The sequence below is a fragment of the Azoarcus indigens genome (assembly GCF_004361735.1).
GTDB classification, from domain to species: domain Bacteria; phylum Pseudomonadota; class Gammaproteobacteria; order Burkholderiales; family Rhodocyclaceae; genus Azoarcus; species Azoarcus indigens.
Genome location: NZ_SNVV01000014.1, coordinates 1 through 114144, shown reverse-complemented (window position 1 = coordinate 114144; position 114144 = coordinate 1). Strand labels below are relative to the sequence as shown.

Here is a 114144-nt window from a genome sequence, read left to right as displayed (position 1 = left end):
ACGCCGGCGCCGCTGCCTGATCGGCTTCGCTGCAGAAAGTCTCAATCGAGTGAATCCGGGCGGGGCCTGCCGCGCCCGGACTTGAATCCTGTCTTGAGTGCCGTGCACAGATTGGTGCCGGCATGAAAAGGAGAAGCAAGATGTCGAACCTGACCCGCGAAGAAACCGACGCCCTCATCCAGGAGGTGCTGGAGGTTTATCCCGAGAAGGCGAAGAAGGACCGCGCCAAGCACCTGGCGGTCAATGACCAGAGCGTCACCCAGTCCAAGAAGTGCATCACCTCCAACCGTAAGTCGCTGCCCGGCGTGATGACCATCCGCGGCTGCGCCTACGCGGGTTCCCGCGGCGTGGTGTGGGGTCCGGTCAAGGACATGATCCACATCTCCCACGGTCCGGTTGGCTGTGGCCAATACTCCCGTGGCGGCCGCCGCAACTACTACGTGGGCACCACCGGCGTTAACACCTTCGCCGAAATCAACTTCACGTCCGACTTCCAGGAGAAGGACATCGTCTTCGGCGGCGACAAGAAGCTGGCCAAGGCGATGGAAGAGATCGAAGGCCTGTTCCCGCTGAACAAGGGCATCTCGGTACAGTCCGAGTGCCCGATCGGCCTGATCGGCGACGACATCGAAGCCGTGTCCAAGAAGGCTGCCGCCCAGTACAACAAGGTTGTCGTGCCGGTCCGCTGCGAAGGCTTCCGTGGCGTGTCCCAGTCCCTGGGCCACCACATCGCCAACGACGCCATCCGTGACTACGTGCTGTCCAACCGCGACGGCAAGGAGTTCGAAGGCACCCCGTACGACGTCACCATCATCGGCGACTACAACATCGGCGGCGACGCCTGGGCTTCCCGTATCTTCCTGGAAGAGATGGGCCTGCGCGTGATCGCCCAGTGGTCCGGCGACGGCACCATCGCCGAAATGGAAAACACCCCGAAGGCCAAGCTGAACCTTCTCCACTGCTACCGCTCGATGAACTACATCAGCCGGCACATGGAAGAGAAGTACGGCATTCCCTGGATGGAATACAACTTCTTCGGCCCGACCAAGATCGAAGAATCCCTGCGCCGCATCGCCGCCTTCTTCGACGACAAGATCAAGGAAGGTGCCGAGCGCGTCATCGCCAAGTACAAGCCGATGATGCAAGCCGTCGTCGACAAGTACAAGCCGCGTCTCCAGGGCAAGCGCGTCATGCTGTACATCGGTGGCCTGCGTCCGCGTCACGTCATCGGCGCGTACGAAGACCTCGGCATGGAAGTCGTGGGCACGGGTTATGAGTTCGCCCACAACGACGACTACGACCGCACCATCCAGGAAATGGGCAATGCGACCCTGCTGTACGACGACGTCACCGGCTTCGAGCTGGAAGAGTTCGTCAAGCGCATCAAGCCCGACCTCGTCGGTTCCGGCATCAAGGAAAAGTACATCTACCAAAAGATGGGCATCCCTTTCCGCCAGATGCACAGCTGGGACTACTCCGGTCCGTATCACGGTTATGACGGTTTCGCGATCTTCGCCCGCGACATGGACATGACCCTGAACAACCCGTGCTGGGGCAAGCAGACCCCGCCGTGGAAGAAGACCGAAGCGACCGAGGAAGTGAAGGCTGCCGCCTGATCACCTCTTGGATGAACCCCATGCGCCGTCCTGGCGCGTGGGGTACCGAATGCACTCGCACCCGTGTCCACAGATTGGTGGCCGGGTCTAGGAGCCTTAAATGCAGACCGTAGACGATATCAAGCCGTGCTACCCCTTGTTCCGCGACGACGACTACAAGGCCAACCTGAAGAACAAACAGGACCTGTACGAAGAGCGCGTTCCGGCGGACAAGGTTGATGAAACCTTCCAGTGGACCACGTCCAAGGAATACCAGGAACTCAACTTCAAGCGTGAAGCGATCACCATCAACCCCGCCAAGGCCTGCCAGCCGCTGGGTGCGGTGCTGTGCTCGCTGGGTTTCAAGAACACCATGCCGTATGTGCACGGTTCGCAAGGGTGTGTCGCCTACTTCCGCACCTACTTCAACCGTCACTTCAAGGAGCCGGTTTCCTGCGTGTCCGACTCCATGACGGAAGATGCGGCGGTGTTCGGCGGTCAGAAGAACATGTTCGACGGCCTGGAGAACGCCAAGGCGATCTACAAGCCGGACATCATCGCCGTCTCCACCACCTGCATGGCCGAGGTGATCGGTGACGACCTGAACGCCTTCATCAACAACGCCAAGAAGGCCGAGCACATCCCGCAGGATTACCCGGTCCCCTTCGCGCACACCCCGTCCTTCGTCGGTAGCCACACCACCGGCTGGGACAACATGTTCGAAGGCTTCCAACGCTTCTTCACGCTGAACAAGATGGAAGGCAAGGTGGTTGGCAGCAACGGCAAGATCAACTTCGTGCCGGGCTTCGAGACCTACCTGGGCAACTATCGCGTCATCAAGCGCATGATGAAGCAGATGGATGTCAGCTTCACGCTGCTGTCCGACCCGAGCGAAGTGCTGGATACGCCGTCCGACGGCGAGTTCCGCATGTACTCCGGTGGTACCACCCAGGAAGAGATCTCCGATGCGCCCAATGCGCTGACCACGATCTTCACCCAGCCGTGGCAGTCGGACAAATCGAAGAAGTTCGCCGAAACCGTGTGGAACCACGACGTTCCCAAGCTCAACATTCCGATGGGCCTGGACTGGACCGACGAGTTCCTGATGAAGATCTCCGAGATCACCGGCAAGGCGATTCCGGAAGAGCTGGCGGTGGAGCGCGGTCGCCTGGTCGACATGATGCAGGACTCCCACACCTGGCTGCATGGCAAGAAGTTCGCGCTGTACGGCGACCCCGACTTCGTCATCGGCATGGTCAAGTTCCTGCTGGAACTGGGGGCGGAGCCGATCCACATCCTGTCCAACAACGCCAGCAAGCGTTGGAGCAAGGCTGTGCAGAAGATCCTCGACAGCTACCCGCAAGGCGCCGCCTGCAAGATTTACGCGGGCAACGACCTGTGGCACATGCGCTCGCTGTGCTTCACCGAGAAGCCGGATTTCCTCATCGGCAATTCCTACGGCAAGTACATCCAGCGCGACACGCTGTACAAGGGCAAGCAGTTCGAGGTTCCGCTGATCCGCCTCGGCTTCCCGATCTTCGACCGTCACCACCTGCACCGCATGACCACCCTGGGCTACGAAGGCGCGATGTATGTGCTGACCACCCTGGTGAATGCCGTCCTCGAGCGTCTGGACGACGAAACCCGCGGCATGGGCACCACCGACTACAACTACGACCTGGTTCGTTGAGTCGGCTTGGCCCGGCGCCCCGCCTCAGGGCGGCGGTGCCGGGCGCCACGGTTTCCTTCCCTCCGGGGAAGGAGGCCGCTTTTCGCTTTCCGCGTTGCAGATCGCCGTGTTCGGACCTCGCCGAGCGGCACATTCACCCAGGAGTTCCGTTGTGGCCAACATCATGATTCGGAAGAACGACCAAGGCGGGCTGGTGTTCTATCTGCCGAAGCGCGACCTCGAAGACAACATCTCTTCCATCGAATTCGACTCGCCCGAGAAGTGGGGCGGGGAAATCAAACTCGCCAACGGCGGCAGCTACTACATCGAACCACAGGTGCCACCGGAGCGGCTGCCGGTGACGATCCGCGCCAAGCGCCTGGATGCGCCGGACTGAGCGTCCGCGGTATCAGGGTTTGTGCAGGGTTTTCGCTATTTCATCCTGCCGCCTCGCTGAGGAAGGGCGCATGGCATGGAGGCCATGCGTTCATGCCTGACGGAAGGCGGCCTTTCGGCAGCGGATGGGCCAGGTGCCCGCCGCCGCCAACCCCGGCAGCGGCGGCCTGCCGCCGGGCCGGCAACGAGGGCAGGCTGACCCTCCAGCAATGAACGCATTCCGATGAGGCTCGTCATGAACGCCACTTCCAGTACGGCCGGCTCGCCGCTTGGCAGTCCGGTGTCCCGAGAGGCCGCCCTGCGCATCGCGCTGGCGGCGCGCGCCCTGCCCGGTGTGGACATCCCCGCTTTCGTCCGCGCGCTGGGCGACCGCCTCGGCCTGCCGGTTACCGACGACAAGCTGGCGCGGGTCACCGTCGCCGACATCAAGACCATGCTGCAGGGCGATGAAATCGTCGATCCCGGCGTGGACGGCGAAGCCCTGAAGACCGCGGTGCGCTACCTGTGGGGTGAAGGCGTGGAAGATGGCTTGCCCAAGCTGGATGCCGACGTCCCCGACGCCGCCGGCATGCTTCGGGTCGCGGTTGCCTCCAATTCCGGCGAACTGCTGGATGGCCACTTCGGCTCCTGTGCCCGCTTCCTGATCTATCTGATCTCCGAGAGGGGCCTGTGGCTGGCCGAGATCCGCTCCACCCTTTCCTGCGATGAGGCAGAGGATCGCAACGCCGCCCGGGCCGAACTGATCGCCGATTGTCACCTTGCCTACATGCAGTCCATCGGCGGCCCCGCGGCGGCCAAGGTGGTGCGCGCTGGCGTGCATCCGGTGAAATTCCCGGTAGGCGGAAATGCCCGCGAGGCCCTGACCCAGCTGCAGGGCACGCTGAAGCGTCCGCCGCCTTGGCTGGCGAAGGTGCTGGGCGTACAAACGCGCAGCCTGCAGTACGACGCCAGCGAGGAGGCCGAGGCATGATCAGCGACAACGTGATCAAGGATGCCGCCGAGGTCGTCGGCCGGCTGGGCTGCGGCGATGTGGCGGTGGAGACCATGCGTCGCCAGTGGCCAGCGCTGCGTTTTGCCGCCTGTTCCGACGACGACGTGCCGCCCCGCCTCAAGCCGGCCTTCGAAGGCAGCGGTTTCAACTTCTACTACATCGGCAGCGGCGACCACTGCCTGACGCTGACCAAGGATGCGGACAGCGCGATGGGCTTGGTTGTCGCCGAGGTGACCGAGGACGACTGAAGCGGGGCGCACGCCGGATACGGGCGGGCGCGGAGCAGGCTGCCCTGGTGGTTGCACCCCCGAGGCCTGCCGGCTCTCTTCACCGCCGCGCCTTCGCAGTGTTTCGCCGGCCTCAAATGAAAATCCCCCACGGTTCTCGCCGCGGGGGATTTTTCCTTTCAGGAACCAGATCCGCCCGCAACTCAGGTTTGCGGGCGGATCTGGTTCCTGCCGCCGGGTCAGGCCGCCGATTCAACCCAGAGGTGTTGCGCCACCGCGTGTTCGATGGCGATCTCGACGTGGTCGCACAGCACTACCGTGAGTGGATGCTGCTGCAGCACCTTGAGCTTATGCGGCACCGACAGGCCATAGGCGTGCAGTTGCTCGCGCTGCAGCGGGTCGATGTCGTCGCCAAACTCGGCGAGGCGGACTTCACGGCCTACCGGCGTACCGAGCAGGCGGATGCGTTCTTGCTGACTCATGGCGCTCACATGAAGAGGTGCAGGACGTGGTTGAGGACACCGCCGACGAAGAAGGCGGTGGGCATGATGATGGCGAGCATGATGGCCGCGGTGCGCATGCCCCGTTCCTTCACGATCATCATCACGCTGGCGATGCAGGGCACGAAAAGGGTGATGGTCACCATGCCGACCACGGCCTGGATCATGGTCAGTTCGCTGCTCAGGGCGAACAGGCCGGTGGCGCCGAAGTCGCGGCGCAGGAAGCCCATGACGAAGGCAGCGCTGGCTTCGGGCGGCAGGCCCAACCAGCCGGACACCAGCGGCTCGCCAGCCTTGATGATCCAGGGCAGCACGCCGGCGCGGTCAAGGATGAACATCAGCAATGTGCCGATCAGGAACAGCGGGATCACTTCCACCAGGTACCACTTCAGGCGGCCGCCGGTCTTCTTCAGCACATTGCCCAGTACCGGCATGCGCATCGGCGGCAGCTCGGTCACCAGGGGGATGCGGCGGCCCTTGACCAGCTTGCCGGCGAGGAAACCGGCGGTCAGCAGGACCAGCAGCATGCAGCCGGCCCAGATCAGCGTGGCGTTGAAGGAGATGCCGCCGAGCAGGCCGAACACCACGCCCAGCTGCGCGGAACACGGAATCGCCAGTGCCATCAGGAAGATGGTGATCAGGCGCTCGCGCGGCGTCTGCAGGATGCGGGTGGTCAGCGTCGCCATGGTGACGCAGCCCAGGCCCAGCACCATGGGTAGCACCGCGCGGCCGTTGAGGCCGATGGCGGCGAACATGCGGTTGGCGATGACCGAGAGGCGGGAGAAGTAGCCGGAATCCTCCAGCACGCCGAAGGCGAGGAAGAAGGTGGTGACGATGGGCAGGATCAGCGCCAGGGCGTAGGTCATGCCCATGGTCCACAAGCCGTATTCGCCCACCAGCAGGTCGGCGATCCAGGGGATGGTGACGTAGTGCTGGACGAAGTCGGTCATCGCCGGGTTGAGCACGCCGCCGAAGAAGTCCTCCTCCAGCAGGCCGACCAGCGTGCCGGCGCCGAAGTCGCCGACGAAGAGATAGACCACGTACAGCACCGCCAGCAGGAGGGGCCAGCCCCACACCGGGTGCACCGCCAGCTGGCCGACCCGCATTGCCATCGAGCGGTCCTTGCCGGCGGCCTGCTTGGACACGGTGCGGGCCAGCGCTTCGGCGGCGCGGCCGCGTTCGCGGGCGAGCAGGGCGGCGAGCGGCTCCTTGCGGCCGGCGGCGGTATCGGTAATCAGCTTGCGGATCTCGGCCGCGCCAGCGCCGGCCTTCTCGTCCAGCCAGGCACTGACTTCGGGGTCGTGGCCCAGCAGCAGGATGGCGAGGCCGCGCGCCGCCAGGCGCGGATGCGGCGCATGGCGGGCGATGAGTGCAGTCACCGCCTGGACGGCGCGCTCGGTCTCGTCGTCGTAGCGCAGCAAGGGGGCGGGCGGAGCGGCATGCTTGAGCGCATCGGTCAGCGGCACGACACCTTCGCCGCCGGTGGCGATGGTAGCGATCACCGGAATGCCCAGGCTTTCCGCCAGCGCAGCAGTGTCCACAGTCACGCCGCGGGCATTGGCCTCGTCGGCCATGTTCAGCGCCAGCACCATGGGTATGCCCAATTCGGCCAGCAGCGCGGTGAGATTCAGCGTGCGGCGAAGGTTCTTGGCGTCGCCCACCTGAATGAGGGTGCGCATGTCTTCGTGCAACAGAGCGCGCATGGTGGCGCGTTCGTCGTCGCTGCGGGCGGGGAGGGAGAGCACCCCGGGGGTATCCAGCAGCGATGCGTCGCGGTCGAAACGCGGCGCGGCCCGAGACACCTCCACCGTGGTGCCGGGGTAATTGGAGACGTTGACGTAAGTGCCTGTAAGGCGGTGGAACAGAACTGATTTACCGACGTTCGGATGGCCAACCAGAGCCAGCGTGCGGGCTGTGGCGTCCAGTGTTGCGCTAGGGGTCATGAGCGGGCAGGAAGGGGGGATGGAGGGGTGACTGAAACGTAATGTACCCGAAAGCAAGAATCAGTCTCAATAACAAGGCCTTGTCATCGGAGGGGTTTTGCCATCCGGCAGAGGGAGCTTGACCTGTTGCTGAGAGACGCTATTATTTGAAAATAGTTCTCATTGCTATCCGAACTGTCGTCCGGTCGCGATCGGCTCGACATCCGCGGCGTCTTGCGCCGGGGATGGCGGGCAATCGGTGCTGCGGCCAGGCAGCCTAATTTGAATAAGGAGAATGCAGTGTCCCGTTACACCGGACCGCGACTGAAGGTCATGCGTGCCCTCGGCACCGAACTCCCCGGCTTGTCCCGCAAGCCGCTGGGCGAGCGCAATTACCCGCCGGGCCAGCATGGCCAGAAGAATCGGCGCAAGTCGGACTACGGCGTCAAGCTGATGGAGAAGCAGAAGCTGCGTCTGAACTACGGCCTGACCGAGAAGCAGATTCAACGCCTGTTCCGCGAAGCCAAGCAGTCCAAGGCGCCCACCGGCGAAAAGCTGCTGGAGCTGCTGGAGTGCCGCCTGGACAACTTCGTGTTTCGCGCCGGCTTTGCGCCGACTGCGGTGGCCGCCCGCCAACTCGTGCGCCACAAGCATGTGCTGTACAACGGCCGCGCGGTGAACATCCCCTCCATCCGCATTGCCGCCGGCGACACCATCACCCTGACCGCCAAGGGCCGCAAGATTCCCTCCACGGTCGAGACCCTGGCCGAGCCGGCGCTGACCCGGCCGGAATGGCTGAGCTACGACGAAGCCCAGCTCACCGCCACCGTCACCCGCCTGCCGGGCGCCGACGAAGTGCCCTTCCCGGTGGAAGTGCAGCACGTCGTCGAGTACTACGCGGTGCGCATCTGATGGGCCGGGCGAACGATCTCTGCGGCACCCGGGCGCCGGAGCGGGTGGGCGAAGGCCCGAGCTACAGCGCCCAGCCGGAGATGGCGCTTGCCGCGCTGCTGCACCTGCTCACCCGTTTCCCGGCCAGGCAGACGCCGGCCATTGCCGCGGCGATCGTCGCCCATCTGCGCATCATCGAAGACGACCCACGCATCGCCGCCTGCGTGCGTGATTGCGCCGGGCGTCTGACCGACGACTGGCGTGCCTACACCATGCTGTGCGACGAACAGGCCGATGCACCGGCCCGTTCGTTCTCCTGAGGGACTCGACGGAAGGCATGGATTAACCCTCTCCGCATCACGGGTTATGGCGTATTGAAATGCCCAGGTCATCCTCAGGACGGCCTGGGCATTTTCTTGACATGCCCATTTCCGGTAGCTAAGTGGAAGTGATGAAACCCTGAAAGAATATTCGACACGAGAGGTGGGAGCATGGGAAAGCCCATCAATCCATGTCCTTGAGATGCCGATGCTCTTTGATCGGCCTTGCTGATCCCGGCCGGCGCGGTATTCGGGGCCACGGCCACTGCCCCCTTCTCGGTCACGGCAACCGTGCTTGCCAACTGCCTCGTCAGCGCCTCGTCGCTCGCCTTCGGCAACTACTCCTCGCTCCAGCTGGACGCCACCACCACGGTCACCTGCACCTTATAACGTTGACCTTGACGCCGGCATCGGCAGCGGCGCCACCGTGACCACCCGGCGGATGTCTGGCGTGGGCACCCTGAACTACACCCTCTACAGCGATTCGGCCCGGACCACGGTATTCGGCAACACCGTCGGTACCAATACCGTCGCGGCGAGGGGCACCGGCAGCGCCCAGCCACTGACGGCCTATGGGCGGATTCCGGACGGGCAGTACCCGGCCGCCGGCAGGTACACCGGACACCCTCACCGTTAACGTGGCCTACTGACGGCGGCCACCGCGACGGCGACCTCAAGACTTTCCGCGCCATCCTCCACCGTCCTGCCTTCGCGATCGGCGACTGGGGCTTGCGGCTGCAGGACGAAGGTGGCGACTACCCGCGCCAGCAAGCCGAAGCGGAATACCGCGCCCGCTGGCTGCGCTCGCGCCGGGGCATGGAGCGCTTCCACGGCGAGGCGGGACGTCGCCCGATCCGCTGAAGAGTCTGTTGCTTGCCGTGCTTGCCGTGCTTGCCGTGCTTGCCGGGCTGGCGAGGGCGGTGAGGTGTGGGGTGTCGGCCACAGCCACCGCTTTTGGCGGGTACTCGCCAAACTCCGGTACGCCGCTGGACACGACCGGGACGGTGACCTGCCAGCCCGAACTCGCGGCCTTGCTGTTTCCCTACATCGTTCACCTGCCCACCGGGGCAGCAATCCCTATTTACCCCGGTGGATGTTCAACGGCGCCGCCAACCTTCAATACCCGCTCTATTTCAACAACACGAGAACCCGGGTGTGGGGCGTAGCACCGACTTCCTAAGCGACTCCATCCTTAGCGGCGCGCTGGCACCGGTGGCGGGCAGACCAGCGCGGCGGCCGGCAGCTATCTGGACACCATCACCATCAGCTATTGAGTGCTGCCGCCGCTAGTCTGGCGGCGCGGATTCAGACCTCCGCCCACATGCGCAGCAGATTGTGATAGTGGCTGGTGAGCGCCACCACCTCCTCGTTGTCGCCCACGCGGGCGCGCAGTTTCTGGATGGTGCAGTCCAGGTCGAACATCATGTTCCGCTTCCAGTCGTCGCGGACCATGCTCTGCGTCCACAGGAAGGAACAGACGCGCGCCCCGGCGGTAACCGGTTCCACCCGATGCAAGCTGGTGGAGGGATAGACGATGGCGTCGCCGGCGGGGAGCTTGGCGGAATGGGTGCCATAGCTGTCCTCCACGATCAGGTCGCCGCCCTCGTATTCATCGGGGTCGGTGAAGAACAGCGTGGTCGATACATCCGAGCGGATGTTGATCTCCGAACCCCAGGGGCGCCGGATGGCGTTGTCTACATGGTTGCCGAACTCCTCGCCGCCCTCATAGCGGTTGAAGTATGGCGGCAGGATGCGGTTCGGAAGCGCGGCCGAGAAGAACAAGGGGTTGCGCATCAAGGCGGCGGTGACGATTTCCCGCAGGCGACGGAGAGTGGCGGTGTTCTCCGGGAGCTGGCGGTTGCGTTTCACCTGCGCCGCCTGTGCGCCCGCGGTAACCAGCCCGTTTTCCCAGTCGGCGGCGAACAAAAGCTGACGGCACTCGGCGAGTTCGTCGCGGGTGAGGACTTCGGGAACGTGCAGCATCATGGTCGTCAGGCTCCGGGAAGGCACTCCCGCCGTGGAAGGGGGAGGGTGAAGATCGGGGAGTCGCCGGCAGTGTCGGCGGGCATGGAGCCCGTAATACTGCGCTTGCTTTGGGGGCAGGCCGGCGATGGATTTCTCGTCTGTCAGGTGGTGCTTCCGGTGGGCTCCGGCGCGGCTGCGTCCGCCCCTCTGATTCTTCCGCACGCGCTCGCTGCGGGTTCGTCCGCTACGGCTCGTTCCTACAGTTCCGGCGAGCCCAGGGGCATCGCTGCCCCTGGGGCCAAGGCCGGCTTAGAACTTCAGGTTGGCCGTGAGGATGGCCTGGCGGCCGGGCGCCACGGAGACCATGTGGGTCGAATACGCCTTGTCATAGTAGGTCTTGTCGAACAGGTTCTGGACGTTCAGGCGCAGGCTGACGGTCTTGTTGATCTCGTAGCTGGCCATCGCGTCGAAGCGCCAGTAGGACGGCACCCACTTGGTGTTGGCGGTGTTGCCGTACACCTTGGACATGTAGAACGCGCCGCCGCCCAGCACCAGCTTGGGCATCAACTCATAGCTGGACCACAGGCTGAAGCTGTCCTTCGGGGTGTTGGGGAAGCGGTTGCCCTTGTCGGTCGCCGCGGCGGTGGGGCCGGGATCGCTCAGCTCGCTGTCCAGCCGGGTGTAGCCGGCGGAAACGTTCCACTGCTTGGTGATGGCGCCGGCGACGCCAAGCTCGAAGCCCTTGATGCGCTGGGTGCCGACGGTGTCCATGATGTCGGTGGCTACGGTGACCTTGGCGTTGGTCTTCTTCATGTCGAAGAGGGCGGCGCTGAGCGAGAGGCGGTTGTCCAGCAGGTTCCACTTGGTGCCCAGCTCGTAGCTGCGGGTTTCCTCCGGCTCCAGGTTCTGGTTGGCAGCGGAAATGTTGTCTGCGCCGTCGCCGGTGGTGATGCCGGACGGGTTGGCCGAGGTGGCGTAGTTCAGGTAGATGCTGCCGTTCTCCAGCGGCTTGAACACCAGGCCGGCCTGCCAGCTCCAGAAGTAGGTATCGCTCTTGCCGCGCTGCCTGAGCTGGTTGGCGGTGAGTGCTGCGCCATCGACGTTGTAGGGCGTCTGCTTGGTGTCGAAGTGATCCCAGCGTGCGCCGACGTTGAGCAGCCACTGTTTGTGCAGGGTCAGGGTGTCGAACAGGTAGGCGGCCTGGGTGTTGGTCTTGATCTTGTTGCCGGCGGTGGCGCGGGTCACTGTGCCGTTCCAGGCGTCGTCGGCGTCCGGGTTGGCAATGTTGGCGAAGCTCGCGCCCAGGTACTGGACGCCGTTGATGTTGGTGCCGGTGACGGTGTAACCCCGGCTGTCCACTTCGTTCTCGCTGAACTCGATGCCGGTGGCGAAGTTGTGCTTGATGAAGCCGGTCTGGAATTCGCCGGTCAGCTCGGTGGCGTTCACATACCCCTCGCTGACCGAATGGCGGTTCTTGGAGGAGCGGTTGAGGAAGCCGGCGGGGAGGGTTGTTGTGTTAGCACCCGTTCCGACCGTGATGTTGCCGTTGGTGATGTTCAGGCCGGAGGAATCGCCTGGGTTGGTCACCACGTAGTCGTTCAGCGAACGGGTGTAGCGGGTGCGGTTGCGGATGGTGAGCTTGTCGTTGATGTCATGCTCGATGCGCAGGGTGCCGGAATCCACTTCGGTTTCGCGGAAATCCCGGTCCTTGAGGCCGTAGAAGTTCTCGCGGTCCACATGCAGCGGGCCGCCGTCGCCGTTGTAGATGGCATTGGCGGAGGTGGCCGCGTAGGGGTTGTTGTAGGGGATGCCGTAGTCGGGCAGATCGTCGGTTTCGTAGTGGTAGTAGTCCACGCCGATACGCGTCGGCGTGCCGATGCCAACGTTGAAAGACAGGGCTGCGCCAAGGTGGTCGTTATAGACCTCGTCGCGGCCGGCGACATCGCTGTCTTCCTTCATCACGTTCAGGCGCAGGGCCACGGTGTCGGCCAGCTGGCGGTTCACATCGACGGTGGCGCGCCTGTAGTTGGCGGTGCCCAGGCCGAGGTCGATGTCGGCCGAGTTGCCAAGGTGTGCCTGCTTGCTGGTGAGGTTGATGGAGCCGCCGATGGCACCGCCGCCGCTGAAGGCGGAGTCCGGGCCCTTGACCACGTCCACCTGCTCGACGTTGAACATGTCGCGGGACTGGGAACTGGGGTCGCGCAAGCCATCGATGTAGGTGGCGGACTGGCTGTCGTAGCCGCGGATGAAGGGGCGGTCGCCCGAAGGATTGCCGCCTTCGCCCATGCCGAAGGTGATGCCGGGCACGGTGCGCAGGGCGTCCTGCAGCGTCAGGGCGTTGGTTTCGCGCAGAACTTGCTCGGTAACGACGGTGATCGACTTCGGCGTGTCAACCAAGGGCGCGGTGTACTTGCTGGAGGCGGCGGACTCGACCTTGTAACTACCTTCCGCCTCGGCGCTGACTTTGACCTCGGGCAGCGTCTGCACCGACTGGGCAAAGGCGCTGGCGGGAAGCGCCAGGGCGAGGGCGGTGAGGGCCGCGCTCTGGGAGAGCTGCGGCTGTCGACGCACGGCGTGCTTCTGATGCTTGATATGAGCCATCGGGAACTGCTCCTGGATTCAGTGTTTTGGAAAGACAGAACGACTGGCTGGCTTCCCGGCACTGGCTTGGAGCAGGGTGGCTGGCTGGTTTGTACAACTTGTTTTGGAATAGTAATGATTTCTATTTATATCTCTCAAGTTGCAACAAACCATTCAGCAAGCTTGTTGTGCAGATGCAACAAATTCTTATTTCATTCTTAATTGATCCTGAGTGCTGGTTGTATTCCCTGGGGCTGAAGGGCTGTCGCCGCCGGTGGAATGGCTACCGGATTCAGTACACATCGCGCCGATAACGCCCCTGGGCGATCAATTCGTCTCGCGCTTCCTCGCCGATCACGCGGCTGATCACCGCGTCTACCGCCGGCGCCATGCCTACCGCGTTACCGCAGACGTAGATCGCCGCACCTTCCTCCAGCCACTGCCGCAGTTCGGCGGCGGCATCGGCAAGGCGGTGCTGGACATAGACCGGCTCGGCGCTATCGCGGGAAAAGGCGAGGTCCAGCCGGGCCAGCAGGCCGCGCTGCTGCCAGTCCAGCACTTCTTTCCGGTAGTGGAAGTCGGCGGCGGCGTTGCGTTCGCCGAAGATCAGCCAGTTGCGGTGTTCGCCGCGTTGTTCGCGCTGGTGCAGGTGGGCGCGCAGGCCGGCGATGCCGGTGCCGTTGCCGACCAGGATCAGCGGGCGACCGGCGTTGGCGCCGAGGCGGAAGTTCTCGTGGGGGCGCAATCGCAGCGCGATGGCCGTGCCGATGCCGGCGCCCTCGGTGAGCCAGCCGGATGCCACGCCCAAGGCGCCATCTGCGCCGCGTTGCTGGCGTACCAGCAGCAGCAGGCGGCCTTCCTGGGGAAGTGAGGCGATGGAGTATTCGCGGGGCCGTTCCAGGTCGGCGGGGGCCAGTACCTGTACCAGGTCGCCGGCTTCCCACGACGGGAGCGGGGCGCCATCCGCCGGAACGAGTTCGACATGGAAGGCCGGCTCGCCAGCGCTGCCCGGGTTGGCCAGGCGGCGGGCGCTCAGGCGCCAGTTCTCGTAGGCCGGGCCGCGCCAGTCGGGCAGATCGCCGGTGCCGGCGATGTGGCCGAGTTCGTGCTGCCAGCGCTGCAGGGCGGCGGTATTGCCATTGTCTACCTCGATGGCAGGAAAGATGGCGTGGGCGCCGTTGTGGCGCAGCCAGTCATCCAGCGCGCGGCCGAAGCCGCAGAAGTGGGCATATTCGCTGTCGCCCAGGGCGAGCAGGCCGTAATGCAGATGAGCGAGCGGCAGCTTGCCGGCCATGATGCGGCGGGCGAACAGGGCGCCGTTGTCCGGCGGGTCGCCCTCGCCGCAGGTGCTGACGAGGAAGAGCGCTTCCTCGCTGTCGGCGAGCATCCCCGGGGTGAGCTGACCCAGCGGAATCAGCCGGGTCGGCGTGCCGGCCGCCTGCAAGGCCTCGGCGGCGGCGTGGGCGAGTTGCTCGGCGAAGCCGGTCTGGCTGGCATAGCTGACGAGCACCGGCTTGCCGCTGCCGGCGCCGGGCGCGAGTACCGCCGCGGCATGGGCTGCACGCAGCCGCCTTCTGCGCTCGCGCAGGCCGATAGCCAGGCAAAGCGTGGCGTAGACCAGCAGGACGAGACCGGCTGCGGCGAGGCGGTTGGGTTCCAGGAGAGGCATCGGCGGGCTGCGGATAGAGGTCGTTCGAGGCGGGTGTGGCGCCGGAGGTGGTCAGGTGCTCATTCCGCTCAGCGTTTGAGGTTTGTTCGAAGCGGCGCCGTAGCGGTGGGCTTGGCGGACTGCAATGCGATGGATCCGGGCGAAAGTGCATGCCGGAAATGGCAGCGGGCGGAGGCGCAAGCGCGGCCCCGCCCGCAACAGCGCCGGGGCCGGCTGGCCCCGTCCGCTTATTCCGGCAGGACTTCGAAGGTGGCGACGTAGGACAGGCGGCGTTCCTTGGCCTGCTTCACCGTGGTCTTGTCGTCGGTCACGTCGGCGTCCAGCCAGTACATGCCGGCCTGCGGCCACTTCACGCTGAACTTGCCTTCGGCGTCGGTGGTGAGCTTGATCTCTTCCAGCTGGTTGCGGTAACGGCTGCCGCCCCGCACCAGCACCACTTCAATGCCGGCAGCGGGCTTGCCGTCCACCTGGAAGCGGAAGGTGGCGCTTTCGCCGGCGAAGAGGTCGTTCGGGTGGGTTACCGGCACCAGTTCCAGGCCTTTGCCGGTGGGCTGGATGGCGGTGGGCTTGCCGACGGTGACGAAGGTTTCCAGCCGGCTGACGGACTCGGTGACGCGCAGCTCGGTGGCGTTGGCCGGCACTTCCTTGGCGAAGCCTTCAGCGTTGCCGCGGAAACGCTTCGGCTGGTCGCCTTCCTTCCACATCGCCATGACGCCGTCGTTTACCACCGCCAGGCGGTAGGTGCCGGTCTGCGTCAGGTTGAGGTCGAACACGGTGCGCAGCTTGCCTTGCTGCAGGTTCTCGGTCGGCACGGTGCTGCCGTCCGGCGCGCTCACCACCAGGTTGTCCACCCGCAGCGGCACATGGTTGAAGTGGAAAATGTCGTTGGCAACCGCGGCATCCACCGTGATGTAGGAGGCCTTGGACAGCACGGTGGAGGAGGGCAGCAGCCAGAAGTTATGGGCGTGCGCGGCCGGCAGTTGCAGGCAGAAGGCGAGGGCGGCGGCGAGCTTGAGGGTGCGTTTCATTCGAAGTCTCCTGGAGTGGTCATTCGGGAATTCAGGGCTTGAGCTGGACCGTGATGGCGCCGAGTTCGTGCTGGCCTTGCGCCTTCAGCTGCTCGGCCTTCTGCGGTGGCCACTGGAAAGGTACGGTGAGCAGTTCGCGGCCGCCGACTTCGCGCGCGGCTTCCACGATCAGGCGATATTCGCCCGCCGGCAGCTTGCCCAGCGGCGCACTGCCTTCGGCGAAGCTCAGGCTGTGCTTGCCCGGCGCGCGGGTGGCGCTGGTGACGCCGTCGATCGGCACTTCCAGTTCGCGGCCGGCGCGGCGCCACCACTGGCGCAGATCCTTCAGCCACTTGGTGCCTTCGTTGTTGCGCATCTTGCCGTCGTACCACACCGCCAGATTGGCGGCGACGCTGTTGTCCGGCCGCTCGATCCAGGCAGCGACGTAGGGGCGGTGGTACTCGGCGACGCTGAGGCGGGGGATTTCCACTTCGAGGTCGATGTTGGCGGCCAGGGCCGGAGCGGCGGCCAGCAGGCCGGTGGCGAGGAGCAGGGTGCGGCGCATGGAGGTCTCGGCGTTGGGTTGAACGGACGGGCGCTGCGGGCGAGCGCTCAATGGATGAAGAGGATGACCAGCAGTACTGGAATCACCACGCCCAGGCCGACGATGGGCCAGGTGGAGGGGCGGTTGCCGGCATGCATCTGCAGGATGAACAGCCCGGTGATGGAGAACACCAGACAGGCGGCGGCAAAGATGTCGATGAACCAGCTCCAGGCGGTGCCGGCGTGGCGGCCCTTGTGTAGGTCGTTGAGATAGGCGATCCAGCCGCGGTCGGTGTCTTCGTATTCCAGCGCTCCCTCGTTCAGATCCACCCGCAGCCAGGCGTCGCCGCCGGGGCGGGGCAGGGCGAGATAGACCTCGTCGGCGGACCATTCCGCTTCGGCGTCACGGGCGTGGATGTCGAGTTCATCTGCCAGCCAGCTGCGCAGCTCGACCGGCAGGCGAGCGGCTTCGCCCTGCGGTTCGCTTTCTGCCTGCGTTTTCAGCTGCGCCAGCAGCACTGGCGGCAACTGGCCTTCCTGCGTCTGGATGCGCGGCTTGGCTTCAATGTCCGCCGAGTGATTGAGGGTGATGCCGGTGATGGCGAACAGCAGCATGCCGAGCAGGCACAGCGCGGAGCTGATCCAGTGCCACTGGTGCAGCGTTTTCAGCCAGCCGCTGCGCCGGGCTTGTCGCCGCATGGCCTGATCGGCGGCCGCGGGAATGCTGCTGTGCGCGGGGGAAGTTTCCTGGGGGGCGGGGTAGGTGGGCATCAGGGCAGCAGAGCCGCTCCGGGCCGGTTTAGGGGAGAGCCGGCGCCCCGGGCGGAGGGCAGATTTTATTTGATGATAACGATTCTCAACAATAGCGATGTGCTGTTTTTTTCTTGTACCGTTTTGTACGAAGGCCCCCGCCGGGCGGCGGGAGCCTTCTTGAGCGCGCTGAGTTAGCGCCCCCTTGCGCTGCCAGGGGCAATACTTGGCGAGGCGATCAGAAGCTCAGGTGCGCGGCCACCCACAGGCGGCGCGGCTCCTGGTTGTTGCGGTAGGTGGCGTAGGTGGTGCCGTTCACCACTTCAGCCTTGTTGAAGCGCTCGTCGGTAACGTTGAACAGGGTGGCGGAGAGGTCCAGGTTCTGGCTCACCGTGTAGGTGCCGCCGAGGTGGAACAGGGTGTAGCCCTTCCAGTCGCCGACCACGTCGCGGGCATCCTGGCCGGTGGCGCTGTGGGTGCCGCTGCGGTAGCCGTCGCCGCGGTATTCGCCGCGCACCCAGGCGGACAGGCGGTCGGTGGGCTTCCAGCGCACCGCCAGGTTGAACATGTGCTCCGGCGTGTCATTCACCGGGTCGCCCTTGCTGGCGCCGCTGGTCTGTTCGCTGTCGGTGTAGGTGTAGTTGGCCGACAGGCTCCAGGCCGGGTTGATCTGCCAGCGGGAGAACAGCTCGACGCCCTGGATGGTGGCCTTGTCCACGTTCACCGGCCGGCGCAGGGTGAAGCTGTCGCCAGTGGCGTTGCTGCCGCCCACCCACACATCCCACTGGTTGCCGGCGGCGGCAAGGTAGTCCTCGCAGGCCTCGGCCGAGGCTGCGCTGCCGCCGGCGTTGGTTCTGCCGTTGCAGGTCATCAGTACCGGGCCGGCGCTGGTGCTGATGAAGTCCTTGTACTTGCTGTGGAAGATCGTGGCGCTGGCGGTGAAGCCCTGCAGGCTGTCGAAGATGGCGCCGATCTCGGTGTTGGTGCTGGTTTCCGGTTCGAGATCCGGGTTGCCGATGGCCGGAGACGGTGTAGATGCCGTTGGTCAGGTACTCCAGGCGCGGCGCCTTGTAGCCGCGGCTGATGCCGCCCTTCACCGTCCAGTTCTCGGTGGTGTTCCACACCATGTAGGCGCGCGGCGTGGTGTAGCCGCCGAATTCGTCATGGTGGTCGTGGCGCACGCCCAGAGTCAGGGCCAGGCTCTCGGCCAGGCGCCATTCATCCTCGGCAAAGATGCCGACCTGGGTGAACTCGGTGGCCTTGGGCAGGATGCCGTCTTCCATTTCCGCGTTCCAGTACTGGGCACCGATCGACAGGATGTGGTTGCCGATGCCGGTGACGTACTTGGTGTCGAAGATGAAATCCTTGGTGGTCAGGCCGCGGTCGCCGCTGCGGCCGAGCAGACGCGCCGGGATCAGTCGGCCCACGGTTTCGGTCTCGTTGTAGCTGAGGCTGGACTCCAGCAGGCCGGAGCCGGTGCGCCAGTTGTGGGCGAGCAGGAATTTGTCGCGGTTGTACTGCTGCGTCGGGCCGTATCCGCCGGCGGCGCCCAGGGTGCCCAGCTGCTGCTTGCTGTTGTCGTAGCTCTGCTTGGTGGTGTCGATGTCCAGCCAGAGGTCGTGATCCTTGTTCGGCGTCAGCGTCAGGCGGGCGCCGTAGTTCTCGATGCGGCCCTTGGTCGGGTTGCGGCCCTGGGTGAGCTCGTCGCCGGAGGTGCCGTCGTCCAGGTCATAGGCGATGCTGGACTGCTCGCGGTGCCAGTTGCGGGCGCGCACCTGCAAGCCAAGCAGATCCTGCTTGATAGGGCCGGAGGCGAAGACTTCGGCGGAGTAGGAGCCGCCGAAGTCGCTGTCTTCCACCTGGGTGCCTTCCACCGTCAGCGAGCCGGTCCATTCCTTGCCCACCTTGCGGGTGATGATGTTCACCACGCCGCCCATGGCGTCGGAGCCGTACAGGGTGGACATCGGGCCGCGGATGACTTCGATGCGCTCGATGGCGGAGACCGGCGGCAGGAAGCTGTTGCGCGCCTCGCCGAAGCCGTTCGGGTAGATGTTGCCGGTGCTGTTCTGGCGGCGGCCATCGATCAGCACCAGGGTGTATTCGTCGCCGAGACCGCGGATGCGGATGTTGAGGCCGCCGGTCTTGCCCGCGCTGCCGCCGGTGTCTATGCCTTCCACGTCGGCCAGGGCGTCGGCGATGTTGGTGATGCGCTTGGTTTCCAGGTCTTCGCGGGTGATCACGCTGATGCTGGCGGGGGCTTCCTTGATCTGCTGCTCGAAGCCGGAGGCGGAAACCACGGTCTCGCCCAGCTGGCGTTCATTGCTCTGGGCGAAGGCGCCAGCGGAAAAACCGAAGGCGAGGGCCAGCGTGAGGGCGTTGCGGCGGGGGCGTTGCGAAAACGCGGGACGAGCGGGTAGAGCGGTGCCACGGGGCATCGTTTATCTCCTGACAGTAGGAAGTGAAGTCCGGTAGGGCTGGGCGGGCTTCCTGGCAGGAGGCAGTGATGCTGCTGCAGGTGGCTGGCCGTACTGACGGCCGCGACAAGGCGACCATCCGTTGGAATTGTTTCAAAAATGCTAACAATTCTCACTACGGAAGGTCAACGAAACTTTAAGAAAAATTCAGATTTCTTTAATTTTGTGTATGAGGTGGGGGCCGATGTCGCCGAGGCGGGCGCAACCGGTCAGCGCCATGCCGACTTCGAGCTCATCGCGCAGCAAGCGCAGCACATGGGCGACGCCCAGAGCGCCGGCGGTGGCAAGGCCGTAAAGCCAGGGACGGCCTACGAGTACGGCGCTTGCACCCAGCGCCAGTGCCTTGATGACATCGGTGCCGCGGCGGATGCCGCCGTCCAGCAGCAGGGGCGCGCGGCCGGCCACCCGCTCGGCGATGGCGGGCAGGGCGTGGAGGCTAGCAGGCAGGGTATCCAGCGTACGGCCGCCATGGTTGGAGACGACGATGCCGTCCACCCCATGCGCCAGTGCAAGCTCGGCGTCGTCTGGATACAAGATACCTTTAAGGATCAGGGGCAGCCGGGTCAGGCCGCGCAGCTGCTCGATGTCCTTCCAGGTTGCGGCATAAGCCATCAGGCCGTCGAACACCTGGCTGGCGCCGGGCGGCAGCGTCGGCTGGGGTGCGCGCATGCCTTGCAGATTGACCGCGCTGATGCCCTGTGGCAGATGGAAGCGGGCGCGCTGTTCGCGGTTGCGGATGCCGGCGATGGGGGCATCCACCGTCACTACCAGTGCGCTGTAGCCGGCGGCTTCGGCGCGTTGCACCAGTTCGCGGGTGAAGCCGCGGTCGGGCTGGATGTAGAGCTGGAACCACAGCGGCGCGCCGGCGTAGCGGGCGATGTCCTCCAATCGGCAGCTGGCCAGGGTGCTGACCATCATGCCCGCCTCCAGCGCGGCGGCGGCCTGCACGGTGGCGAGTTCGCCATCCGGATGGGCGAGGCGCTGGTAGGCGACCGGCGCGATCATGATGGGATGGGCGAAGCGCTGGCCGAACAGCTCCAGCGCGGTGCTGCCGCCGCGGACGTCGGCCAGCACGCGGGCATTCAGCGACAGGGCGTCGAAGGCGCCGCGGTTGGCGTGGTGGGTGATCTCGTCGCCGGCGCCGCTGGCGATGTAGGCCCAGGCGTTGTCGTCCAGGCGTTCGCGGGCGTAGGGCTCGTAGTCGGTGACGGCGGCGATGTCGGCCGGAATGGCGGTCAGGCGTGGGAGTGTCATGCGCGCCAGTGTCGCCGATTCAGGACTGCGGCGAAACGGCGACGCCGGTCTCCGGCCGCCAGCCGCCGCCCAGTGCCTTGTACAGGTCCACCGCCGAGGTGAGGCGGGAGAGGCGCAGCTGGGCCAGCGAATCCTGCGCCGAGAACAGGGTGCGCTGGGCGTCCAGCACCGTCAGCAGGTCGTCCGCGCCCTCGCGGTAACGCAGTTCCGCCAGGCGCAGGCTACGCTGGGCCTCGGCGAGGATCTGTCCCTGCAGGACCTCCTGGTTGGCGTTGCGGCCGCTGTTGCCGAGGGCGTCCTCTACTTCCTTGAGCGCGGTGTGGATGGCCTTGCGATAGGTCTCGACCAGCTCGCGCTGGCGCGAGCGGGCGCTTTCCACCTGAGCGCGCAGCCGGCCGCCGTCGAAGATCACCTGGGCGACCGAGGCGCTGAGGCTGACGGTGTTGCTGGGATCTGCCAGCGATAGCAGCGTGGCGGTGGCCAGGCCGCCGGCGCCGGAGAGCTGGATGCTGGGTAGCAGCGCGGCGCGGGCGGCGGCAACGTTGGCGGAGGCGCCGGCCAGCGCGGCTTCGGCGCTGGCCAGGTCCGGCCGGCGCACCAGCAGATCCGCCGGCAGACCGGGGGTGACCGACGGAATGGCGAGCGTGTTCAGGGCTTCGCCCTGCAGGCGCAGGTCCTGCGGCACGCGGCCGAGCAGGATGGCCAGCGCGGTGTTGGTCTGGCGCTCCTGCACTTCCAGTGGCGGAATGGCGGCGCGCTGGGACAGCACGGTGGTGCGCTGGCGGCTCACGTCCAGCGAGGAGGCGGAGCCGTTCTGGTAGCGGACTTCGACGATGCGCAAGACCCGTTCGGCGATGGCGAGGTTCTCGCGCGCGATGCGCAGGCGCTCGCGCAGCGCCAGCAGCTGGAAGTAGGTGGTGGCAACGTTGGCCGAGAGGCTGAGGCGGGCGGCATCGTAGTCGAAGCGGCTGCCGGCCAGGCTGGCTTCGGCACTGTCCACATTGGCGGCGATGCGGCCCCACAGGTCGATCTCGTAGCCGGCGTTCAGCGTGACGGCCGAGGACTTGGTTTCGCTGACCGCGCTGCCGTCGTTGGCGTCGCGCCGCGTCCAGCCGGTGTTGCCGCCGAGGTTGAGGGAGGGGAACAGGGAGGCGCCGCTGACGCGCAGCGATTGCTCCGCCTGTATCACCCGTTCGGCGGCGATGCGCAGGTCCGGGCTGGCGGCCGCGGCCTCCTGCACCAGGGCATCCAGCTCGGTGGAGCCGAAGGCGCGCCACCAGTCGGCGCTGATCCCGTCGGCCGCGGGCGCGGCTTCCGCCCAGGTGGAGGGGAGAGGTAGGTCGGGGCGGGCAATGGGTTCGTGCAGCGCGCAGCCGGAGAACAGCAGCAGGCTGGCGAGCAGGCCGCCGGTGGCGGTGCGGGGCCGCCGTCGGCGCAAGCAGGTTGGGGTGTCCGTGGGGGCGAGGAGAGCTTGCGGATGCATGTCTGTCATTCCGAGGCGAGCGCGACCACCGGGTCCAGCCGGGCGGCCTTGCGTGCCGGGAGATAGCCGAAGATGAGGCCGGTGGCGAAGGCGCAGCCAAAGGCCAGCAGCACCGGCGCGAGGGTGTATTTGATGGCGGTGCCGAAGGCGGCAATGATGGCCGCGGCCCCGAGCCCGACCGCGACGCCGATGGCGCCGCCCAGCGCCGAGACCACCAGGGCCTCGATGAGGAACTGCTGCAGGATGTTCTTCATGCGCGCGCCGGTGGCCATGCGGATGCCGATCTCCCGCGTCCGCTCGGTCACCGACACCAGCATGATGTTCATGACGCCGATGCCGCCCACCAGCAGCGAGATGGCAGCCACTGCGCCCAGCAGGATGGTGAGCGTGTTCTGGGTGGCGGAGACGGTTTCCAGAATGGAGGCCATGTTGCGGATCTGGAAATCCTCCACGCCGTGGCGGGCGATGAGCAGGCTGGTGACCTCTGCCTGGGTGGCGTCGATGCGTGCGACATCCTCCACCGCTACGGTGACGTTGCGCAGGAAGCGCTGGCCGGTGAGGCGCAGACTGCCCGTGGTGTAGGGCACGAAGACGATGTCGTCCTGATCCTGGCCGAAACCGGTGGCGCCTTGCGCGCTCATGACGCCGATGACCTGGAAGGGGATGTTGTTGACCAGGATGTAGCGGCCTATCGGATCGCTGCCGGGAAAGAGGCCGTTGGCCACCGTCTGGCCGAGCACCGCCACCGTGGCGTAATCCGCTTCGTCCGCGGCGCTGAAGAAGGTGCCGGAGGCGACCGGCCAGTTGCGGGCGATGATGAAGTCGGCGGAGGTGGCGTTGGCGGTGGTGCGCTGGTCGGCGTTGCCGAAGCGCACGGTGACGTTGGCGCTCTGCTCCGGCACCGAGGCCAGCACATTGGGCAACTCGCGGATGGCGCGCACGTCGTCTATCACCAGCGTGGCGGTGGTGTCCCGCCCGCGCTGGTTGGGCGCACCCGGTCGTATGGTGAGCAGGTTGGTGCCCATGGCGCTGATGCGGTCCACCACCTGCTGCTTGGCGCCGTCGCCTATCGCCAGCATGGCGATCACCGAGCCGACGCCGATGACGATGCCCAGCAGCGTCAGGATGGAGCGGAAAATGTTGGCGCGCAGCGCCCGCAGCGCGGTGCGGGTGGCCTCGACCACGTCGGTGAGCGAGGAGCTGTGGTCCTGCCGCGGCGCGAAGTCCGGCTCCGGTTCCTCGCGCGGACGCGGGCCGGGGTCGGAGAGGATGTTGCCGTCGCGGATCTCGATGATGCGTTGCGCTTCCTCCGCCACCTCGCGCGCATGGGTGATCAGGATGATGGTGTGGCCCTGCTCCGAGAGCTGGCGCAGCAGCTTCATCACCTCGACGCCGCTCCTGCTGTCCAGCGCGCCGGTGGGTTCGTCGGCGAGGATGATGCGGCCGCCGTTCATCAGCGCGCGGGCGATGGAGACCCGCTGCTGCTGGCCGCCGGAGAGCTGGCTGGGGCGGTGCCCGCAGCGCTCGCCCAGGCCCAGCGTGGTCAACAGTGTGGTGGCGCGGGCATGGCGTTCATCCGGTGGCATGCCGCAGTAGATGGCCGGCACCTCGACGTTCTCGCGCGCGGTGGCGTTGCCGATCAGGTTGTAGCTCTGGAACACGAAGCCGAAGGCCTCGCGGCGCAGGCGGGCGAGGTCGTCGCGGCCGAAGCCGGCCACGTCCTCGCCCATGAAGTGGTAAGTACCGCGGGTGGGGCGGTCCAGGCAGCCGAGAATGTTCATCAGCGTGGACTTGCCCGAGCCGGAGGCGCCCATGATGGCGACGAATTCGCCCGGGTAGATGTCGAGATCCAGGCCGTGCAGCACCTCGGTTTCGAGTTCGCCGTTGCGGAAGGTCTTGGTGACGCCGCGCAGGGAAATCAGCGGGCCCGCCGACGCCGGCGCCGGCCGCTCCAGGGGAAGAGGCTCGCGCTTCATAGCCGGGGCGGCATCCGAGGGGGCTGGTTGCTGTCACCGCCCTGCGGACGGGCGGCGATGACGTTGCCGGAGGCAAGGCGCTCGCCTTCCTCCAGGCCGGACAGCACCTGCACTTGCACCCGGTTGCTGATGCCCAGTTCCACCGGACGATCCTCCAGCGTGCCATCCGCCCTGGCGACCCTCACGATGCCGCGCCTGGGGCCATGTGCCCCGGCCTGGGACGGCCGACGGCGTTCGCCACCGGCTTCGCTGCTGCGCTCGCCACGTTCCGGACGCTCCGCCGCGCCTGCGCGCGGGCTGCGCTCCCGACCGCCCTCGCCCGCTTGGCGGGCGGCGGCCTGCATGCCGCCGCTGGGGCCAGTGCCGGCGGGGCGCTCGCGTTGTCCTGGGCCTTGTCCTTGGGCGGGGCCTTGCCCGCGAGGCGGCCGGTTGGCAACGTTGAGCGCCGACATCGGCACCACCAGCGTGTTGCGTGCGGAGGCGACGATGAAGAAGACCTGGGCGGTCATCTGCGTCATCAGCCGCCCATCCGGGTTGGGCACGTCGAACAGCGCGTTGAACAGCACCACGTTGTTGGTGACGGTGGGCGTGGGCTCTATCTTCTCCAGCTTGCCGTACCAGCGCTGGCCCTGTCCGCCCAGGGTGGTGAAGTAAGACTCCATGCCGACCTTGAGGCGGGCGACGTCTGCTTCCGAAACCTGGGTCTGCACCGTCATGGTGTTCAGATCCGCCACCCGCAGCACGGTGGGTGCGCTTTGGTTGGTGTTCAGCGTCTGCCCCTGGCGGGCACTGATGGAAACCACGGTGCCGCTCATGGGCGACAGGATGCGGGCGTATTGCAGATTGGCTTCGTCCGCCCGCAGCGAGGACTCGATCTGTTCGATTTGCGCCCGCAGCGCTTCCAGCTGCGCTTCGGAGGACTGCAGCGATGCCTCCGCGTTCTGCAGCGACTCGGCGGTAGTGGCCTCCTCGCTCATCAGCGCCTGCTGGCGCCTCAGTTGCAGGCTGGAGAGCTTGAGCTGGGCCTCGCGCTCCTTGAGCTGGGCGCGCAGATTGCGCAGCTGGGCGCGGGAAGCGTCGACCTTGGCGAGATAGACGGTGGGGTCGATCTCCGCCAGCAGGTCACCGGCCTTGACCTCCGAGCCTACCTCCACGTGGATCTTCTTCAACTGGCCGGACACCTGCGCGCCGACGTCCACATAGTCACGCGGCTGCAAGGTGCCGGTTGCAGTCACCACGTCCTCGATGTCGCCGCGCTGCACGGTGGCGAACTGGTATTGGGCCTGCGGATCGGCACCGCGCAAGAAATTGCTCCAGACGAGGTATCCGCTCAGCAGCACGACGCCGCTCACGACTGCGTACAGGGGCCAGCGCCGCAGCCTGGCCGGTTTGGTGGAGGAGGGGGGAGAGGGCTTGTTCATGCTTTCAGAAGGGGAGACGTGACGGCGGGCGGATGTCGAGGGCTGCAGGATACGGGCCACTCCCGCCACGCTTTGTATCGTATTGCAGGCACCGCCCAGGGCCGCCGCCGGTTAAGACGAAAGGTGGATAGGGCGGCTTTCATGATCTGGGTCAAGAAACCAGGTGGGTAAGGGGGGTTAAATCTGCCTGCATGTTTAGAACGCGTCTAATCGACCGATCTGTCATGGACCGTTGCCGGCGCTGCCGATCTGCCTGCAACGGCGCGGATCAACTCACGAAGGAGAGCATCATGAAGCTGAATTCCACCGGGATCGCGCTGGCCGTGGTCGCGACGGTCGCCGCCGGCTCCGCCTGGGCGGTGCGGGATGAGCCTATCCAACCCATACAGCCCGCCAAGGTGACGAACCCTGCCAAGGTCGAGCTCGGCAAGCGCCTGTTCTTCGATCCCCGGCTGTCCCGCTCCGGCTTCATCTCCTGTAATTCCTGCCACAACCTGTCCATGGGCGGTTCGGACAACCTGCAGACCTCCATCGGCCACAACTGGACCAAGGGCCCGATCAACGCCCCCACCGTGCTCAACTCCAGCATGGCGGTGGCGCAGTTCTGGGACGGCCGCGCCAAGGATCTGAAGGAGCAGGCCGGTGGTCCGATCGCCAACCCGGGCGAGATGGCCTTCACCCACGACCTGGCGGTGGACGTGCTGCAATCCATCCCCGGCTACGTCGCCGAGTTCAAGGCGGTGTACGGCTCCAGCCGCGTCGAGATCGACAAGGTCACCGATGCCATCGCCGCCTTCGAGGAGACGCTGGTGACGCCGGGCTCGGCCTTCGACAAATGGCTGCAGGGCGACGACAAGGCGCTGAACAAGCGCGAACTGGCCGGCTACAAGCTGTTCAAGGACAGTGGCTGCGTTGCCTGCCACAACGGGCCGGCGGTGGGTGGCTCCTCCTTCCAGAAGATGGGGCTGGTCGAGCCCTATGTGACCAAGAGCGGCGCCGAGGGCCGTGCCGGCGTCACCGGCAAGGACGAGGACCGCTTCAACTTCAAGGTGCCGACGCTGCGCAACGTGGAACTGACCTACCCGTACTTCCATGATGGCCAGGCGCAGACGCTGGAGGAGGCGGTGGACGTGATGGGCCGGCTGCAACTCGGGCGCAAGTATTCCAAGGAGGAGATCGGCCAGATCGTCGCCTTCCTGAAGACGCTCACCGGCGACCAGCCTTCCTTCATCCTGCCGCTGCTGCCGCCGTCCTCCAATGAAACGCCGAGGCCGGTGCCCTTCGACTGACTCAGGCAGGCCCAGGCCGTGGATGCCGGCGTAATGCCGGCCGTCCGCGGTCGATTGACAGTCATCGGGGGTAATACCAACATTCGACCACCGGGCAAGCTGGCCCGGCCAGGCCGATAAGGCCCCCGATATCAATCACGATAGGCTCCACAGAGATGGAAACATCATCAAGCCGCTACCTGGCCGATCGCCTGCGCGCCATCGGCGTGCCGGTGACCCTGCAGCGGCTGGAGATCGCACGGGTCATGCTGTCGCGGCCGGTGCACCTGTCTGCCGAGCAACTGCTCGCCAAGGTGCGCGATACCGTGCCGGAGACCTCGCGCGCAACGGTGTACAACACGCTCAGACTGTTTCGCGAGAAGAACTTGGTCAAGGAACTGATCGTTGATCCGGAGCGGGTGGTCTACGACTCCAATGTCGAGCCTCACTACCATCTCTACGACGTCGATACCGGTGAACTTACCGATGTCGCCGCCGAGGAGTTGCATGTGGTCGGTGTGCCCAGCCTGCCCGCCCATGTCGAACTGGAGCAGGTGGACGTGATCATCCGGGTGCGGGGCAAGCGGGTGTAACGCCGCTCGTGCCTGCCGTTACCGCTGCGGCTTCCGCACGAAAAACAAAAAGGCCACGCGGTGCGTGGCCTTTTCTTTTGGGCGGGTGGGCCTGGGGCGGGTCAGGGCGCCGTTTCCGGCTGGGTGATGAAGCCCATCTTCTCCACGCCGGCTTCGCGTGCCTGGGACATCACTTCCGCCAGCTTCTGGTAACGGGTGTTCTGGTCGGCGCGCAGGTGCAGTTCGGGCTGCGGGGTCTGCGCCGCCGCGCTGCGCAGCCGCTCCGGCAGCGCAGCGTCGTCCAGCGGCTCGTTGTTCCAGAACAGCTTGCCTTCCTCGTTGATCGCCAGCGTGACCGTTTCCGGCTTCTCGGTGTTGGGCTGGCTGGACGCCTTGGGCAGGTCGATCTTGACCGAATGGGTGAGCAGCGGCGCGGTGATCATGAACACGATCAGCAACACCAGCATCACGTCGATCAGCGGCACCATGTTGATGTCGCTGGACGGCGCGCGCTCGCTGCCTTGGTTGAAGCCGCCGAAAGCCATTTACGCGGCTCCACCGGCACCGGCCAGACGCACCGGCGCGCTGGGGGGGGCTTCTTCACGTTCGTTCAGCGGGCTGATGCGGGCGCCGGTGCAGAACCAGGAATGGAGGTCGTGGGCGAAGGCATCCAACTCGGACAGCTCGACACGGTTTGCACGGGTGAAGGCGTTGTAGGCCAGCACCGCGGGGATGGCGACGAAGAGGCCGAAGGCGGTCATGATCAACGCTTCGCCGACCGGGCCGGCAACCTTGTCCAGCGTCGCCATGCCGGAAGCGCTGATGTTCACCAGCGCGTGGTAGATGCCCCAGACGGTGCCGAACAGGCCGACGAAGGGCGCGGTGGAGCCGATGGAGGCCAGCATGGTGAGCCCGGATTCCAGCGAAGCAGTGGAGAGCGAAATGGACTTGCGCATCGCGCGGGTGATGAACTCCTCCGCGTTCAGCTTGCCGCCCAGGGTTTCGCGGTGGGTGTGGCGACGCACATGGTCGGTCGCCGCCGCGCCCTGCTGGGCGAGGGATTCGAAGGGCGAGTCCGGCGCCCGCTTGCTCAGGCGCTTCAGGCCCTCGGTGAGGTCGGGCGCCGCCCAGAAGGATTCGACCGCGTCATCGAAGCTGCGCGCGCGCAGCTGGCGCAGGCCACGCACCAGGATCAGGTACCAGCTAGTGATGGACATGACCAAGAGCATGAGGGCAACGATGCGGATGACCATGTCGGCCTGGCCCCAGAGGTGGGCAAGTCCGAAGGCTTGAGTGGTTTCCATGGGTCTTACTTTCCTTCGAGATTGAAAACGATGGGTACCAGTACCCAGGCTTCGATGGGCTGATCGCCCTGCTTAGCGGCAACGAAGCGCCAGCGGGTCACCGCGTCGCGGGCTGCATTGTCCAGCCGTTCCGAGCCCGAGCTCTTGGAGAGCTCGATCTTGGCCGGCAAACCTTCAGGGGAAACGAGTACCCGCAGCATCACCCGGCCTTCCTCGCGCATGCGGCGCGATAGTGGTGGATAGCTGGGGGCGGGGTTGTTCAGGTAGTCGGCGTCGAAGCGTGCCGCGGTGACGGGCGCGGGCGGCGCCGGCGCCGGGGGGGCGGGGGGCGCCGGCGGAGCTTGCGGCGGCGCCGGTGGAGTCGGTTCGTGCTTCTCGGCCGAGATCGCGGTTTCGGAGGTCGTCGTCGGTTCGGGCTCGCGGGCCACCGGCTTGGGGCGCGGCTTGGGCTCGACCTTGGGCGGAACCGGTTTGGGCGGGGTCGGCTTCTCGACCTTCACCGGCGGTGCGGGCGGCGCGGGTTCGGGTTGAGGTGGCGCTTCCAGCGGAATGAAGGCGACCTGGATGGGTGTGATCTGGGGCGGGATGGTGACCTTGGCGCCGAAATAGACCAGGGTTGCCAGACCGCCCAGATGCAGCCCCAGAACCAGCACGGCGAGGGAAGCGCGCTCGGCGCGGCCGCTGCGGCGCTTGCCGCCGGAGGGCGGCTGCGGGGTGGCGGGCGGAGTCGCCTGCCGCGCCTGGTGCGACTTCTGGGCGTTGTTGTCGCCGTTCAGGGCAAGAGCCGGGGAGGCAGCGGCGGTCATCAGTGGAAATCCGGGGAGAAGCGGGAAGTCGACATCGTAATCAGCGCAGGTTCAAGGTCATGCTGGCCAGTGAAGGCTCCATCAGCAAGTGCATCAGCAGGGCTGCGATGGCCAGATAGAGTGCGAAGCGTCGCGCGGGAAACGCGGGTACTGCATGGTTGTTGGTGCGCTGGCGGTTCGGGCTGGTTTGCATGGCAAAGCGAATCTCCGTCGGCTGAGCGCACCGTTTGCTGCTGGAGCGCCGAGGGGCGCTCCAGCCTGGGCCGGTTTATGAGGCTTCCGGTTCCATCTGCGACTGCAGGTAGTTCGGCAGGCCCACTTGGGCAACCAGGTCGATCTGGGTTTCCAGGTAGTCGATGTGCTCTTCGGTGTCTTCGAGAATGTCTTCCAGCAGGTCGCGGGAGACGTAGTCCTTACAGGACTCGCAGTAAGCGATGGCCTCGACCAGATCGGCGCGGGAGGCCTGCTCCAGCTTCAGGTCGCCGGCAAGACACTCGGGAACGTTCTCGCCGATCATCAGCTTGTTGAGGTTCTGCAGATTGGGCAGACCTTCGAGGAAGAGCACGCGCTCGATGAGATCGTCCGCATGCTTCATTTCTTCGATGGACTCTTCGTACTCGTGCTTGCCCAGTTTGATCAGACCCCAGTTCTTGTACATGCGGGCGTGCAGGAAGTACTGGTTGATCGCCGTCAGTTCGTTGGTCAGTTGCTTGTTGAGTAGTTGAATGACTTTCTTGTCGCCTTTCATGAGGCCTCCACGGCAAGGGGAAACGAGGGCAGGACGCCCGCGGGCATCCCGTAGTCCGGGGCCTGTTCGGCCATCGCAGCGCGCAGACAATCACGAGCGCATATCGCGCAGCGGCCGCATTCGGCGGTGACACCCAGATCCTTGCGCAACTCGCGCATGGTGGTCACGCCATTGCGTACCGCTTCGTTGATATGCCGCTCAGTTACCGCGTTGCAGACACAGACATACATAGTCTAGCCTCGTTGAGGGGTTTTGCCGTTCCTGGCCGTGCTACTTGGTGAGAATCAACTTTCCCGCACGGGTGGTGCGGAGTACGTACTGCACACCCTGATGGTCGATCGTGACGCTGGTTCGTCCCAGCAGCAGCATGCTGCTGGGAATGGGAGGCTCGGCCATGGGGGGCTGCCTTTCCGCGAACCGGGGCAGGTCGCGGGCTGCCGGGGCGGATGTATCTGCCGGAGCGATCGACTCTGCTGTCATGTTGCATCGCCATACAAATAAGAATGATTTGCATTACATCACCATTGCGCAGCTTTCGTCAAGTCCGCGCCGGATAAGGCTGAGCGCGTGTGTGACTGACTTCTTCGGCCTGCAGCATTGGCTGTCCAAAAATATTGCCAATTGCATATTCCGCCCCGCTCTCCGGCAGGGCGCTGTCCACAGGCGGAAAGCAGGAAGCGGGCCACTTGGAGAGGCTGTCCCGCTGAAAGGCGGATTGCGGACCAGGGGGGGCGAAAGCTCCCGGACTGAGGGCGTTTCCGCAGTGCGGAAAGTTCGCCTGCAGCTGGAAGTGATCGCGTTCCCGTTCTGTCCCGCAGGATTGCGCCTTGTCGGGTTTGCTACGAAGGGCCGGGACGGCGGGGAGGGTTTGTCGCGGGGCTCAGGGGCTGGGGAGTGTGAGCAGCACGCGGACGCGTTGATCCAGGACCCCGGTCGGCAGATAGGCGAGACTGGCCTGCCCCTCCGCCAGCCAGCGCAGGACTTCCTCTGCTCCGTTGGCCTGCCGTGGCGGGAGGGCGCGGCCGGTGAAGACTTGGCGCGACCAATAGGCCCGGATCTGCGCCGGATTCTTGCCGGTGAGGTCGAGGTAGAAGGCGTCCCGCACCGGCCCCGGCGGCAAGTCGATCAGCACGGCGGCCTGACCGTTCGCCAGCGTGGCGCGATGGCCGAGATAGAGCTGGGTGGCTTCCTCGCGCCCCAACTCCTGGATGCTGGACTGGCGTCCGGTGACCAGGGCGATGTCCGCCCAGGCGAACTGGATGCCCAGCGCCAGCGGCAAGGCGAGCGCCCAGGCGAGGAGAGGGCCTCTAGAAGACGACATCCAGGGACAGGCTCAGCGTGTCTATCGTGCGTCCGCGCATGTCGGCGGCAGCGGGCTCGCCCCGGGGGAAGAAGCTGCCCCAGCCGTCGCGGTCGGTATGGGTCCGCGTCCATTCGGTCTTGAGCGCGGCATTGGCGGCGAAATCCCAGCGCAGGCCGAGGGTGGCGCTGCGTTGCGCGAGGTTGCGGGAGGCGAGGAAGCCCTCGAAGGCCTGGGTCAGCGCCGGGTCGCCGAGGTCGGTGCGGGCGATCGGCCTGTCCTGGGTTTGCCGCGCCAGCGTCAAGAAGGGCAGCCAGTTGCCGAAGCGGTGGCCGGCGGTGAGATGCCAGCCGTGGCCGCTGTTGGCGTAGCGGGTGTTCTCGCGGCGGGCGTATTCACCGATCAGCAGCCACTCGCCATCGTCCCACTGGAAGCCGGCGGAACTGAAACGGGCGCGTCCATCATCGCCGGAGAGGTCGGCCAGGACGTCGCTGCGTCCCAGCATCTGCAGCGCGCCGGTGAGCTGGCGGTAGTCCGGGTCGTTCCATTGCAGCTTCAGCCGCGCGCGCGCATGGCCGAGGTGCACCAGGAGGTTGCCGTGGGTGAGCGAGAGGTTCAGGCCCAGGGTTTCGCGCAGGCCGATGTCGCCATTCTTGTAGAGCGGGAGGTCGCTGTGGCCGGCGTAGGGGTGCAGTTCCAGCTGGGTTTCGCCCAGTTGCAGGCGGTAGAGCAGGTCGATGCCGTCGAGGTCGGGGAAGGGATTGAGGCTGTAGACCTCGCCCGGCGGCCGGACCCAGGGGTTGCCGTAGTTGATGTCCTGCGTGTCCGACAGCATGAAGAAGGGTACCCGCATGCGGCCGGCACGTACCGTCAGCGTCGGGCTCAGGGCGTAGCTGAGGAAGGCCAGGCTGGGCCGCGGGGTGTATCTGCCCTCCGGCGTTTCGCGGCTGATGACCTGCAGTGCGGCACCGAGCCGGTCGCCGAAGCGGAAGTTGCCCTGCAGGCCCGCCACCGTGTCCGGACCGAAATCCGGATTCTCGGCGCCAGGGTGATCCACGCCGATGCGGGCGTAGCGCAGATCGCTCGCCGAGGTGGAAACCATGCCCAGGGTGGCGAAGCCGGACCAGCGCACGTCCGGCATCTCGGCATGCAGGCCGACCGACCGCAGCAGCGCCGCGCAGACGAGGAGGGGGGGCAGCAGCTTCACCCGGCCAGCGCCAGCGGGGGAGGGAGCCGTGCCGTCATTGCGTCGGCGGGCAGCGGCCGGGAGAAGAGGTAGCCCTGGCCGTAATCGCAGTGCATTTCATGCAGCAGGGTGGCCTGGTCTTCGGTTTCTATGCATTCGGCGACCACCGCGATGCCGAGATCGTGAACCAGCTCGATGCTGCGGCGGACGATGGCGCGCAGCCGGGCGTCGTCGGTCAGCGAGCGGACGAAGGAGCCATCCAGCTTGACCACGTCGCAGGGGATGGTGTGCAGATAGCTGAGCGCCGAGAAGCCGGTGCCGAAGTCGTCGATCAGCACCATGACGCCTGCCTGGCGCAGCTGCTGCAGCGCGGCCTTGGCCGGGCCGTCAGGGCGCGCGAACAGGCTCTCGGTGACTTCGATGCGGATGCTGGCGGGCGAGACGCGGTGACGGGCGATGGCGTCCAATAATTCGGTGGCCAGCGCCGGCCGGCTCAGCTGGCGGGCAGAGAGGTTGACGCTGACCGGCGGTGGTGTGTAGCCCTCGCTCTGCCAGCGGGCAAGGTCTGCGCACACTTGCTCCAGCACCTGCATGCCGAGCTCGTGAACCAGGTCCAGCGCTTCTGCGAGCGGGATGAAGACGTTGGGCGCCATCAGGCCGCGGGTCGGGTGCGGCCAGCGCACCAGCGCTTCCATGCTGCTCAGCCGCTGCTCGGCCAGGGTGACGATGGGTTGGTAATGGACGATGAGGGCGCGCTCGTGCAGGGCCTGGCGCAAGTCGGACTCGAGCTGCAGCGTGAGCAGCGTCTGGGCATGCATGGAGGCGTGGAAGACGGCCACCGGCGAGTCTTCTGCCTGACGTGCCTTGTGCAGGGCGTTGTCGGCATCCCGCAGCAGGGCGCCGGCATCCTCGTAGTCCGGCTCGCCGAGGGCGACGCCGATGCGGCACTTGGGATGCAGCGGCTGGCCGGTGGCGGGCAGGGCGAAGGCCGGCAGCTCCACCAGGGACTCGGCCAGGCGCAGCGCTTCGGCGCTGTCCTTGAGCCCGTCCAGCAGGACGGCGAACTGGTCGCCGCCGACGCGGGCGAGGACGTCGCCGGCGCGCAGCGAGGCGGAGATGTGGCCGGCGATGCTGCGCAGCAGGGCGTCGCCGGTGGCATGGCCATAGCTGTCGTTCACCAGGCTGAAGCGTTCCAGGTTGATCGCCAGCACTGCGAAGCGTTCGTCGCCGTCGCGGCGCTGCTGGCCGATGGCGCGGCGCACATGCTCGATGAAGAGTGCGCGGTTGGGCAGGCCGGTGAGGCCGTCATGCAGGGCATCGTGCACCAGCTGCTGTTCCGCCTGCCTGCGCATGTCCACATCGCCGATAGAGCCGGCCATGCGGATGGCGCGGCCGTCGTCGCCGCGGCGGGCGACGCCGCGGGTGACCACCCAGCGGTAGCCGCCGTCCGGCAGGCGGATGCGGTGTTCGCAGGTGAAGCGGGCGCTGATGCCCTTGAGGTGCTCGGCCATGCGCTGGCGATAGGGCTTCACATCGTCCGGGTGAAGCAGGTCCAGCACTTGCTGCGGCGAACCGGGCAGGTCGCAGGCGGTGCGGTCGGCAATCTCGCGGAAGCGTTCGGAGTAGTAGATGGTGTTGCCCGGGATGTCCCAGTCCCACAGCCCGTCATTGGCGCCTTGCATGGCGAGGGCGTAGCGGTCTTCGCTGGCGGCCAGGCGGTCGGCCGTGTCCTGCAGTTCGCCGACCCGTTCCTGCAGCGTGGCCGCCATCAGGTTGAAATGGCGTGCCAGCCGGGACAACTCGTCATTGCCATACACCGGCAGGCGGTGCTCGAAGTGGCCGTCGGCGATGGCGCGGCTGCCGTCCAGCAGGCGGCGCACCTTGCTGGTAAGCAGATAGCCGAGCGAGGAGATGAGCAGGAAGGTGAGCAGCAGTTCGGCCGAGGCGATCAGCGTGCCCTGCTCGATAATGGCCTTGCGCGCGGCAGCGAGGATGGAAACCGAAACGCCGAACTGCAGGAAGCCGACTTCGTTGCCCGACAGCAGCAAGGGGCGGCGGATGTGAATGAAGCGTTCGGCGAGCACCCGGTCGATGTCCGCTGGCAAGGCGCTGCTGCCGACGGGCAGGGGTTCGAGCTCCGGCCGGCCGGCGGAGAGCAGAAAGCGGCCCTGGCTGTCGCCGATGCGCACATAGGCCAGCCCGCCGTGAGCGTCGGCCAGCAGTTCGCGCAGCAGGTCCTGCAGCGCCGGGTAGCGTTCCTGTTCGCCGAAGGCGGTGGCCATGGCGTGCAGCATGCTGGCGTTCTGTTCGACCAGGGTGTCCAGGCTGGCGGAGGCGGCCTCGTTCATCAGGCGGACGCTGTTCACCACCAGCAAGGTGAGCAGCACTACCTGGACGGCGGTGCTGGCGAGCAGCAGGCGGACCCGGATTGAAGCGGGCCGGAAGGGCAGGCGCACGAGGGAGATATCCGTCAGCTAGGGAGCGTGGCGGGTCAGCTCCGCCGGCAGGAGTGCCGATGGCGCCCGGGACCACTTCGGGATCATACGGTCGGTGTAGCGCCGGCGGGTGCGACATGCGTCATGGTCGGCCGCCGATTGCGCTGGACCTCAGCGCCGGGCCTGGCGGCGGACGGCGGGGGAGGCATCGATGCGGCCTTCGCTGGCATACGCCTCCAGGTTGGATTCGATGCGGTCGGGGTCGTAGAGGTAATTGACCATGATGCCCCAGGACTGAGCCAACCCCTTGGCTGAGCTGTCCGCCATCCAGTTCAGCCGCTCCACGCGGGCGCCGTTGCCCAGGTGGAAGCGGGCCACCGGATCCACCGGCCGGCTGTCGCCGGCGGTGTGCAGCAGGTAATGGGCCGCCACCCGCAGCAGCGGCTCCTTGAGCGCTCGCGCCAGCGCGGGGTCGTCCTGCCAGTCCGCCTTACCCTCCAGCAGGGCGCCCAGCCGGGGCGAGTCGGGGCCTTCTACTCCTGCCGCTGCCAGCTTCTTCCAGTCGGCCGGCGTGAGGGCCTTGGCCAGTTCCTCCGGATGGCGGCTGGTCCAGCGCACCAGGCCGGGCAGGGGCGAGAGGGTGGCGAAGCACTTCAGCTTGGGAAAGTCGCGCTGCAGGTCTTCCACCACCCGCTTGAGCAGGAAGTTGCCGAAGGAGATGCCGCGCAGACCGGCCTGGGTGTTGCTGATGGAGTAGAAGATGGCGGTGTCGGCGCGGCGGGTGTCCTGCACCGGCGCATGCTCGTCCAGCAGTTGCTGCACGTTGTCGGCCAGCTGTTCCAGCAGGGCGACCTCGACGAAGATCAGCGGCTCCAGCGGCATGCGCGGGTGGAAGAAGGCGTAGCAGCGGCGGTCGGTATCCAGCCGGTTCTTGAGGTCGTTCCAGGAACGGATCTCGTGCACCGCCTCGTACTCCACCAGCTTCTCCAGCAGCACCGCCGGCGAGTGCCAGGTGATGCGGGTGAGCTCGAGAAAACCGACGTCGAACCAGGCGGTGAGCCGCGCTTCCAGTTCGCGGTCCAGCGGCTTCAGCAGCGGCTCCTCCGGCAGGTAGCGCAGCAGGTCGGCGCGCAGGTCGACCAGGAACTTCACCCCCTGCGGTATCGCATTGAACTGGGTGAGGATGCGGATGCGGCGGGAGCGCATGGCGGCGCGCAGCTGCGCCTCCGCGTCCCACTGCCGTTCGCTGCCCACCGCAGCCTGGTAGGCCTTGTGCGCCGTGGCCACCTGGGTGGGGTCGGGGCCGAATTCCAGCGCGATCATGCGCAGCACCGCAAGGCGGCCGCCATCGTCCAGGCCGAGATAGGTTTCCGCCAGGCGGGCAGCTCGCTGGCGGGTGGATATCTCGCCGCCGCGGCCCTCGGCGCATTCGTGCAACTGCTGACGGATGCGCTCCAGAATCTTCTCCGACGGCTCCTTGGGCTTGGCGGTGGCATTGGCGACCATCTCGCGCATGCGGGAAAGCCCGCGGGAAAACAGATCGGTGGCGGACATGGACAGTCTCCAGAAACAGGCCGGATGGGTGGCGCCATGATATCGCGCCGCCCCGGAGGCAGCCCTGGCGGCAGGCCGCGCTGCGGGGCCGGAAGGCGCGCCGGCAAGGGCTGCACGCCTCGCAGGCCTTGGCGTAACATCGGCTTACTCCCCGCCCGGCAGGAGGATGTGCTGATGAGCGACGCCCCCCTTCCCCCGCTTCCGCCGCCCCCCTCGCCAGGGCTGCTGGCGCTGCCGGCTACCTTGATCTACGCCGCTTTCGCGGTAGCCTGGATCATCTATTCCGACCAGCTGATCTCCATGTGGGTGGGCGAGCCGAGCCGGCTCACCGAGCTGCAGACCTACAAGGGGCTGTTCTTCGTGCTGGTCACCTCGGTACTGCTGTGGATCCTGGTCAGGCTGGGCTTTGCACGCCTCACCCAGCTGCAGCAAGGCTTGCTGCGGCGGGAGGCACGCCTGCGGCTGGCGATACGCGCCACCGGGCTGGGGTTGTGGGACTACCGGGCGGATGGCGACGTGGTCGAACACGACGAGAGCGTCGCCCGCATGGTGGGAGCGCCGTCGGAGGCCTTCAGCGAACCGGCCGATGCGTGGCTGGAGCGGGTACATCCCGAAGACCGGGAGCGGGTGCGCGAGCGCTTCCGCGCCTACCTTGGCGGCCGGGTGGCGACCTACCAGTGCGAGTTCCGCATGCGCCTTGCGGGCGACATCTACCGCTGGTTCAGCTCGGTGGGGCAGGTGGTGGAGCGGGATGCCGACGGGCATCCCCTGCGGGTGGTAGGAACCTATCTGGACATCTCGGATCGGCAACTACACGGGGCCGGCGGGGCCATGGCGCAGCGAGTGTGACGTGTTGCATAAACCCTTCGTTGCGAGGGGTTGATGCCTGTCAAGGGCGTATGCCATCGTGTAGGTGGAGGTATGCCGTGAAGATTCCCGATTGCCAGCCCTGCCTGATGACTGCTCCCCAGACCACGCCGCTGCGTGTGCTGCTCGCCGTGCCGGAGACGCCAACCTGTGCCAAATTGAAGGCGGAACTCGCTATCTGCACCGGTGTGCGCATCGTTGGCAAGGCCGATCGGGAGAGCGAGGCCATGCGGCTGTTTTTCCGCATGCGGCCCGAGGTGCTGGTGGTCGACTGGCGCATCGCCGAGCATGAGCCGGCGCGCCTGGTGGGCCTGCTGAAGCGGGTGTCGCCGGGAACCTGTGCGGTGGCGGTGGTGCCGGGCGTGGACTCCATGCCGGCCCGTGCCGCCCGCGCCTTGGGCGCAGATCACGTTGTCGTGGCGGCGGACCTGCCAGACTGCCTGGAACGCATCGCCGCCGACGCCGAGGCGCGCCACCGCCACTGACTTCCCGCTTCGCCTCCCCCCAAGCCCTACCATTGGCATGAGGGCGGGCAAAGAACTGCCCTCGGCGCTGCAGGCTACACATCCTCGTTTGCTGTTTCCCGATTGCCGGGCCACCTTGGATGGTGCCGGCCCGGGCATGCAGCGACGCGACGCCCGGCCGGCCGCTGCCTTCGGGATGCCGCCCGGTCAGGCCTTCAGTTTCCTGCTGTAGCCGAACAGCACCGCTCCTGTCAGCACCATGGGCACGCACAGCCACTGGGCGGTGGACAGCCCCATGGACAAGGTGCCGAAGATGCCCGGGTCCGGCGTGCGGAAGAACTCGGCGATGAAGCGCAGGCAGCCGTAGCCGAGCAGGAACAGCGCCGATACTGCCATTCTCGGCCGCGGTTTGGCGGCGAAGAACCACAGTATCAAGAACAGCAGCAGCCCTTCTCCGGCGGCTTGGTAGAGCTGCGAGGGGTGGCGCGGCAGATCGTCCACCAGCGGAAATACCATCGCCCAGGGCAGATCCGGGTTGGCCGGACGACCCCACAGCTCGCCGTTGATGAAATTGCCGATGCGGCCAGCGGCCAGACCCAGCGGCACCATCGGGGCGATGAAATCCGTCACCTCCCAGAAGCCGCGGCCATGCTTGCGGCCGTACAACCACATCGCCGCCAGCACGCCGAGGAAGCCGCCGTGGAAACTCATGCCGCCTTTCCACACCGCGACGATCTCGGCCGGGTTGCTGAAGTAGTAGCCGGGCTGGAAGAACAGCACCTCCCCCAGCCTGCCGCCGATGATGACGCCGAGCACGCCGTAAAACAGCAGATCGTCTATCGCCTGCGGCGTCCATCCGCTCTCCGGGCGACGGCGCGCGTGCAGGCGGCCGAGCACGATGAAGAGCACGAAGGCGATCAGGTACATCAGCCCGTACCAGCGCACGGACAGGGGGCCGACCGAGAAGGCGATCGGATTGATCTGGGGATGGATCAGCATGCGTCCACCCTTATTCGAACTGTTGGCGGAATGCTTCGAAGCCGCGCTTCAGGGTTTCCACTTCCTCGCGCAGGCGCTTCACCTCTTCTTCCAGTTCGCCGAGCCGGCTGCGGCTGCTGCTGCCCCCGCTGCCGGCGGCAGCGCTTTCCTGGGCTGCTTCCAGCGCGTCCTCGCCGCCCAGCAGATGCATGTAGCGGGTTTCCTTGGTGCCCGGCGAGCGCGGCAGGCTCACGGCCAGCGCCGGGTACTTTTCGGCCAGGTGCTCCAGCACTGCCTCCACCTCGGCGATGTCGTCGAAGCGGTGCATGCGCTCGCAGCGCTGGCGGATCTCGCCGGCGGTCTGGGCGCCGCGCAGCAGCAGCACCGCGAGCACCGCCTGCTCCGCCGGCGGCAGCGAGTGGCGCAGCCGCAGTTGGTGTTCGTACTTGGAGACACGGCTGCTCTGCTGGTCGCGGCGGCTCACCAGCCGCAGCCCGATCAAGCTGTCGATGGCGGCTTGCACCTCGGCCTCGCTCAGGTTCATCACCGGCTCGCGGGCGGTGAGCTGGTTGCTGCCGGTGGTCAGCGCATTGATGGACAGCGGGTAGGTGTCCGGGGTGAGGAAGGCTTTTTCGGCCAGTACGCCGAGTACGCGGATTTCGGCGGGGCTCAGGGAGTAGGTCTTGTCGTCGCTTGCGGCGGGGCTGTCCATGGTGTTTCCGGAGCTGGGGCGGGAGGGGCGATGATAAAGGAGACGCGCTTTCCGCGCGGCAAAGCGGGCCGCGGCGCTCGGCTATGATGGCCGCCTTGCCCACTTTTCCGCCCTCGTCAGGATGTCTTTCCGGCACCGCATTTCGTCTGCTGCCCTGTCGATTCCCCTGTTGATCGCCGTGCTCGGCCTGGCCCTGCAACTGCTGGAACCGCAGGCGGTACTCGCGCTGCGCCATGCGGTGTTCGACCAGTTCCAGCGCTGGCAGCCGCGCACCGCCGCCGAGGCGAAGGTGCGGGTGGTGGACTTCGACGAGGAGAGCCTGGCCCGCCTCGGCCAGTGGCCCTGGCCGCGCACCCGGCTGGCGGAGCTGCTGCAGCGCCTGGATGGCGCCGGCGCGGCGGCGGTGGGCTTCGACGTGCTGTTTGCCGAGGCGGACCGCAGCTCGCCGGCAGCCGTGGGCGCGCTGTGGCAGGTGCCGGCGTCCTTGCGCGGCGCGCTCGCCGGCTTGCCCGACCATGATGAGGCTTTCGCCGCTGCGCTGGCGCAGGCGCCGGCGGCGCTGGGTTTCGTCGCGGTGGAACGCGGCGCGCTGCCGCGGGACTTCGCCTGGCCCTTCCGCTTCGTGCTCAGCGGCGCGCCGCAAGTGAATGGGCTCTTCCATTTCGATGCCGCGGTGATGCCGCTGCCGGTCCTGGCGCAGGCGGCCCCCGGACTGGGAGCAATCAGCTTCGTGCCCGACCCGGACGGCGTGGTGCGGCGGGTGCCCATGGTGTTCCGCCTGGGCGGGGCGACGGTGCCGGCGCTGGTGGCGGAGGTGCTGCGGCTGGAGCAGGGGGCGCGCAACTACACCCTATTGGCCGACGGTGAGGGCAGGCTGGCCGGCCTGCGTGTCGGCAGTCGGGAGCTCGCCACCAACGAGCGCGGCGAAGTCTGGGTGCATTACGCCCGGCCGGATGCCGCGCTTTATCTGCCGGCCTGGCAGGTGCTGGCCGGCGAGGTGGATGCGGAACTGCGCGGCCGGCTGGTGCTGGTCGGCTCCTCCGCCCAAGGCTTGATGGACCTGCGCTTCAACCCGGTGAGCGGGCCGATGCCTGGGGTGGAGGTGCATGCCCAGGTGCTGGAGCAGATCCTCGCCGGCGACGTGCTGCAGCGGCCCGCGCTGGCACCGGCGGTAGAGAGCCTGGCGCTGCTGCTGGGCTGCCTGGTGGTGGTGCTGGCGACCGCCCGGGCGGCAACGCCGCTGGCGCTGGGTGTGCTGGCGCTGGTGCTGGGCGGGCTCGGTTGGGCGGGCTGGGCCGCCTTCTCTCGTCATGGGCTGTTGTTCGATCCCGCCCTGCCGGCGCTGACGGTGCTGCTTGCCTTCGCCGCCGCCAGTGTGATCCGCCACATCGCCGGCGAGCGGCGCCAGCGCTGGATACGGCTGGCCTTCTCGCGCTACGTGTCGCCCAACCTGGTGGAGCATCTGGTGGCGCACCCGGAGCAACTGGCGCTGGGCGGCAGGCGGCAGGTGTGCAGCTTCGTGTTCACCGATCTTGCCGGCTTCACCGCGCTGATGGACAGGCTGGACCCGGCGGAAGCGGTGGCTCTGCTCAACCGCTACCTGGACGAGATGATAGGCATCGCCTTCCGTCACCAGGGCACGCTGGACCGCATCGTGGGCGACGCGGTGGCCATCATGTTCTCCGCGCCGGTGCTGCAAGCCGACCACGCCTGCCGGGCGCTGGCCTGCGCACGGGAGATGGCCGCTTTCGGCGCCGCCTATGCGGCAGAGCTGGCGGCGCAGGGCGTTCCCTTCGGCCACACGCGGGTCGGCGTGCACACCGGCGAGGTCATCGTCGGCAACTTCGGCGGCAAGGCCATCTTCGATTACCGCGCGCTGGGCGACGCGGTGAATACCGCCTCGCGGCTGGAGGGCGCGAACAAATACCTCGGCACCCAGCTCTGCCTGTCGGCGGCGACCCTGGCGGCCTGCCCGGGGGCGACGGTGCGGCCGGTCGGGCGGTTGATGCTGCGGGGACGCAGCGAGGCGCTGATGACCTACACGACCGTGGAGGCGGAGGACGGCGCCCACGCCGCCGCCTACACCGCCGCCTACGCCTTGCTGGCGGCGGGCGAGGAGGGCGCGCTGACGGCTTTCGAGAAACTCGCGGCGCTGCGGCCGGAGGACGCGCTGGTGCGCCTGCATCTGGCGCGGCTGCACGCCGGTGCGCGGGACGATCTGGTGGTGCTGGAGGGGAAGTAGCCTCGCCCTCTGCGAAGAAGCGGAGGCTTCAGCGGGCGGTGCGATTCGCACTCACAGGCGTGAGCCGGCCCCGGGGCAAAACGGAGGGGCGCCTTGGCCGAAGCCGGCGCCCCTGACCCTTCCGGTTTCCGATGGCACGGGATGCGCGCTCAGCGCACTGTCACTTCCACCCGCCGGTTGCGCGGCTCCTGGGTTTCGTCCGGCGTCGGGATCAGCGGATTGCGTTCGCCGTGGGAAGTGGCATTCATCTCCAGCGGCTTTGCGCCCTCGCTCTCCAGCAGCTTACGCACCGCCTCGGCACGCGCCAGGCCCAGGCCCTCGTTGGCGCTGGCGTTCCCCATGGTGTCCGTGTGGCCGATGATGGAGACGTCGGCCGCCGGCCGGCGGGCGATGGCGGCGAGGATGTCCGGCAGCCGGGCGAGGGATTCCGCGGTCAGGCGCTCGCCGCCCTCGAAGTAGAGCAGGAAGCTCTCCGGCAGCGGCGGCTGGGCGGCCAGCGCGGCGCCGAAATCGCGCTGCACCTGGTCGGCATCCACCACCAGCGGGCGCGGGCCGTCGGCGTTCAGCGCCAGCGCATCGCCGGCGCGCTCCACGCCGGCCTGCCGGCCACTCGCGCCGGTCACCAGCACTTTGCCGTTGCCGCCGCCGGGGTTTTCCAGCAGCACCAGGTAGGACTGCGGCGCGCAGCCGGCGAGCAGCAGCGCGCCGATCAGGCCGGCTGCGCTGCGGGAAAGGAAAGCCCTGCGGGCGGAATTCATGGCGATGCGCATATCAGTCGGCCACCTTGACGACGAAGCGGGTGCCGCGGACGCCTATGGTGCCGGTGGGCGTGCGCACCGTGACCGCGTCCGGCTTGAGTCTGGCGATGACACCGGAGATGTAGTGCAGCGTGCCGCGCAGGATGCGCGCATCCAGCCGCAGCGCCTCGCGGGCGGGGGCGTAGAGGTAATCGTCCACCGAGATCTCGGTGTCCGGCCCGAGCGACAGCACCGTGTTGTCCTTGAGGATCAGGCCGAGGCTGGCGTTGGCACCGGTGATGATGCGGTCGCCCAGCTTCAGCGGGCTGCCGACCCGCGCCGCGCTGCTAGTTTCACCGCTTACGATGTTCGCATCGCCGCTGAGTGTCTTGACGTATCCTATCCGCGCATTGTCTTCGGCGTGCGCGGCTAGGCCAAACGCAAGCATCGCGGCAAGGCAGAGCGATCGGAAATGGTTCAATGGGGACTCCGGGGAACTGGGTTTGCCCGGTACGGGCAGGCCGTAAGTAATACCTTGCTTCCACGCTCGCCGCAATCGACCGGTAGCCCTGGGAGCGCAGGCAAAGGACGGTAAATGGGCATTCCGGCTGGACTGAAGCTGCGCTTTCATTACCTGACCACGGCCTTGCTGGCGGTGTTCGTCGTTTCCCTGATGGGCGTCTTCCTGTTCGCCGCCTGGAACCGCTTCGACGAAATGGCGGAGGAGAGCGCCACCGGCATCTTCGCCCACATCGCCGACCATAATGCCGCGCGCTTGCAGGAGATGATCGCCTCCGCCAGCCGGCTGGTGCGCATCCAGGCCAGCGTGGAGGCCGCCAGGCTGCACCGCGACGGCCGGCTGGACACCGCCCTGGTGGCGCCGGCGCTGCTGGTGGCGGTGCGGGAGAATCCCAATCTCTATGGCGTCTACCTCGGCCTGGCCAACGATGACTTCGTCCAGGCCATCGGCGTGCGCGGCGACCCGGCGGTGGCGCAGGCGCTGGCCGCGCCGGCGGATACCTGGTTCGCGCTGCGCACCATCCTCGCCGGCACCGGCGGCAGGACGGAGCACTGGCGCTTCCTTGACCGCGATGGCGGCGTGTTGGGCGAACGGCGCCAGCCGGCGGAGTACCGGCCGGGTGAGCGCCCCTGGTATGACAGCGCCCGCCGCCAGCCGGGGCTGCAGGCTACCGATCCTTATCACTTCCAGTCCTCGCAGGCGCTGGGGCTCACGCTGTCGCAGGCAGTGGCGGGCGGCGGCGGCGTGGTCGGCGCCGACCTGGCGCTGGGGCAACTGCAGCGCCTGCTCGCCGACACCGTGGGCGAGCGCGAGGGCGGAGCCGCAGTCATCGACAGCCAGCGCCGGGTGCTCGCCTTTCATGCCAGCGCCGCCCTGCACACGCCGCTGCCGGTGCCGCTGCAGCCGCTAGGCGAGGCGCTCACCCCGCTGCTGCAGCCGCTGAACGCCGCTGGCGTGGCGGGCGTAGGGGAAGCGGACAAGGGCAGCCGCCTCATCGACCTCCAGGGGCAGCGCTATGTCTATGCGCTGCGCGAGGTGGCGCTCAGTGCCGGCCAGACCTTCCAGGTGGCGGCTTTCGCGCCGATGAGCGCCTTCGCCGGGCCGATCGTGCGCACCCGCGACGACATCATGCTCATCTCGGCGCTGGTCCTGGCGCTGGCGCTGCCGGCCTCCTTCTTCGCCTCGCGCCAGGCCTCCCGCGCGCTGGGCCTGCTGGCGGCAGACTCGGAGCGGGTGAAGCGGCTGGACTTCTCCGGCCGCGTCACCGTGCGCTCGATGTTCTACGAGATCGATACCCTGGGCGAAGCGCACCAGACCATGAAGGCCTCGCTGCTGCAGCGCACCCGCGCGCTGAACGAGGCCTTGGCCAAGCTGCAGGGGCTGGTGGACAACGGCCTGCTGCTGTCTTCCGAGCGCGACCGCGAGACCTTGCTGCGCCATGTGCTGGAGAGCGGACGGCAACTGTGCAATGCCAGCGGCGCGCGGCTGTATCTCGCCAATGGGCAGGACGGTCTGCGCCTGGCGCTGGACAGCCATGGCGATCAGATCAGCGATGGCGTGGAAGAGGGCGCCTCACTTGCGCTGCACGACGCGGCCGGCGCCCCACGGCTGCGCGATCCGGTGGCGCTGGCGGCGCTGGAGCGTCGCACGGTGACGGTGGCAGATGCCGCCGCCGATCCCCGCTTCGACTCCGCCGTGGAGGCGGGCGCCGGAGTTTCCCTGCTCACCGTGCCGATGACCGCCTCCAGCGGCGAAGTCATGGGCGTACTGCAGTTCATCGACGCGGTGGACCCGGACAGCGGCGCCACCGTCCCCTTCGGCCCGGACACGGTGCAGTACGTCGAGGCCTTGGCTTCGCAGTCGGCGGTGGCGCTGGACAACTACCAGCTGTTGAACGCGCAGCAGGTACTGATGGACTCGCTGATCCAGATCATCGCCAGCGCCATCGACGCCAAGAGCGCCTACACCGGCGGCCACTGCGCCCGCGTGCCGGAGCTGGCCCTGATGCTGGCCGAGGAGGCCTGCAAGACCGACCACGGTCCGCTCGCCGACTTCCGCTTCGAGACCGAGGACGAATGGCGCGAATTCCGCGTCGGCGCCTGGCTGCACGACTGCGGCAAGGTGACCACGCCGGAATACGTGATGGACAAGGCCACCAAGCTGGAGACCATCTACAACCGCATCCACGAGATCCGCACCCGCTTCGAAGTGTTGCTGCGCGACGCCGAGATCGAGCGCCTGCATGCCGAGCGCAACGGCATGGAACCGGCGCGGGCCGCCGCCACCTTGGCCGGCCGCGTACAGCAGCTGCAGGCGGATTTCGCCTTCGTCGCCGCCTGCAACATCGGCGGCGAGTCCATCGCCGACGAAGACGTGCAGCGCCTGCGCCGCATTGGCGGCCAGACCTGGCTGCGCCATTTCGACGACCGCCTCGGCCTGTCCCACGGCGAACAGCGCCGGCTGACGGATCTGCCGGCGGCCGAGCTGCCGGCGGTGGAGCACCTGCTCGCCGACAAGCCGGAGCAGGTGGTGCCGCGCACCGGGGGCGAGCCGCTGGATCCCCGCTTTGGCTTCCGCGTCACCGTGCCGGAGCACCTGTACAACTTCGGCGAACTGCACAACCTTGCCGTCAGCCGTGGCACGCTGACCGAGGAAGAGCGCTTCAAGATCAACGAGCACATCATCCAGACCATCGTGATGCTGGACCGGCTGCCGCTGCCGGCGCACATGAAGCGGGTGCCGGAGTACGCCGCTACCCACCACGAGACGCTGATTGGCACCGGCTACCCTCGTGGTCTGCAGGCCGGCCAGCTGTCGGTGCCGGCCCGCATCATGGCGGTCGCCGACATCTTCGAGGCCCTCACCGCGCCCGACCGGCCCTACAAGAAGGCCAAGACGCTATCGGAGGCCATCCGCATCCTGGATGGTTTCAAGCGCCGGGAGCACATCGACGCCGACGTCTTCGACCTCTTCCTGCGCTCCGGCGTCTATCTCCGCTACGCCGAGCGCTTCCTCGCGCCGGAGCAGATCGACGAGGTGGATCTGGCGGCCTACCTGGGCTGAGCTGCGGCCGTGCCATCCGCAAGTCCGTGGCATGCCCCGACATGGGTCGGCTGCGGCCCGCTGTGGCACCAGCCATGTGCGCGGCCGGCCGGCGGGGTTAGAATCTCCGGTTCGACCCGCAGCTTCCCGGAGTACCCCATGCCTCAATACCGTTCCCGTACCTCGACCGCCGGCCGCAACATGGCGGGCGCCCGTGCGCTGTGGCGCGCCACCGGGATGAAGGACGGCGACTTCGAAAAGCCCATCATCGCCATCGCCAACAGCTTCACCCAGTTCGTGCCCGGCCATGTCCACCTCAAGGACCTGGGGCAACTGGTAGCGCGCGAGATCGAAGCCGCCGGCGGCGTCGCCAAGGAATTCAACACCATCGCGGTGGATGACGGCATCGCCATGGGCCACGGCGGCATGCTGTATTCCCTGCCCTCGCGCGACCTCATTGCCGACAGTGTGGAGTACATGGTGAACGCCCACTGCGCCGACGCGCTGGTGTGCATCTCCAACTGCGACAAGATCACCCCGGGCATGCTGATGGCCGCGATGCGCCTCAACATCCCCACCGTGTTCGTCTCCGGCGGCCCGATGGAAGCCGGTAAGGTCAAGTGGGAGGCCAAGGTGATCTCGCTGGACCTGGTGGACGCCATGGTCAAGGCCGCCGACAAGAACTGCTCGGATGAGGAAGTGGACGCCATCGAGCGCTCCGCCTGCCCCACCTGCGGCTCCTGTTCCGGCATGTTCACCGCCAATTCCATGAACTGCCTCACTGAAGCGCTGGGCCTGTCGCTGCCGGGCAACGGCACCATCGTCGCTACCCATGCCGACCGCGAGAAGCTGTTCCGCGAAGCCGGCCGCCGGGTGGTCGACATCGCCCGCCGCTACTACGAGCAGGACGATGCCTCGGTGCTGCCGCGCTCCATCGCCACCTTCGAAGCCTTCGAGAACGCCATCAGCCTGGATGTGGCCATGGGCGGCTCCACCAACACCGTGCTGCACCTGCTGGCCGCCGCCCAGGAAGCCGGGGTGGACTTCAAGATGGAAGACATCGACCGCATCTCCCGCAAGGTGCCCTGCCTGTGCAAGGTGGCGCCGGCGGTGGCGGATGTGCACATCGAGGATGTACACCGCGCCGGCGGCATCATGAGCATCCTCGGCGAGCTGGACCGCGCCGGCCTGCTGCACCGCGACGTGCCCACGGTGCACAGCAAGACCCTGGGCGAAGCCCTGTCCCGCTGGGACATCATGCAGGCCCACGACAAGGCGGTGTTCGACCTCTTCCTCGCTGCCCCCGGCGGCGTGCCCACCCAGGTCGCCTTCAGCCAGAACAAGCGCTGGAAGGAGCTGGACATGGACCGCGTCAAGGGCGTGATCCGCAACAAGGCCAACGCCTTCAGCCAGGATGGTGGTCTCGCCGTGCTCTACGGCAACATCGCCGAGAAGGGCTGCATCGTGAAGACCGCCGGCGTGGACGAGTCCATCTGGAAGTTCACCGGCAAGGCCCGCGTCTATGAAAGCCAGGACGATGCGGTGGAAGGCATCCTCGGCGAGGAAGTGCAGGCTGGCGACGTGGTCGTCATCCGCTACGAAGGCCCGAAGGGCGGCCCCGGCATGCAGGAGATGCTCTACCCCACCTCCTACCTGAAGAGCCGCGGCCTGGGCAAGCAGTGCGCGCTGCTCACCGACGGCCGCTTCTCCGGCGGCACCTCCGGCCTGTCCATCGGCCACGCTTCGCCGGAGGCGGCCATGGGCGGCGCCATCGCGCTGATCGAGAATGGCGACGCCATCGAGATCGACATCCCCAACCGCAGCATCCGCCTGGCCATCTCCGACGACGAACTGGCCAGTCGCCGCGCGGCGATGGAGGCCCGCGGCGCCAAGGCCTGGCGGCCTGCCTCGCGGGAGCGGGTGGTGTCCGCCGCGCTGCAAGCCTACGCCGCGCTGACCACCTCCGCCGACACCGGCGCGGTGCGCGACCTCAGCCAGCTGAAGCGCTGAACCCGCCCGGCGCGAGCGCGCCGGTAAAGGAACGGGGCGCGTCTCCCACTCGGGAGGCGCGCCCCGTCTGCATTGGGGCGCAAGAAAGGCGTTGCTGGCGCGACGCTGCCGAGCCTTGGCTCAGCCCTGGCCCTGCGTCAGCAACTCGCTGGCGGCACGGCGGATCAGGCCGTGCTCATCGATGCGGTGCGCCGTGCCGGCGCGCAGGCTGGAGGTCACGGCCTCCAGATCGGCGGCCACGGTGCGCTGGCGGCTCTGGTCCACCAACAGCACCACTTGGCGCGCCGGGCCTATCCAGGTGGCGCGGCCCAGCAGCGGGCTGCCGTCCGGCAACTGCAGCGCCAGCAGTTCGCCGCGGCGCAGCCAGTCGTTGGCGCCGCGGATCTCGGCGCGCTGCGGCGCCGAGGGCGGAAAGTGCAGATAGCTCAGCGCCGGCGTATCGCTCACCCGGGTCAGGACGGGTTCGGCAGCGGCTTCCTGCGGCGGCAACTCGGGCAAAGGCTTGCCGCCCAGGCGAGCGGCATGCATCGCCATGCAATCTTCCAGGGCGCGGTCGCGGGCGGCCTCGTCCAGCCCGAGCAGGGCGAGGCCCTTGTGCACCGCCTTGATCAGCTCCGGCAGGTTGGCCTGCAGCCGCTGGCGTGCCTGTGGGCTGTCCAGCGGTCGCCCGCTTTGCCCCAGGCGGTTGGCGACATCCAGCAACTCCCGCCATAGCGGGTGCTTGTCGCCGTGGTTGTAGAGCACCCGGGCCACCAGCTGCGTCCATTCGCCGGCGAGGAAGCGGCGCACCGCTGGCGGGGTGTGGTCGTCGCACAGGCGGGCGAGGGTGCGGGCGGCGGTAGACAGCGCATGGGCACGGCGGTCCAGGCGCTGGCCGGCGAGCATGGCGGCGTCGGTGAGCTGCTGTTCGATGGCGGCACGGCTGGCGAGTATCGGTTCCAGCCGCGCGTCTGCACGGGCGAAGTCCTCCGCGGCGGGGGCCGGCAGGGCGCAGAGTGCGGCGAGCGCCGCATCCAGGGTCTGCTCCGCCTCGGCCGGCAGCGTCTCGTCCGCGCCTGCGCCGATGCGGACCAGGGTGTCCAGCAGCTGGCGGGCGGGGTGCGCCGGGTCGCCGATGGCCGCGCTGTCGTCCACCACCAGCCGCAGCAGAGGGATCTGCAACTGGCTGAAGCGCTGGGCAAGTGTCGGCGGCACGCGGCTTTCGCCGCTCAGGTACTCGAGCAGGCGCTCGACGGTTTCTACCGCGGCGGCGGTTTCCGGCGGCAGCAGCGGTGCAAGTTCGCTGGCATAGAGGCGGTCGCCGGCGCTGTCATGGGCGGAGAGCCAGTTGCGCACTTGGCCGAGGATGGCGGCCGACAGTGCCGGGTCCAGCGCCTTGGGGGCGTCGACGGGCCGCCGCCGGGCGAGGTGGGCGCCGAGTGCGGATACCGGGTCAGCATCGGCGGGGGCCGGGGGCACCGTACGGCCGGCGGCGGCGAGCAGCGTGGTCTCCTCCGGCAGCGCCGGCAGTTCGCCGCTGTCGGCGGCGGACGGCGGCGCGGCGCCCGGCTGGTGGCCGCGGCCGACTACCGGCATGTCCAGTCCGCTCTCCAGCAGGCGGTCGTTCAGCCCGCGGTAGAAGGTGCGCAGCCGGCGGCCCAGGGGTTCCAGGGCGGTGGAGAGGAAGGCAGAGCGCTTCTCGCCGCTCAGGCCGGCGCTGTCGCACAACGCGCGCAAGCCGCGGCAGGCGGTCTCGGGGCCCACCGGGATCTGCTCTTCCGCCGCGTCCGTCTGGTCCAGCAGCACGAGATAGGCCGCGTGCAGGGGCGTCAGCTCGCTGCTGCAGCGGTCGCGCAGGCGGCGGGCGAGGTCGGTGAGCTCGATGGTGAATTCGAGATCGTCCTCGTGCACCAGGCTGATGCGGGAGGCGGTGAGGCCGCGCGCGGCGGAGAAGCTGTGGCGGTCGCGGAAGCCGGCCAGTTCGTCATGGCAGGCGCCGGCTGCCTCCGTGATGGCGGCGAGTTCCACCGGCCGGCCGCGGCCGACGTCCTTGGCGAATTCGCTCAGGGTCTCCAGCAGGCCGGCACGGAACTCGGCGACGAGGCTGGCGGAGAGGGTATTACCGGCGGGGTGGCTCATCGGTTTTCTATTGCAGGCGAGACCTGCATTGTGCCGCGGCCGGGCGCCGGCCGCGAGCCGGCCGCGAGCCGGCGGCGTGAGCTGTTTCGCATGGCACTGACGAACGATGTTGCGTGGCATGCACCCGCTTTGCTTGAATGTGCGTGTCTATGCAGACCGGCTGGCTAAGCCCAGCCCCCCGCTCCTGGAGCCAGGATGCCGCAGGATCGTCGCCCCGCGCAGGCCGCCGCCGTCGTGTTCGTCCTCTTCTTGCTCATCGGCCTGGGGGCAGGGGAGCATCTTGCCCGCAGCAACCGCGAACAGGAGCAGGCACGCTTCGATGTGGTGAGGGACTGGGTGATCCAGGAGATCGAGGAGCGCTTCACCCGCTATGAGTACGGTTTGCGCGGCGCGCGCGGGGCGCTGATCGCCGCCGGGCCGGAGGCTATTTCCCAGCAGCGTTTCCGCGCCTATATCGAATCCCGCGACTTGCCCCGGGAGTTCCCCGGCGCCCGTGGCTACGGCTTCATCCGGCGGGTGGCGCGGGCCGAAGAGGCAGCCTATCTCGAGCGAGTCCGGGCGGATCATCAGCCCCACTTCACCATCAGTCAGTTTGCGCCGCACGCCGGCGAGCGTTTCGTCATCGAACTCCTTGAGCCGGAGCGGGAAAACCGGCCGGCAATCGGGCTGGACATCGCCTCGGAGCCGAACCGCCGGGCGGCTGCACTAACTTCGGTGCTGCGGAACGCGCCGGTGCTCACTCGGCCCATCGACCTGGTGCAGGCGAAGGATGAGCGCCGAACGGGTTTCCTGCTGTTGCTGCCGGTCTACCGCAGCAATTCGCCGCCGCTTCCCACCCCCGAAGAGCGCTGGCAGTACCTGGAGGGCTGGGCCTACGCGCCGTTGAGCGCATATGAGGTCATGGGCGAGTTCGAGAACCTCTTCTCCGGATTCACCTTCGTCCTCTATGACCTTGCCTATGCCGAGCCGCCGCAGCGCTTCTACACCTACGGCGGCCAGGAAAGGACGGTAAAGGGACTGGAGAGCCGCACGCAGATCGCCGTGTTTGGCCGGGACTGGCTGGTGGAGGTCAAGGCCACGCCCGCCTTTGTCCAATCCCTGAACCTGATGAAGCCTGCGATGCTGCGAGCCGAGTTGATAGGCGGTGGTTCGATGCTGGCTGTGTTGGTCTATACCCTGCTGACCGGCAAGCGGGGCAGGCAACGGGTGGCGATGGAACAGGGCCGGCTCGCCGCCATCGTGCGCAGTGCTAGCGACGCCATCGTCGGTACCGACCTGGAGGGCCGGGTGACGGCCTGGAACGATGCCGCGCGGACGATGCTGGGCTACGAGGCAGGCGGCGTGATGGATGTACCGCTGGACGATCTCATTCTCCCCTCCGATCGCCATGCCGAGGCGAAACGGCTGATGGCGCAGGTCGCCGGTGGCGAGAGCGTGCCGCATTTCAGAACGCAGCGCCGCCGCCGCGATGGCGCGCTGATCGACGTGCTGCTCTCCGCCTCGCCGATCCGGGGCGATGGCGGCCAGATCCTTGGGATGGCGCTGGTGCTCACCGACATCGGTGCGCGCAGCCGGCTCGAATCCCGGCTGGAGCGTTCGCTGGCGCGCATGCGCATCGCGGTGGAGTCGGCGGCCCTCGGCATCTGGGAATGGGATCTCGCCAGCGGACGCACCACCTGGGATGAACGCATGCTCGAGTTGTACGAGGCTTCGGAGGAGGAGGTGGCTGGCGACCACTTGGCGCTGTGGCGCGCCCGGGTGCATCCGGACGACGTCGTCCGCGCAGAGGCCGAGCTGATGCGCCATATCCATGGCGAGGCCGAGGGTTATGCCTCCTCCTTCCGCGTCGTGCTGCGCAATGGCGGCGTGCGCTACATCGAGGCGGCTGGCTTGCTGGAGCGCGACGCCAATGGCCGGCCGGTGCACTGCATCGGCTTCAACCGTGACGTCACCGGCGAGCGCATCGCGGTACTGAGGATGCGCGAGCTGAATGCGGAACTGGAGGCCCAGGTGCTGGAGCGCACCGCGGCGCTCAAGCAGGCGCTGGGCGCGGCGGAGCAAGCCAACCAGGCGAAGTCCGAGTTCCTGGCCAACATGAGCCACGAGATCCGCACGCCGATGAACGCCATCCTCGGCTTCGCCTACCTGCTGCAGCGGCAACCCCTGCCGCAGGAGGCCAAGAGCATGCTGACCAGCCTCGACCAGGCCGGCCGCAACCTGCTGGGCATCATCAACGACATCCTGGACTTCTCCAAGATAGAGGCGGGGCGCTTGAACGTGGAGGAGGTGGAGTTCTCCCTCACCGAAGTGCTGGACAGCCTGGCCGGCATCATGGCGGCGGCGGTGGCATACAAGACGCTGGAGGTGCTGGTCGGCGACGCACCGCCAGGGGCCGAACGCCTCATGGGCGACCCCCTGCGCCTGGGCCAGGTGCTGATCAACCTGGCGGGCAACGCCATCAAGTTCACCGAGGCGGGCGAGGTCGTCGTACGGGTGAAGGAGGTGCAGCGCGACGAAGCCGAGCGCCGTGTACAGCTGCGCTTTTCGGTGCGGGATACCGGCATCGGCATAGAGCCGGGGCAACTGGAGCTGATCTTCGCCGCCTTCTCCCAGGCGGACAGCTCGACGACCCGGCGCTATGGCGGCACTGGACTGGGCCTGAGCATCAGCCGTCGGCTGGTGGAGCTGATGGGCGGTACGCTGGAGGTCGCAAGCGAGCCCGGCCGTGGCAGCGAGTTCGCCTTCACACTGGCCTTCCGCCTGCCCGAGCGTGTTGCACTGCCGCCGCCGGATCGGCGCAAGTGGTCCATCCTGGCGGTGGACGACCATGCCGAGGCGCGCGCCATGCTGGTGGAACTGGCCGAATGCCGCGGCTGGCAGGCCGATGTCGTCGCCAGCGGCGAGGAGGCGGTGCGCAAGGTGGTCGAGCAGGGCATGCGCAAATACGATCTCTGCCTCATCGACCTGACCATGCCGGGCATGAGCGGCGCAGACACGGCCCGCCGGCTGCGCAAGCTTGCCCCGGATGCCTGTCCGCCGATTGCCCTGATGGTAACCGCGCAGGAGCGGGAAGCCTTTGCCGGCGGCCCGGACGGCAGGCTGGCGGACGCCATCCTCACCAAGCCTGTGTGCGGCTCGGCGCTGTACAACGTCATGCTGGAGCTCGCCGGCCAGCAGGCGGCGCTGGCCGTTCCGTCCCAGCCCGCCTCGCAGCGCCTGCAGGGCGCGCGCATCCTGGTGGTGGACGACAGCGAGATCAACCGGGAGGTGGCGCGCCAGATCCTCGGTGCCGAAGGCGCGGAGATTCTGCTCGCCGCCAACGGGGAGGAGGCGCTGCGCATCCTGGAGCACGCCGAACCGCCGGTGGAACTGGTGCTGATGGACGTGCAGATGCCGACCATGGATGGCTACACCGCCACCCGCTGCATCCGCGCAATACCGCGCCTGGCGGCCTTGCCGGTGATCGCGCTGTCCGCCGGCGTCTTCGAGCCTGAGCGGATGGCGGCGCTGGCCGCCGGTATGGACGCCTTCGTTCCCAAGCCTTTCGACGTGCCCCAATTGCTGGGGGTCATCTGCCACCACCTCGCGCGCGGCGAGGGCGGCGAGGGGCAGCCGGCCCCGCCTCCCGCCGCGCCGGTGTCCTCGCCAGCCGTGGGCGAGGCGCCGCTGCTGGATGCCGCCGAAGGGCTGCGGACGTGGCGGGACGCTGCCGCCTTCCGCCGCAGCCTCACGCTGTTCCTCGACCGCCACGGCAGCGATGCGGACGCTCTCGCCGCCGCATGCGCCGGCAACCAGCCGGAGGAGGCGGCCGCCATCGCCCACCGGCTCAGGGGCGCGGCAGGCGCACTGAGCTTGGACGCGCTGGCCGGGCTGGCGCAGGCGCTGGAGCGGGATTTCCGTCAGGGCGAGGCGCGGGGCGACGAGGTGGAGCGCCTGCGTAGCTGCCTCGCACGCACGGCCGAGGCGGTGCGCGCCTACCTGGGCGGCGATGTGCCCGCCACCGCCGCAGCTGCGCCGGACATCCTCTCCGCCGAGGCCGCCGCCGCGCTGCTGCGGGCGCTGGACAGCGATGACCCGGAGGAAATAGAGCGCATGCTCGACCGCTTGCAGGCGGACTTGCCCGCCGCCCTGCTGGGGCCCCTGCGGGCGGCGGTGCTGGCATATGACTTCCGCGCTGCCGAGCGCTGTCTGCGCGCATGGACGGACGCGGGGCAGGACGCCGACGTAGAAACCAGGGGAGCCTGATGACGATGCTTCGCAAACCGATACTGTGCGTGGACGATGAGCCGGGCAATCTGGACCTGATGCGGGCCATCCTGGGCAAGGACTACCGCCTGGTCTGCGCCAACGGCGGTGAGTCCGCCCTGAGCGCGGCGGAGAAGCATCGTCCGGCGCTGATCCTGCTGGACGTCGAGATGCCGGGCATGGACGGCTACCAGGTCGCCCGGCGGCTCAAGGCGCAGGCGGCCACGGCGGACATCCCGGTCATCTTCGTCACCGCCCGCAACGCCGCCCGCGACGAAGAGGCCGGCTTCGCCGCCGGTGGCGTGGATTACATCGGCAAGCCGCTCAACCCCCGGCTGCTGGTCGCCCGGGTGCGCACCCATCTGTCGCTGGTGCGGGCGGCGGAGTTGGAGGCAAGCTACCGCGACGCCATCGCCATGCTGGGGGAGGCGGGCCACTACAACGACAGCGACACCGGCCTGCATATCTGGCGCATGGCCGAATACAGCCGCTGCCTGGCTCGGGCCTCCGGCTGGGACGAGGAGGACGCCGCCCTGCTGGAACTGGCGGCGCCGATGCACGACACCGGCAAGATAGGCATCCCGGATTCCATCCTGAAGAAACCGGGTCCGCTGAACGCCGAGGAGTGGCAGGTCATGAAGACCCACCCGGTCATCGGTCACCAGATCCTGAGCAAGAGCAAGGCGCCGCTTTTCCGCCTGGCGGCGGAGGTGGCGCTGTACCACCACGAGCGCTGGGACGGCAGTGGTTATCCGGAGGGGCTGGCAGGAGAGGCGATTCCGCAATCCGCCCGCATCGTCGCGGTGGCGGACGTGTTCGATGCGCTGACGATGAAGCGCCCCTACAAGGAAGCCTGGCCGCTGGAGCGGGTGGTACAGACTCTGCGCGAGCTGGGTGGCAACCACCTGGACGTGCGCCTGGTGGATATCTTCCTCGGCGCCATGGACGAGATCGTGGCGATCGCCGCCCGCTGGGAGCAGCGGGAGCAGGGATAGGCAGGAGTGCAGACGCGCGGGCCCGGCCGGGGCCGCGGCCTCAGGCTGGCAGCAGTAGACGCTCTATCGCTTCCATGAACACCCGGGTGCGCGCCGGCACCAAGCCGCGGGCGGGCAGGAAAGCGTAGATCCGCAGCGGGTTGGGCGTGTAGGCCGGCAGCAGCGGCACCAACTGGCCGGCGGCCAGCTCCTCCCGGCAGAAGGCGGCGGCGAGCAGGGTGGCGCCGCGGCCGGCGAGGGCGGCCTGCAGGCGCAGCGCGGCGTTGGTGGTACGCAGCGGGCCGCGCGGCTGTATCGCGTGCTCGCGGCCGGTGCCGTCGCGGAACAACCAGCGCGTTTCCCCCAGCATGCTGATGCAGGGCCAGTGGGCGAGGTCGGCCACCCTTTCCGGGGCGCCGTAGCGGCGCACCAGTTCCGGCGTGGCATAGAGGCCGCGGGCGACGGTATAGACGCGGCGGGCGATGCGCGGCGAGTCCGGCAGGCTGTCGCCGGTGGCGATGAAGGCGAGGTCATACTGCGGGCCCGGCGCATCCAGCGTGCCCACCCGCACATCCAGCTCTATCTCCAGCCCTGGGTGCTGGCCCAGCACCTCGTTCACCACTTCGCCCAGCTGCAGCACGCCGAACTCGTAGGGCGTGGACATGCGCAGCACGCCGCGGGCCTCGTCGCGGGCGTCACCCGCTTCGGCGGCGACGCCGTCGAGGCGTTCGAACAGCGGCACCACCTGCTCGCGCAGGCGTTCCCCCTGCTCGGTCAGCGTCAGCCGCCGGGTGCTGCGCTCCAGCAGGCGCTGGCCGAGGCGACGCTCCAGCCGCGCCACCGCGTAGCTCACCGAGGACTTGGGCAGGCCCAACTGCTCGGCGGCGCGGGTGAAGCTGCCCCACTGGGCGACGGCGGCGAAGGCATACCAATCGTTCCAATCATTTGTTCGCATAATTGAACGAATCGTCCATTTAAGAGTATTTATCCAATGATACGCACAATGTAAATTGCGCGGCATGCCTCCTTCCAACGATGCCCTTTCCGTCTCCCTGCCGCCCGCCCGGGCGGTATTGCTGTCCGCCCATCCGGATTTCCGGCCGCTGCGGGTGTATGCCTTCGGCGCCGCCCTCGGCCTGGTCGCCGGGCTGGATTTCGTCGCCACCATCCTGATCGCCATGGCCGGCGTGCAGGTGCAGCAGGGCCTGGGCGTGGCGCCGCAGGATTTCCTCTGGGCGCTGACCGCCTACGCCGCCGCCGCGGTGATGGCCAACCTGGTGCTGGTGCGGCTGGCTGGCCATCTCAGCTATCGCCGCTTCACCCTGATCGCGCTGCTGCTGTTCATCGCCGGCGCGCTGGGCTGCGCGGCGGCGGATTCGCTGCCGGCGCTGGCGGCGGCACGCACGGTGCAGGGCCTGGGCGGCGGCGGCCTGTTCGCCGCCTCGCGCATCCTGGCGCAGTACGCCTCGCGGCCGCAGGAGCGCATCTCGCTGTTCTGGGGCTTCGGCCTGGCCAACTTCACCATGGTGGCAATCACCCCCTGGCTGGCTGGCGTGCTCATGGCGGCCCACGGCTGGCACACCATGTTCCTGCTGCAGGTCGGGCTGGCGCTGCCGCTGCTGCCGTTGGTGGCCTGGCTGTATCCCAAGGTGGAGGCGCGGCCGCATGCGCCCATCGGCCAGCTGGACTGGGCGGGCGTGTTCGCCTTCGCCGTCGGCGCGCTGCTGCTGGTGCATGCGCTGGAGCATCTGCGCTACCTGTCCCTGGCCGAGTTGCCGGCGCTGGCCGCCTACTTCTGCGCCGGTGCGGTGCTGCTGATGGTGGTGATGCGGCGCTTCCACCGCCATCCGGACCCCTGGCTGGACCCGCGCCGGCTGGCGAGCCGGCGCTACCTGGTGGGGCTGGCCTTCTACGCGCTGTTCTATCTCGTCAGCGGCAGCTGGAATTTCCTCGTGCCGGCCTTCCTCTCCGAAGGCCTGGGTTTCGGCCTGCAGACGGTGGGTGGCCTGCTGTCGCTGGGCGGGCTGGTGTCGGTGCTGGCGGTCATCGTGTTCCACCTGGCGCTGCCGAAGATCATGCGCAAGCGCCGCTACATCGCGCTCGGCTACATCGGCCTGGCCTCGGCCTTCCTGCTGATGGCGCTGGCGGCGCAGCCGGGCGCCGGGCCGCTGGCGGTGCTGCCGGCCATCCTGCTGCAAGGGGCGATGCCGGCGCTGGCGCTGCTGCAGGTGGCGCTGATGACTTTCGTCGACATGCCCACCGAGGACTTCGCCCATGCCTATGCCTTCAAGAGCATCGTGCGCGAGATCGTCAACGCGCTGGGCACCGGTCTGGCGGTGCTGCAACTCCACCACGCCACCGCGGCGGTGAAGCTGGAATTGAGCGCGGCCAGCGGCGGCGTGGCCGAAGGCCTGCTGCAGCACACCGCGGTGACGCTGGCCGCCGGCGACATGCTGGCCTGGCTTGCCGGCGCCTGCGTGCTGATCGCGGCGTTGGCGGTGGCGCAGCGCACGCTGAAGTAGGCCGCCCGCGCGGGCCGCGCGGCGCCCGTCTGGCTTGTGCCGGCGGGGCCGGTGGTGGCTTAATCCGCCATCGCATGCGCAGGGCGGGGAAAGGAATGGGATCGCAGCAGGGGCAGCCGGCCGCCGGCAGATCGGGGGCGGCGCTCGGCCTGACTTACGCGGTACTGGGCGCGGTCGGTTTCTCCTTCAAGGCCATCCTGGTCAAGCTCTCCTACCGCCATGGCGTGGATGCGGAGACGCTGTTGGCGCTGCGCATGGCCTTCTCGCTGCCTTTCTTCATCGCCATGGGCGTGCTCGCCGGCCGGCGCGCGGCGCATCCGCTGAGCGGCCGCGACTGGGGCTGGATGGCCGGCCTCGGCCTGTTCGGCTACTACCTCGCCAGCTACCTGGATTTCCTCGGGCTGGACTACATCTCGGCCGCGCTGGAGCGGCTCATCCTCTTTCTCTACCCGACGCTGGTGATCCTGCTGTCGGCGCTCTTCCTCGGCAAGCGGCCGAGCGCCCGCATGCTGTGGGCGTTGCCGGTGTGCTACCTCGGCATCGCGCTGGCGGTGGGGCACGACCTCAAGGTGGCCGGCGATGCGCGGGAGGTGACGCTGGGCTGCCTGCTGGTGTTCGGCAGCGCGTTGAGCTACGCGCTCTACCTGATGGGCAACGGCGAGGTGGTCGGCCGGCTGGGCTCGGCCCGCGTCACCGCCTGTGCTTCCGGCTTCGCCTGCCTGTTCAGCCTGGCGCAGTTCCTGGTGCTGCGACCGCTGGACCTGCTGTTCGTCCAGGACTGGCAGGTGTATGCGCTGTCGCTGGCGATGGCGGTGTTCAGCACGGTGGCGCCGGTGTGGATGGTGTCGGAGGCGATACGCCGGCTGGGCGCCGGGCCGGTGTCGCTCACCGGCACGCTGGGGCCGGCGGTCACCATCCTGCTCGGCTGGCTGATGCTGGACGAGCGCATCGGCCTGGTTCAGCTCGCCGGCACCGCGATGGTGATCGCCGGCGTGCTCATCATGGCGCGCCAGCCGCGCCCGGCGCGGGCTTGAGGAGGGTACCGGCGTCCTGGTCGCGGCACTCCAGCCGGTGGGGGTGGATGCTGAACAGCAGGCCGGCCAGCGCCGTGCCCACCCAGGGAATGTCGTCGTAGCTCAGGCCGTGGGTGAGGGCGAGGCCGCCCAGCCAGGCGCCGATAGCATTGCCGAGGTCGGCGGCGACCTCGGGCTGAAGGCCCATGATGACGAATCCGGTGGTGCCGATGCCGGCGGGGCGGCGGCGAGGGCGAGCAGAGGCAGGGCATGGGGGTGTCGGGGGGAGAAAAAAGCCGCCTGGCGAGGGACGCCGGCGGCCAGTTCTTAGGGCAAGACTGTTTTTTGGACTGCGCTGCTGGACTGCGTGAGTGCACTACGGTGAGAACGCTGCAGCACCGGAGGAGAGGGAGCAGTGCTGCGGGAGGAATTCTACGTTGCCGGGCTGGCGCGATTCCGCCGCGGCGGCTTTGAAATTTCTTATCCGGCCATAGAGAAGGGAAAGCGCGGCAAGGAGACGGGACGCCGTGGCGTCCCGTCTCCTTTCTGCGCAGGGGCTGCAAACCGGCTGCAGGCGCGCGTTTCGCGGCTTACTTGCCCGCCGGCTGGCTGCCTTCGGCCTTGGCCTTGTCCAACTCGGCCTTGAGGTCGTGGGCGCGCTTGATCACGTACTGGTGAATCATCTCCATGTGCTCCGGCAGCATGGCGTTGGCGAAGGGCGGCATGCCCTTGTCGGCGCGGGCACCGGCGACGATGGCGTTGAATTGCGCATGGGTGTCGGCGCTGAGGTAGCGCAGGTCGGGCACCACGCCGCCGCTCACCGCGTTGAGGCCGTGGCAGTTGGCGCAGTAGCCGTTGAACAGCATGCGCGCCATCGGCATCTTGTCCGCCTCCAGCGTCACCGGCGGCGGCGGGGGCAGCGGCAGGGTGTCGTACCTGGCCGGCGGCAGCGTGGCCTGGCCGCCGATCTTGTAGGTGAGGATGCGCGACTCCGGCTTCACCTTGGCCGCCAGCGACAGCGGGCCGAGGATGCGCGGGAAGGTGCCGCCCCAGCCGGCCATGAAGGTGACGTACTGCTCGCCCTTGACCTCGAAGCTCACCGGCCCGGCCATCACGCCGGTGTTGGCCGGCGACTGCCACAGCAGCTTGCCGCTGTCGGCGGCGTAGGCCACCACCCGGCCGTCGGCGGTGCCCTGGAACACCAGGTTGCCGGCGGTGGCGAGCGTGCCGCCGTTGTAGATGGTGCGGTAGTCCTGGCTCCAGCGCACTTCCTGCTTCACCGGGTCCCAGGCCAGCAGGCGGCCGCGCCAGGACTGGCTGATCTGCTCGACGACGGCGGGGTCTTCCGGCAGGTCGGGCACGTTGAGGCCGATGTTCACCACCGCCTTGCTGGGCAGGAACAGCGGCTCCTTCTGTGCCTCCAGGCCGGCGGCGGTTTCCTGCGCCGGCAGATAGACCAGGCCGGTATCCGGGCTGAAGGACATCGGATGCCAGTTGTGGCCACCGATGATGGCGGGCGAAATCAGCTTGGCTTCCTTGGAATAGTCGGCATCCGGCAGCATCACCGGCCGGCCGGTGGCGAGGTCGATGTGGCTGGCCCAGTTCACCGGTACGAAGTTCTTCGCCGAGATGAGCTGGCCGTTGGTCCGGTCCAGCACGTAGAAGAAGCCGTTCTTGGGCGCTTGCATCAGCACCTTGCGCAGCTTGCCGTCGATCTTGATGTCGGCCAGCGTCATCTGCTGGGCGGCGGTGAAGTCCCAGCGGTCGGCGGGCGTGGTCTGGTAGTGCCAGATGTACTTGCCGGTGTCCGGGTTGAGCGCGACGACGGAGGACAGGAACAGGTTGTCACCCTTGCCCTCGCTGCGGAACTGGTAGTTGAAGGGCGAGCCGTTGCCGACGCCGATGTAGAGCTGGTTCAGCTCCGGGTCGTAGGACATGGAATCCCACACGGTGCCGCCGCCGCCCCACTTGATCCAGCCGTCGCCGAACCAGGTCTTGAGCGCCATCGCCATGGCGTCGTCTTCCGGCGGCAGCTTGGGGTCGCCGGGCACGGTGAAGAAGCGCCAGGCCTGCTTGCCGGTTTCGGCGTCGTAGGCGGTGACGTAGCCGCGCACGCCGAACTCGGCGCCGCCGTTGCCGATCAGCACCTTGCCTTTGACGATGCGCGGCGCGCCGGTGATGGTGTAGCTCTTGGCGTGGTCTAGCACGGTATCCACCGTCCACACCGGCGTGCCCCGGGCGGCGTCGAGGGCGACCAGGCGGCCGTCGAAGGTGCCGACGTAGACCTTGCCCTTCCATACCGCCACGCCGCGGTTCACCGGACCGCAGCAGCCTTCGCCGGCCATCGGGCGCGGCACTTCCGGGTCGTATTTCCACAGCAGCTTGCCGGTGGCGGCTTCCAGCGCATAGACCACGCTGAAGGGGCCGGTGGTGTACATGACGCCATCGACGACGATGGGCGTGGCTTCCACCCCCATGTCGATGTCCAGCTTGTGGGTCCAGGCCAGGCCCAGCTTGTCCACGTTGCCGTCGTTGATCTGCTTCAGCGGTGAGTAGCGCTTCTCGTCGTAGCCGCGGCCGTGGGATAGCCAGTTGCCGGCTTCGCCGCCCTTGGCGACTTTGGCGATGCGCTTGCCGTCCACGTCCGCCGGCGCGGCGAGGGCACCGCCGGCGAGGCCGGCGAGCACGAGGGCGGCAAGGGTGTGGCGCAGGTGGGCGCGGGGGAGGCGGTGGGCTTGGAGCGTGCGTGTCATGGTCTTGTTTTTCCGTTGGGGCGCCGGCGCGGGGCCGGCGGGAGTGCAGTCGGTGGCCGGGCTTACATCACCAGCGACACCACCTTTTCTTCGGTGTAGGCGTCCAGCGCGAGGCGGGAGAGGTCGCGGCCGACGCCGGAATCCTTGTAGCCGCCCCACGGCAGGCGGGCGTCCAGCGGGCTCCAGCCGTTGATGGCGACCGCGCCGACGCGCAGTTTCGGCGCCAGGGTGTGGGCGCGGGCGACGTCCTGCGTCCACAGCGAGGCGGAGAGGCCGAAGGGGGTGTCGTTGGCCAGCCGCACCGCTTCTTCATCGCTGTCGAAGGGCACCACCACGCCGACCGGGCCGAAGATCTCCTCGCGCATGATGCGCATCTGCGGCGTGCCGCCGGCGAACACCGTGGGGCGGACGAAGAAGCCGCTGTCCGGCAGCGCCTCGCCGCCGGCCACCAGCGCGGCGCCCTCGGCGATGCCGCTCTCGATCAGGCTGGCGACGCGGTCGCGGTGGCGGGCGTTGATCAGCGCGCCCATACGGGTGTTGGCGTCCAGCGGATCGCCCAGGGTGACCGACTTGGCCGCGCCGGCGAGCGCGCCGACCACGTCGTCGTAGCGGCTGCGATGCACCAGGATGCGGGTGCCGGCGGCGCAGGTCTGGCCCTGGTTCACGAACAGGCCCATGGCCACGCCCATGATGGCGATGTTGAGGTCGGCGTCCTGGCAGATGATCTGCGGCGCCTTGCCGCCCAGCTCCAGCGTCAGGCGCTTGAACAGCGGCGCCGCCTCGCGGGCGATGATGCGGCCCACTTCGGTGCTGCCGGTGAAGCTGATCTTGTCCACGCCGGGGTGCTTCACCAGCGTGGCGCCGGCCTCCGGGCCCATGCCGTTCACCAGGTTGAACACGCCGGCCGGGAAGCCGGCCTCGGCGGCCAGCTCGGCCAGCGCGGTGAGCGCCAGCGGCGCGTCTTCAGAAGGCTTGAGCACCACGGTGCAGCCGGCCGCCAGCGCCGGGGCCAGCTTCCAGATGCCTATCATCAGCGGCGCGTTCCACGGCACGATCAGCGCGGCCACGCCGATGGCTTCGCGAATGGTGTAGTTGAGCGTCGGCCGGCCCATGAAGCCGGCGGTGGGAATCTGGCGCCCTTCCAGCTTGTCCGCCCAGCCGGCGAAATAGCGCAGGGTGTCGACGGACATCGGCAGGTCCAGCATGCGCATTTCCATCAGCGGCCGGCCCTGTTCCATCGCCAGGATGTGGGCGAAGCGTTCGGCGTCGCGCGCCAGCAGGTCGGCCAGCTTGTTGAGCAGGCGGCCGCGCTCGGCACCCGGCAGGCGTGACCACTCGCCGCCGTCGAACTGGGCGCGGGCGGCGGCCACCGCCGCATCCACATCGGCGGCGCCGGCGTTGGCGACTTCGGCCAGCACCGCGCCGGAGGTGGGGGCCAGCTTGGCGAAGGTGGCGCCGGAGGCGGCGGCGCGCCACTCGCCGGCGATGAAGTTGCGGTTGGGATAGGAGGTGGGTGCGGACATCGCGATTTCCTCGTGGTGGGATGGCTTGGCGGTTAACGGCGGCCGGCCCGCGCGCCGGCGGGCGGCGCGCAGGCCAGCGTCTTACTTGAAGTGATGGACGTAGCGGACCACGTAGCGCTCGCCTTCCGGCCGGTTGCGCACGTGGCTTTCCTTGTAGGCGTTGAAGAACAGGTGGTCCTGCTGGGAGAAGCTGTAGAGCACGCCGGGGCCGAGGCCGAAGACCTGTTCCTTGCTGCCCGACACCGCGTGGCCATTCACCTCGGTCTCGGTGATCTGTTTCAGCCAGTAGCCATTGATACCCAGGCGCAGCTGCGGCGTCACTGCGTACTCGGTGGCGAAGTTCATGTGGAAGGCTTCGCCGGGGCGCATGTCGCGGGCGTTGGCGACGCCGTAGCCGGTATAGCCGTTGGGGTTGGGGTCGGTGTTCTTGCCGCTCCACAGGTACCAGAGGCGAGTGGACACCGTCCAGTCGGGCGTCACCCAGTAGGTGCCGGACCAGTAGGGGTTGATGGTCCAGTGCTTGGCGCCGGGATTGACGCTGCGCTTGTTGTCGTACTCGCCGGTGGGGAAGGAGACGTCGATCTCGAAACGGTGGGCGAAGATGGGGCCGTTCTCGCCCATGATGGGCATCCACTGCAGGAAGGGGCCGACGATGAGGTCGCCGACGCCGGTATTGCCCTTGGGCAGGGCGGCGTTGTTCAGGCCATCGTCGGTGCGGGCGTCCAGCACGGCCGGCAGCAGCAGAGTGACGCCGTAGTGGGCGCCCCACAGGGTGTCGGCCGACATCCAGATGGCCTGTGACACCAGCGAGGTGACTTCGATGTCCTGCTTGGGCAGCGGTGCGGCCTTGCCGTCCTTGTCGCGCAGCTTGTCGGCGCTGTAGTACTGCAGGTACTCGGACACGTACCAGCCGGGGCCGGCCGGCGGCGCGCCGTCGATGAAGGTGGTGAGGCCGAGGTTCACCGCTGGCAGCTCGCTGGCGCCGGCGGGCGTCGCCAGGCTGCATGCGGCGGCGAGCGTGGCTGCCAGGGTGGCGAGCTGGCTGTGCGTGTTGCGGGTGCTGCCGGGCTGAGCGCCGGCTTGTGGTTTTGCGGGCATCGTAAGGCTCTCCGGGCGAGGCTGGGGTCGGGGGGCGGCTGCGGCCCATGCGTTGTGGGCCGTTGGGAATACCTTACGGAGCCAGGGGGCAAGCCGGCTTGCTTGTCCGTGCAGGGAACATGTCTGCGCGTGCACTGCGCGCAAATGAGGTGGTGAGCCGGGGTGGCGTGGAACGCCGCGGCGCGTTCAGCCCGCCGGGCGGCGGTCGCTGCGGTAGGCGCTGGGGCTGACGCCGAAGCGCTCGCGGAAGCTGCGGCTGAAGTGGGCGCCGTCGGCAAAGCCATGCTCCAGCGCGATGCGGGTGATGCTGCCTTCGCCCGGGCCGCCGGCGATCAAGGCCTCGCAGGCGCGCTCCAGCCGCAGGTTCTGGATGAAGGCGCGCGGCCGCAGTTCGGCGGCGGCGAAGAGGTTGTACAGGCTGCGGCGCGACATGTGCAGCGCGCGGGCGATGTCGTCCGGCCCCAGCGCCGGCTCCGCCAGGTGCTGCAGCACGAAGCGGCGGGCCTCGGCCAGGCGCAGGCTGTCGCGGCGGTCGCCGCCCAGGCGCTGGTCGGCCTCCTGGCGCAGCGTGCTCTCGATGAGCGCCAGCACCGATTCCAGCAGCGCGCGCTGGGCCAGCGGCGTCAGCCCTTCCTCTTCGCGCATGGCGCCGCGCAGGGCCAGCAGGGCGATGCGCGCCGGCCCGGCGTTGGGCCGGCAGGCGGGGCCGAGGTCGCGCGCCAGCCGCATCCAGCTCTCGGCGCTCTCGCCGGTGTAGAGCAGGGAGAAGAAGCGCGCGTCTTCGGACAGGTGCAGGGAGTAGGGGCGGCTGGCGTCGTAGAAGGTCCAGCCGTCGGCCACCAGGCTGCGGTCCTCGCTGCCTTGTTGGAAGCGGCCCTGGCCGTGCAGCAGCCACAGCATCTTCACCGCGGCGACATCGGAGGCGGCGGAATGGCGCGGCCGCCGGGTGACGCGGTGCTCGCACATGCGCACCTCGGCGGCGCGGGCGTGCTCCAGCCGGGCCCACAGCGCGCGGCCGTGGAAGGGCGTACTGCGGGAAACGTCGAAATCCAGCGGCAGGAACAGCGATGCCACCGCCTCCCGCCAGCAATCGTGGCGGGTTTCCTGCGTGCGGAACGCGGGACAGGGGCGAGCATCCATGGCGGGCCTCGGTGGGGTGCGGGTCTGGCCCGCGGGCTGCGGGCGGCTGCCTCCTCCCGCTGCGCGTCTTGCTGGGTCCGCCTTGGCCCGATGCTGTCTGCCGGGTGGCGGATTTGTGAAACGGCGAGAAAACTTTAGTTACGGAAAGTTTAGCCGTCAACTAAATGCTGCGTCGCGAAAGGCATGCGCAGCCCGCTTCACCGATGGCGGCTGCCTCTGAAGGCGCAGGCAGCACGCCGCCGCAGCACGAAAAAACGGGAACGGGCTTGCACCCGCCCCCGTCAGGATGCCTGCCAGGCAGCGTCAGCCGGCCCGCCGACCCGCCAGCAGGCGCACCCCGAGTGCCGCCGCCGAGCTGAGTGTGGCCAGCGCCACCACGCCCATCCAGCCCCACTGCGCCAGCGCCAGGCTGCCCAGCGCCGCGCCGGTCGACATGCCGATGAACATGCAGGTGAAGAGCAGGGCGTTGAGGCGGCTGCGGGCGGCTGGGTCCAGGCCGTAGACCAGGGTCTGGTGGGCGACCAGGGTGGCCTGCATGCCGAGGTCGAAGCCGATGATGCTGACGATGATCAGCCCGAGCTGCGCCGTTGGCGGCAGCAGGAAGGACAGGCCCATGATGGCGAAGGACACCATCGCCAGGCCGCTGCCGAGACGGGTGACCAGCTGCGGACCGCGCCTGTCGGCGAGGCGGCCGGCCAGTGGGGCGGCCAGCGCACCGGCGGCGCCGGCGAGGCCGAAGGCGCCGGCGGCGGCGCTGCCGAGCTGGAACTTGTCATGCAGCATCACCGCCAGGGTGGACCAGAAGGCGCTGAAGCCGACCGAGAGCAGCCCCTGGGCCAGCGCGGCGTAGCGCAGCGCGCGGTACTTGCCCCACAGCGCCCGCATCGAGCCCAGCAGCGCCCCGTAGCTGGCGCGGGTGGTGGGCGTGATGTGCGGCAGGCCGCGCCAGGCGGCGATGCCGATGGCGGCGATGGAGACGGCCGCGATCAGGTACATGGCGCGCCAGCCGAACTGTTCGGCGACGAAACCGCTGACTACCCGCGACAGCAGGATGCCCAGCAGCAGTCCGGTCATCACCATGCCGACGATCTTGCCGCGCTGGGCCTCCGGTGCCAGCGTGGCGGCGGCGGGCACGATGTCCTGCGCCAGCGTGGCGGTGAGGCCGACGGCGAGGCTGGCGGCCAGCAGCAGGCCGATGCCGGGGGCGAGGCCGCTGAGCAGCAGGGCGACGCTGAGGATGGCGGCCTTGATGGCGATGATGACGCGGCGGTCGTAGCGGTCGCCCAGCGGCGCCAGCAGCAGGATGCCGAGGGCGTAGCCCAGGGTGGTCAGCGTCGGCACCATGCCCACGCTGCGGGCGTCGGCCTGCATGTCGGCACCGAGCACGCCCAGCATGGGCTGGCTGTAATAGAGCGAGGCGACGCTGAGGCCGGCGCCAGTGGCGAGCAGCAGCACCAGCGAACCGGAAATGCCGCCGGCCGGTCGTGTTTCCGCATGCAGGGTTTGAATGTCGGACATGATCTCTACCTGTGTTGTTTTGGCGATGGCTGGATTCTTCGCCCTTTAGCTGCGGGCTTGTAGTGGTCTGGGGCGTACAGTTGCTATACGCTGGGCGTATGAAAGCGCCCGATGTCCCTTTGTCTTCCTCGGTGCCCCCCTCCGCGCCGAAACCTCTCGCGGAAGCTGCTGCCGGCTTGCCCCTGGCCGCCGGGGGCGACCGCATCGAGTTGATGCAGACCTTCGTCCGTATCGTCGAGGCCGGCAGTCTGTCCGCCGCCGCCGCGCAGCTGGGTACCACCCAGCCCACCGTCAGCCGCCGGCTGCAGATGCTGGAGCGTGCCTTCGGTCTCAAGCTATTGCAACGGTCTACCCATGTCATGAAGCTGACCGAGGACGGCCAGCGCTGTTATGCGCATGCAAAGGATCTGCTGGAGAACTGGTTGGCGATAGAGGCCGACCTGCGCGGAGCCCGCGACGAGCCGCGCGGCCGGCTGCGGGTGGTGGTGCCGCACGCCTTCGGCCAGGACCAGCTGATCGCGCCGTTGACCGAGTATCTGCGGCGCCATCCGGGCGTGTCGGTGGAGTGGCTGCTGCACGACCGCCGGCCGGATTTTCTCGCCGAGGGCATCGACTGCGCGATCCAGGTCGGCGAGATCGAAGATGACGCGGTGATCGCCATCCGTCTGGCGGAGGTGCCGCGCATCGTCGTCGCCGCACCGGGGCTGTGGGGCGACGGCGAGCCGCCGCTTCACCCGGAGGCACTGGCAGTGCTGCCCTGGCTGGCGCTGCAGACCTATTACCGCGAAGAGGTGCTGCTGCTGCGCGAGGCCGACGGCGTGCGCAGCCGCTTCGCCATCCAGCCGCGGATGTACACCGACAGCCTGTACGCGCTGCGCAATGCGGCGCTGGTGGGGCTGGGCGCCTGCGTGGTGTCGGCCTGGGTGGTGGCGGAGGACATCGCCCGGGGGCGCTTGGTCCATCTGCTGCCGGAGTGGCATGCGCCGCCGCTGCCGGTGCACCTGGTGTATCCGCCGGCCCGCCACTACCCGGCCAAGCTCAAGGTATTCAACGAACTGGTGCGGGCCCACATGCCGACGCTGGCGGGCATGCACCGGCCAAGCGTGGCGTCGGCTGGTTTGGAATGAATGGGGAGGGGCGAAGCCTGGAGAAGAAGGTTCCGCCCGGCATCGGGCGAGGGGCGGGGCTGGCTGGAGCGAGGCGCCGGATGAATGGCGCGCCAGTCCAGCTGGCCTGCCGCTTCAGGCCAGCTTCAGCCGCTGACAGATTTCGGTCGTGAGCGCAGCCTGATTCATGCTGTAGAAGTGCAGCCCCGGCGCGCCGGCGGCGATCAACTTGGCGCACAGTTCGGTGACCACGTCCAGGCCGAAGGCGCGGATGGACTCGGCGTCGTCGCCGAAGGACTCGAACTTCTTGCGCATCCAGCGCGGAATCTCGGCGCCGCAGGCATCCGAGAAGCGCGCCAGCTTGGAGAAGCTGGCGATGGGCATGATGCCGGGGATGATGGGAATGCTCACGCCCTGCGCCCGTACCGCATCCACGAAGTGCAGGTAGGCATCCAGGTTGTAGAAATACTGGGTGATGGCGGAGTCGGCGCCGGCATCCGCCTTGCGCTTGAAGGCGGCGAGGTCGTCGGCGGGCGTGCGCGCCTGCGGGTGCCATTCCGGGTAGGCCGCCACTTCGAGGTGGAAGCGGTCGCCGGTTTCGGCGCGGATGAATTCCACCAGCTCGTTGGCGTAGCGGAATTCGCCGGGATCGCCGACGCCGGAGGGCAGGTCGCCGCGCAGCGCGACGATGCGGCGGATGCCAGCGTCCGCGTACTCCTGCAGGATCTCGCGTATGCCCTCGCGGGTGGAGCCGATGCAGGACAGGTGGGGCGCGGCTTCGGCCCCGCCGGCGGCGATCTCTTTCACCGTGGCGAAGGTGCGCTCGCGGGTGGAGCCGCCGGCGCCGTAGGTTACCGAGAAGAAGGCGGGCTTGAGTTCGGCCAGCCTGGCGCGCACCGCGCGCAGCTTTTCCGCGCCTTCGGCGGTCTGCGGCGGGAAGAATTCGATCGAGAGTTCAGTCTTGTGCATGTCGCATCCAGATGAAGAATTCGCGGTTGCCATCGGTGCCGGTGATCGGCGAGTCGTACCAGCCGAGCACCGCCAGCCCGGCGGTCGTGGCTGCTGAGCGCAGCTTGCGCTCTACCTCGGCATAGCGCGAGGCATCGCGCACGATGCCGCCCTTGGAGAGTCCCTGCGGGCCGACTTCGAACTGCGGCTTGACGAGGGCGAGGATGTCGCCCTCCGCTGCCAGCAGCGCCGGCCATTGCGGCAGCAGCAGCGTCAGCGAGATGAAGCTGGCGTCGCAGACGACGAGGCCGAAGCCGCCGGCCGGGCAGTGCTCACCCAGCTCGGCCGATTGCAGATGGCGCGCGTTGATGCCTTCCCGCGTGGTGTTGCGCGCTTCCGCCGCCAGCCGGGGATGCAGCTGGCCATGGCCGACCTCGACGCCGACCACCCGCGCCGCGCCGGCCTGCAGCAGGCAATCGGTGAAGCCGCCGGTGGATTGGCCGACGTCCAGGCAGATGCGCCCGGCCGGGGCGATGCCGCTTGCCGCCAGCGCGCCGGCCAGCTTCAGGCCGCCGCGGGAAACGTAGCGGTCGGCCTCGTCCGGTGTCACCGCCAATTGCACGCTTTCCGGCAGCTCCTGCGCCGGCTTGCCCACCGGGAAGCCATCGGCGCTGACGCGCCCGGCTTCGATCAGCAGCCGCGCCGCGGTGCGCGAGGGCGCCAACCCCTGAAGCACCAGCAACTGGTCTGCCCGCGGCAGGCCGCGTGCGAGGGCGGCCGGCGCGGGCGCTTTCTCGGTGGCCGGACGGCTGCTGCGGCGGTGGAAGGACTTCATGCCAGCCCCCGCCCTTGAAAGTGGGCCAAGGCGGCACGGCCCAGCTTCTGGTCGAAAGTGGCCAGCGGCGCGCCCAGGCGGTCGGCCAGCGAGAGGTAGGCGGCGTCGTATACCGTGAGCCGGTAGCGCTGCGCGAGCTCGAGCAGCGCCAGCGGCTCCACCGCATGCCGTACCAGTTCGACGCAGTCATAGTCCTGCAGACCCAGCCAGGCCGAGTCGGTGGCGCCGGCGGCGGCTTTCTTCGCCGCCACGCTGGCGATCTCCACGTCCAGCAGCCAGGGCGCGTGGAGGCTGCGGCCGGCCAGTTGCTCCGCCGCCAGCGGCCGCTCCGGCTCGTCGAACAGCACCGCCGCCAGCACGCTGCAATCCACCACCAGCGGTGGTTCGACCGCATAGCGGGCGGGGTTCTCCGCGACGATGAGGGAAGCGAGGGTGGTGGTGGCAGTGAGCATGGTCAGCGGCTATCGCGTTCTGCCCGCAGGATGTCCACCGCCCGCGGGCTGTCCGCGAGCGGCGTGGGATAGCGTGCGCGGTGCTCTTCGGCGATCTGCGCGATGGTCTTGCGCCCCGCCGCGGCAGGCGGGCGTTCGATCGACGTCGCTGCTGCCGGCGGCGAGGCGGGCGGTGCATCCACCGCCTGCTCGATGATGGCCATCAACTCGCCTTGCAGCGAGCGGTGGTTGCTTGCGGCGCGCTGGCGCAGGCGCTCGGCGAGCGCCTCCGGTACGTTCTTGATCGACAGGTTGGGCATGGTTTCTGCCAGAATGGATCCGTTGTGGAGCCATTCTGGTTTCGTTTCGCGCCTGCCGTCAATCAGTAACGGTAGTGGTTGGGCTTGTACGGGCCTTCCACCGGCACACCGATGTAGTCGGCCTGGCCTTGGCTCAGCACGGTGAGCTTGGCGCCGATTTTCTTCAGGTGCAGGCGGGCGACCATCTCGTCGAGTTGCTTGGGCAGCACGTACACGCCGACCGGGTAGTCGGCTGTCTTGGTGAACAGCTCGATCTGCGCCAGGGTCTGGTTGGCGAAGGAGTTGCTCATCACGAAGCTCGGATGGCCGGTGGCGCAGCCCAGGTTCACCAGGCGGCCTTCGGCCAGCAGGATGATGCGCTTGCCGTCCGGGAAGATGATGTGGTCGACCTGCGGCTTGATGTTCTCCCACTCGTACTGGCGCAGGCTGGCGACTTCGATCTCGGAGTCGAAGTGGCCGATGTTGCAGACGATGGCGTTGTTCTTCATCGCCTTCATGTGGTCGTGGGTGATCACGCCGACGTTGCCGGTGGTGGTGACGAAGATGTCGCCCAGCGCAGCGGCGTCTTCCATGGTGACCACGCGGAAGCCTTCCATCGCCGCCTGCAGGGCGCAGATCGGGTCGATTTCGGTGACCCACACGGTGGCGCCGAGGCCGCGCAGGGACTGGGCGCAGCCCTTGCCCACGTCGCCGTAGCCGAGTACCACGCCGATCTTGCCGGCGATCATCACGTCGGTGGCGCGCTTGATGCCGTCCACCAGCGACTCACGGCAGCCGTAGAGATTGTCGAACTTGGACTTGGTGACCGAGTCGTTGACGTTGATCGCCGGGAACTTCAGCTCGCCCTTGGCGTGCATCTGGTACAGGCGGTGCACGCCGGTGGTGGTCTCTTCGGTGACACCCTTGATCTGCGCCAGGCGGGTGGAGTACCAGGTGGGATCGGTCTTCAGCTTGGCCTTGATGGAAGCGAACAGCACCACGGCTTCTTCGCTGTCCGGCTTGTCCAGCACCGAGAGATCCTTCTCGGCGCGGGCGCCCAGGTGCAGCAGCAGGGTGGCGTCGCCGCCGTCGTCGAGGATCATGTTCGAGTAGCCGCCGTCGGCCCATTCGAAGATGCGGTGGGTGTAGTCCCAGTAGTCTTCCAGAGACTCGCCCTTGACCGCGAACACCGGCACGCCCGAAGCGGCGATGGCGGCGGCAGCGTGGTCCTGGGTGGAGAAGATGTTGCACGAGGCCCAGCGCACTTCTGCGCCCAGTGCGGTCAGCGTCTCGATCAGCACCGCGGTCTGGATGGTCATGTGCAGCGAACCGGTGATGCGCGCGCCCTTCAGCGGCTGGCGGGCGGCGTATTCCTCGCGGATCGCCATCAGGCCGGGCATTTCGGTTTCGGCGATGCGGATTTCCTTGCGGCCCCAGTCGGCGAGGGCGAGGTCGGCGATGACGTAATCGTTGAAATCAGCCACAGCGTTCATGTGAAGCTCCGTGCTATGGCCGGGGGGGAAGGGGGACGCGCTGGCTCACCCATCATCCCGAACCCGGCAGGGTCTAGGGGAAGTACCGGCTGGCGGTACCTGGGTGAGCGCCGTTGAAACGCCCGCCGGGCGGCGGGTTCCGAGCCTGGGGTCGCCCGCGGGAATGCGGTCGAGGCCTCGCAGCGCTCCTCGGAAGAGGGGCGGATTATACGCTGTCGTGCAGTTTGCGTATGCCCCCGTCGGCGGTCGCGCGTGGAGCAGCGCACGCCGGGATGGCCATGGCGGCGGCCGGCATCCTGATGGCTCCGGCGTTCGCCCGCACTCAGCCCGGAGCGCACCCCTTGCTGGCTGCGATCTCCCGGTAAGCCAGGGCTTCCCAGCGGTGGGCGATGTACATGCAGACGGCGCTGGCGTGTATGCCTTCGCAGGACCAGTTCAGCGGCAGATTGCCGGCATCCACCCGGGCGATGCTGTTGCCGCCGCCGTCGGTGTCCCGGGCGGTCTGTGCCGCTTCCGCTGCGCTGCTTTCCGCCTGGACCGCGCTTTGCTGCGCAGTGTCGGCGGCTTCGCGCTGGACGGGAGAGCCGATGATGGCCTGGCGCACTTCAGCCAGCAGCGGATCGGTGTAGGGGCGAAGCTGGGGGGCGAGGTGGGCCAGCGTGCTCTTGCAACCGGTTGCCTGCTGTTTCTTCGGCGCCGGGCTGGTGGCGGTCCTGACGCCAGCAGCCGGGGTATCGGCGGCGGTTGCGCCTGCGCGGGGCGGCAACGGTTTGCGGGGTAGCGGCAGGCTGCCGCCGTCCGGCAGCTGGATGCTGGCATCGCGCAATTCTAGGAAGTCTTCGTCCACCGGAGCGAGCTGGCCTTTGATGGTGAGCGGGCTGATGCCGTCCAGCCGGCGCGCCTGGACGGCGGGCAGGGGGATGCCGATCGGCACGCCGCGCCATTCGCCGACGAAGTGGCCGGCTTCCGCGTTGTAATCCCGGACCTGCACGTCCATTTCAAAGGGGGCGCTGAGGGCGCGGGTACGGGCGCGATACTCCGCGGCAGTCTCGTACTTGTCCTTCTTCAGTGCGGCGAGGAAGGTCTGGGTGGTGTCGGGGCGGGTATCACCCAGGCTCACCTTCCAGAACCGGCTGCTGGTTTCCTCGCCGCTGCGAAAGCCGCGCTTGCCCAGCACGGTGTAGGGGCCGCTGATCGACAGGGCGCCCGGCAGCGCTTGCGCCCGCTTGCCCTCTTCCAGATCGAAGAATTCGGTGACGTCCCCCTCCTGGGCGTTCCATTGCCAGGGGCCGACGGCGAGATAGCGCGGCTGGCCCGGCAGCCGCCTGAGGGCGACGCCACCTTGCTTGTCGGCGACACCGACCGCCAGGCGATGCTTCACCGCCAGGTCCGGCAGCGTTCGCACCAGGACTTCACCCGGCTGGTACTGGAAGGCCAGCCCGCCTTCGATGCTGAGGGTGCCGTTGTGGGCGAGCAGCGTGCTCTCGCATGAGGGCAGCTTCACCAGCGCCGGTGGCGTGGTGATATAGGCATCGCCCTCCGGGGTGGCGGTGAGGAGCCCCTGGTTGCCGCGGGGGATCTCGCACAGCAGCTTGCCGGCGGCGAGGTCCCAGACCCGGTAGGGTTCGCCATTGGGCTCGGAGGCGTGCAGGTAGCTCACCGCATAAGGCAGTTCGCCTATGAAGTTGTAGACGAGGTGGGTATTGCTGTCGCCCCGGCGTGAGTCGCCCCGGAAGCGCTGGGCCTGCTGGCCGCCGACGTAGTGCGTGAGGGTGTCGCCATCCATGGCCAGGACGTCGAGTTGCCCTTCGCGGTTGACCCTGGCTATGCAGCGTTCTGCCTGCGGGTTCAGGGACAGGCGCTGCAGTACCTGCCCGGTACGTACGTCGTGGTGCGCCACCCAGCGGCAGAAGCGCTCCGGATAGACCTGCTGTTTGGTGACCACGATGCCGCGCTCGCTCGCCCAGGCGGAAACGTCGGCCTCCAGCCACTGTTGCAGGCGTCCGCCCTGCAGATCCATCAGTTCAGCTCCGTTGCCGCCGTACAGCAGCAGCGTGCGGCTGCCGTCGGGGAGGCTGGGGGAGTACCAGCTGTCGCGATTCAGGTCGCTGCGCAGCACGCGTTCCCGGCCGCTGGGCAGCTCGCGCAGGATCAGGCGGCGGTCTTCGGCCAGATAGACGAGGCTGCCGCCATCCGACGCGATGCTGACGGTATCGGTACCGGCGATGCTGAAGCTGGGCTGTTGTGGATCGCTGGGGGCAGCCTGCAGCAGGCGGCGATGCACAACCAGGTTGCCGCTCCAGGACGCTGGCGGCGTGAGCGCGGCCAGCTCGGCATCGCGGGCGCGCCGGGTTTCCGCCTCCCGGGCCTGTTTCTGCTTCGCTTCCTGGGCTTGCAACGCCTGCAGGCGTTGCATTTCGGCGGCTTCCTGCCGCTCCTGCGCCTCGAGTGCCCGCGCGGCGTCGCGCTCACTCTTTTCGATGATGCTCTGGATCTGCTGCAGCCCGCGCAGTACGGCGGCGCTGTCCGAGGCGGCCGCCGGCAGGGCAAGCAGGGCGGCGAGGGTAAGAACGAAGGGGCGCAGGGCTGGCGGCTTGATCATGGCGGGTCGGGGCAGCGTCGTGTGAGTTCTGTATGAGGCGGTGCGACGGGCTTGCCCGGGCCTGAATGGCGGCGAGCTGGCCGACAGTTGCTGCCGAACTATACGTGCGCGGTGGCGTTTCAGCCTCATTCATTCCGATGCGGAGTGAGCGATCTTCGTTGTGCCGTCAGCCGGGAGCGCGATGTTTGGCAGGGCACGCGGGTGAGGGAGAGGACGTCCTGGGTGGCGGTGCCGGCGCGGCTCAGTTGGCAGACCGCCATGCGCTTCGCGCCCCAGCGTTTGGAGGAAATCGTTGTAGATCTCTTCCCGGCGCAGCCCGGTTTTCATGGAAGTGGTGCCGGTCGGCCTGCCCCTGGCCCTGCCGGCCGCCGGTGAACCAGGGAATCCGGCAATCTACGCCGACATAGATTAGGCGGTGTAATCCTGCTCGGCTTCCCGCAGACCGGCATCGCTGACCTGGGTTTCGACGACGATGCGGCGCCGGGCATCCAGACGCAGGTCGTGGGCGGCGAAACCACCGCCGCGCAGCGCGACCGCTTTGTAGGCGTCCAGCAGCAGGCCGGGTTTCTGGACGGCGGCGTAGATCCGGTCGATGAGCTGGGGCTGTCCAAGCGGTCCATGGCTCGGTCCGTGTCTTGGCCTGCGATGGAGGCTGCCCTGCCGGCGCCTTGCGAGGGCGCCGGCAGGGCGGGCGGCTTAGAGGCCGGCGTCGGCCTTCAGCGCGGCGGCCTTGTCGGTCTGCTCCCAGGTGAATTCCGGCTCGTCGCGGCCGAAGTGGCCGTAGGCGGCGGTCTTGGAGTAGATCGGGCGCAGCAGGTCCAGGGTCTGGATGATGGCCTTGGGGCGCAGGTCGAAGTGGGCGCGGATCAGTTCGACGATCTTCTCGTCGGCGATCTTGCCGGTGCCGAAGGTGTTCACCATCAACGACACCGGCTTGGCGACGCCGATGGCGTAGGCCACCTGCACCTCGCACTTGGAGGCCAGGCCGGCGGCGACCACGTTCTTGGCCACGTAGCGGCCGGCGTAGGCGGCGGAGCGGTCCACCTTGGACGGATCCTTGCCGGAGAAGGCTCCGCCGCCATGGTGGGCCGCGCCGCCGTAGGTATCGACGATGATCTTGCGGCCGGTGAGGCCGCAGTCGCCGTGCGGGCCGCCGATGACGAAGCGGCCGGTGGGGTTGATCAGGTAGCGCACTTCGCCGGCCAGCAGTTCCTTCGGCAGCACCGGCTTGATCACTTCCTCGATCACCGCTTCGGACAACTGGGCGTGGGAGATGTCCGGCGCGTGCTGGGTGGAGACGACCACGGTGTCGATGGCCACCGGCTTGCCGTTCACATACTTCACCGTCAGCTGGCTCTTGGCGTCCGGGCGCAGCCAAGGCAGGCGGCCGTCCTTACGCAGTTCCGCTTGGCGCTGCATGATGCGGTGGGCGTAGTAGATCGGGAAAGGCATCAGGCTGGGGGTTTCGTCGGTGGCGAAACCGAACATCAGGCCCTGGTCGCCCGCGCCTTGGTCGAGGTCCAGGCCTTCTCCTTCATTTACGCCCTGCGCGATGTCTGCCGATTGGCGGTTGATCGCGGTAAGGATGGCGCAGCTCTTGTAGTCGAAGCCGATATCGGAGTTGTCGTAACCGATGCGGCGAACCACGTCCTGCGCGATTTCGCGGTAGTTCGGGTGAGCGTTGGTGGTGATTTCACCGGAGATGACCACCAGGCCGGTGGAGACCAGGGTTTCGCAGGCGACGCGGGCGTGGGGGTCTTCGGCGAGGATGGCGTCCAGCACGCCGTCGGAAATCTGGTCGGCGACCTTGTCCGGGTGTCCTTCGGAAACGGATTCCGAGGTGAAGAGGAATTCCTTGGCCAAGTTCGGCTCCTTGCTCAAAAAACAAAAATCCCCGGTGGTTGGCGTCGTGGCCAGCTCCGGGGATTTCGCCGAGCAGGCGACGCTTTAGCAGTATTTCTGGGTCGGTTCCTGTGGGAGGAAAGCGACGGCCGCCCTGCAAGTTGTCGAATTAACTCGGCGGCTAAGGGATAATTATAGACTTTCGTCCCGACCGGTCAAATCAGTCGCCTTGTACCAGCCCGGTGGCTGCCGGCCATTCTTCATGTTTCTTGCCCCGCTGTTCCGCTTTCTCTCCCGCCTGCCGCTGAGCTGGCTGCACGCCGTGGGCGGGCTGGCCGGCTGGTTGATCTATTTTTTCGACAGCGGCTACCGCCGGCGGCTGAAGGACAACCTGACGCTGGCCCTTGGCCGCGACGATCCGGCGCTGCGCCGCCGCGCGGTGGCGGAAGCAGGGCGACAGGCGCTGGAGGTGCCCTGGCTCTGGTTGCGTCCGGTGGAGGAGGTGCTGGGCAAGATCGTCCGTGCCGAAGGCTGGGAGTTGGCCGACCAAGCGCGCAGTGAAGGCGCTGGCATCCTCTTCATGACGCCCCACCTGGGCTGCTTCGAGATCACTGCGCTCTACTGCGCTGCCCATGCCCCCATCACCGTGCTCTACCGGCCGCCGCGCAAGGCTGCGCTGCGGCCGCTGATGGAATACGGCCGCAATCGGGGCGACATGCGCACCGCGCCGGCCGACCTCTCCGGCGTGCGGAAGCTGGTGAAAACGCTGCGGGCGAGCGAGGCGGTGGGCATGCTGCCGGACCAGGTGCCGGCCCTGGGTGAAGGGATCTGGGCGCCGTTCTTTGGCCGCCCGGCGTGGACGATGACGCTGGCGGCCCGCCTGGCCGAAGTGAAAAACGTGCGCATGTTCTACATCTGGGCCGAACGCCTGCCGCGCGGGCAGGGCTACTCGCTGCATGTGGCTCCCCCGCAGGAGGCGATGGAGGGTGATCTGGCGGCACGCTGCGCGGCCATCAACCGCGACATCGAGCGCGTTATCCTGCGTTGCCCGGAGCAATACCTGTGGGGCTATCACCGCTACAAGAAGCCGAAGGCAGGCAAGGCGGCCGATCAAGCGGCCGAGGATGCGCACGCATGATGACCCGCCTGGGCGTTGCCCTGTTCTGGCTGCTCCACTGGCTGCCGTTGCCGGTCCTCGCCCGCGTGGGCGAAGCGCTGGGCTTGCTCATCTACGTCTTCGCCCTGCCGCGTCGCCGGGTGGCGGCGATCAATCTGCGGCTGTGCTTTCCGGAAATGGAGGCCCATGCGCGCAACCGTCTGCTGCGCCGGCATTTCCGCATGCTGGGCCGCAGCCTGCTGGAGCGTGGCCTGAGCTGGTGGGCGAGCGAGGCGCGACTGCGGCGCCTGATCCGGCTCACCGGCCTGGAACGGGTGACGGCGGCAAAGGCCGAAGGCCAGGCGGTGATCCTGCTGGCGCCGCACTTCGTCGGCCTGGACATCGCCGGCACCCGGCTGGCCATGGAAGGCGACTTCGTCAGCATGTATGCCCACCAGAAGAACAAGGTGCTGGATCGCTGGCTCTACCACGGCCGCAGCCGCTTCAACGACCAGATGCTGCTATCGCGCCAGGACGGCGTGCGCAGCACGGTGAAGGCGATGCGCGCCGGCCGTCCCTTCTTCTACCTGCCGGACATGGATTACGGCCGCAAGGACGCCATCTTCGTGCCTTTCTTCGGCGTGCCGGCGGCGACCATCACAGGTTTGTCGCGCCTTGCCCGCCTCGCCGGTGCGGTGGTGATGCCCTGTACCGCCCATGTGCGGCGCGACGGCAGCGGCTACGACGTCGAGATCGGCGAGGCGTGGGCGGATTTTCCGACCGCGGATGTGGAGGCCGATACCCTGCGCATGAACCGCTGGCTGGAAGGCGCGGTGAAGTCCATGCCCGAGCAGTATTACTGGGTGCACCGCCGCTTCAAGACGCGTCCGCCGGGCGAGCCCAAGCTCTATTGAGTCCCCAGAGCAGCCTGGCGGCGCGGGCCTAGTCCCTCTTTTCGTCCTGCCGGGCAAGGCGCGCGAGCACGACTGGAAAGGCGGCGCTGCCGAGCAGGGCCACCGCCGACACGATCAGCGCCAGTGCAGTGCCGGCCTCCGCGAGTATGGGATGCGAAGCCGAGAAATCCCCGACCAGCAGGGCGAATCCCGCCAGCAGGCAGAGCAGACCGGGGATGCCGAGCAGCCAGGCGGAGAGGGGAATGAGTGCGGGGCGGGTATCCATGGCGCGGCATTCTCCCACCTGGCCCGCGGTGGACGATAGTCGGCCGCTGGGCGAGAATCGGCCGTTCTCCGCCCCATCCCTCCAGGAGCTTTCCCCCATGCGTTTGCGTTTCACCAAGATGCACGGTCTCGGCAACGATTTCGTCGTCATCGATGCCACCCGTGAGACGGTGGATCTGACCCCCGAACGGGTGCGGGTCATCGCCGATCGGCATTTCGGCGTGGGCTGCGACCAGTTGCTGGTGGTGGAGCAGCCCACGCAGCCGGACGTCGATTTCCGCTACCGCATCTTCAACGCCGATGGCGGCGAGGTGGAGCAGTGCGGCAACGGCGCGCGCTGCTTCGTCCGCTTCGTGCATGAGAAGGCGCTGACCGACAAGGACGAGATCCGCGTTGAGACCCGCAGTGGTCTCATCGCCCCGCGCCTGCGGCCGGACGGCCTGGTGACGGTGGACATGGGCGTGCCGCGGCTGCAGCCGGCGCAGATTCCCTTCGTTTCCGACTCGGACGCAGTGGTGCAGCCGCTGGACGTCGCCGGCGAGACGGTGGCGATCACCGCGGTCTCCATGGGCAACCCACATGCGGTGCAGGTGGTGGCCGACGTGGAGATGGCGCCGGTGCAGGCGCAGGGCGCGCTGATCGAAAAGCATGCCCGCTTCCCGGCACGGGTGAACGCCGGCTTCATGCAAGTGGTGGATGAAGGCCATGTGCGCCTGCGGGTATTCGAGCGCGGCGCCGGAGAGACCCTGGCCTGCGGTACCGGTGCCTGCGCGGCGGTGGTCGCCGGCATCCTGCGCGGCCTGCTGGTGTCGCCGGTGCGGGTCGAAACCCGCGGTGGCGAACTGGAGATCGCCTGGAGCGGCCCGGAAACGCCGGTGCTGATGACCGGCCCCGCGGTCACCGTATTCGAAGGCGAGATGGAACTCGCCTGAAACCCATTTTTACGGGGCGGCAGCGCCGCTCCGACTGGATTGGAGCCCCCCGATGAATGCTGACGACGTCGCCCGTTACCTCCGTGAACACCCCGATTTTCTTTCGGAGCACGGCGAACTCTTTACCCAGATCACCGTGCCCCATCCCCAGCACGACGGCCAGGCGATCTCGCTGGCGGAGCGCCAGCTCCATGCCCTGCGCGACAAGATCCGCCTGCTGGAAGGCAAGCTGGCAGAACTGATCCGCTTCGGCGAGGAGAACGACGACATCAGCGAAAAAGTGCACCGCCTGTCGGTTGCCCTGCTGGCGGCCGAGAACTACGAGGCGGTGCGGCATGCGCTCTATACCAGCCTGCAGGAGGACTTCAGCGTTCCGCACGTCGCCCTGCGCATCTGGAACAGCGTGCTGGCCCGCGAGGAGGCGGAGTTCGCGTCGGTGAGCGAAAGCGTGCGGCTCTATGTCGGTGACCTCCGCCGTCCCTACTGCGGTGCGCCCGACAATATCGAGGCGGTGGGCTGGTTCGGCGAAGCCTCGCCGCACATCCGTTCCCTGGCGCTGATGCCGCTGCGCCGCCAGACCCAAGTCTTCGGCGTGCTGGTGCTGGGCAGCGAGGAGATGGAGCGCTTCTATCCGGAAATGGGCACGCTCTACCTCGGCCGCATCGCCGAACTCGCCGCTGCCGCGCTGCTGTGCGAACTGGGCTGAATCCAGCCGAGGCGGAAAGCGCGCCGCCCATCTGGGTGGAGGATTACCTTGCCTACCTGGCAACCCAGCGCCGCGCCGCCCGGCTGACGGTGGAAGGCTATCGTCGCGATCTGCTCCGGCTGGCCGAACTCGCTGACGGGCGGTCGCCGCTGGAGCTTTCCTCTCACGACATCCGCCGCTTCGTCGGCCGCCTGCATGGAGAAGGATTGGGCGGGCGCTCCATCGCCCGCGCGCTGTCCGCCTGGCGAGGGTTGTATCGCTGGTTCGCCCGGCATCGCGGACTTGAGCGCAACCCGGTGGACGGGATCCGGGCTCCGCGCTCGCCTTCGCTGCTGCCGCGCGCGCTGTCGATGGAGCAAGCCCAGGCCTTGCTGGACCCCGTTGCCGAGAGCGTGCTGGAGGTTCGCGACCTCGCTATGTTCGAATTGCTCTACTCCTCCGGCCTGCGCCTGGCGGAACTCGCCAGCCTGGACCTGGGGCGGGGTGTGGATATGGACGAAGGCATGGCCACCGTCACCGGCAAGCGTGGCAAGACCCGCATGGTCCCGGTGGGCGGCAAGGCACTTGAGGCGCTGCGCGCCTGGGTGGCCCTGCGCTCCGGCTTGCCGGTGGGCGACGAGCGGGCGCTGTTCGTGACGCGCACCGGCAAGCGCATGACTTCATCCGCCATCCGCAGCCGTCTCGCCCAGCGTGCTCAGCAGATTGGCTTGGGCGTGCATGTCCATCCTCATATGCTGCGCCACAGCTTTGCCAGCCACATGCTCCAGGCCAGTGGGGACCTGCGTGCTGTGCAGGAACTGCTGGGCCACGCCAGCATCCGCAGTACCCAGGTGTATACCCACCTCGATTTCCAGCACCTCGCCCAGGTGTACGACGCTGCGCATCCCCGCGCGCGCAAGCGTTAAAAGGCAGCCTCTTCTGTTCCGTATCCCTTCCCCAGTTTGGGTATTTACGGATGTGGGGGTATAGAGGCCTTCGGCTATGCTGACAGCAAGCAGAATAATTACTAACGGACTGTGTCGCGTCCCCAGTAAATGGGGCGGCGAAAGCGGGGCAGCCATGACGACTGGAATTACCCCCAGGGGAGGAGGCGTCGAGGGAGGCGTCCTCGCTCCAGGCGCAGCATCATTCGAGCGCCAAGGTGTGCAGCGGGAGGTGGCTTTGCTGCTTGCCCGGTACGAGATCCGGAATCTCAGGCGCTGGTTTGATGATTTCGACCGCGACATCCTCTTACCTATTCTGCTGGGCGAGATTGCGCTGCATAACATTGGCGCTTACGAGAATGGCGCCGGCACACGCAAGACGCTGGATGACCCGGACGATCTCTGCCCCTTGAAGCCTTGCAATGCATACTCGATTGCCGCAGCGACCGGGCTGCCGCGCGAGACGGTCAGACGGAAGATCGTGCGTCTCATCGAGTTGGGCTGGATCCGCAAGCGCCACAACGGTCACCTCTATGTGACAGCCGAGGCGATCAACCACTTTGGTTCCATTCTGGGCACGCGCCAACTCAGCGAGTTGCTGACAACGGCGGACAGGGCCCGGCGCCTGATCGACAAGTAGCCCGATTCTCCACTACACGCATCCATTGGGGTATCCGCGACGGATAAAGCCTGTGCGGGTACCCCAGGGCCTTGTCGCCAGTGGATTCTTTGCTGGATTGGCGCCTCAGGGTACTGCGGGTAGACTTGCCGGCCATTTTCGTGGATTTCCCTCATGGCCCGCCTGATTCTGCTTCCCGGCAAGGAACGCTCCGTGATGCGTCGTCACCCCTGGATCTTCGCCGGCTCGGTTGCCCGGCTCGAAGGCCGGGCGCGTCCGGGAGATACCGTGGAAGTGCTGAGCGATGACGGCAAATTCCTGGGGCGGGCGGCATGGTCGCCGGAATCCCAGATCCGCGCCCGCATGTGGACCTTCGATGCAGATACCACCGTCGATCACGCCTTCTTCAAGCGCCGGGTGGCGGCTTCGGTGGCGCGGCGCGCCAGCCATCCCCTGCTTGAAGGCAATGATGGGCTGCGTTTGATCCACGGCGAGTCTGACGGGCTGCCCGGTGTGATCGCCGACCGCTACGGCCCGGTCGTGGTCCTGCAACTCACCGGCGCCGGTGGTGAGAAATGGCGGGATGCACTGGTGGCTGGCCTGGTGCAGGCCACCGGCTGCAGTGTGGTCTATGAGCGCTCGGACTCCGACGTGCGTGGGCTGGAAGGGCTGGAGCCGAGGGTGGGCTGCGTGTACGGCGAGTTGCCGGAAGATCTGCAGATCACCGAGCACGGCGTGCGGATGGCGGTGGACGTGGTGGGCGGACACAAGACCGGCTTCTACCTCGATCAGCGCGACAACCGATGGCTGACCGGCCGCTTCGCGAAGGACCGCGATGTGCTCAACTGCTTCTGCTACACCGGCGGCTTCTCGCTGCAGGCGCTGGCTGGCGGTGCGCGCAGCGTGCTGTCCATCGACTCCTCCGGCCCGGCGCTGGCGACCGCGGCGCGCAATCTGGCGCTCAACCCCCAGTTGCCGGCGGATCGCGCCGAATGGCGCGAGGACGATGTTTTCCAGGCTCTGCGTGCCTTGCGCGCCGAAGGGCGCAAGTTCGGCCTGATCGTGCTGGACCCGCCCAAGTTCGCACCTTCCGCCGCGCATGCGGACCGCGCTTCCCGGGCCTACAAGGATATCAACCTGCTGGGTTTCCGCCTGCTGGCGCCCGGCGGCATCCTGATGACCTATTCCTGCTCAGGCGGCATTGGGCTGGAGTTGTTCCAGAAGATCGTCGCCGGTGCGGCGGTGGATGCCGGCGTAGACGCCCGTATCATCCAGCGCTTGTCGGCGGCACCGGATCATCCCGTCGGGCTGTCGGTGCCGGAGGGTGAGTACCTGAAAGGGCTGGCGCTTCAGATCGACTGATCACGCTCAGCGCTGCGGCCGGCTCGCGGCCGGGCGGTCTGGGTCCGGGCCCGGCTCGGCGCTGGAGAATGCGGCGGCGATCAGCCCCAGCGCCAGCACCATGGCGATGAAGTGCTGCCTCTGCCCGCGCGGTCCGGGCAGGCGGCGCTCGCCGCGGTAGTAGAAGTTACCCATGTAGCCCACGCCGGCCCAGCCGGCGGCGAGCAGGCCGGCGCCGAGCAGGCGTGAGGACAGCGGGTCGAATAGCCGGCCTAGCGCCGGGTTGCCGCGGTCGGGCATGAAGAAGCTGGGGGCCTGGGTTAGCAGGTAGAGGCCGCCGAGCACGCACAGGCACAGCATCAGGACCTGAATGGAGCGCATGCCGGCTCAGCGCTCGAACAGGTCTCCGCCTGCACGCGGCGGCATGAGGCCGAAGTGCTGCCAGATGGCGTGGGTAGCCATGCGGCCGCGCGGGGTGCGCTGCAGGTAGCCTTGCTGGATCAGGTAGGGCTCGATGACGTCTTCGATGGTGTCGGTGGATTCACCGATCGCGGCGGCGATGTTGTCGAGGCCGACCGGGCCGCCGCCGAATTTCTCCAGCATGGCGGAGAGCAGCTTGCGGTCCATCAGGTCCAGGCCGAGCGCATCCACGTCCAGCATGGTCAGCGCGGCGTCCGCCACCTTGGCGGAGATGTCGCCGCCGGCCTTCACCTCGGCGTAGTCGCGCACCCGGCGCAGCAGCCGGTTGGCGATGCGGGGGGTGCCGCGGGCGCGGCGGGCGATCTCCAGGGCGCCGGCGTCGTCGATCTCCACGTTCAGCAGTCGCGCCGAGCGGCCGACAATGAAGCCCAACTCGTCCGGTGTGTAGAACTCCAGCCGGGAGACGATGCCGAAGCGGTCGCGCAGCGGGTTGGTGAGCATGCCGGCGCGGGTGGTGGCGCCGACCAGGGTGAAGGGCGGCAAGTCCAGCTTCACCGAGCGGGCAGCCGGGCCTTCGCCGATCATGATGTCGATCTGGAAGTCCTCCAGTGCCGGGTAGAGGATTTCCTCCACCACCGGCGACAGGCGATGGATCTCGTCGATGAAGAGGACGTCGTGCGGCTCCAGGTTGGTGAGCAGCGCGGCAAGGTCGCCGGCGCGCTCCAGCACCGGGCCGGAGGTCTGACGCAGGTTCACCCCCATCTCGGCGGCGACGATGTGGGCCAGCGTGGTCTTGCCCAGGCCGGGCGGGCCGAACAGCAACACATGGTCCAGTGCCTCGCCGCGCTTCTTGGCGGCCTGGATGAAGATCTCCAACTGCTCACGGACCTTCTGCTGGCCGACGTATTCGGCCAGGCGCTTGGGGCGCAGCGCACGTTCCACCGCGTCTTCCTGGCGGTCGGCGGGCTGGGGGGAGATCAGGCGCTCGGAGGCTGCGGCGCGGAGCTTGTCGGTTTCGATCATGGCGGGAGTTTAGCTGCTCCGGTGTTGCCCGGTGCGGACTACTGTCGATTTGTTCAGGCTTTCGACAGCGCCTTGAGCGCTTGGCGGATGCCATCGGAGACACCGACATCCTCGGCCAGCCCCTTCATCGCGCCCAGTGCTTCCTTCTCGTTGTAGCCGAGGGCAAGAAGGGCGTTGAGGACGTCGCTCTTCGCATCTGCTGCGCCGCCGGCCGCAGCGGCCAGCCGGGCGCCGGTGACTTGCGGCAGGGCCTTGCCGAGCTTGTCGCGCAGTTCCAGCAGCAGGCGCTCGGCGGTCTTCTTGCCAATGCCGGGAATTTTCACCAGCCGGCCGGCTTCCTGCAGCGCCACTGCTTGGGCGAGGTCATTCACCGACAGGCCGGACAACACCGCCAGCGCGGTGCGCGCGCCAATGCCGGAGACCTTGAGCAATTGGCGGAAGGCGGCGCGCTCTTCTTCGCTGGCGAAGCCGTAGAGGAAGTGGCCGTCCTCGCGGATGGCGAGGTGGGTGTGGAGGCTGACGCGGCTGCCGGTGGCGGGCAGGCCGTAGAAGGTGCTCATCGGCACTTCCAGTTCGTAGCCGACGCCGCCGGCGTCTACGAGGATCTGGGGCGGGTTTTTTTCCAGCAGGGTGCCGGTGAGGCGTCCTATCATCGTTCGCTCTTCTAGGTTTCAGGCCGGCCAGCGGCCGAAGGCCAGGGTGGCGGCCAGGATCAGGCCGTGGAGATGGGCGGCCAGGATGGTACGCCGTATCGCCGGCCCGAGGTGTGCGGCATCGTCCGCATGTTCCAGCAGCTCGCGGCCGGCGGCGAAGGAGAACACCAGCGTGAGCGCCGCGGTGGCGGCATGCTGCGGCAACTGGTAGCGCGCCACCAGCGCGACCAGCCAGCCATAGGCGAAGAGCGCGATCAGGAGGTACACCCACTTCGCGGTGGCGGTACCCAGCATCGTCACTAGCGTGCGCTGGCCGCCTTGGTCATCCCGGGCGTGGCTGGCGAAGGCGGCAATCAGGTGCTGGTTGCTGGCGAGCAGGGCGTAGGACAGCCCCGCGGCGGCGGCCAGCGGACTGAAGGCGCCGCGCTGCAGGGCGTCGGCGGTGAAGGCGATCAGCAGCCAGCAGATGGCCGCCAGCGCTTCCCCGCGGCCGCGAAGCAAGGACGAGGCAGCGCGCCAGGCGCCTAGGCTTAGGGCAGAGGCGGCGGCAAGTACGGGCAGCCAGGAGCCGGTGCGCAGGGACAGGCCAAGTGCCGCCAGGAAGGCCAGCGTCAGCGGGGCATAGATGCCGAGCGGGCTGCGCCTGCTGATGCTGGGTGTGTCCTGGTTCCCGCTGCGGGCGTCGTTCCCGGCCGGGTCTAGCCCACTCAAGCCGAAGTGCCCCAACAGCACTGCCAGCGCGGTTAACGCTGCCACGACCGGGTCGAGGCGGTGCAGGCTGCCGAGGGCGGAAGCGAAGCCAACCAGGCAGGCAAGCAGGCTGCTGGAGAGGCGTAGCGGCAGCGTGAAGGTCGGCGGGCCGTCCTGGGCGGGTGGAGTGTCGTCGGGAAGCGGGGCGGAAGACATGTCTGGATCCGGGAGTACCAAAGGCATGCGCCCGCAACTGCGGGCGCATGCCTTCTGAAAGACTGAGGCAGGAGGAGGACCTTGCATGCCGCCGGCTACGGGGCCGGTGCGCGTCGTCCTCGATGCGTCAAAGCAGCACGATGTCGAATTGCTCCTGGGTATAGCTGGCTTCCGGATGCAACGAAATCTTCTTGCCGATGAAGTCGGACAGCATTGCCAGCGACTGGCTTTCTTCATCAAGAAACAGGTCGATCACGTTGGGGGCTGCCAGCACCCGGAACTCGCGGGCGTTGAATTGCCGCGCTTCCCGCACCAGCTCGCGCAGGATCTCGTAGCACACGGTCCGCGCGGTCTTGACCTCGCCGCGGCCGCCGCAGGTGGGGCAGGATTCGCACAGCAGATGGGCCAGCGACTCGCGGGTGCGCTTGCGTGTCATCTCCACCAGGCCGAGGGCGGTGAAGCCGTTGATGCTCATCTTGGTGTGGTCGCGTGCCAGCGCCTTGCGGAACTCCTCCAGCACCATGTCCCGGTGCTCGGGGGTTTCCATGTCGATGAAGTCGATGATGATGATGCCGCCCAGGTTGCGCAGCCGCAGCTGGCGGGCGATGGCTTGGCTGGCTTCCAGGTTGGTCTTGAAGATGGTGTCGTCGAAGTTGCGTGCGCCGACGAAGCCGCCGGTGTTCACATCCACCGTGGTCATCGCCTCGGTCTGGTCGATGATCAGGTAGCCGCCGGACTTCAGTTCCACGCGGCGGGCCAGTGCCTTCTGAATTTCGTCCTCGACGTTGAAGAGGTCGAACAGCGGCCGCTCGCCGGAGTAATGCTCTAGCAGTGGCAACACCTTGGGACTATAGAGCGCGGCAAAGGCGCTGAGCTTCTGGAAGTTTTCCCGTGAGTCGATGACGATGCGCGAGGTCTCCTCGTCTACCAGGTCGCGCAGCACCCGGTGGCCCAGCCCGAGGTCCTCGTGCAGCAGGCAGGGCGGCGCCGCGCCGGTGGCCCGGTTGCGGATCTCGCCCCACAGCTTGCGCAGGTAGCCGATGTCGGCGGCGAGTTCTTCATCGGAGGCGGATTCGGCCATGGTGCGGACAATGAAGCCGCCGGGCTCGTCTTCCGGCACCAGCCGGGTGAGGCGTTCGCGCAGGGCTTCACGCTCGGCTTCATCCTCGATGCGCTGGGAGATGCCGATGTGCTTCTCCTGCGGCAGGTAGACCAGCAACCGGCCGGCGATGCTGATCTGGGTGGACAGCCGCGCGCCCTTGGTGCCTATGGGGTCCTTGAGCACCTGCACCATCAGGGTCTGGCCCTCGGTGAGGATCTTCTCGATCGGCCGCGCCGCCTCGCCGTTCTGGCGGTCGCTCCAGATGTCGGCCACATGTAGGAAGGCGGTGCGTTCCAGGCCGACGTCGATGAAAGCGGACTGCATGCCCGGCAGCACGCGCACCACCCGGCCGGTGTAGATGTTGCCGACGATGCCGCGGTTGGCGGTGCGTTCGACGTGCAGTTCCTGTACGACCCCCTGCTCGATGATGGCGACCCGCGTCTCCTGCGGGGTGAAATTGATCAGGAATTCGATACTCATGGCGTGGCTGGTAATGGGAAATGCGCAATGACAGGCAACACGTCAGCCATTGCGCATGGCTCATCGCCGGCAGCCGGCGGCATGGAGGGGAGGCGCCGTGGCTGGCGCCGCGGGCACGACGCTAGAGCGCGTAGCCGAAACCATCCTCCAGCAGTTGCGCGGTTTCGAACAGCGGCAGGCCCATGATAGAAGAATAGCTGCCACGTATTTCTTCGATGAAGATCGCTGCCTTGCCCTGGATGCCGTAGGCGCCGGCCTTGTCCATCGGCTCGCCGGAGAGCACGTAGTGGCGGATGTCGTCCTCGCTGAGGATACGGAAGCGGACATCGCTTACCGACAGGCTGCTGCGGATGTGGGTGCCATCGCTGATGGCGATGGCGGTGAGCACGCGGTGGCTGCGGCCAGAGAGGCGGCCCAGGATGGCGCGGGCGTCTGCCATGTCGCGTGGCTTGCCGATGATCTCGCCGTCCAGTTCCAGCGTGGTGTCGGCGGCCAGCACCGGGCGGCGCGGCAGCTTGCGCCAATGCACGCGGCGCCAGCCGGCCTCCGCCTTGGTCAGGGCGACCCGCTCCACGTAGTGTTCGACGGCTTCATTGGGGAGCGGGGTTTCATCGACGTCGGCGTCATCGCCCCGCTCGCCGCCGCGAAACGTCAGGACTTCGAAGTGCACGCCGATCTGACGCAACAGTTCCCGGCGTCGGGGGCTGGTGGAGGCGAGATAGATGCGAGGCGGGTTGGACGACATGACGGCGCGCGAAGCGGGAATGATTGCGCATTCTAACCGCAGCTGCGCTGGCGCCGCTTTCTCGGGGCATCACTCCGCGACACCGCCGGGGAGATCCGCCTGCCGGCGGGGTGCTCAGACCTCGTCGTAGGGCGGGGAGGCGGAGAGTTCGTCGGTGAAGCCGAAGCGGTTGAAATCCCTGATACGGGCGGGGTAGAGGATTCCGTCCAGGTGGTCGCACTCGTGCTGAACCACTCGCGCATGGAAATCCTCCACCTCCCGGGTGATGGCCCGACCCTCGACATCGAAACCGCTGTAGCGCAGGCGGCGGTGGCGTGGCACCCAGCCGCGCAGGCCGGGTACGGACAGGCAGCCTTCCCAGCCCTCCACCTGTTCTTCCGACAAAGGCTCCAGCACCGGATTGGCGAGGATGGTGAAAGGCACCGAGGGTGCGTCCGGATAGCGCTCGCTGTGTTCGAAGCCGAAGATCACCAGGCGCAGGTTTACGCCGATCTGCGGCGCTGCGAGGCCGACGCCGCCTGCCGCATGCATGGTTTCCAGCATGTCGGCGACCAGTTCGCGCAGTTCGGTGGTGCCGAAGGCGGTGATGGGCTGGGCCACGCGGGAAAGGCGGGGATCGCCCATGCGGAGAATGCTGCGGATCATGGTTACTCGCGGTGGTACGGGTGGTTACGCAGCACCGTCCACGCGCGGTAGAGCGCTTCGGCCAGCAGGGGGCGGACCAGGGCGTGCGGCAGGGTGAGGCTGGACAGGCGCAAGGTTTCCGCCGCGGTGCGCTTCAGCTCGGGAGAGAGGCCGTCCGGGCCGCCGACGATGAAGGCGACGTCCTCGCCGCCGCTTTGCCAGCCTTCGAGGCGGCGGGCGAGGTCACGGGTGCTGAGATCGCCGCCACGCTCGTCGAGGATGACGCGCCGGCAGCGGGCGGGCAGCGCGGCTTCGATGCGGCTGGCTTCGGCGGCCATCATGGCTTCCACTGTCTTGCCGGTGGTACGGGCTTCCGCCTTCACTTCAACGAGCTGCAGGGGCAGTTCGCGGGGCATGCGCCGGGCGAACTCCTCGAAGCCGGCATCCACCCATGCCGGCATGCGGTTGCCGACGGCCACGACCAGCAGTTTCAATTTACTCCCCGCGGGCGCGGGCAGGTTCTCCCGCCTTGCGGCGGCCGGGGGCGCCATTGGCCCACAGTTCTTCCAGGTTGTAATAGCTGCGGATGGCGGGCTGCATGATGTGGACGACGATGTCGCCCAGGTCCACCAGCACCCATTCACCGCTGTCCTCGCCCTCGACGCTCACGACTTCGCCGCCGGAGGCCTTGACCTTGTCCTGCACGCTGCGCGACAGCGCCCGGGTCTGGCGCCCGGAATCGGCGCTGGCGACGACGATGCGGTCGAACAGCGCGGTGAGTTTGGATGTGTCGATGACTTCAATGTCGCGCGCCTTGATGTCTTCCAGGGCGGACACGACGGTTTGCTGCAGTTGGGGGATATCCATGCGGTTCAACGATAGAGGTGGTGCAGCCCAATATAGTCGAGAACGGAATCGGGCAGCAAATAGCGGGCGCTGGCGCCGGCGTGCAGCAAATCCCGCACCAGAGAGGCGGAAATGGCCAGCGGCGTCATGTCGAAGGGGATCACCTTGCCGGCCGGAGTGTCGAGCTTTACCGGGGCGCGGTTGAGGCGGCCGCGGCAGGCTTCGTCGAGTTCCGGCGACAGGGTGGCAGGCCAGCGGCGTTCGTGTGGCGAGTGCCCCGGCCGGTTGGCGACGGCGATGTGGGCGAGCTCGAACAGCGCCTCCCAGCGATGCCACCCTGGCAGGCCGGCGAAGGCGTCGGCGCCCAGGATGAGCACCAGGGGGCGCTGCGGGCCGACCTCGGCCCGCAGGCGTTCCAGCGTGGGCACGGTGTAGCTCGGGCGCGGTTCGCGCACCTCGCTGTCGTCCACTTCCAGCGCGGGATTGCCGGCGGCAGCCAGGCGCGCCATTGCCAGCCGGTCTTCCGCAGTGGAGCCGGGCTTGCCGCGGTGGGGCGGCTGGCCGGCGGGAATCAGTCGGACTTTCTCCAGGCCCAGCGCTTCGCGCGCTTCTTCCGCCAGCCGTAGATGACCGAGGTGGATGGGATCGAAAGTGCCGCCCAGCAGTCCCAGCGGGCCGGCGTCGCCGACGTTAGCGGGCAAGGACATCGGGGGGCAGGCCGAAGACGTCCCGCGCGTTAATGTAGAAGCTGGCAAACACCACCGGGATCATGATCAACGGCAGCGGGATGGACAGCATGCCAGCCAGCGAGGGCGAGATCAGTCCGACCACCCCCAGCAGGATGCCGGGAATCAGTGCCCCGAATACCATCAGTGCGATGCCGAAGGCGAGAAAGGGGCGCCAGTTGCGCAGGCAGGCGTAGAAGCTGAAGAACAGGGCTTTGGTCGGCGGCAGCTTCCACCAGCCGGCAAGGATGGGCGCGAACCAGTAGGCCATCATCACCGGCGTGGACAGTGCGATGGCGAGCAGCAGCGCGCCGGTGATGCGCGGATCGGCGGTGGCGCTTTCGTCCATGCGGCTGCCTGTCATCACCTTCAGCAGGATGCCGCCGTCTATCAGCGTGGTGAGCATCAGCACCAGCAGGCTGGCAACGAGGTAGAGGCCGCCTATGGCGAGCAGGGCCTGCACATTGCCCTTGAAGCCGGAGAAGAGAATATCCGGCCCCACCTTGCGGCCGTTGTCCACGGCGCGACAGCCGTTGAGTACGCCGAGGGAGAGGATGGGCATCATCAGCGAGGCTACCGGCTGGCCGACGAAGGGCACCACGCTCACCAGTACCAGCACCAGCAGGTAGCCGAAGGCGAGGAAGGTGAGCAGCGCCGGGCTGCGCCGCCACAGAGCGAAACCTTCTTTCAGCCAGGTCCAGCCGCGGTAGGTGGGGAGTTGTTGCGCTTGCATGGGAGGTCTTCAGTCGGTTTGAGCGGCGGGCAGGGCGGGCCGCGGCGAGAACAGGTCGCGCCAGGCGGCGAGCTGGGCACCGGCGATGACGGGAACGAGCAGGAGCATGCCGAGGCCGGCCGGGATCATCGCGACCCATACCAGCACGTAGAGCATCACGGCGAAGATGATGAAGGTGAGCAGGCTGCCGAAACAGGCCTGCGCGGAGAGCTTCATCGCATCGAGCGGGGCCACGTCCTGCAGCATGACCAGGGCGGGGGCGAACCACAGCGCCATCATCAGCATGATCCATAGCACGGTGAACACCAGCATGCCGAACATCACGCCGCCGGTGGCCAGCCCCACGCCGGTGAGGGCGCCGACGATGGCCCCGGTGAGCATGGCGCTGCCGCCGATGGCAGCGGCGATCAGCGCGGCGAATAGCGCGCCCAGAAGGTGAAAGGCGCCGACCAGCAGCAGGTTGCCGGCATGCCGGCGCAGGCCGTCAAACAAGTGATCGACCCGCAGCTTTTCACCGCGCTCCACACGCTGGGCGCTGGCGACCATGCCGGCGGCCAGCAGCGGAAAAGCGACCGGCACCGCCACCGGCACCATGCCCAGCGCCAGCAGGATGAGGATGAGCACCAGGGTCTGCAGCAGCCAGGTGCCGGGCGAGCGCAGGAAAAGCTCCCATCCGGTGGCCAGCCAGCGCAGGGCGTCGCCCGGAGCGGCCGGCTTAATCTCAGGCAGCACGTGGCGATGGGGGCGGGGCGGAGGTTCTGGGGGGCTCATTGAGGATGTCGGCAGGATTCAGTGTCGTCGGCCGGAATCGTGCGCGCATGCAACTGCGCTGGCGGGGCAGGCCGACGGTGGCCGATGCTAGCCGATGGCAGGGGGGAGTTCAAACTTCGGGTAGCGCCGGATGGGCGGCGATACGATGGCGCAGGATGTCGCGGTACTCGTCCGGATTCTTCACCAGTACCATTTCGCCCTCCCGCGGCAGATGGTGGTCGGCGGCGCGGGAGAGCCAGAAGCGCAGCGCCGCCGCCCGCAGCATCGCCGGCCAGGCCAACCGCTCGGCGGCAGTGAAGGGGCGTTCTGCCTGGTAGGCCGTGAGCAGGGCGGCGCAGCGGGCGGCGTCCAGCTTGCCGTCGGCCGTGGCGCACCAGTCATTCACGGTGACGGCGACGTCGAACAGCAGGCTGTCATGGCCGGCGAAATAGAAGTCGATCACGCCGCCGATGTGGTCACCGTCCCACAGCACGTTGTCGCGGAAGAGGTCGGCGTGGATGGCGCCGGCGGGCAGGGCGGCGCTGTCCACCTGGGCCTGGAACGCGAGCTCAGTATCCAGCAGGGCCTGCTCCTCGGCCGGCAGAAAGCCACGCACCTCGGTGGCAGTGGCGGCGCGCCAGGCCGGCCCGCGCGGATTCTCCTGGCGCCGGCCGTAGGACTGTCCCGCCAGGTGCAGGCCGGCCAGCATGGCGCCGACGCGGGCGCAGTGCTGCTCGCCGGGCGCCATCACGGATTGGCCTGGCAGGCGCATTACCAGCACTGCCGGTTTGCCTTCCAGCGTGCCGAGGTACTCGTTGTCCCGGTCGGCGATGGGCGCCGGCACCGGCAGGCCGTGGCGGGCAAGGTGGGCCATCAGGTGCAGGTAATAGGGTAGCTCGGCGCGCGGGATGGCTTCGAACAGCGTCAGCACATAGCGCCCCAGCGTGGTGGTGACGAAGAAGTTGCTGTTCTGCACGCCGGCGGCGATGCCCTTCAGCTCGACCAGGCGGCCGACCGCGTAGCCGCGCAGCCATGTGGCGAGAGTCGATTCGGGAAGGGGCGTGAAGACGGACATCGGACGTGTTCCGGAAGTGGGCTAAGGCAAGGGCCGGTCCAGCGCCGCGGCGACGGCGCTCCAGGCGGCGATCTTTTCGGTCAGGCTGCGCGCCGCATGGGCGGGGCTGGTGGAGGGCAGGCGCATGAACTGCGGCTGGGGCAGCCCGGCGGGCAGCTTCACATGGCGGCGAAAAGCGGTTTCGGCGGCACTGCCGTTGAAGAACACGTGACGGATTCCGCTGCAGAGAGTGAGCAGGCCGGGGAGGTCGTTGGCGATCACGCTGGCAGGAGCGATGGCGCTATCCAGGCTGCCGGGGCGCTCGCAGTGGGCGATGACGTCCCAGAGCGCGACACCGGCGTCCTGGAGGCGGCGCAGGCGGTCGGCGTAGGGCAGTTGCGGATCGGCTCCCAGCAGCGTGCCCATGATGGGCCAGAAGGCGTTGCGCGGATGGGCGTAATACTGGCCGGCGGTCAGCGAGGCGACGCCAGGCATGCTGCCGAGAACGAGCACGCGGGCGTCTTCGCGGAAGACCGGGGGGAAGCTGCTGACGACGAACATGAGGCGGGCCGGCGCGGCGGAACCCGCCGGCCCGGGAGATTAAGGCCGGCGGAAAGCCTTACCAGGACTTGATGACCCACATCGGCACGGACAGCGTGGGTGCGGTGTCGTCGCGCACCATCTGGCCGTTGCCTTCCTTGTCCACCAAGTAATACGGCACGCCATGGGGTGGGGTGACCTTGACCATGTAGAGCTTGCCACGGATGCGGTACTCGGTGACGGTGTCCTCGCCCCGCTTCAGGATGGTGACCTGGGGCTCGTCGGCGCCGTCGGTCATGCCCGGCGGCGGCGGGGGCGGTTCGGGGATGGGCTCCAGGTTGGGCGGTTGTTGAGCGCAGACCGGGAAGGCTGCGGCAGCCAGCACGGCGATTAAGAGGCGGCGCATGATGTTCTCCTGTATATCGGCCGATTCTAGCAGAGCGGGGTCTGCGGCTTTCCGCCCGGCTCAGAGGTTCAGCATCAATTCGTGTTCCTCGGGCAGCGGCAGGAAGCCGCGCGTTTCGTAGTGCTTGAAGATGGCCTCGACAACCGCTTCCGGCTCGTCGATGACCTGCACCAGGTCGAGGTCCGCCGGATTGATCATGCGCTCGGCGACCAAGCGGTCGCGGACCCAGTCGAGCAGCCCGTTCCAGAACGCGCCATGCACAAGGATGATGGGAATGCGCCGGCTCTTGCCCGTCTGTATCAGCGTCATCGCCTCCAGCAATTCGTCCAGCGTGCCGAAGCCGCCAGGCATGACGACGTAGGCGGAAGCGAACTTCACGAACATGAACTTGCGTGCGAAGAAGTGCTGGAAGGTTTGCGAAATATCCTGATACGGATTCGCTTGCTGCTCCATCGGCAGCTGGATATTGAGTCCGACCGAGGGGCTTTTGCCGAAATACGCCCCCTTGTTCGCTGCCTCCATCACCCCCGGCCCCCCGCCGGAAATCACGGAAAAACCAGCATCTGACAGCAGACGGGCGATTCTCTCCGCCTGCATGTAATAGAGATGGTCGGGCGGGATCCGCGCGCTGCCGAAGATGGAGACGGCTGGGCGGATGGCATTCAGGCGCTCTGTGGCCTCCACGAACTCTGCCATAATCCCGAAGATTCGCCAGGACTCGCGCGCGCTGAAACGCGGGGCCGCGGCGCCCGCGGGACTGCCGGGCAATTTTTCTTTTGCGGTCATCGCTGTACTCGTTTGTTCTTATTGAAATAAACCGGATGCATTGCATCCGGGCGCCCCAAGCTTCTCCGCAAGGATTTTCCCGGATGCCCACCCTGCTGCTCGTTGACGGTTCCAGTTATCTCTACCGCGCTTTCCACGCGCTACCGGATCTGCGCAACTCCAAGGGTGAGCCCACCGGCGCAATCCGGGGGGTGCTGTCGATGCTACGTCGGCTGGAAGGGGACTACAAGGCGGAATACCGGGCCTGTGTGTTCGACGCCAAGGGCAAGACTTTCCGCGACGACTGGTACCCGGAGTACAAGTCCCACCGGCCGCCGATGCCGGATGATCTGCGGGTGCAGATCGAGCCGCTGCACGAGGCGGTGAAGGCCGAAGGTTGGCCGCTGTTGTGCGTGGAAGGAGTGGAAGCGGACGACGTCATCGGCACCCTGACCCGGCAGGCGGTGGAGCAGGGGTGGGAGGTGGTGATCTCCACCGGAGACAAGGATCTGACCCAGCTGGTGCGCCCCGGGGTGCGCTGGGTGAATACCATGAGCGAGGAAGTGCTGGACGAGGCTGGCGTGACCGCCAAGTTCGGCGTGCCGCCCGAGCGCATCATCGATTACCTGACGCTGGTCGGCGACACGGTAGACAACGTGCCCGGCGTCGAGAAGTGCGGCCCCAAGACCGCGGTGAAGTGGCTGACGGAATACGGCACACTGGACAACCTCGTCGCCAATGCAGAAAAGGTCGGCGGCAAGGTTGGCGAGAACCTGCGCAAGCACCTGGACTTCCTGCCGCTGGGGCGTCGTCTGGTAACAGTGGTGACCGATGTTGAGCTGCCCTTCGGCGCCGCCGACCTGCCAGCCCGTGAGGACGACAAGGTTGCGCTCAAGGCCCTGTACGAACGCTTCGAGTTTCGCGGCTGGCTGAAGGATCTGGCGGAAGGGAGTGTAAGCGAGCCGGCGCGGGCGGGGACAGAGGTCGAAGTCACCGATGAAGCGGACCCGACCGCCCACCGTGGCGGCTACCAGACCATCCTCGACCAGGAAACCTTGTCCGCCTGGCTCGCCAAGCTGAATGCCGCCGAACTGACTGCCTTCGACACGGAAACCACCAGCCTGGACCAGATGGAGGCCAGGCTGGTCGGCATGTCCTTCGCCGTCGCCAAGGGCGAGGCCGCCTACCTGCCGCTGTCGCACCGGGGCGCGGACCAGCCCACGCAACTGCCTTTCGACGCAACGCTGGCGGCGCTTAAGTCCTGGCTGGAATCGGACGCCCATCTCAAGGTGGGACAGAACCTCAAGTACGACGCACATGTGCTGCTCAATCACGGCATCCGGCTCGGCGGCATCGCCCACGACACCCTGCTGCAGTCCTATGTGCTGGAAAGCGACAAGTCCCATGACATGGATTCGCTCGCCAAGCGCCACCTGGGGCTGACCACGATTCCTTATACCGACATCTGCGGCAAGGGCGCCAAGCAGATCTGCTTCGATGAAGTGGCGATCGACAAGGCGACCGAGTACGCCGCCGAGGACGCGGACATCACCCTGCGGCTGCACCGCAGGCTCTGGCCGCAAGTCGAAGCCACCGGCCGCCTGGCGCCGCTCTATCGCGAGATCGAGCTGCCGACCATGGCGGTGCTGCTGGAGATGGAGCGCACCGGCGTATTGATCGATCCCTTCCTGCTGGCCCAGCACAGCGAGGAACTTGGCCGCCGCCTGCTGGACCTCGAGCGTGAGGCGCACGAACTCGCCGGCCAGCCATTCAACCTCGGCTCGCCCAAGCAACTCGGCGAAATCCTCTTTGGCAAGCTCGGCCTGCCAGTAGTGAAGAAGACCGCCACCGGGCAGCCTTCAACCGACGAAGACGTCCTGACCCAGCTCGCCGAAGACTATCCGCTGCCCAAGCTGCTGTTGGAGCACCGCAGCCTCGCCAAGCTGAAGAGCACATACACCGACAAGCTGCCGCGCATGGTGAATCCCAGGACCGGCCGGGTGCACACCACCTTCTCGCAGGCTACTGCGGTGACCGGCCGCCTCGCCAGCACCGACCCGAATCTGCAGAACATTCCCATCCGCACTGCTGAGGGACGTCGCATCCGTGCTGCCTTCATTGCGCCCCGCGATCACGTCATCGTCTCCGCGGACTACTCGCAGATCGAACTGCGCATCATGGCGCATCTCTCCGAAGACGCCCGCCTGCTCGACGCCTTCGCCCGAGGCGAGGATGTACACCGGGCTACCGCCGCTGAGGTTTTCGGGGTAGAGCCGGCCGAGGTCAGCAGCGAGCAGCGCCGCTACGCCAAGGTAATCAACTTTGGCCTCATCTACGGCATGAGTGCGCACGGCCTGGCGAAAAACCTCGGCATCGAACGCAGCGCCGCGCAGGCCTGGATAGACCGCTATTTCGCGCGCTATCCCGGCGTTGCGGACTACATGGAGCGGACGAAGGCGGAGGCGAAGGACAAGGGCTATGTCGAGACGGTATTCGGCCGTCGCCTGTATCTGCCGGATATCCGTGCGCAGCAAGTGGGGCGCCGGCAGGCGGCCGAGCGCGCAGCGATCAATGCGCCGATGCAGGGGACGGCGGCGGACTTGATCAAGAGGGCGATGATCGCCGTGCATGGCTGGCTCGCCGGCTCCAGCTTGAAGTCACGGTTGGTGCTGCAGGTGCATGATGAACTGGTGCTGGAGGTGTCGCAGAGCGAACTCGAGACGATGCGGACCGAACTGCCGAAGCTGATGGGTGGCGTGGCGGAGTTGAAGGTGCCGCTGCTGGGGGAGGTGGGGGAGGGGGATAACTGGGATGAGGCGCATTGAGGGTTGGCGGGCCATTTGGCAATAAGACCACATAATGCAAAGTTTTCACCGAAGCCAGCAGTTGCGGGCGTTCAGTTTCGTCCCAGGTTTACCGTTGGCAACTGTGGATGCACTGGATGGTGGTTGTTCGGATTTATTACCTTTGCCTCGTGTAAGGAGCGTATTCCGCGGTGCGATAATGCGGGGCTTTGTCGTTAGTCTGCGCGTAGCAGTTGTTAGCACCTTGAGCGCTTAGAGGCGCTAACAGCATGCATGTATGTCTAGTGCAAGTGTCGCCAACAAATGAGCCGCAGTCCATCTCCTTGGGGAGCATTTCCGAAGGAATAACCGACTGAAGCACAAAGAGTATCCCGGTGAGTACCTTGCGGTCGTCCAGTGGCTTGCGTCCAGGAGGCCATTCCCCGGCGCGGCTTCGGCGGCGGCAACAGCGGTTCGATCAGCGCCCGCAACTCGTCGTCCAGTATCAGTTTCGCCATTTTCTCTGCCTCGGAAAAAAAGCTGAGGTTATCAAATGAAATCAGGGGTGAGCAGACCACTTCGTCATTTTGTTAACGTTTCTTAGGCCGTGGGGCGGGTGTTGTGGCCTCTTGAATCTGGCTCGTTATCTGGCGTCGGCGTGGTTCGTGAATCGTCGGAGCGCCTCTGTTTACTCTGGCTTACATGTCTTCAGCGTTGTCCGTTGCCTTGTGGAATATCGGTAAATGTCAATGAAGAGAAAAGTGTTTGTCGCCGGGCACCGGGGGATGGTTGGCTCGGCGATTGTTCGTCAGTTACAAGCCGCCGGGGAGAATGTCGTCACGCGGACGCGCGCGGAACTCGATCTAACGGATCAGGCCGCTGTTGAGGCTTTTTTTGAGGCGGAGCGGCCGACACAGGTCTACCTGGCAGCAGCCAAGGTAGGCGGCATACACGCTAACGATACTTACCCGGCCGAATTTATCTACGACAATCTAATGATTCAGGCCAACGTGATTCATTCGGCGCATGTCCACGGCGTTCAGCAACTCCTTTTTCTGGGGTCCAGTTGCATCTATCCTAAGGCGGTGCCCCAGCCCATGTGCGAGGAGGCACTGCTTACGGGCACCTTGGAGCCGACCAACGAGCCGTACGCGATTGCCAAGATCGCGGGGATCAAGCTGTGTGAAAGCTATAACCGGCAATACGGCCGTGATTACCGCAGCGTCATGCCCACCAACTTGTATGGCCCCGGTGACAACTACCATCTCGCGAACAGCCATGTGCTGCCGGCGATGATACGCAAGTTTCATCTGGCCAAACTCGCGCAAGCTGGTGATGTGGCTGCGATCGAGGCTGATGCTGTTCGATATGGCGAGATTCCCTTAGATGTCTGCAAGATGATTGGCTTCGATGCCGTACGCCGCAGTGTTGCCTGGACAGGTAGCGTTTGTTTGTGGGGTACCGGTACGCCCTATCGCGAATTCCTCCACGTCGACGACATGGCTGCAGCCAGTGTCTTCGTCATGAATCTGGACAAGGGTGTCTACGATGCCAATACGCTCCCGATGCTTAGCCATATCAACGTCGGTTATGGCTCCGATCTGACGATCAAGGAGACTGCGGACTGTGTGGCCGAGGTAGTCGGCTACCGGGGCGAGATTGCATTCGACGCCAGCAAACCGGACGGCGCCCCCCGCAAGCTGATGGACAGCGGGCGCCTCACACGACTCGGCTGGCAAGCGCGTATCGATCTCAAGGCGGGTCTTCGCAACGCCTACCACGACTACCTGCAGGGCCGCGGCTAAGCGTCACTGGAAAAAGAAGGGCCGTAAGGTCCTCAAGGAAAATCAAAGCATGTCTGAAGAAAAGCGCAAAGTCGCCCTCATCACCGGTGTTACTGGCCAGGATGGCTCATACCTTGCAGAATTTTTGCTCGATAAGGGCTACGAGGTGCATGGAATCAAGCGCCGTACGTCGCTGTTCAACACGGACCGTATTGACCATCTGTACCGCGACCGGCATGAAAAGGATGTGCGCTTCTTCCTGCATCACGGCGACCTTACCGATAGCTCCAGTCTCATCCGGATCATCCAGCAGACCCAACCGGACGAAATCTATAACCTTGCGGCGCAAAGCCACGTCGCGGTCAGCTTTGAAGAGCCGGAATACACCGCCAACTCCGACGGACTTGGTGCGCTGCGCATCTTGGAAGCCATCCGCATCCTGGGCCTTGAGAAGAAAACCCGCTTCTACCAAGCCTCGACCTCCGAACTCTACGGTTTGGTGCAGGAAATACCCCAGAAGGAAACCACCCCGTTCTATCCGCGTAGCCCCTACGCGGTGGCCAAGCTCTACGCCTACTGGATCACCGTCAACTACCGCGAGGCCTACGGCATCTACGCCTGCAACGGCATCCTGTTCAACCATGAAAGCCCCGTTCGCGGTGAAACCTTCGTCACCCGCAAGATCACCCGCGCCCTGGCGCGCATCAAGCTAGGCCTGCAGGCCTGCCTGTTCCTGGGCAACATGGATGCCAAGCGCGATTGGGGCCACGCCAAAGACTATGTGGAAATGCAGTGGCTCATGCTGCAGCAGGCGCAGCCCGAAGACTTCGTCATTGCAACCGGCGTGCAATACAGCGTGCGCGACTTCGTCGACACCGCCGCCCAGGAACTGGGCATGGCCATCCGCTGGGAAGGCGAAGGTGTGAACGAAAAAGGCTACTGGAAAAACCCCGACGGCGACAAACTCATCGTCGCCGTGGACCCGCGCTACTTCCGCCCCACCGAAGTCGAAACCCTGCTGGGCGACCCGTCCAAGGCCAAGACAAAGCTGGGCTGGACGCCCAAGACCATCTTCGAGGAACTCGTGGCCGAAATGGTGCGTGAAGACCTCAAATCCGCCGAGCGAGATGAACTCATCAAGCATCATGGCTATAAGTCGATGGACTATCACGAGTGAGTATGGACCAGCCCAAGCTGCAGCCAACTGTTGTCGCAAACAGGCATCTGCTGATTTATTGAAGGCTCGTACGTGATCGCTGCTGAACCGTCCCGACACGCAACTCAGGTCATTGCCCCAGGCCTCGCCGATAAGCACTACTGGCGCGATATTTGGCGATATCGCGGGCTGTTTATCGTCCTGGCGTGGCGCGACCTTTCCGTCCGCTACAAACAAACCATCGTCGGTTTAGCGTGGGCCTTGTTGCAGCCCTTGCTGACGATGATCGTTTTCACGATCGTCTTCAGCAAGCTGGCCAAACTGCCGACTGACGGCACCACACCCTATGCCTTGATGGTGTATGCCGGCATGTTGCCGTGGCTACTGATATCGAGCAGCCTGGTGGGCACGGCCAACAGCGTGATCAACAACGCCAACCTAGTGAGCAAGGTCTACTTCCCGCGCCTGATTGTCCCGGTCTCTTCCTTGGTCGTTTCGATAGTTGACTTCATGGTCGGCTTTATTGTCCTGGTTGCGCTGATGCTGTGGTATGGCGTCGTACCGAACTGGCATGTGGTGGCCCTGCCTCTTTTTCTGATTATGGCCATTCTTGTCAGCATCGGCCCTGGCCTGTGGGCCGCGTCGCTCAATGTCAAGTATCGTGACTTCCGCTACATCATTCCTTTCTTTGTTCAGTTCGGCCTCTACGCGTCGCCGATTGGCTTCTCCTCCAGTATCGTCCCGGAGAAATGGCGTCTGCTGTATTCGCTTAACCCGGCCGTTAGCGTGATCGATGGTTTCCGGTGGGCTCTTCTGGGCAGCCCGTCACCCTATCTCCCGGGCCTGTGGATTAGCTGTGGAGTTATTCTCCTATTTCTGTGGGTCGGCCTTTACCAATTCCGGAAAATGGAAAAAAACTTCGCGGACCTGATCTGAGTCCATTGCCATGAGCCACATTGCCATCCGTGCCGAGCGTGTCGGCAAGTCTTATATCGTGGGCCACAATATAGCGGCAGCCGACGGCAACAATAGCCTGCGGGAAGCTCTGACCAACGGCGTTCGCAACTTCGCCCGGAAGACACGCGACACCTTCGCAGGACGCCCTGTCGTGCAGGGCGACAAAGTGGAAGAGTTCTGGGCATTGAAGGATGTCAGCTTCGAGATCCGCCAAGGCGATCGCGTGGGCCTGATCGGTCGCAACGGTGCCGGCAAGTCCACCTTGTTGAAACTGTTGAGCCGAATCTCCGAACCGACGACAGGTTCGATCTCCATCACTGGACGTGTTGCCAGTCTGCTGGAGGTTGGAACCGGCTTTCATCCGGAGCTCACAGGCCGCGAGAACGTCTTTCTCAACGGAGCAATCCTTGGCATGTCCAAGGCGGAAATCGCCAAGAAGTTTGACGAGATCGTCGACTTCGCGGGCGTGGAGCGGTTTCTCGATACGCCGGTCAAGCGCTATTCAAGCGGCATGTATGTCCGGCTGGCCTTTGCCGTGGCGGCACACCTGGAGCCTGAAATCCTCATCGTCGACGAGGTGCTCGCCGTCGGTGACGCCCAGTTCCAGAAGAAATGCATGGGCAAGATGGAAAGCGTCGGACATGAAGGACGCACGGTGATATTCGTGAGCCACAGCATGCCGTCGATCACCTCCTTGTGCGATCGCGCTATTTTGTTGGAGTCCGGCCAAGTGGTGTTGGATGGCACGCCCTCGGCTGCCATCCTGCAATACTACAAAAGCAATATCGACACTCCGGGCAGCGTGAACTTTAGCGCTAGCCATGTGGGAGATCATCTGGTTCGCCTGCTGTCGGCCAGTGTCGCCGACCATGCGGGCAAGCCCATGCTCGAGACAGCGCTCGCCGACAGTTTCACGGTGAGCATGGACTATGAGGTGCTGGAAGCCTCTGCCCTGCCCTTGGCCCCGAATTTCCACTTCATGACGGCTAGCGGAGACTGCGTCTTTGTGTCCGTGGCGGAGGCCGCGCGCGTGCTGCCACCGGGCACTTACACCGCCACCTGTGAGGTGCCCGGCTATCTGCTCAACGAGGGAGCTTACTTTGTTGGCCTGGCCATGTCTTCCTTTGAAGACGGCGTCAACGTCCACTTCTACGAAAAGAATGCGTTGTCATTCAATGTCGCCGACCCCATGGCTGCGGATGCCACGCGCGGCGGTTGGGTAGGCGCCATGCCAGGCGTTGTCCGACCCAAGCTGAAATGGACTGTCACCCCTGCCTCGAATTGAAACTATGACTTCCACCCATAATCTACAGGACACTTCGGCCGATTTCGCTCGGCTCGAGGTCATGTATGAAGATCACCTGGCGCACGACGAGATCTATCAGGCCTCGCTGTTCTGGGACAAGCTCAACTGCCTGAACATCGAATGGTTACGTGATGATGGCCTGGGTAATTTTAAGCGCACGGTCAACAACAACTACTTCAACTGGATGGTGAGCACGCGTTCGGCCTATTTCCGAACGGTCGTGGGACGATACCTGCGTTCGCTCGGGCGCTTCCCGCGACGCCTGTGGCGCATCCTGACCGCCAACATCGGCGAGATGTGGCATCGCACCTATATGTCCTACACCGACAAGGGCACGGTGCTGCAGCGTCGGCTCTATGCCTTGTATGTGGTGGCGCTGGACCAGTTTGTCCGGGATCACGACGAATACGGCCTGTATGGCGCCCTGAATGAACCGACGCTGGGCAATCCCCTGTCGGTGCGCCTGGGGGAGCGCCAGGTCAGCCAGGATCTGGCGAACTCCTATCTCGAATACTGCTTCATCCGGAAATCCCTGGGCGATGCGTTCAACCAGACACATGTCATCGCCGAAATCGGCGCGGGCTATGGCCGCCTGGCCTACATGCTGCATCTGCTCAAGCAGGGTGTGGCACGCAAATTGATTCTGGTGGATCTGCCGCCCGCGCTGATGGTGTCGCAATGGTATTTGCGCAATATGTTCCCGTCAGCCAATCGCATGGAGTATCGCAACTTCACGCATTTCGACGAGATCCGCGAAGATTTCGACTGCGCGGAGATTTGCTTCCTCCTGCCGCATCAACTCGAACTGTTGCCGGACAAATCGCTGGACCTGCTGATCAACGTCAGCAGTCTTCAAGAAATGTCACGCACGCAAATCAACCATTACTACGATCTGATCGACCGCAAGGCACGTTATTTTTATACGAAGCAATGGCTTTTCTGGGAAAACCCGGAAGACAAAATGCAAGTGCCAGCAATTATTTATCCGACCAAACCTCACTGGGAATTGTGCAGTGCCAGGGTAAACCCCGTGCATCACGAATTCTTTGAGGCCCTTTTTAAGGTGTGACGCTATGAAGGCGGTAATCCTGGCCGGTGGCCTTGGTACGAGAATTTCCGAAGAAACCACGGTAAAACCGAAGCCGATGGTCGAGATTGGTGGCAAGCCCATCCTCTGGCACATCATGAAAGTCTATTCTGCCCATGGCATCAACGACTTCGTGATCTGCTGTGGCTACAAGGGCTATGTTATCAAGGAATATTTCGCCAACTATTTCATGCACTTGTCCGATGTCACGTTCGACCTAACGTCCAATGAAATGCAAGTGCACCAGAACAACGCTGAGCCCTGGAGCGTCACGCTGGTGAACACGGGCGAATCGACGATGACGGGCGGTCGCCTGCGTCGGGTGCGTGAATATCTTGGCGACGAAGACTTCTGCTTCACTTATGGCGATGGGGTCGGCAACGTCGACATCAGCGCCACCGTCGCGCAGCACAAGGCCTCGGGCCTGAAGGCCACCTTGACGGCCGTGCAGCCGCCTGGACGTTTCGGTGCACTCAATCTCGAAGGACAACGCATTACCAGCTTCCAGGAAAAGCCTGTCGGCGATGGCGGCTGGATCAATGGCGGCTACTTCGTCTGTTCGCCCAGCGTGCTGGATTACATTCAGGGCGACGACACCACCTGGGAACGCGACCCGCTCGAGAGGCTGGCGGCCGAAGGCCAACTGGGAGCCTATTTGCACCATGGCTTCTGGCAGCCGATGGACACGCTGCGCGACAAGGTCCATCTGGAAGAGCTTTGGAGCAGCGGTAAGGCAGCCTGGAAGATCTGGAAATGAATGTGGCGTTCTGGCGCGGCAAGCGTGTATTTCTGACAGGTCATACCGGCTTCAAGGGCAGTTGGCTGTCCCTGTGGTTGCAGCATATGGGGGCCGAGACCATCGGCTTTGCCCTGGAAAGTCCCAGTGACCCCAGCCTCTTCGAAGTCGCGAAAGTCGGCGAAGGCATGACGTCACTGCATGGAGACATCCGGCAGTTCGATGCACTCAGTGCCGCCATCGCGCAGCACCAGCCCGAGATCGTCATCCACATGGCGGCTCAGTCTTTGGTGCGGCTGTCCTACAGTGTGCCAGTGGACACCTACGCCACCAATGTGATGGGTTCGGTCAACCTCCTGGAAGCGGTCAGGCACTGCCCCAGCGTGCAGGTCGTCGTGATGGTCACCAGCGACAAGTGCTACGAGAACCGCGAATGGCCCTGGGGCTATCGCGAGAACGAGGCCATGGGCGGCTATGACCCTTACTCCAACAGCAAGGGGTGCAGCGAACTGGTGACCGCGGCGTACCGGCAGTCCTTCTTCGGCGCGGGCGGCCATGCCGCGCGCGTGGCCTCCGGCCGTGCAGGCAATGTGATTGGCGGTGGCGACTGGGCACTGGACCGTCTTATCCCAGACATGGTGCGTGCCACCGAACAGGGACGACCGGTCTTCGTGCGTAACCCGGAAGCGATCCGCCCCTGGCAACACGTGCTCGAACCGCTCTCGGGCTATCTCACCCTCGCCGAAAAGCTTTACGAAGGCGGCACTGGGCTTTGCGACGGCTGGAACTTCGGCCCGCGCGATGAAGATGCCAAGCCCGTACGCTGGATCGCCGAGCGTTTCACTAGTCTGTGGGGCAACGGTGCCAGCTGGGTACAAGACCAGGGCAACCATCCTCACGAGGCCCACTACCTCAAACTCGATTGCTCTAAGGCACGCGGCTCCCTCGGCTGGACGCCACGCTGGTCACTGGAGCATGCCCTGCATCACATCGTGAACTGGCATCGTGCCCATCAACAAGGCGACGACATGCGAAGCATCACCCTCAATCAAATCGATTCATATATTGCGACGAGTTCCCTATGAATTGCCGTCACTGCCAAAAACCCCTCGAACACGTCTTTCTGGACCTGGGCTTCGCTCCCCCCTCAAACGCTTATGTCAGCCGCGACGCCCTGCAACAGCCGGAAACCTATTTTCCTCTGAAGCTGTTCGTCTGTGATCAATGCTGGCTGGTGCAGACCGAAGACTATGCGGCGGCCGATGCCCTGTTCAGCGCCGACTATGCTTACTTCTCGTCGGTATCGAAGAGCTGGCTGGCACACGCCAAGCGCTACACCGAAGCGATAACGCAGCGCCTGGGCCTGGGGGCAGACAGCTTTGTCATCGAGGTTGCCTCCAACGACGGCTACTTGCTGCGCAACTTTGTGGAAGCCGGCGTCTCCTGCCTGGGCATCGAACCGACGGACAGCACTGCTGACGCCGCCGAAAAGTTGGGCGTACCTGTCCTGCGTGAATTTTTTGGTGAATCCCTGGCCAAGCGCCTGGTCAGCGAAGGCCGCCAGGCCGACCTGATCGCTGGTAATAACGTCTATGCCCACGTGCCCGACATTAATGACTTCACCAAGGGTCTGAAAGTCGCACTCAAGCACGGTGGCACCATCACCCTGGAATTCCCGCATCTGATGCGCCTACTCGAATTCACGCAATTCGACACCGTCTACCACGAACATTATTCCTACTTGTCCTTGTACTCGGTCTGCCAGATATTTGAAAAGTCCGGGCTGCGCGTGTTCGACGTGGAAGAGATCCCCACGCATGGTGGCAGCATCCGTGTCTATGGCACCCATGCCGACGACAAGCGCGAAACCACCGCCGCCGTTACGGCGTTGCTGGCCGAGGAAGAGGCGCGCGGCATGCGCGAGCTCAAGCCTTACGTCGAATTCCAGAAGCGTGCGGAACGCATCAAGGACGACCTGCTGGTCTTCCTGATCGAACAAAAGCGGCAAGGCAAGCGCGTGGCGGCTTACGGCGCGGCGGCCAAGGGCTGTACTTTATTGAACTTCGCAGGCGTCAAGCCTGACCTGTTGCCCTATGTCTGCGATGCCGCCCCCTCCAAGCAAGACAAGTATCTGCCGGGCACCCATGTTCCGATTCTTTCTCCGGATGTAATCCGCGAGCGCAAGCCCGAAGTCGTGGTGATCCTGCCGTGGAATATCCGTGAGGAAGTCATGCAGCAGTTAGCATTCATCAAGGAATGGGGTGGCGTGTTCGTTACCGCCGTGCCGCACATCGAGGTGCGTTGATGCGTTTTACGCCTACCCCTCTGGCCGGCGCCTTTGTCATTGACATAGAACGACTCGAAGACTCACGCGGCTTTTTTGGCCGGACATACTGCGAGCAGGAATTTGCGGCTCACGGCATTTTCCAGCATCCCGTGCAGTCCAATGTGTCGTTCAATGCTATGCGAGGCACACTGCGTGGCATGCATTTCCAACGTGCCCCACATGCCGAGGCAAAGCTAGTGCGCTGTACTGCAGGCCGGATCTTCGATGTCATTGTCGACATGCGCGAAGATTCGCCCACCCTGCACCAGTGGTTTGGCGTAGAACTGGACAGCACATCGCGTCGCGCGCTGTACATTCCGGAAGGCTTTGCCCATGGGTTCCAGACCCTGGAAGACGCATGCGAAGTCTTTTACGAGATGTTCAATATGTTCCAGCCTGGGTACGCCGGCGGCCTGCGTTGGGACGATCAGGTACTGGGGATCAAATGGCCGCTTGAGGTGGCATCCATCTCGGACAAAGACCAGACCTATCCTTTGCTGCCCACGCAACCATGAAAGACATTCTGTTGATAGGCGCGACCGGCCAGTTGGGCGGCAGCCTGCTGGCTGGCGCCGCTGCCGACCGCATTCACGCGCCAAACCGTGAAGTACTCGATATCACCGATGCGGAGTCGGTGCTTCGCTGCATCGACATCTATCAGCCTCGCATCATCATTAACACGGCAGCCTTCCACAACGTACCGCAGTGTGAAGAACAAGCCGACCAGGCCATGAAAGTTAATTGTGTGGCCGTCTATCGGCTTGCCCGCCTGTGTGCCGAGCGCAACATCAGACTCGTGACCTTCAGCACGGACTATGTCTTTGACGGAGGACAACGCACGCCTTACGTCGAAACCGATATGCCAGCGCCTTTGCAGATCTACGGCATATCCCGGCTCGCCGGCGAACACGCCGCCCTCGCGGCTGCGCCCCGGCACGCGTATGTGGTGCGCACCTGTGGACTTTATGGCGAGCAAGGCGCGGTTTCGAAAGGTGGCAACTTCGTCGACAAGCGTGTTGCCGACGCCAGGCAGACCGACAAGCTGGACATGTCTAGCGACCAGACCGTCATTCCAACCTACACGGCAGACCTGGCCGAAGCAGTCATCGCCCTTATCAACTGCGAGGGTGCCGAGCCTGGTGTCTACCACCTGGTCAATCAGGGCGAATGCACTTGGGCCGAATTCACCGCAGCCATCTACGAAGCCTGCGGCCTGGCCACCGTCGTAAACCCGGTGGACCGTGGCGGCTTGTCGGGCGGCATGCGGCGTCCCAGCTATTCGGTCATCGCCAACACCCGCGCGGCCGCCCTGGGCATCGAACTTCCCCACTGGCGCGACGCATTGAAGCGCTACCTGAGCCGCAAGGGCTTTAGGACAACCACGGATTAATCGCTGCATGTCATCGGCATCTACCACGGTTGCCCCCTCCTGCTCTCACTGCGGCAGCACCTGCAAGCTGCACTTCGTGACCCAGGACTACAACCGACGCATCGGCGACGAACACTTCCGCCACTATCGGTGCACACAGTGTTCGTTGCTGTTCATCCATCCGGTGCCCGATGATCTGGGGCGATACTACCCCAATGATTATTACTACGTGCCGGAGTCGATCGACTTTCTCGATAAGAACCATGGGCAAGAGAAATACAAGATCGACATCATCCGTCGATTCAAAACTTCGGGGCGTCTGCTTGAAATCGGACCGTCGTTGGGGACCTTCTCCTACGCCGCGAAACTGGCCGGATTCGAGGCCAACGCCATCGAGATGAGTACGGAGTGCAGCCAATACCTCAATAACGTGGCGCATATCCCGACTGTCAATACGGCCGACACAGACGCCGCCCTGCTCTCGCTGGAGCCGTTCGATGTCATTGCCCTGTGGCATGTGATTGAGCATCTGGTGGATCCCTGGAAGACCATGGATCACATTGCCAGAAGTCTCAAGCCTGATGGCATATTCATCCTGGCTGCGCCCAACCCCGAGGCCTTTCAATTCAAGGTCATCGGCAAGCGGTGGCCGCATGTGGATGCGCCGCGCCATCTGTACCTGATCCCCAAGGAAGTCTTGGTTGAACGCGCCCGGATGTATGGACTCACACTGGAGTCCGCCACCACCGACGACGAAGGGGCGCGCGGCTGGAATACTTTCGGCTGGGAATACTGGTTGGGTAATTTCATGCGCGATCCGAAACGCAAGGCATTCATGCACGGCATAGGGAAAAAGCTCGCCCGACTGATGCGCCGCTGGGACCAGAAAGAAGGCCGTGGCAGCGCCTATACCCTGGTATTCAGAAAGGCAGGATCATGAAGTTTTCGGTGCTGTTACCCACGCGCAATCGACTGGATCTGCTGCGCCTGGCCGTCGAGACGGTGCGACGCCAGGACTATGACGATTGGGAGGTCGTCGTGTCGGACAACGCTTCGGATGATGATATCCGCGGTTTCGTCGATGCCCTGGCAGACGAGCGCATTCGCTACATTCGCTCGGACAGCCTGATTCCCGTCACGGACAACTGGAACCGGGCCCTTGCGCATTGCACGGGCGACTACATCATCATGCTGGGCGATGACGATGGCATTCTTCCTGGCTATTTTTCATCAGCGCGTCGCCTAATCGAAACCCATGAGGCTCCCGAGGTGCTCTACACCTGCGCCTTGCTCTATGCCTATCCTGGCGTACTGATGGGCTCGCCGGACGGTTTTCTGATCAGCTACGAAAAGCGCAGCATCTTCAAAGACAGCAAGCAGGCCTTCCTGCTATCCAAGACCGAAGCGCGTGAATACGTCGATGACTCACTCGATTTCCGGGTGAACTTCGACTACAACATGCAATTCTTCCTGGTGAGCAGAAAGGCCGTTGATCGCCTGCAGGCCTTTGGCACTTTCTATCAGTCACCGTATCCAGACTATTACGCTGCCAACGTACTGCTGTACCTGGCCGACAGCATCCTGATCGTCCCCGCGCCGATGGTCACCATCGGCATCAGCCCCAAGTCATTTGGCTACTATTACTTCAATGACAAGGAGTCCGCTGGGACGGCGTTCCTGAACAATATGCAGTCCGATCCCTTGCTGGCCCATCTTGACCAGGTGGTGTTGCCGGGCACGGACATGAATAACTGCTGGCTCATGGCCATGGAAACGGTCGCCCTGCGCCTTGGCTTGAAAGCCAACCATGCCCGCTATCGCGAATTGCAGATGCGCGCCGTCTTCGCCAATGCGCTGCGCAACGATCGGCACAAGGCGTCGCGCATTGCAGCCCTGCATAAAAAGACGACTTGGCAGGAAAGACGGCAATTCGTCTGGCCATGGATGTTGGCAAACACCTTCACCAATGACGAGAAGCGAAAGAAGAAAGCCGATGAGCTCATCACTCAGGCCAAGTCGCACCCGCCTGCCGAAATGCCACCTACACCGGGGCGATTCGAGAACATGATGGAGGTCTACGACTTTTTTGCACGTCGATCAGACCCGATGTGAACAGGCCGGCCCCGAGCCTGGCGCAGTGGCTTTCAGCCCTTCACACCACGCACGACGACACGCTGGGTGTCATACGGTCTCAGCGCCGTGACGTGCGACTGACACACGTTTGACGCCCTTCCTGAGCCAGAGGCCATTCATGCAAAATTTGGTGGGTGACACCCTACCCAGCCTTGCAGTTGTTTATCTCAACCGCTGCCAGACAACATCCGAGCGGCTTGGTCGCGAGCGTTTCGTAAAGGCCTATCAACGCTTTCGTCCGACGGTACCGCATCGTCTGTACATCGTGAACAAGGGCTTTGACGCCGAGCGGCTGCCAGCGCAATATTGTTTTTTCCAGGCCTTGTCGCCTGCCTTCATCGATATCAACGATGAAGGCTTCGATCTAGTAGCTTATCGCAAGGCCGCGTTTCAGATCGACGCTCCCATCGTCTTCTTCATGAACACCTATTCAGAACCCTTGCATGCTGGTTGGCTGGACAAGGCCTATGAGGCGTTCACATCGGACACACAGGTGGGCCTGGTGGGTTTGAGTGCCAACCTGGAAACGCACTTCCCTTTCTGGCCTGGATTTCTGGAGTATCCGAACTACCATATTCGGACCAACGGTTTCATGATCGCCAGGCAAAGCTATATCGATGCGCTGGAAAACAGGCCCATGGAAAGCAAGCTCCAAGCCTATCAGTTCGAAGCCGGAGAGTGGTCTCTGACCAGAACGATTCAAGCGTCGGGGCGTCACGCCCTGGTGGTGGGGAAAAAGGGCATGGTGCCACCGGGCAAGCTGTGGCGTGCCTGCATCTTCCGGTCCGGCAGTCAAGGCAATCTGATGCTGGCGGACAATCAGACGAGGATCTATCAGGACGCTTCGACGCTGATCAAGGCCGGATTCTGGTTACGCACTTACACGCCGTTCGCTCTCATCTATCCACATCAGCGCCTGGAAATCAAGTTGCGCAACCTCAAACAACGCATTGGGTCCCGCCTTCGGTCTTTGTTGCGATGACGATGTACCCCTCACAGCACATTCATTCTTGAACGCATGCAAGCGACGATAGCCGCATCCACAGACGCAAGCCCGCGTGGCCACGCAAAACAACGACTGATTGTTTTGGTGCCCACCCATCTGGAACAGCTCGATGACGAACTGGCGGCCACCTTGCGACACAACGCCACCGAACTGCGAGGCCATGCGCTTGAGGTCATCCTGCCGGAAACCTGCAGTCCTTCCTGGTACGAGGCTTTTTTTGCTGAACATGGCATTGCCGGCTCGGTGAGGCTTGTGGCGGCACACTATTTCGGCAGCCCGGCAGCCGTCAACAAGATGGGCACGGATCCGGCCTTCTACCGCCTGTACCGCGACTACGAGTACATGCTGATCTGCCATCTCGACGCTTGGATATTCCAGGATCGCCTGGCGTTCTGGATGGATGCCGGCTATGACTTCATCGGCGCACCGCTGTTTCTGCCGCCCTGCGGCCGCACCCATTTCTTGCAGCGCATGGCCCCCTTTGGCGGGAACGGTGGCTTGAGCCTGCGGCGGGTCGACAGCTGCTTCCGTGTCCTGGAAACATTCAAGCCCGGCGTCAGCCTGCGGCGCATTGGTCAGGCGCTATGGTTTCTTGCGCGGAACCGGCGCTGGGGGTTCATCCGCATTCTGTTCTGGTTGCTGCGTGAATTGGCGCGAGACTGGCGTGGCACCTGCCAGAAGTACAACATCTACGAGGACGTGTTCTTTACCGTCATCGCCCCCTTGTGCGGCAACCGCATTGCCATTCCAGACAGCAAGACGGCGTTGACCTTCGCCTGCGAAGTGAACTATGCCCTGTTGCAAAAGGAAGTGTTGAGGCTCGCCCCCCCGCTGGGCATCCATGGCTACGACAAATATGTAGATGCCGACTACTTGGGTTATGTACGCGGATTTTTTTCCCGTAAGGCCCAGTGTTACGACAGCGAACCGGCCCTGACGAAGCCGCTAGTTTCCGTTGTCATGATCGTCAAGAACCTGATCACTTCCGGTCGCGCAGAGACATTCGACCAGGCCATCAACTCCGTGCTTTCGCAAACGTATGAACGCGTGGAAATCGTTCTGCTCGATGGCGCTTCCACCGACGGGACGTTTGCCATGCTGCAGGAGCGCTATGGCCACGCCGGCAATATCGCCTTCCATTGCAAGGCGGATCGGTCGGTGTGGGAAGGGATGAAAAATGGCGTGGATTTCGCGACCGGCGATCTGATCTCCGTTATGAACTCCGACGATTATTTCAGAACGCCGTATGCCCTGGCCCTGTTGGTGCAGAAAATGACCGCCACGAATGCCGACATGGCCTTCGGAGAAACCGGCCTGGTAACGGACAAAGGCACCGTGCCTTTTTCGACGCATCTGCCCTCCGTGCTGTATTGCTTCGGCGTCGTGCATCAAGCGACGCTGATCAAGCGAAGTGTCATCCACACCATCGACCCCTTTACCCGTGGACACATCACGGCCGAAAACCTTTTGTTCGTGGCCATTCTCATGGGGGGATTCCAGGTAGTGTCGGTCCCGGAGACCGTGGTGCACTACCGCGTCGGGGGCTTGAGCACGGAACTATACGGTGGCAAGAATGCCGAGAAGACCGCGCAAGACTATGTCCGGTACATGAAGACGCTGACCACCATCGGCCACTATCTGCAGGACGAAGAAATCCGATTGTTGCATGGCTTTAGCGGCCTGCGGCAGGTCGGGCCCGTGCGATTCACCCGCATGATCCTCAAAGTCGGTGATCGCCGGCTACGGTCACTGCTGCTGGCCGGGCTCTGGAGCATCCTGTCCCTGCACGGCAAGCAGTACGTGAAGCTGATCGTCCTGATGCTGATCAAGAAGACCAAGAAGCTGTTCGTCAAGACAAGCTAGGTGCCTGCTCCTGCAGTCGAGGTAGGCATATTCCGCGCGCAAGCGAACGGACTGTACACGTAAGTTATTAACCCGGTCCTAAAATAGAAAACAGTCGTATACTCCTGACATGGAAAAGATCGATGTCAGAAAGCTTGAGCCAGCAGCGCGCGAGCAGCTTCGGCGGACGGTGATTCGAATGCTGGGGCGCGGGCATAGCCAAACGGCGGTCGCCGCCGAGCTTGGAATCAACC

Annotated in this window: 104 protein-coding genes, 2 pseudogenes and 1 riboswitch (1 of these 107 only partly in view); of the genes and pseudogenes, 45 read left to right on the top strand and 61 right to left on the bottom strand. The window is 66.2% G+C overall.

The features are described 5' to 3' along the window. The 6 genes from nifH to C7389_RS16160 form a co-directional block, all read left to right on the top strand. Positions 1–20: the final stretch of a nitrogenase iron protein gene (nifH, locus tag C7389_RS16185; RefSeq protein ID WP_133593344.1), read on the top strand. It extends 874 nt beyond the left edge of the window; the window shows 20 of its 894 coding nt (coding positions 875–894); its start codon lies off the left edge, out of view; its stop codon occupies positions 18–20. Positions 21–140: 120 nt separating this feature from the next. Then, the gene (nifD, locus tag C7389_RS16180) at positions 141–1616 is read left to right on the top strand and encodes a nitrogenase molybdenum-iron protein alpha chain (RefSeq protein ID WP_133593342.1); all 1476 of its coding nucleotides are present in this window, start codon (positions 141–143) and stop codon (positions 1614–1616) included. Positions 1617–1716: 100 nt separating this feature from the next. Continuing rightward, a complete protein-coding gene (gene nifK / locus C7389_RS16175) occupies positions 1717–3285 on the top strand; it encodes a nitrogenase molybdenum-iron protein subunit beta (protein ID WP_133593340.1) in 1569 nt (522 codons plus the stop codon). Positions 3286–3448: 163 nt separating this feature from the next. Continuing rightward, positions 3449–3661, top strand: a complete 213-nt coding sequence (gene nifT / locus C7389_RS16170) for a putative nitrogen fixation protein NifT (protein ID WP_211165944.1) — start codon at positions 3449–3451, stop codon at positions 3659–3661. A 234-nt stretch (positions 3662–3895) separates the two neighbouring features. Then, positions 3896–4630: a dinitrogenase iron-molybdenum cofactor biosynthesis protein gene (locus tag C7389_RS16165; RefSeq protein WP_133593336.1), complete on the top strand. Its 735-nt coding sequence runs from the start codon at positions 3896–3898 to the stop codon at positions 4628–4630. Further along, positions 4627–4899, top strand: a complete 273-nt coding sequence (locus C7389_RS16160) for a DUF6129 family protein (RefSeq protein WP_133593334.1) — start codon at positions 4627–4629, stop codon at positions 4897–4899. Before C7389_RS16165 ends, C7389_RS16160 begins: the two co-directional genes overlap by 4 nt. 218 nt (positions 4900–5117) lie before the next feature. On the opposite strand, the gene C7389_RS16155 is transcribed toward C7389_RS16160, so the two are convergent. Next, positions 5118–5360: a ferrous iron transport protein A gene (locus C7389_RS16155; RefSeq protein WP_133593332.1), complete on the bottom strand. Its 243-nt coding sequence runs from the start codon at positions 5358–5360 to the stop codon at positions 5118–5120. Positions 5361–5365: 5 nt separating this feature from the next. Beyond that, positions 5366–7321 carry a ferrous iron transport protein B gene (feoB, locus tag C7389_RS16150; RefSeq protein ID WP_133593330.1) on the bottom strand — a complete coding sequence of 652 codons (1956 nt, stop codon included), beginning with the start codon at positions 7319–7321 and terminating at the stop codon, positions 5366–5368. A 279-nt stretch (positions 7322–7600) separates the two neighbouring features. On the opposite strand from feoB, the gene rpsD reads away from it, so the two are divergent. The 5 genes from rpsD to C7389_RS25730 all read left to right on the top strand — a co-directional run bounded on the left by rpsD (position 7601) and on the right by C7389_RS25730 (position 9372). Continuing rightward, positions 7601–8212, top strand: a complete 612-nt coding sequence (gene rpsD / locus C7389_RS16145; RefSeq protein ID WP_133593328.1) for a 30S ribosomal protein S4 — start codon at positions 7601–7603, stop codon at positions 8210–8212. After that, positions 8212–8511 (top strand): hypothetical protein, encoded by a 300-nt coding sequence (locus C7389_RS16140; protein ID WP_133593326.1) that lies wholly within the window; start codon positions 8212–8214, stop codon positions 8509–8511. Before rpsD ends, C7389_RS16140 begins: the two co-directional genes overlap by 1 nt. Before the next feature lie 225 nt (positions 8512–8736). Next, entirely contained in the window at positions 8737–8901 is a 165-nt protein-coding gene (locus C7389_RS25500) for a Csu type fimbrial protein (RefSeq protein ID WP_246034810.1), read from the top strand. Between the two features lie 37 nt (positions 8902–8938). Continuing rightward, a complete protein-coding gene (locus C7389_RS25875; protein ID WP_425455582.1) occupies positions 8939–9148 on the top strand; it encodes a spore coat protein U domain-containing protein in 210 nt (69 codons plus the stop codon). A 92-nt stretch (positions 9149–9240) separates the two neighbouring features. Then, positions 9241–9372 carry a hypothetical protein gene (locus C7389_RS25730; RefSeq protein WP_281275393.1) on the top strand — a complete coding sequence of 44 codons (132 nt, stop codon included), beginning with the start codon at positions 9241–9243 and terminating at the stop codon, positions 9370–9372. A 444-nt stretch (positions 9373–9816) separates the two neighbouring features. On the opposite strand, the gene C7389_RS16130 is transcribed toward C7389_RS25730, so the two are convergent. From C7389_RS16130 to C7389_RS16080, 11 genes and pseudogenes are all read right to left on the bottom strand, one after another. Beyond that, a complete protein-coding gene (locus C7389_RS16130; protein WP_133593324.1) occupies positions 9817–10497 on the bottom strand; it encodes a Fe2+-dependent dioxygenase in 681 nt (226 codons plus the stop codon). A gap of 288 nt (positions 10498–10785) precedes the next feature. Continuing rightward, a complete protein-coding gene (locus C7389_RS16125; protein ID WP_133593322.1) occupies positions 10786–13077 on the bottom strand; it encodes a TonB-dependent receptor in 2292 nt (763 codons plus the stop codon). A 271-nt stretch (positions 13078–13348) separates the two neighbouring features. Then, positions 13349–14725, bottom strand: coding sequence for a sulfite reductase subunit alpha (locus C7389_RS16120; RefSeq protein WP_133593320.1), 1377 nt, complete (start codon positions 14723–14725; stop codon positions 13349–13351). A gap of 227 nt (positions 14726–14952) precedes the next feature. Further along, positions 14953–15753 carry a DUF4198 domain-containing protein gene (locus C7389_RS16115; RefSeq protein ID WP_133593318.1) on the bottom strand — a complete coding sequence of 267 codons (801 nt, stop codon included), beginning with the start codon at positions 15751–15753 and terminating at the stop codon, positions 14953–14955. A 31-nt stretch (positions 15754–15784) separates the two neighbouring features. Further along, on the bottom strand, positions 15785–16297 hold the full coding sequence (locus C7389_RS16110; protein ID WP_133593316.1) for a DUF2271 domain-containing protein: 513 nt from the start codon (positions 16295–16297) through the stop codon (positions 15785–15787). A gap of 47 nt (positions 16298–16344) precedes the next feature. Then, positions 16345–16974 carry a PepSY-associated TM helix domain-containing protein gene (locus tag C7389_RS16105; RefSeq protein ID WP_246034808.1) on the bottom strand — a complete coding sequence of 210 codons (630 nt, stop codon included), beginning with the start codon at positions 16972–16974 and terminating at the stop codon, positions 16345–16347. 289 nt (positions 16975–17263) lie between these two features. Beyond that, positions 17264–19460, bottom strand: a pseudogene (locus C7389_RS16100) (TonB-dependent receptor domain-containing protein). Positions 19461–19646: 186 nt separating this feature from the next. Continuing rightward, positions 19647–20753: an alpha-hydroxy acid oxidase gene (locus tag C7389_RS16095; RefSeq protein ID WP_133593312.1), complete on the bottom strand. Its 1107-nt coding sequence runs from the start codon at positions 20751–20753 to the stop codon at positions 19647–19649. Between the two features lie 19 nt (positions 20754–20772). Next, complete coding sequence (locus C7389_RS16090; RefSeq protein WP_133593309.1) at positions 20773–22236, bottom strand: efflux transporter outer membrane subunit; 1464 nt, start codon at positions 22234–22236, stop codon at positions 20773–20775. A gap of 5 nt (positions 22237–22241) precedes the next feature. Further along, on the bottom strand, positions 22242–24212 hold the full coding sequence (locus tag C7389_RS16085; RefSeq protein ID WP_133593307.1) for a MacB family efflux pump subunit: 1971 nt from the start codon (positions 24210–24212) through the stop codon (positions 22242–22244). Further along, positions 24209–25633, bottom strand: coding sequence for an efflux RND transporter periplasmic adaptor subunit (locus C7389_RS16080; protein WP_133593305.1), 1425 nt, complete (start codon positions 25631–25633; stop codon positions 24209–24211). The genes C7389_RS16085 and C7389_RS16080 overlap by 4 nt, the downstream gene beginning before the upstream one ends. A gap of 290 nt (positions 25634–25923) precedes the next feature. Between C7389_RS16080 and C7389_RS16075 the strand changes: the two genes are divergently transcribed. Then, positions 25924–26922 carry a cytochrome-c peroxidase gene (locus tag C7389_RS16075; protein WP_133593303.1) on the top strand — a complete coding sequence of 333 codons (999 nt, stop codon included), beginning with the start codon at positions 25924–25926 and terminating at the stop codon, positions 26920–26922. 155 nt (positions 26923–27077) lie between these two features. Further along, on the top strand, positions 27078–27494 hold the full coding sequence (locus tag C7389_RS16070; RefSeq protein ID WP_133593301.1) for a Fur family transcriptional regulator: 417 nt from the start codon (positions 27078–27080) through the stop codon (positions 27492–27494). Between the two features lie 101 nt (positions 27495–27595). Here C7389_RS16070 and C7389_RS16065 read toward each other — a convergent pair whose 3' ends face one another. From C7389_RS16065 to C7389_RS16020, 11 genes are all read right to left on the bottom strand, one after another. Continuing rightward, positions 27596–28018 carry an ExbD/TolR family protein gene (locus tag C7389_RS16065; RefSeq protein ID WP_133593299.1) on the bottom strand — a complete coding sequence of 141 codons (423 nt, stop codon included), beginning with the start codon at positions 28016–28018 and terminating at the stop codon, positions 27596–27598. Next, entirely contained in the window at positions 28019–28777 is a 759-nt protein-coding gene (locus tag C7389_RS16060; protein WP_133593297.1) for a MotA/TolQ/ExbB proton channel family protein, read from the bottom strand. It abuts the gene before it with no gap. Positions 28778–28782: 5 nt separating this feature from the next. Further along, entirely contained in the window at positions 28783–29583 is an 801-nt protein-coding gene (locus C7389_RS16055; RefSeq protein ID WP_133593295.1) for an energy transducer TonB, read from the bottom strand. Between the two features lie 40 nt (positions 29584–29623). Continuing rightward, positions 29624–29776: a hypothetical protein gene (locus C7389_RS24905; RefSeq protein ID WP_162851760.1), complete on the bottom strand. Its 153-nt coding sequence runs from the start codon at positions 29774–29776 to the stop codon at positions 29624–29626. A 75-nt stretch (positions 29777–29851) separates the two neighbouring features. Continuing rightward, the gene (gene bfr, locus C7389_RS16050) at positions 29852–30331 is read right to left on the bottom strand and encodes a bacterioferritin (RefSeq protein WP_133593293.1); all 480 of its coding nucleotides are present in this window, start codon (positions 30329–30331) and stop codon (positions 29852–29854) included. Further along, on the bottom strand, positions 30328–30561 hold the full coding sequence (locus C7389_RS16045; RefSeq protein ID WP_133593290.1) for a (2Fe-2S)-binding protein: 234 nt from the start codon (positions 30559–30561) through the stop codon (positions 30328–30330). The genes bfr and C7389_RS16045 overlap by 4 nt, the downstream gene beginning before the upstream one ends. Positions 30562–30601: 40 nt before the next feature. After that, the gene (gene hemP / locus C7389_RS25495) at positions 30602–30700 is read right to left on the bottom strand and encodes a hemin uptake protein HemP (protein WP_169151915.1); all 99 of its coding nucleotides are present in this window, start codon (positions 30698–30700) and stop codon (positions 30602–30604) included. Positions 30701–31211: 511 nt separating this feature from the next. Continuing rightward, complete coding sequence (locus C7389_RS16035) at positions 31212–31652, bottom strand: hypothetical protein (RefSeq protein ID WP_133593286.1); 441 nt, start codon at positions 31650–31652, stop codon at positions 31212–31214. Continuing rightward, positions 31639–32838 carry a TonB-dependent receptor gene (locus C7389_RS16030; RefSeq protein WP_133593284.1) on the bottom strand — a complete coding sequence of 400 codons (1200 nt, stop codon included), beginning with the start codon at positions 32836–32838 and terminating at the stop codon, positions 31639–31641. The genes C7389_RS16035 and C7389_RS16030 overlap by 14 nt, the downstream gene beginning before the upstream one ends. Continuing rightward, complete coding sequence (locus tag C7389_RS16025; protein ID WP_211342518.1) at positions 32835–35273, bottom strand: putative bifunctional diguanylate cyclase/phosphodiesterase; 2439 nt, start codon at positions 35271–35273, stop codon at positions 32835–32837. Before C7389_RS16025 ends, C7389_RS16030 begins: the two co-directional genes overlap by 4 nt. 150 nt (positions 35274–35423) lie before the next feature. After that, the gene (locus C7389_RS16020) at positions 35424–36806 is read right to left on the bottom strand and encodes a malonyl-CoA decarboxylase (protein WP_133593281.1); all 1383 of its coding nucleotides are present in this window, start codon (positions 36804–36806) and stop codon (positions 35424–35426) included. A gap of 174 nt (positions 36807–36980) precedes the next feature. On the opposite strand from C7389_RS16020, the gene C7389_RS16015 reads away from it, so the two are divergent. Together C7389_RS16015 and C7389_RS16010 are read left to right on the top strand one after the other, a co-directional pair. Further along, positions 36981–37655, top strand: a complete 675-nt coding sequence (locus tag C7389_RS16015; RefSeq protein ID WP_162851759.1) for a PAS domain-containing protein — start codon at positions 36981–36983, stop codon at positions 37653–37655. 77 nt (positions 37656–37732) lie between these two features. Next, a complete protein-coding gene (locus tag C7389_RS16010; protein WP_246034806.1) occupies positions 37733–38158 on the top strand; it encodes a response regulator in 426 nt (141 codons plus the stop codon). Between the two features lie 186 nt (positions 38159–38344). Here the strand turns inward: C7389_RS16010 and lgt are convergent, their stop codons facing one another. Both lgt and C7389_RS16000 read right to left on the bottom strand, forming a co-directional pair. Next, positions 38345–39136, bottom strand: a complete 792-nt coding sequence (lgt, locus tag C7389_RS16005) for a prolipoprotein diacylglyceryl transferase (RefSeq protein ID WP_133593277.1) — start codon at positions 39134–39136, stop codon at positions 38345–38347. 10 nt (positions 39137–39146) lie between these two features. Further along, on the bottom strand, positions 39147–39827 hold the full coding sequence (locus C7389_RS16000) for a YceH family protein (RefSeq protein ID WP_133593275.1): 681 nt from the start codon (positions 39825–39827) through the stop codon (positions 39147–39149). A 178-nt stretch (positions 39828–40005) separates the two neighbouring features. Here C7389_RS16000 and C7389_RS15995 point away from each other — a divergent pair, with 178 nt between their 5' ends. After that, a complete protein-coding gene (locus tag C7389_RS15995; RefSeq protein WP_246034814.1) occupies positions 40006–42069 on the top strand; it encodes a CHASE2 domain-containing protein in 2064 nt (687 codons plus the stop codon). Between the two features lie 149 nt (positions 42070–42218). Here the strand turns inward: C7389_RS15995 and C7389_RS15990 are convergent, their stop codons facing one another. Together C7389_RS15990 and C7389_RS15985 are read right to left on the bottom strand one after the other, a co-directional pair. After that, on the bottom strand, positions 42219–42827 hold the full coding sequence (locus C7389_RS15990; protein WP_133593271.1) for an OmpA family protein: 609 nt from the start codon (positions 42825–42827) through the stop codon (positions 42219–42221). Between the two features lie 13 nt (positions 42828–42840). Then, complete coding sequence (locus C7389_RS15985) at positions 42841–43287, bottom strand: FecR family protein (protein ID WP_246034804.1); 447 nt, start codon at positions 43285–43287, stop codon at positions 42841–42843. Positions 43288–43401: 114 nt separating this feature from the next. Between C7389_RS15985 and C7389_RS25170 the strand changes: the two genes are divergently transcribed. Both C7389_RS25170 and ilvD read left to right on the top strand, forming a co-directional pair. Beyond that, complete coding sequence (locus tag C7389_RS25170) at positions 43402–46389, top strand: HD domain-containing phosphohydrolase (RefSeq protein ID WP_211168374.1); 2988 nt, start codon at positions 43402–43404, stop codon at positions 46387–46389. Between the two features lie 138 nt (positions 46390–46527). After that, a complete protein-coding gene (ilvD, locus tag C7389_RS15975; RefSeq protein WP_133593269.1) occupies positions 46528–48378 on the top strand; it encodes a dihydroxy-acid dehydratase in 1851 nt (616 codons plus the stop codon). 120 nt (positions 48379–48498) lie between these two features. On the opposite strand, the gene C7389_RS15970 is transcribed toward ilvD, so the two are convergent. Continuing rightward, entirely contained in the window at positions 48499–50496 is a 1998-nt protein-coding gene (locus C7389_RS15970; protein ID WP_162851758.1) for a DUF1631 family protein, read from the bottom strand. A gap of 195 nt (positions 50497–50691) precedes the next feature. On the opposite strand from C7389_RS15970, the gene C7389_RS15965 reads away from it, so the two are divergent. Together C7389_RS15965 and C7389_RS15960 are read left to right on the top strand one after the other, a co-directional pair. Next, positions 50692–54741, top strand: coding sequence for a CHASE domain-containing protein (locus C7389_RS15965; RefSeq protein ID WP_133593264.1), 4050 nt, complete (start codon positions 50692–50694; stop codon positions 54739–54741). Beyond that, entirely contained in the window at positions 54741–55736 is a 996-nt protein-coding gene (locus tag C7389_RS15960) for an HD-GYP domain-containing protein (protein ID WP_246034802.1), read from the top strand. The genes C7389_RS15965 and C7389_RS15960 overlap by 1 nt, the downstream gene beginning before the upstream one ends. Positions 55737–55776: 40 nt before the next feature. Here C7389_RS15960 and C7389_RS15955 read toward each other — a convergent pair whose 3' ends face one another. Then, complete coding sequence (locus C7389_RS15955; RefSeq protein WP_162851757.1) at positions 55777–56670, bottom strand: LysR family transcriptional regulator; 894 nt, start codon at positions 56668–56670, stop codon at positions 55777–55779. A gap of 64 nt (positions 56671–56734) precedes the next feature. On the opposite strand from C7389_RS15955, the gene C7389_RS15950 reads away from it, so the two are divergent. Next, positions 56735–58237 carry an MFS transporter gene (locus tag C7389_RS15950; RefSeq protein WP_133593260.1) on the top strand — a complete coding sequence of 501 codons (1503 nt, stop codon included), beginning with the start codon at positions 56735–56737 and terminating at the stop codon, positions 58235–58237. A gap of 95 nt (positions 58238–58332) precedes the next feature. Further along, entirely contained in the window at positions 58333–59271 is a 939-nt protein-coding gene (locus C7389_RS15945) for a DMT family transporter (protein WP_133593258.1), read from the top strand. Here the strand turns inward: C7389_RS15945 and C7389_RS15940 are convergent. The 6 genes from C7389_RS15940 to C7389_RS15915 all read right to left on the bottom strand — a co-directional run bounded on the left by C7389_RS15940 (position 59237) and on the right by C7389_RS15915 (position 67282). Next, complete coding sequence (locus tag C7389_RS15940; protein WP_133593256.1) at positions 59237–59458, bottom strand: hypothetical protein; 222 nt, start codon at positions 59456–59458, stop codon at positions 59237–59239. The genes C7389_RS15945 and C7389_RS15940 overlap by 35 nt on opposite strands. Before the next feature lie 382 nt (positions 59459–59840). Beyond that, a complete protein-coding gene (locus C7389_RS15935; protein ID WP_133593254.1) occupies positions 59841–62003 on the bottom strand; it encodes a PQQ-dependent dehydrogenase, methanol/ethanol family in 2163 nt (720 codons plus the stop codon). Positions 62004–62065: 62 nt separating this feature from the next. Then, the gene (locus C7389_RS15930) at positions 62066–63526 is read right to left on the bottom strand and encodes an aldehyde dehydrogenase family protein (protein WP_133593252.1); all 1461 of its coding nucleotides are present in this window, start codon (positions 63524–63526) and stop codon (positions 62066–62068) included. An 81-nt stretch (positions 63527–63607) separates the two neighbouring features. Next, a complete protein-coding gene (locus C7389_RS15925) occupies positions 63608–64624 on the bottom strand; it encodes a SphA family protein (protein ID WP_211168375.1) in 1017 nt (338 codons plus the stop codon). A gap of 186 nt (positions 64625–64810) precedes the next feature. Then, on the bottom strand, positions 64811–65764 hold the full coding sequence (locus tag C7389_RS15920) for a helix-turn-helix domain-containing protein (RefSeq protein WP_133593250.1): 954 nt from the start codon (positions 65762–65764) through the stop codon (positions 64811–64813). A gap of 303 nt (positions 65765–66067) precedes the next feature. Next, positions 66068–67282: an MFS transporter gene (locus tag C7389_RS15915; RefSeq protein WP_133593248.1), complete on the bottom strand. Its 1215-nt coding sequence runs from the start codon at positions 67280–67282 to the stop codon at positions 66068–66070. Positions 67283–67458: 176 nt separating this feature from the next. Between C7389_RS15915 and C7389_RS15910 the strand changes: the two genes are divergently transcribed. Further along, positions 67459–68409, top strand: coding sequence for a LysR family transcriptional regulator (locus C7389_RS15910; protein ID WP_246034800.1), 951 nt, complete (start codon positions 67459–67461; stop codon positions 68407–68409). A gap of 114 nt (positions 68410–68523) precedes the next feature. Here C7389_RS15910 and metF read toward each other — a convergent pair whose 3' ends face one another. The 7 genes from metF to metK all read right to left on the bottom strand — a co-directional run bounded on the left by metF (position 68524) and on the right by metK (position 76859). After that, positions 68524–69357 carry a methylenetetrahydrofolate reductase [NAD(P)H] gene (metF, locus tag C7389_RS15905; RefSeq protein WP_133593244.1) on the bottom strand — a complete coding sequence of 278 codons (834 nt, stop codon included), beginning with the start codon at positions 69355–69357 and terminating at the stop codon, positions 68524–68526. Next, positions 69344–70171: a TlyA family RNA methyltransferase gene (locus tag C7389_RS15900; RefSeq protein ID WP_133593242.1), complete on the bottom strand. Its 828-nt coding sequence runs from the start codon at positions 70169–70171 to the stop codon at positions 69344–69346. Before C7389_RS15900 ends, metF begins: the two co-directional genes overlap by 14 nt. Further along, positions 70168–70623 carry a type II toxin-antitoxin system VapC family toxin gene (locus C7389_RS15895; RefSeq protein ID WP_133593240.1) on the bottom strand — a complete coding sequence of 152 codons (456 nt, stop codon included), beginning with the start codon at positions 70621–70623 and terminating at the stop codon, positions 70168–70170. Before C7389_RS15895 ends, C7389_RS15900 begins: the two co-directional genes overlap by 4 nt. Positions 70624–70625: 2 nt before the next feature. Then, positions 70626–70922, bottom strand: a complete 297-nt coding sequence (locus C7389_RS15890; RefSeq protein WP_133593238.1) for a FitA-like ribbon-helix-helix domain-containing protein — start codon at positions 70920–70922, stop codon at positions 70626–70628. Between the two features lie 62 nt (positions 70923–70984). Beyond that, positions 70985–72394 carry an adenosylhomocysteinase gene (ahcY, locus tag C7389_RS15885; RefSeq protein ID WP_133593236.1) on the bottom strand — a complete coding sequence of 470 codons (1410 nt, stop codon included), beginning with the start codon at positions 72392–72394 and terminating at the stop codon, positions 70985–70987. A gap of 98 nt (positions 72395–72492) precedes the next feature. Beyond that, positions 72493–72591, bottom strand: a riboswitch (S-adenosyl-L-homocysteine riboswitch). A 125-nt stretch (positions 72592–72716) separates the two neighbouring features. After that, positions 72717–74996 (bottom strand): hypothetical protein, encoded by a 2280-nt coding sequence (locus C7389_RS15880; RefSeq protein ID WP_133593234.1) that lies wholly within the window; start codon positions 74994–74996, stop codon positions 72717–72719. A 696-nt stretch (positions 74997–75692) separates the two neighbouring features. Continuing rightward, positions 75693–76859 (bottom strand): methionine adenosyltransferase, encoded by a 1167-nt coding sequence (metK, locus tag C7389_RS15875; RefSeq protein ID WP_133593232.1) that lies wholly within the window; start codon positions 76857–76859, stop codon positions 75693–75695. Between the two features lie 241 nt (positions 76860–77100). Here metK and C7389_RS15870 point away from each other — a divergent pair, with 241 nt between their 5' ends. After that, on the top strand, positions 77101–77976 hold the full coding sequence (locus tag C7389_RS15870) for a lysophospholipid acyltransferase family protein (RefSeq protein ID WP_133593230.1): 876 nt from the start codon (positions 77101–77103) through the stop codon (positions 77974–77976). Next, the gene (locus C7389_RS15865) at positions 77976–78848 is read left to right on the top strand and encodes an LpxL/LpxP family acyltransferase (protein WP_133593387.1); all 873 of its coding nucleotides are present in this window, start codon (positions 77976–77978) and stop codon (positions 78846–78848) included. Before C7389_RS15870 ends, C7389_RS15865 begins: the two co-directional genes overlap by 1 nt. Before the next feature lie 28 nt (positions 78849–78876). Here the strand turns inward: C7389_RS15865 and C7389_RS15860 are convergent, their stop codons facing one another. Beyond that, a complete protein-coding gene (locus C7389_RS15860; protein WP_133593228.1) occupies positions 78877–79113 on the bottom strand; it encodes a hypothetical protein in 237 nt (78 codons plus the stop codon). A gap of 97 nt (positions 79114–79210) precedes the next feature. On the opposite strand from C7389_RS15860, the gene dapF reads away from it, so the two are divergent. The 5 genes from dapF to C7389_RS15835 all read left to right on the top strand — a co-directional run bounded on the left by dapF (position 79211) and on the right by C7389_RS15835 (position 83654). Next, positions 79211–80044: a diaminopimelate epimerase gene (dapF, locus tag C7389_RS15855; protein WP_133593226.1), complete on the top strand. Its 834-nt coding sequence runs from the start codon at positions 79211–79213 to the stop codon at positions 80042–80044. A 52-nt stretch (positions 80045–80096) separates the two neighbouring features. After that, positions 80097–80750 carry a DUF484 family protein gene (locus C7389_RS15850; protein ID WP_133593224.1) on the top strand — a complete coding sequence of 218 codons (654 nt, stop codon included), beginning with the start codon at positions 80097–80099 and terminating at the stop codon, positions 80748–80750. Beyond that, positions 80735–81655, top strand: coding sequence for a tyrosine recombinase XerC (locus C7389_RS15845; protein ID WP_246034798.1), 921 nt, complete (start codon positions 80735–80737; stop codon positions 81653–81655). Before C7389_RS15850 ends, C7389_RS15845 begins: the two co-directional genes overlap by 16 nt. A 154-nt stretch (positions 81656–81809) precedes the next feature. Then, positions 81810–82313, top strand: a complete 504-nt coding sequence (locus C7389_RS15840) for a hypothetical protein (RefSeq protein WP_246034797.1) — start codon at positions 81810–81812, stop codon at positions 82311–82313. A 153-nt stretch (positions 82314–82466) separates the two neighbouring features. Then, the gene (locus C7389_RS15835) at positions 82467–83654 is read left to right on the top strand and encodes a class I SAM-dependent rRNA methyltransferase (protein ID WP_133593222.1); all 1188 of its coding nucleotides are present in this window, start codon (positions 82467–82469) and stop codon (positions 83652–83654) included. Positions 83655–83660: 6 nt separating this feature from the next. On the opposite strand, the gene C7389_RS15830 is transcribed toward C7389_RS15835, so the two are convergent. From C7389_RS15830 to C7389_RS15755, 16 genes are all read right to left on the bottom strand, one after another. After that, positions 83661–84014 (bottom strand): hypothetical protein, encoded by a 354-nt coding sequence (locus C7389_RS15830; protein WP_133593220.1) that lies wholly within the window; start codon positions 84012–84014, stop codon positions 83661–83663. A gap of 6 nt (positions 84015–84020) precedes the next feature. Further along, positions 84021–85076 carry a Holliday junction branch migration DNA helicase RuvB gene (ruvB, locus tag C7389_RS15825; RefSeq protein WP_133593218.1) on the bottom strand — a complete coding sequence of 352 codons (1056 nt, stop codon included), beginning with the start codon at positions 85074–85076 and terminating at the stop codon, positions 84021–84023. A gap of 53 nt (positions 85077–85129) precedes the next feature. Then, positions 85130–85729, bottom strand: a complete 600-nt coding sequence (ruvA, locus tag C7389_RS15820; protein WP_133593215.1) for a Holliday junction branch migration protein RuvA — start codon at positions 85727–85729, stop codon at positions 85130–85132. Between the two features lie 18 nt (positions 85730–85747). Next, a complete protein-coding gene (locus C7389_RS15815) occupies positions 85748–86635 on the bottom strand; it encodes a prenyltransferase (protein WP_133593213.1) in 888 nt (295 codons plus the stop codon). A gap of 127 nt (positions 86636–86762) precedes the next feature. Continuing rightward, positions 86763–88217 carry a ribonuclease G gene (gene rng, locus C7389_RS15810; protein ID WP_133593211.1) on the bottom strand — a complete coding sequence of 485 codons (1455 nt, stop codon included), beginning with the start codon at positions 88215–88217 and terminating at the stop codon, positions 86763–86765. A 121-nt stretch (positions 88218–88338) separates the two neighbouring features. Then, positions 88339–88962, bottom strand: a complete 624-nt coding sequence (locus C7389_RS15805; protein WP_133593209.1) for a Maf family protein — start codon at positions 88960–88962, stop codon at positions 88339–88341. 114 nt (positions 88963–89076) lie between these two features. Further along, complete coding sequence (gene def, locus C7389_RS15800) at positions 89077–89607, bottom strand: peptide deformylase (RefSeq protein WP_133593207.1); 531 nt, start codon at positions 89605–89607, stop codon at positions 89077–89079. Positions 89608–89609: 2 nt separating this feature from the next. Further along, entirely contained in the window at positions 89610–90080 is a 471-nt protein-coding gene (gene rlmH / locus C7389_RS15795) for a 23S rRNA (pseudouridine(1915)-N(3))-methyltransferase RlmH (protein WP_133593205.1), read from the bottom strand. 1 nt (position 90081) lies between these two features. Next, on the bottom strand, positions 90082–90453 hold the full coding sequence (rsfS, locus tag C7389_RS15790) for a ribosome silencing factor (RefSeq protein ID WP_133593203.1): 372 nt from the start codon (positions 90451–90453) through the stop codon (positions 90082–90084). Positions 90454–90458: 5 nt separating this feature from the next. After that, on the bottom strand, positions 90459–91139 hold the full coding sequence (nadD, locus tag C7389_RS15785; protein ID WP_133593201.1) for a nicotinate-nucleotide adenylyltransferase: 681 nt from the start codon (positions 91137–91139) through the stop codon (positions 90459–90461). Next, a complete protein-coding gene (locus tag C7389_RS15780; protein ID WP_133593199.1) occupies positions 91123–91890 on the bottom strand; it encodes a BPSS1780 family membrane protein in 768 nt (255 codons plus the stop codon). The genes nadD and C7389_RS15780 overlap by 17 nt, the downstream gene beginning before the upstream one ends. A 9-nt stretch (positions 91891–91899) precedes the next feature. Next, positions 91900–92622, bottom strand: coding sequence for a BPSS1780 family membrane protein (locus tag C7389_RS15775; RefSeq protein WP_246034796.1), 723 nt, complete (start codon positions 92620–92622; stop codon positions 91900–91902). Positions 92623–92770: 148 nt separating this feature from the next. Continuing rightward, positions 92771–93715 carry a homoserine kinase gene (locus C7389_RS15770; RefSeq protein WP_133593197.1) on the bottom strand — a complete coding sequence of 315 codons (945 nt, stop codon included), beginning with the start codon at positions 93713–93715 and terminating at the stop codon, positions 92771–92773. 21 nt (positions 93716–93736) lie between these two features. Next, complete coding sequence (locus C7389_RS15765; protein WP_133593195.1) at positions 93737–94255, bottom strand: DNA-deoxyinosine glycosylase; 519 nt, start codon at positions 94253–94255, stop codon at positions 93737–93739. Positions 94256–94313: 58 nt separating this feature from the next. Then, positions 94314–94640 (bottom strand): DUF2782 domain-containing protein, encoded by a 327-nt coding sequence (locus tag C7389_RS15760; RefSeq protein WP_133593193.1) that lies wholly within the window; start codon positions 94638–94640, stop codon positions 94314–94316. Between the two features lie 60 nt (positions 94641–94700). Next, positions 94701–95426, bottom strand: coding sequence for an LOG family protein (locus C7389_RS15755; protein ID WP_133593190.1), 726 nt, complete (start codon positions 95424–95426; stop codon positions 94701–94703). Between the two features lie 83 nt (positions 95427–95509). On the opposite strand from C7389_RS15755, the gene polA reads away from it, so the two are divergent. Beyond that, positions 95510–98230 carry a DNA polymerase I gene (gene polA, locus C7389_RS15750; protein WP_133593188.1) on the top strand — a complete coding sequence of 907 codons (2721 nt, stop codon included), beginning with the start codon at positions 95510–95512 and terminating at the stop codon, positions 98228–98230. Positions 98231–98489: 259 nt separating this feature from the next. Here polA and C7389_RS25490 read toward each other — a convergent pair. Beyond that, positions 98490–98706, bottom strand: a pseudogene (locus tag C7389_RS25490) (transposase); the annotation flags it as partial. A gap of 225 nt (positions 98707–98931) precedes the next feature. On the opposite strand from C7389_RS25490, the gene C7389_RS15740 reads away from it, so the two are divergent. From C7389_RS15740 to C7389_RS15675, 14 genes are all read left to right on the top strand, one after another. Beyond that, on the top strand, positions 98932–99993 hold the full coding sequence (locus C7389_RS15740) for a GDP-L-fucose synthase family protein (RefSeq protein ID WP_168977714.1): 1062 nt from the start codon (positions 98932–98934) through the stop codon (positions 99991–99993). Positions 99994–100042: 49 nt separating this feature from the next. After that, the gene (gene gmd, locus C7389_RS15735; protein ID WP_133593186.1) at positions 100043–101149 is read left to right on the top strand and encodes a GDP-mannose 4,6-dehydratase; all 1107 of its coding nucleotides are present in this window, start codon (positions 100043–100045) and stop codon (positions 101147–101149) included. A 72-nt stretch (positions 101150–101221) separates the two neighbouring features. After that, complete coding sequence (locus tag C7389_RS15730; protein WP_211168588.1) at positions 101222–102064, top strand: ABC transporter permease; 843 nt, start codon at positions 101222–101224, stop codon at positions 102062–102064. Positions 102065–102074: 10 nt separating this feature from the next. After that, a complete protein-coding gene (locus C7389_RS15725; protein WP_133593184.1) occupies positions 102075–103370 on the top strand; it encodes an ABC transporter ATP-binding protein in 1296 nt (431 codons plus the stop codon). Between the two features lie 4 nt (positions 103371–103374). After that, positions 103375–104460: a putative sugar O-methyltransferase gene (locus C7389_RS15720; RefSeq protein WP_133593182.1), complete on the top strand. Its 1086-nt coding sequence runs from the start codon at positions 103375–103377 to the stop codon at positions 104458–104460. Between the two features lie 4 nt (positions 104461–104464). Then, the gene (gene rfbF / locus C7389_RS15715) at positions 104465–105235 is read left to right on the top strand and encodes a glucose-1-phosphate cytidylyltransferase (protein WP_133593179.1); all 771 of its coding nucleotides are present in this window, start codon (positions 104465–104467) and stop codon (positions 105233–105235) included. Next, entirely contained in the window at positions 105232–106299 is a 1068-nt protein-coding gene (rfbG, locus tag C7389_RS15710) for a CDP-glucose 4,6-dehydratase (RefSeq protein ID WP_211168587.1), read from the top strand. The genes rfbF and rfbG overlap by 4 nt, the downstream gene beginning before the upstream one ends. Further along, positions 106296–107519 (top strand): class I SAM-dependent methyltransferase, encoded by a 1224-nt coding sequence (locus tag C7389_RS15705; RefSeq protein ID WP_133593175.1) that lies wholly within the window; start codon positions 106296–106298, stop codon positions 107517–107519. Before rfbG ends, C7389_RS15705 begins: the two co-directional genes overlap by 4 nt. Then, on the top strand, positions 107519–108055 hold the full coding sequence (gene rfbC, locus C7389_RS15700) for a dTDP-4-dehydrorhamnose 3,5-epimerase (protein WP_133593173.1): 537 nt from the start codon (positions 107519–107521) through the stop codon (positions 108053–108055). Before C7389_RS15705 ends, rfbC begins: the two co-directional genes overlap by 1 nt. Then, positions 108052–108930 (top strand): dTDP-4-dehydrorhamnose reductase, encoded by an 879-nt coding sequence (gene rfbD, locus C7389_RS15695; RefSeq protein WP_133593171.1) that lies wholly within the window; start codon positions 108052–108054, stop codon positions 108928–108930. Before rfbC ends, rfbD begins: the two co-directional genes overlap by 4 nt. A 76-nt stretch (positions 108931–109006) precedes the next feature. Beyond that, positions 109007–109849, top strand: a complete 843-nt coding sequence (locus tag C7389_RS15690; RefSeq protein ID WP_162851756.1) for a class I SAM-dependent methyltransferase — start codon at positions 109007–109009, stop codon at positions 109847–109849. Further along, the gene (locus C7389_RS15685) at positions 109846–111021 is read left to right on the top strand and encodes a glycosyltransferase family 2 protein (RefSeq protein ID WP_133593167.1); all 1176 of its coding nucleotides are present in this window, start codon (positions 109846–109848) and stop codon (positions 111019–111021) included. Before C7389_RS15690 ends, C7389_RS15685 begins: the two co-directional genes overlap by 4 nt. 139 nt (positions 111022–111160) lie before the next feature. Beyond that, on the top strand, positions 111161–112024 hold the full coding sequence (locus C7389_RS15680) for a hypothetical protein (RefSeq protein ID WP_133593165.1): 864 nt from the start codon (positions 111161–111163) through the stop codon (positions 112022–112024). 108 nt (positions 112025–112132) lie between these two features. Continuing rightward, entirely contained in the window at positions 112133–113911 is a 1779-nt protein-coding gene (locus tag C7389_RS15675; RefSeq protein ID WP_133593163.1) for a DUF5672 family protein, read from the top strand. Positions 113912–114144 lie beyond the last annotated feature (233 nt).

Coding starts and splice junctions, on each gene's coding strand:
- hemP (WP_169151915.1), bottom strand. CDS start 30,700: ATGCTGCTGCTGGGACGAACCAGCGTCACGATCGACCATCAGGGTGTG.
- C7389_RS15870 (WP_133593230.1), top strand. CDS start 77,101: ATGTTTCTTGCCCCGCTGTTCCGCTTTCTCTCCCGCCTGCCGCTGAGC.
- C7389_RS16085 (WP_133593307.1), bottom strand. CDS start 24,212: ATGAAGCGCGAGCCTCTTCCCCTGGAGCGGCCGGCGCCGGCGTCGGCG.
- C7389_RS15960 (WP_246034802.1), top strand. CDS start 54,741: ATGACGATGCTTCGCAAACCGATACTGTGCGTGGACGATGAGCCGGGC.
- dapF (WP_133593226.1), top strand. CDS start 79,211: ATGCGTTTGCGTTTCACCAAGATGCACGGTCTCGGCAACGATTTCGTC.
- C7389_RS15755 (WP_133593190.1), bottom strand. CDS start 95,426: ATGACCGCAAAAGAAAAATTGCCCGGCAGTCCCGCGGGCGCCGCGGCC.
- C7389_RS16045 (WP_133593290.1), bottom strand. CDS start 30,561: ATGTATGTCTGTGTCTGCAACGCGGTAACTGAGCGGCATATCAACGAA.
- C7389_RS15835 (WP_133593222.1), top strand. CDS start 82,467: ATGGCCCGCCTGATTCTGCTTCCCGGCAAGGAACGCTCCGTGATGCGT.
- C7389_RS16115 (WP_133593318.1), bottom strand. CDS start 15,753: ATGAAACGCACCCTCAAGCTCGCCGCCGCCCTCGCCTTCTGCCTGCAA.
- polA (WP_133593188.1), top strand. CDS start 95,510: ATGCCCACCCTGCTGCTCGTTGACGGTTCCAGTTATCTCTACCGCGCT.
- rfbG (WP_211168587.1), top strand. CDS start 105,232: ATGAATGTGGCGTTCTGGCGCGGCAAGCGTGTATTTCTGACAGGTCAT.
- C7389_RS16155 (WP_133593332.1), bottom strand. CDS start 5,360: ATGAGTCAGCAAGAACGCATCCGCCTGCTCGGTACGCCGGTAGGCCGT.
- C7389_RS15970 (WP_162851758.1), bottom strand. CDS start 50,496: ATGAGCCACCCCGCCGGTAATACCCTCTCCGCCAGCCTCGTCGCCGAG.
- C7389_RS15685 (WP_133593167.1), top strand. CDS start 109,846: ATGAAGTTTTCGGTGCTGTTACCCACGCGCAATCGACTGGATCTGCTG.
- C7389_RS15725 (WP_133593184.1), top strand. CDS start 102,075: ATGAGCCACATTGCCATCCGTGCCGAGCGTGTCGGCAAGTCTTATATC.
- C7389_RS15705 (WP_133593175.1), top strand. CDS start 106,296: ATGAATTGCCGTCACTGCCAAAAACCCCTCGAACACGTCTTTCTGGAC.
- C7389_RS15940 (WP_133593256.1), bottom strand. CDS start 59,458: ATGGGCCTTCAGCCCGAGGTCGCCGCCGACCTCGGCAATGCTATCGGC.
- C7389_RS15965 (WP_133593264.1), top strand. CDS start 50,692: ATGCCGCAGGATCGTCGCCCCGCGCAGGCCGCCGCCGTCGTGTTCGTC.
- gmd (WP_133593186.1), top strand. CDS start 100,043: ATGTCTGAAGAAAAGCGCAAAGTCGCCCTCATCACCGGTGTTACTGGC.
- nadD (WP_133593201.1), bottom strand. CDS start 91,139: ATGTCCTTGCCCGCTAACGTCGGCGACGCCGGCCCGCTGGGACTGCTG.
- C7389_RS16105 (WP_246034808.1), bottom strand. CDS start 16,974: ATGCGGCGACAAGCCCGGCGCAGCGGCTGGCTGAAAACGCTGCACCAG.
- C7389_RS15950 (WP_133593260.1), top strand. CDS start 56,735: ATGCCTCCTTCCAACGATGCCCTTTCCGTCTCCCTGCCGCCCGCCCGG.
- C7389_RS15770 (WP_133593197.1), bottom strand. CDS start 93,715: ATGTCCGTCTTCACGCCCCTTCCCGAATCGACTCTCGCCACATGGCTG.
- C7389_RS15955 (WP_162851757.1), bottom strand. CDS start 56,670: ATGCGAACAAATGATTGGAACGATTGGTATGCCTTCGCCGCCGTCGCC.
- rfbF (WP_133593179.1), top strand. CDS start 104,465: ATGAAGGCGGTAATCCTGGCCGGTGGCCTTGGTACGAGAATTTCCGAA.
- C7389_RS16110 (WP_133593316.1), bottom strand. CDS start 16,297: ATGCGCCGCACCCTGCTCCTCGCCACCGGCCTGCTGGCCGCCGCTCCG.
- C7389_RS16090 (WP_133593309.1), bottom strand. CDS start 22,236: ATGCATCCGCAAGCTCTCCTCGCCCCCACGGACACCCCAACCTGCTTG.
- rng (WP_133593211.1), bottom strand. CDS start 88,217: ATGAGTATCGAATTCCTGATCAATTTCACCCCGCAGGAGACGCGGGTC.
- C7389_RS15915 (WP_133593248.1), bottom strand. CDS start 67,282: ATGTCCGACATTCAAACCCTGCATGCGGAAACACGACCGGCCGGCGGC.
- C7389_RS16020 (WP_133593281.1), bottom strand. CDS start 36,806: ATGTCCGCCACCGATCTGTTTTCCCGCGGGCTTTCCCGCATGCGCGAG.
- C7389_RS15850 (WP_133593224.1), top strand. CDS start 80,097: ATGAATGCTGACGACGTCGCCCGTTACCTCCGTGAACACCCCGATTTT.
- C7389_RS15740 (WP_168977714.1), top strand. CDS start 98,932: ATGTCAATGAAGAGAAAAGTGTTTGTCGCCGGGCACCGGGGGATGGTT.
- C7389_RS15805 (WP_133593209.1), bottom strand. CDS start 88,962: ATGTCGTCCAACCCGCCTCGCATCTATCTCGCCTCCACCAGCCCCCGA.
- nifT (WP_211165944.1), top strand. CDS start 3,449: ATGATTCGGAAGAACGACCAAGGCGGGCTGGTGTTCTATCTGCCGAAG.
- rfbC (WP_133593173.1), top strand. CDS start 107,519: ATGCGTTTTACGCCTACCCCTCTGGCCGGCGCCTTTGTCATTGACATA.
- C7389_RS15935 (WP_133593254.1), bottom strand. CDS start 62,003: ATGACACGCACGCTCCAAGCCCACCGCCTCCCCCGCGCCCACCTGCGC.
- C7389_RS16015 (WP_162851759.1), top strand. CDS start 36,981: ATGAGCGACGCCCCCCTTCCCCCGCTTCCGCCGCCCCCCTCGCCAGGG.
- C7389_RS15925 (WP_211168375.1), bottom strand. CDS start 64,624: ATGCCCGCAAAACCACAAGCCGGCGCTCAGCCCGGCAGCACCCGCAAC.
- C7389_RS15760 (WP_133593193.1), bottom strand. CDS start 94,640: ATGCGCCGCCTCTTAATCGCCGTGCTGGCTGCCGCAGCCTTCCCGGTC.
- C7389_RS15815 (WP_133593213.1), bottom strand. CDS start 86,635: ATGTCTTCCGCCCCGCTTCCCGACGACACTCCACCCGCCCAGGACGGC.
- C7389_RS16165 (WP_133593336.1), top strand. CDS start 3,896: ATGAACGCCACTTCCAGTACGGCCGGCTCGCCGCTTGGCAGTCCGGTG.
- C7389_RS16120 (WP_133593320.1), bottom strand. CDS start 14,725: ATGCCTCTCCTGGAACCCAACCGCCTCGCCGCAGCCGGTCTCGTCCTG.
- nifK (WP_133593340.1), top strand. CDS start 1,717: ATGCAGACCGTAGACGATATCAAGCCGTGCTACCCCTTGTTCCGCGAC.
- def (WP_133593207.1), bottom strand. CDS start 89,607: ATGATCCGCAGCATTCTCCGCATGGGCGATCCCCGCCTTTCCCGCGTG.
- C7389_RS16065 (WP_133593299.1), bottom strand. CDS start 28,018: ATGGCTTTCGGCGGCTTCAACCAAGGCAGCGAGCGCGCGCCGTCCAGC.
- C7389_RS15830 (WP_133593220.1), bottom strand. CDS start 84,014: ATGCGCTCCATTCAGGTCCTGATGCTGTGCCTGTGCGTGCTCGGCGGC.
- C7389_RS15780 (WP_133593199.1), bottom strand. CDS start 91,890: ATGCAAGCGCAACAACTCCCCACCTACCGCGGCTGGACCTGGCTGAAA.
- C7389_RS16095 (WP_133593312.1), bottom strand. CDS start 20,753: ATGACACTCCCACGCCTGACCGCCATTCCGGCCGACATCGCCGCCGTC.
- C7389_RS15860 (WP_133593228.1), bottom strand. CDS start 79,113: ATGGATACCCGCCCCGCACTCATTCCCCTCTCCGCCTGGCTGCTCGGC.
- C7389_RS15945 (WP_133593258.1), top strand. CDS start 58,333: ATGGGATCGCAGCAGGGGCAGCCGGCCGCCGGCAGATCGGGGGCGGCG.
- C7389_RS15900 (WP_133593242.1), bottom strand. CDS start 70,171: ATGAAGTCCTTCCACCGCCGCAGCAGCCGTCCGGCCACCGAGAAAGCG.
- C7389_RS16060 (WP_133593297.1), bottom strand. CDS start 28,777: ATGGAAACCACTCAAGCCTTCGGACTTGCCCACCTCTGGGGCCAGGCC.
- ruvA (WP_133593215.1), bottom strand. CDS start 85,729: ATGATAGGACGCCTCACCGGCACCCTGCTGGAAAAAAACCCGCCCCAG.
- C7389_RS16075 (WP_133593303.1), top strand. CDS start 25,924: ATGAAGCTGAATTCCACCGGGATCGCGCTGGCCGTGGTCGCGACGGTC.
- ahcY (WP_133593236.1), bottom strand. CDS start 72,394: ATGAACGCTGTGGCTGATTTCAACGATTACGTCATCGCCGACCTCGCC.
- C7389_RS15930 (WP_133593252.1), bottom strand. CDS start 63,526: ATGTCCGCACCCACCTCCTATCCCAACCGCAACTTCATCGCCGGCGAG.
- C7389_RS24905 (WP_162851760.1), bottom strand. CDS start 29,776: ATGCAAACCAGCCCGAACCGCCAGCGCACCAACAACCATGCAGTACCC.
- C7389_RS16000 (WP_133593275.1), bottom strand. CDS start 39,827: ATGGACAGCCCCGCCGCAAGCGACGACAAGACCTACTCCCTGAGCCCC.
- C7389_RS15895 (WP_133593240.1), bottom strand. CDS start 70,623: ATGCTCACTGCCACCACCACCCTCGCTTCCCTCATCGTCGCGGAGAAC.
- C7389_RS16080 (WP_133593305.1), bottom strand. CDS start 25,633: ATGAACAAGCCCTCTCCCCCCTCCTCCACCAAACCGGCCAGGCTGCGG.
- nifD (WP_133593342.1), top strand. CDS start 141: ATGTCGAACCTGACCCGCGAAGAAACCGACGCCCTCATCCAGGAGGTG.
- rsfS (WP_133593203.1), bottom strand. CDS start 90,453: ATGGATATCCCCCAACTGCAGCAAACCGTCGTGTCCGCCCTGGAAGAC.
- C7389_RS16055 (WP_133593295.1), bottom strand. CDS start 29,583: ATGACCGCCGCTGCCTCCCCGGCTCTTGCCCTGAACGGCGACAACAAC.
- C7389_RS16125 (WP_133593322.1), bottom strand. CDS start 13,077: ATGGCTCATATCAAGCATCAGAAGCACGCCGTGCGTCGACAGCCGCAG.
- C7389_RS16070 (WP_133593301.1), top strand. CDS start 27,078: ATGGAAACATCATCAAGCCGCTACCTGGCCGATCGCCTGCGCGCCATC.
- rfbD (WP_133593171.1), top strand. CDS start 108,052: ATGAAAGACATTCTGTTGATAGGCGCGACCGGCCAGTTGGGCGGCAGC.
- C7389_RS15920 (WP_133593250.1), bottom strand. CDS start 65,764: ATGGATGCTCGCCCCTGTCCCGCGTTCCGCACGCAGGAAACCCGCCAC.
- C7389_RS15840 (WP_246034797.1), top strand. CDS start 81,810: ATGACGACTGGAATTACCCCCAGGGGAGGAGGCGTCGAGGGAGGCGTC.
- C7389_RS15880 (WP_133593234.1), bottom strand. CDS start 74,996: ATGATCAAGCCGCCAGCCCTGCGCCCCTTCGTTCTTACCCTCGCCGCC.
- C7389_RS16130 (WP_133593324.1), bottom strand. CDS start 10,497: ATGATGCTGCACGTTCCCGAAGTCCTCACCCGCGACGAACTCGCCGAG.
- C7389_RS15765 (WP_133593195.1), bottom strand. CDS start 94,255: ATGTTCGTCGTCAGCAGCTTCCCCCCGGTCTTCCGCGAAGACGCCCGC.
- C7389_RS15865 (WP_133593387.1), top strand. CDS start 77,976: ATGACCCGCCTGGGCGTTGCCCTGTTCTGGCTGCTCCACTGGCTGCCG.
- C7389_RS16035 (WP_133593286.1), bottom strand. CDS start 31,652: ATGTCGTCTTCTAGAGGCCCTCTCCTCGCCTGGGCGCTCGCCTTGCCG.
- C7389_RS16140 (WP_133593326.1), top strand. CDS start 8,212: ATGGGCCGGGCGAACGATCTCTGCGGCACCCGGGCGCCGGAGCGGGTG.
- C7389_RS16160 (WP_133593334.1), top strand. CDS start 4,627: ATGATCAGCGACAACGTGATCAAGGATGCCGCCGAGGTCGTCGGCCGG.
- feoB (WP_133593330.1), bottom strand. CDS start 7,321: ATGACCCCTAGCGCAACACTGGACGCCACAGCCCGCACGCTGGCTCTG.
- C7389_RS15990 (WP_133593271.1), bottom strand. CDS start 42,827: ATGAATTCCGCCCGCAGGGCTTTCCTTTCCCGCAGCGCAGCCGGCCTG.
- C7389_RS15680 (WP_133593165.1), top strand. CDS start 111,161: ATGCAAAATTTGGTGGGTGACACCCTACCCAGCCTTGCAGTTGTTTAT.
- C7389_RS15720 (WP_133593182.1), top strand. CDS start 103,375: ATGACTTCCACCCATAATCTACAGGACACTTCGGCCGATTTCGCTCGG.
- C7389_RS25170 (WP_211168374.1), top strand. CDS start 43,402: ATGGGCATTCCGGCTGGACTGAAGCTGCGCTTTCATTACCTGACCACG.
- metF (WP_133593244.1), bottom strand. CDS start 69,357: ATGCACAAGACTGAACTCTCGATCGAATTCTTCCCGCCGCAGACCGCC.
- ilvD (WP_133593269.1), top strand. CDS start 46,528: ATGCCTCAATACCGTTCCCGTACCTCGACCGCCGGCCGCAACATGGCG.
- bfr (WP_133593293.1), bottom strand. CDS start 30,331: ATGAAAGGCGACAAGAAAGTCATTCAACTACTCAACAAGCAACTGACC.
- C7389_RS15890 (WP_133593238.1), bottom strand. CDS start 70,922: ATGCCCAACCTGTCGATCAAGAACGTACCGGAGGCGCTCGCCGAGCGC.
- ruvB (WP_133593218.1), bottom strand. CDS start 85,076: ATGATCGAAACCGACAAGCTCCGCGCCGCAGCCTCCGAGCGCCTGATC.
- lgt (WP_133593277.1), bottom strand. CDS start 39,136: ATGCTGATCCATCCCCAGATCAATCCGATCGCCTTCTCGGTCGGCCCC.